The 115,343-nt window shown below is 68.2% G+C and carries 99 protein-coding genes (2 of these 99 only partly in view); 57 read left to right on the forward strand and 42 right to left on the reverse strand.

From position 1 onward, the window contains the following. Together lptE and leuS are read right to left on the reverse strand one after the other, a co-directional pair. A protein-coding gene (lptE, locus tag BMX29_RS03980) for an LPS assembly lipoprotein LptE (protein WP_092810580.1) crosses the window boundary here: on the reverse strand, nt 1–399 show its 5' portion. 102 nt of this gene lie to the left of the window's left edge; 399 of the gene's 501 nt are visible here — the first part of the coding sequence; it begins with the start codon at nt 397–399; its stop codon lies off the left edge, out of view. Continuing rightward, complete coding sequence (leuS, locus tag BMX29_RS03985) at nt 386–2,959, reverse strand: leucine--tRNA ligase (RefSeq protein WP_092810582.1); 2,574 nt, start codon at nt 2,957–2,959, stop codon at nt 386–388. The genes lptE and leuS overlap by 14 nt, the downstream gene beginning before the upstream one ends. Before the next feature lie 229 nt (nt 2,960–3,188). Here leuS and BMX29_RS03990 point away from each other — a divergent pair, with 229 nt between their 5' ends. The 3 genes from BMX29_RS03990 to BMX29_RS04000 all read left to right on the forward strand — a co-directional run bounded on the left by BMX29_RS03990 (nt 3,189) and on the right by BMX29_RS04000 (nt 8,819). Further along, nucleotides 3,189–5,267, forward strand: coding sequence for a CAP domain-containing protein (locus BMX29_RS03990; RefSeq protein WP_092810584.1), 2,079 nt, complete (start codon nt 3,189–3,191; stop codon nt 5,265–5,267). A 184-nt stretch (nt 5,268–5,451) separates the two neighbouring features. Beyond that, complete coding sequence (locus tag BMX29_RS03995) at nt 5,452–7,320, forward strand: hypothetical protein (protein ID WP_092810586.1); 1,869 nt, start codon at nt 5,452–5,454, stop codon at nt 7,318–7,320. A 239-nt stretch (nt 7,321–7,559) separates the two neighbouring features. After that, the gene (locus tag BMX29_RS04000; protein ID WP_092810588.1) at nt 7,560–8,819 is read left to right on the forward strand and encodes a glycosyltransferase family 4 protein; all 1,260 of its coding nucleotides are present in this window, start codon (nt 7,560–7,562) and stop codon (nt 8,817–8,819) included. Between the two features lie 35 nt (nt 8,820–8,854). Here BMX29_RS04000 and BMX29_RS04005 read toward each other — a convergent pair whose 3' ends face one another. Next, complete coding sequence (locus BMX29_RS04005; RefSeq protein ID WP_092810590.1) at nt 8,855–9,361, reverse strand: DUF3576 domain-containing protein; 507 nt, start codon at nt 9,359–9,361, stop codon at nt 8,855–8,857. 310 nt (nt 9,362–9,671) lie between these two features. On the opposite strand from BMX29_RS04005, the gene BMX29_RS04010 reads away from it, so the two are divergent. From BMX29_RS04010 to gph, 5 genes are all read left to right on the forward strand, one after another. Next, a complete protein-coding gene (locus tag BMX29_RS04010) occupies nt 9,672–10,673 on the forward strand; it encodes a porin (protein ID WP_043842796.1) in 1,002 nt (333 codons plus the stop codon). 99 nt (nt 10,674–10,772) lie between these two features. Next, entirely contained in the window at nt 10,773–12,242 is a 1,470-nt protein-coding gene (locus BMX29_RS04015; RefSeq protein ID WP_092810592.1) for a tetratricopeptide repeat-containing sulfotransferase family protein, read from the forward strand. Beyond that, nucleotides 12,233–12,886: a YggS family pyridoxal phosphate-dependent enzyme gene (locus tag BMX29_RS04020; protein ID WP_092810594.1), complete on the forward strand. Its 654-nt coding sequence runs from the start codon at nt 12,233–12,235 to the stop codon at nt 12,884–12,886. The genes BMX29_RS04015 and BMX29_RS04020 overlap by 10 nt, the downstream gene beginning before the upstream one ends. Nucleotides 12,887–12,978: 92 nt before the next feature. Then, on the forward strand, nt 12,979–13,899 hold the full coding sequence (locus BMX29_RS04025) for a manganese-dependent inorganic pyrophosphatase (protein WP_043842792.1): 921 nt from the start codon (nt 12,979–12,981) through the stop codon (nt 13,897–13,899). A 111-nt stretch (nt 13,900–14,010) separates the two neighbouring features. Further along, the gene (gene gph, locus BMX29_RS04030; protein WP_092810788.1) at nt 14,011–14,661 is read left to right on the forward strand and encodes a phosphoglycolate phosphatase; all 651 of its coding nucleotides are present in this window, start codon (nt 14,011–14,013) and stop codon (nt 14,659–14,661) included. Here the strand turns inward: gph and BMX29_RS04035 are convergent. Beyond that, a complete protein-coding gene (locus BMX29_RS04035; RefSeq protein ID WP_043842788.1) occupies nt 14,658–15,200 on the reverse strand; it encodes a pseudouridine synthase in 543 nt (180 codons plus the stop codon). The two genes, gph and BMX29_RS04035, sit on opposite strands and share 4 nt — an antisense overlap. Then, nucleotides 15,197–15,649, reverse strand: coding sequence for a nucleoside deaminase (locus tag BMX29_RS04040; RefSeq protein WP_092810596.1), 453 nt, complete (start codon nt 15,647–15,649; stop codon nt 15,197–15,199). The genes BMX29_RS04035 and BMX29_RS04040 overlap by 4 nt, the downstream gene beginning before the upstream one ends. 96 nt (nt 15,650–15,745) lie before the next feature. Here BMX29_RS04040 and BMX29_RS04045 point away from each other — a divergent pair, with 96 nt between their 5' ends. The 7 genes from BMX29_RS04045 (at nt 15,746) to BMX29_RS04075 (ending at nt 22,128) form a co-directional block, all read left to right on the forward strand. Further along, the gene (locus BMX29_RS04045; RefSeq protein ID WP_092810598.1) at nt 15,746–16,531 is read left to right on the forward strand and encodes a pseudouridine synthase; all 786 of its coding nucleotides are present in this window, start codon (nt 15,746–15,748) and stop codon (nt 16,529–16,531) included. A 63-nt stretch (nt 16,532–16,594) separates the two neighbouring features. After that, nucleotides 16,595–16,792: a hypothetical protein gene (locus BMX29_RS04050; RefSeq protein ID WP_043842784.1), complete on the forward strand. Its 198-nt coding sequence runs from the start codon at nt 16,595–16,597 to the stop codon at nt 16,790–16,792. Then, nucleotides 16,789–17,619 (forward strand): hypothetical protein, encoded by an 831-nt coding sequence (locus BMX29_RS04055; RefSeq protein WP_175471114.1) that lies wholly within the window; start codon nt 16,789–16,791, stop codon nt 17,617–17,619. Before BMX29_RS04050 ends, BMX29_RS04055 begins: the two co-directional genes overlap by 4 nt. A gap of 205 nt (nt 17,620–17,824) precedes the next feature. Beyond that, on the forward strand, nt 17,825–18,715 hold the full coding sequence (locus BMX29_RS04060) for a 5-bromo-4-chloroindolyl phosphate hydrolysis family protein (protein WP_043842783.1): 891 nt from the start codon (nt 17,825–17,827) through the stop codon (nt 18,713–18,715). A gap of 24 nt (nt 18,716–18,739) precedes the next feature. Beyond that, complete coding sequence (locus BMX29_RS04065; RefSeq protein ID WP_092810602.1) at nt 18,740–19,942, forward strand: toxic anion resistance protein; 1,203 nt, start codon at nt 18,740–18,742, stop codon at nt 19,940–19,942. Then, on the forward strand, nt 19,942–20,964 hold the full coding sequence (locus BMX29_RS04070; protein ID WP_092810790.1) for a DUF2927 domain-containing protein: 1,023 nt from the start codon (nt 19,942–19,944) through the stop codon (nt 20,962–20,964). Before BMX29_RS04065 ends, BMX29_RS04070 begins: the two co-directional genes overlap by 1 nt. 3 nt (nt 20,965–20,967) lie before the next feature. Continuing rightward, a complete protein-coding gene (locus tag BMX29_RS04075) occupies nt 20,968–22,128 on the forward strand; it encodes an SPFH domain-containing protein (RefSeq protein WP_092810604.1) in 1,161 nt (386 codons plus the stop codon). Between the two features lie 338 nt (nt 22,129–22,466). Here BMX29_RS04075 and BMX29_RS04080 read toward each other — a convergent pair whose 3' ends face one another. Next, a complete protein-coding gene (locus tag BMX29_RS04080) occupies nt 22,467–22,901 on the reverse strand; it encodes a hypothetical protein (protein WP_092810606.1) in 435 nt (144 codons plus the stop codon). 122 nt (nt 22,902–23,023) lie between these two features. Between BMX29_RS04080 and BMX29_RS04085 the strand changes: the two genes are divergently transcribed. From BMX29_RS04085 to dtd, 3 genes are all read left to right on the forward strand, one after another. Further along, nucleotides 23,024–24,157: a TFIIB-type zinc ribbon-containing protein gene (locus tag BMX29_RS04085; protein WP_092810608.1), complete on the forward strand. Its 1,134-nt coding sequence runs from the start codon at nt 23,024–23,026 to the stop codon at nt 24,155–24,157. 67 nt (nt 24,158–24,224) lie between these two features. Next, nucleotides 24,225–25,127 (forward strand): carbohydrate kinase family protein, encoded by a 903-nt coding sequence (locus BMX29_RS19400; RefSeq protein ID WP_092810610.1) that lies wholly within the window; start codon nt 24,225–24,227, stop codon nt 25,125–25,127. Further along, complete coding sequence (dtd, locus tag BMX29_RS04095; protein ID WP_092810612.1) at nt 25,124–25,567, forward strand: D-aminoacyl-tRNA deacylase; 444 nt, start codon at nt 25,124–25,126, stop codon at nt 25,565–25,567. Before BMX29_RS19400 ends, dtd begins: the two co-directional genes overlap by 4 nt. Before the next feature lie 335 nt (nt 25,568–25,902). Here dtd and BMX29_RS04100 read toward each other — a convergent pair whose 3' ends face one another. From BMX29_RS04100 to BMX29_RS04120, 5 genes are all read right to left on the reverse strand, one after another. Continuing rightward, nucleotides 25,903–27,066 (reverse strand): beta-barrel domain-containing protein, encoded by a 1,164-nt coding sequence (locus tag BMX29_RS04100; RefSeq protein WP_092810614.1) that lies wholly within the window; start codon nt 27,064–27,066, stop codon nt 25,903–25,905. Further along, a complete protein-coding gene (locus BMX29_RS04105; protein WP_092810616.1) occupies nt 27,063–29,246 on the reverse strand; it encodes an ATP-binding cassette domain-containing protein in 2,184 nt (727 codons plus the stop codon). The genes BMX29_RS04100 and BMX29_RS04105 overlap by 4 nt, the downstream gene beginning before the upstream one ends. Continuing rightward, nucleotides 29,243–30,583 (reverse strand): TolC family protein, encoded by a 1,341-nt coding sequence (locus BMX29_RS04110; RefSeq protein ID WP_092810618.1) that lies wholly within the window; start codon nt 30,581–30,583, stop codon nt 29,243–29,245. The genes BMX29_RS04105 and BMX29_RS04110 overlap by 4 nt, the downstream gene beginning before the upstream one ends. A 54-nt stretch (nt 30,584–30,637) precedes the next feature. Further along, complete coding sequence (locus tag BMX29_RS04115) at nt 30,638–34,042, reverse strand: Ig-like domain-containing protein (protein ID WP_139196916.1); 3,405 nt, start codon at nt 34,040–34,042, stop codon at nt 30,638–30,640. 242 nt (nt 34,043–34,284) lie between these two features. Continuing rightward, on the reverse strand, nt 34,285–35,013 hold the full coding sequence (locus tag BMX29_RS04120; protein WP_092810622.1) for a Crp/Fnr family transcriptional regulator: 729 nt from the start codon (nt 35,011–35,013) through the stop codon (nt 34,285–34,287). Between the two features lie 117 nt (nt 35,014–35,130). On the opposite strand from BMX29_RS04120, the gene BMX29_RS04125 reads away from it, so the two are divergent. Beyond that, nucleotides 35,131–35,493 (forward strand): hypothetical protein, encoded by a 363-nt coding sequence (locus BMX29_RS04125; RefSeq protein ID WP_092810624.1) that lies wholly within the window; start codon nt 35,131–35,133, stop codon nt 35,491–35,493. Nucleotides 35,494–35,703: 210 nt separating this feature from the next. Continuing rightward, a complete protein-coding gene (locus tag BMX29_RS04130) occupies nt 35,704–36,693 on the forward strand; it encodes a glutathione S-transferase family protein (RefSeq protein WP_092810626.1) in 990 nt (329 codons plus the stop codon). Nucleotides 36,694–36,716: 23 nt separating this feature from the next. Here the strand turns inward: BMX29_RS04130 and BMX29_RS04135 are convergent, their stop codons facing one another. Further along, nucleotides 36,717–37,088 (reverse strand): response regulator, encoded by a 372-nt coding sequence (locus BMX29_RS04135; RefSeq protein ID WP_043842763.1) that lies wholly within the window; start codon nt 37,086–37,088, stop codon nt 36,717–36,719. 196 nt (nt 37,089–37,284) lie between these two features. On the opposite strand from BMX29_RS04135, the gene BMX29_RS04140 reads away from it, so the two are divergent. Then, nucleotides 37,285–38,490 (forward strand): lytic murein transglycosylase, encoded by a 1,206-nt coding sequence (locus tag BMX29_RS04140; protein ID WP_092810628.1) that lies wholly within the window; start codon nt 37,285–37,287, stop codon nt 38,488–38,490. A 76-nt stretch (nt 38,491–38,566) separates the two neighbouring features. Here the strand turns inward: BMX29_RS04140 and fmt are convergent, their stop codons facing one another. From fmt to BMX29_RS04155, 3 genes are all read right to left on the reverse strand, one after another. Continuing rightward, a complete protein-coding gene (fmt, locus tag BMX29_RS04145; protein WP_092810630.1) occupies nt 38,567–39,475 on the reverse strand; it encodes a methionyl-tRNA formyltransferase in 909 nt (302 codons plus the stop codon). 42 nt (nt 39,476–39,517) lie between these two features. Then, on the reverse strand, nt 39,518–40,585 hold the full coding sequence (gene queG / locus BMX29_RS04150) for a tRNA epoxyqueuosine(34) reductase QueG (RefSeq protein ID WP_092810632.1): 1,068 nt from the start codon (nt 40,583–40,585) through the stop codon (nt 39,518–39,520). A 142-nt stretch (nt 40,586–40,727) separates the two neighbouring features. Beyond that, a complete protein-coding gene (locus tag BMX29_RS04155) occupies nt 40,728–43,571 on the reverse strand; it encodes an FAD-binding and (Fe-S)-binding domain-containing protein (protein ID WP_244889140.1) in 2,844 nt (947 codons plus the stop codon). Nucleotides 43,572–43,631: 60 nt separating this feature from the next. Here BMX29_RS04155 and BMX29_RS04160 point away from each other — a divergent pair, with 60 nt between their 5' ends. Beyond that, a complete protein-coding gene (locus BMX29_RS04160) occupies nt 43,632–44,567 on the forward strand; it encodes a LysR family transcriptional regulator (RefSeq protein ID WP_092810636.1) in 936 nt (311 codons plus the stop codon). Nucleotides 44,568–44,571: 4 nt separating this feature from the next. Here the strand turns inward: BMX29_RS04160 and fzlA are convergent, their stop codons facing one another. The 5 genes from fzlA to BMX29_RS04185 all read right to left on the reverse strand — a co-directional run bounded on the left by fzlA (nt 44,572) and on the right by BMX29_RS04185 (nt 53,055). After that, on the reverse strand, nt 44,572–45,237 hold the full coding sequence (fzlA, locus tag BMX29_RS04165) for an FtsZ-binding protein FzlA (RefSeq protein WP_043842756.1): 666 nt from the start codon (nt 45,235–45,237) through the stop codon (nt 44,572–44,574). Between the two features lie 75 nt (nt 45,238–45,312). Then, nucleotides 45,313–46,062, reverse strand: a complete 750-nt coding sequence (mtgA, locus tag BMX29_RS04170) for a monofunctional biosynthetic peptidoglycan transglycosylase (protein WP_043842754.1) — start codon at nt 46,060–46,062, stop codon at nt 45,313–45,315. 289 nt (nt 46,063–46,351) lie between these two features. After that, nucleotides 46,352–50,890, reverse strand: a complete 4,539-nt coding sequence (gltB, locus tag BMX29_RS04175; protein WP_092810638.1) for a glutamate synthase large subunit — start codon at nt 50,888–50,890, stop codon at nt 46,352–46,354. 166 nt (nt 50,891–51,056) lie between these two features. Beyond that, a complete protein-coding gene (locus BMX29_RS04180) occupies nt 51,057–51,491 on the reverse strand; it encodes a GFA family protein (protein ID WP_092810791.1) in 435 nt (144 codons plus the stop codon). 127 nt (nt 51,492–51,618) lie between these two features. After that, nucleotides 51,619–53,055, reverse strand: a complete 1,437-nt coding sequence (locus BMX29_RS04185; RefSeq protein ID WP_043842750.1) for an NAD(P)-dependent oxidoreductase — start codon at nt 53,053–53,055, stop codon at nt 51,619–51,621. A 218-nt stretch (nt 53,056–53,273) separates the two neighbouring features. Here BMX29_RS04185 and BMX29_RS04190 point away from each other — a divergent pair, with 218 nt between their 5' ends. Then, nucleotides 53,274–54,077, forward strand: coding sequence for an undecaprenyl-diphosphate phosphatase (locus tag BMX29_RS04190; protein WP_092810640.1), 804 nt, complete (start codon nt 53,274–53,276; stop codon nt 54,075–54,077). Between the two features lie 10 nt (nt 54,078–54,087). Here BMX29_RS04190 and BMX29_RS04195 read toward each other — a convergent pair whose 3' ends face one another. From BMX29_RS04195 to BMX29_RS04205, 3 genes are all read right to left on the reverse strand, one after another. Beyond that, nucleotides 54,088–54,435, reverse strand: coding sequence for an antibiotic biosynthesis monooxygenase family protein (locus tag BMX29_RS04195; protein WP_092810642.1), 348 nt, complete (start codon nt 54,433–54,435; stop codon nt 54,088–54,090). Beyond that, nucleotides 54,432–56,033: an adenine nucleotide alpha hydrolase family protein gene (locus BMX29_RS04200; RefSeq protein ID WP_092810644.1), complete on the reverse strand. Its 1,602-nt coding sequence runs from the start codon at nt 56,031–56,033 to the stop codon at nt 54,432–54,434. The genes BMX29_RS04195 and BMX29_RS04200 overlap by 4 nt, the downstream gene beginning before the upstream one ends. A 191-nt stretch (nt 56,034–56,224) precedes the next feature. Beyond that, nucleotides 56,225–59,239 (reverse strand): error-prone DNA polymerase, encoded by a 3,015-nt coding sequence (locus BMX29_RS04205; RefSeq protein ID WP_092810646.1) that lies wholly within the window; start codon nt 59,237–59,239, stop codon nt 56,225–56,227. Nucleotides 59,240–59,465: 226 nt separating this feature from the next. Between BMX29_RS04205 and BMX29_RS04210 the strand changes: the two genes are divergently transcribed. From BMX29_RS04210 to rlmH, 3 genes are all read left to right on the forward strand, one after another. Further along, complete coding sequence (locus BMX29_RS04210; protein ID WP_092810648.1) at nt 59,466–60,158, forward strand: glycosyltransferase family protein; 693 nt, start codon at nt 59,466–59,468, stop codon at nt 60,156–60,158. Between the two features lie 183 nt (nt 60,159–60,341). Then, nucleotides 60,342–60,713 (forward strand): ribosome silencing factor, encoded by a 372-nt coding sequence (gene rsfS, locus BMX29_RS04215; protein WP_092810650.1) that lies wholly within the window; start codon nt 60,342–60,344, stop codon nt 60,711–60,713. A 7-nt stretch (nt 60,714–60,720) separates the two neighbouring features. Beyond that, nucleotides 60,721–61,188 carry a 23S rRNA (pseudouridine(1915)-N(3))-methyltransferase RlmH gene (gene rlmH / locus BMX29_RS04220; protein WP_092810651.1) on the forward strand — a complete coding sequence of 156 codons (468 nt, stop codon included), beginning with the start codon at nt 60,721–60,723 and terminating at the stop codon, nt 61,186–61,188. Between the two features lie 7 nt (nt 61,189–61,195). Here the strand turns inward: rlmH and BMX29_RS04225 are convergent, their stop codons facing one another. The 6 genes from BMX29_RS04225 to smpB form a co-directional block, all read right to left on the reverse strand. Further along, nucleotides 61,196–61,615 (reverse strand): universal stress protein, encoded by a 420-nt coding sequence (locus tag BMX29_RS04225; RefSeq protein WP_092810653.1) that lies wholly within the window; start codon nt 61,613–61,615, stop codon nt 61,196–61,198. A gap of 152 nt (nt 61,616–61,767) precedes the next feature. Continuing rightward, nucleotides 61,768–62,370 (reverse strand): glutathione S-transferase family protein, encoded by a 603-nt coding sequence (locus tag BMX29_RS04230; protein WP_092810655.1) that lies wholly within the window; start codon nt 62,368–62,370, stop codon nt 61,768–61,770. Nucleotide 62,371: 1 nt separating this feature from the next. Further along, nucleotides 62,372–63,556, reverse strand: coding sequence for an amino acid aminotransferase (locus tag BMX29_RS04235; protein ID WP_043842731.1), 1,185 nt, complete (start codon nt 63,554–63,556; stop codon nt 62,372–62,374). A 23-nt stretch (nt 63,557–63,579) separates the two neighbouring features. After that, on the reverse strand, nt 63,580–64,437 hold the full coding sequence (gene sseA / locus BMX29_RS04240; RefSeq protein ID WP_092810657.1) for a 3-mercaptopyruvate sulfurtransferase: 858 nt from the start codon (nt 64,435–64,437) through the stop codon (nt 63,580–63,582). A 103-nt stretch (nt 64,438–64,540) separates the two neighbouring features. Beyond that, nucleotides 64,541–64,993: a DUF411 domain-containing protein gene (locus BMX29_RS04245; protein WP_043842728.1), complete on the reverse strand. Its 453-nt coding sequence runs from the start codon at nt 64,991–64,993 to the stop codon at nt 64,541–64,543. A 78-nt stretch (nt 64,994–65,071) separates the two neighbouring features. Then, nucleotides 65,072–65,545 (reverse strand): SsrA-binding protein SmpB, encoded by a 474-nt coding sequence (gene smpB / locus BMX29_RS04250; protein WP_092810659.1) that lies wholly within the window; start codon nt 65,543–65,545, stop codon nt 65,072–65,074. A 283-nt stretch (nt 65,546–65,828) separates the two neighbouring features. Here smpB and ffh point away from each other — a divergent pair, with 283 nt between their 5' ends. From ffh to BMX29_RS04315, 13 genes are all read left to right on the forward strand, one after another. Beyond that, on the forward strand, nt 65,829–67,337 hold the full coding sequence (ffh, locus tag BMX29_RS04255) for a signal recognition particle protein (protein WP_092810660.1): 1,509 nt from the start codon (nt 65,829–65,831) through the stop codon (nt 67,335–67,337). 145 nt (nt 67,338–67,482) lie between these two features. Continuing rightward, a complete protein-coding gene (locus tag BMX29_RS04260) occupies nt 67,483–68,043 on the forward strand; it encodes a GNAT family N-acetyltransferase (RefSeq protein ID WP_092810662.1) in 561 nt (186 codons plus the stop codon). Beyond that, the gene (locus tag BMX29_RS04265; RefSeq protein WP_092810664.1) at nt 68,040–68,567 is read left to right on the forward strand and encodes a GNAT family N-acetyltransferase; all 528 of its coding nucleotides are present in this window, start codon (nt 68,040–68,042) and stop codon (nt 68,565–68,567) included. Before BMX29_RS04260 ends, BMX29_RS04265 begins: the two co-directional genes overlap by 4 nt. Then, entirely contained in the window at nt 68,564–69,169 is a 606-nt protein-coding gene (locus tag BMX29_RS04270) for a GNAT family N-acetyltransferase (protein WP_092810666.1), read from the forward strand. The genes BMX29_RS04265 and BMX29_RS04270 overlap by 4 nt, the downstream gene beginning before the upstream one ends. Further along, entirely contained in the window at nt 69,162–69,467 is a 306-nt protein-coding gene (locus BMX29_RS04275) for a chorismate mutase (protein WP_092810668.1), read from the forward strand. Before BMX29_RS04270 ends, BMX29_RS04275 begins: the two co-directional genes overlap by 8 nt. A gap of 37 nt (nt 69,468–69,504) precedes the next feature. Next, a complete protein-coding gene (gene rpsP, locus BMX29_RS04280; RefSeq protein ID WP_043842718.1) occupies nt 69,505–69,879 on the forward strand; it encodes a 30S ribosomal protein S16 in 375 nt (124 codons plus the stop codon). A 380-nt stretch (nt 69,880–70,259) separates the two neighbouring features. Continuing rightward, nucleotides 70,260–71,069, forward strand: a complete 810-nt coding sequence (locus tag BMX29_RS04285) for a MipA/OmpV family protein (RefSeq protein ID WP_043842716.1) — start codon at nt 70,260–70,262, stop codon at nt 71,067–71,069. A gap of 51 nt (nt 71,070–71,120) precedes the next feature. Beyond that, entirely contained in the window at nt 71,121–71,633 is a 513-nt protein-coding gene (rimM, locus tag BMX29_RS04290) for a ribosome maturation factor RimM (protein WP_092810670.1), read from the forward strand. Between the two features lie 153 nt (nt 71,634–71,786). Beyond that, nucleotides 71,787–72,809 carry a hypothetical protein gene (locus BMX29_RS04295; protein WP_092810672.1) on the forward strand — a complete coding sequence of 341 codons (1,023 nt, stop codon included), beginning with the start codon at nt 71,787–71,789 and terminating at the stop codon, nt 72,807–72,809. Between the two features lie 72 nt (nt 72,810–72,881). Further along, nucleotides 72,882–73,712, forward strand: coding sequence for a tRNA (guanosine(37)-N1)-methyltransferase TrmD (trmD, locus tag BMX29_RS04300; RefSeq protein WP_092810674.1), 831 nt, complete (start codon nt 72,882–72,884; stop codon nt 73,710–73,712). Nucleotides 73,713–73,766: 54 nt separating this feature from the next. Then, the gene (gene rplS / locus BMX29_RS04305) at nt 73,767–74,174 is read left to right on the forward strand and encodes a 50S ribosomal protein L19 (RefSeq protein ID WP_043842712.1); all 408 of its coding nucleotides are present in this window, start codon (nt 73,767–73,769) and stop codon (nt 74,172–74,174) included. Beyond that, on the forward strand, nt 74,171–74,392 hold the full coding sequence (gene rpmE, locus BMX29_RS04310; protein WP_043842711.1) for a 50S ribosomal protein L31: 222 nt from the start codon (nt 74,171–74,173) through the stop codon (nt 74,390–74,392). The genes rplS and rpmE overlap by 4 nt, the downstream gene beginning before the upstream one ends. Before the next feature lie 133 nt (nt 74,393–74,525). Beyond that, entirely contained in the window at nt 74,526–74,951 is a 426-nt protein-coding gene (locus BMX29_RS04315) for a YqfO family protein (RefSeq protein WP_092810676.1), read from the forward strand. Here the strand turns inward: BMX29_RS04315 and BMX29_RS04320 are convergent. Then, nucleotides 74,905–75,462 (reverse strand): BLUF domain-containing protein, encoded by a 558-nt coding sequence (locus BMX29_RS04320; protein WP_175471116.1) that lies wholly within the window; start codon nt 75,460–75,462, stop codon nt 74,905–74,907. The two genes, BMX29_RS04315 and BMX29_RS04320, sit on opposite strands and share 47 nt — an antisense overlap. Before the next feature lie 178 nt (nt 75,463–75,640). On the opposite strand from BMX29_RS04320, the gene BMX29_RS04325 reads away from it, so the two are divergent. Both BMX29_RS04325 and BMX29_RS04330 read left to right on the forward strand, forming a co-directional pair. Further along, entirely contained in the window at nt 75,641–76,450 is an 810-nt protein-coding gene (locus BMX29_RS04325) for a division plane positioning ATPase MipZ (RefSeq protein ID WP_092810680.1), read from the forward strand. A gap of 1 nt (nt 76,451) precedes the next feature. Further along, on the forward strand, nt 76,452–76,655 hold the full coding sequence (locus BMX29_RS04330; RefSeq protein ID WP_092810682.1) for a hypothetical protein: 204 nt from the start codon (nt 76,452–76,454) through the stop codon (nt 76,653–76,655). Nucleotides 76,656–76,658: 3 nt separating this feature from the next. On the opposite strand, the gene BMX29_RS04335 is transcribed toward BMX29_RS04330, so the two are convergent. Further along, entirely contained in the window at nt 76,659–77,255 is a 597-nt protein-coding gene (locus BMX29_RS04335) for an HdeD family acid-resistance protein (protein WP_092810684.1), read from the reverse strand. 120 nt (nt 77,256–77,375) lie between these two features. Here BMX29_RS04335 and nth point away from each other — a divergent pair, with 120 nt between their 5' ends. Together nth and BMX29_RS04345 are read left to right on the forward strand one after the other, a co-directional pair. After that, on the forward strand, nt 77,376–78,020 hold the full coding sequence (gene nth / locus BMX29_RS04340) for an endonuclease III (RefSeq protein ID WP_092810685.1): 645 nt from the start codon (nt 77,376–77,378) through the stop codon (nt 78,018–78,020). Continuing rightward, on the forward strand, nt 78,017–79,006 hold the full coding sequence (locus tag BMX29_RS04345) for an adenosine kinase (RefSeq protein WP_043842702.1): 990 nt from the start codon (nt 78,017–78,019) through the stop codon (nt 79,004–79,006). The genes nth and BMX29_RS04345 overlap by 4 nt, the downstream gene beginning before the upstream one ends. Nucleotides 79,007–79,064: 58 nt before the next feature. On the opposite strand, the gene polA is transcribed toward BMX29_RS04345, so the two are convergent. From polA to BMX29_RS04360, 3 genes are all read right to left on the reverse strand, one after another. Further along, nucleotides 79,065–81,884: a DNA polymerase I gene (gene polA / locus BMX29_RS04350; protein WP_092810687.1), complete on the reverse strand. Its 2,820-nt coding sequence runs from the start codon at nt 81,882–81,884 to the stop codon at nt 79,065–79,067. Between the two features lie 91 nt (nt 81,885–81,975). Further along, nucleotides 81,976–82,671, reverse strand: a complete 696-nt coding sequence (gene trhA, locus BMX29_RS04355) for a PAQR family membrane homeostasis protein TrhA (protein WP_051487406.1) — start codon at nt 82,669–82,671, stop codon at nt 81,976–81,978. 77 nt (nt 82,672–82,748) lie between these two features. Then, nucleotides 82,749–82,928 carry a zinc-finger domain-containing protein gene (locus tag BMX29_RS04360; protein ID WP_043842698.1) on the reverse strand — a complete coding sequence of 60 codons (180 nt, stop codon included), beginning with the start codon at nt 82,926–82,928 and terminating at the stop codon, nt 82,749–82,751. Between the two features lie 73 nt (nt 82,929–83,001). Between BMX29_RS04360 and BMX29_RS04365 the strand changes: the two genes are divergently transcribed. Together BMX29_RS04365 and BMX29_RS04370 are read left to right on the forward strand one after the other, a co-directional pair. Beyond that, nucleotides 83,002–83,949, forward strand: coding sequence for an ABC transporter ATP-binding protein (locus BMX29_RS04365; RefSeq protein ID WP_043842696.1), 948 nt, complete (start codon nt 83,002–83,004; stop codon nt 83,947–83,949). 111 nt (nt 83,950–84,060) lie between these two features. Beyond that, nucleotides 84,061–85,077: an NAD-dependent epimerase/dehydratase family protein gene (locus tag BMX29_RS04370; protein WP_092810688.1), complete on the forward strand. Its 1,017-nt coding sequence runs from the start codon at nt 84,061–84,063 to the stop codon at nt 85,075–85,077. 170 nt (nt 85,078–85,247) lie between these two features. Here the strand turns inward: BMX29_RS04370 and kdsA are convergent, their stop codons facing one another. From kdsA to BMX29_RS04395, 5 genes are all read right to left on the reverse strand, one after another. After that, on the reverse strand, nt 85,248–86,102 hold the full coding sequence (kdsA, locus tag BMX29_RS04375) for a 3-deoxy-8-phosphooctulonate synthase (protein WP_043842692.1): 855 nt from the start codon (nt 86,100–86,102) through the stop codon (nt 85,248–85,250). Between the two features lies 1 nt (nt 86,103). Continuing rightward, entirely contained in the window at nt 86,104–86,892 is a 789-nt protein-coding gene (locus BMX29_RS04380) for a 3-deoxy-manno-octulosonate cytidylyltransferase (protein ID WP_092810690.1), read from the reverse strand. Next, nucleotides 86,893–87,870, reverse strand: a complete 978-nt coding sequence (locus tag BMX29_RS04385; RefSeq protein WP_092810793.1) for a KpsF/GutQ family sugar-phosphate isomerase — start codon at nt 87,868–87,870, stop codon at nt 86,893–86,895. Between the two features lie 105 nt (nt 87,871–87,975). Then, nucleotides 87,976–88,344: a histidine triad nucleotide-binding protein gene (locus BMX29_RS04390; protein ID WP_092810691.1), complete on the reverse strand. Its 369-nt coding sequence runs from the start codon at nt 88,342–88,344 to the stop codon at nt 87,976–87,978. A 22-nt stretch (nt 88,345–88,366) separates the two neighbouring features. Beyond that, on the reverse strand, nt 88,367–89,944 hold the full coding sequence (locus BMX29_RS04395; protein ID WP_092810693.1) for a DUF5928 domain-containing protein: 1,578 nt from the start codon (nt 89,942–89,944) through the stop codon (nt 88,367–88,369). 157 nt (nt 89,945–90,101) lie between these two features. Here BMX29_RS04395 and BMX29_RS04400 point away from each other — a divergent pair, with 157 nt between their 5' ends. Together BMX29_RS04400 and BMX29_RS04405 are read left to right on the forward strand one after the other, a co-directional pair. Further along, nucleotides 90,102–90,920, forward strand: a complete 819-nt coding sequence (locus BMX29_RS04400; RefSeq protein WP_043842683.1) for a sulfotransferase family protein — start codon at nt 90,102–90,104, stop codon at nt 90,918–90,920. 76 nt (nt 90,921–90,996) lie between these two features. Continuing rightward, nucleotides 90,997–91,323, forward strand: coding sequence for a hypothetical protein (locus BMX29_RS04405; RefSeq protein WP_043842681.1), 327 nt, complete (start codon nt 90,997–90,999; stop codon nt 91,321–91,323). 8 nt (nt 91,324–91,331) lie between these two features. On the opposite strand, the gene BMX29_RS04410 is transcribed toward BMX29_RS04405, so the two are convergent. Further along, on the reverse strand, nt 91,332–91,922 hold the full coding sequence (locus BMX29_RS04410) for a DUF1285 domain-containing protein (protein ID WP_092810695.1): 591 nt from the start codon (nt 91,920–91,922) through the stop codon (nt 91,332–91,334). Between the two features lie 65 nt (nt 91,923–91,987). Between BMX29_RS04410 and BMX29_RS04415 the strand changes: the two genes are divergently transcribed. From BMX29_RS04415 to BMX29_RS04460, 10 genes are all read left to right on the forward strand, one after another. Next, nucleotides 91,988–92,995, forward strand: coding sequence for an AAA family ATPase (locus tag BMX29_RS04415; protein WP_043842678.1), 1,008 nt, complete (start codon nt 91,988–91,990; stop codon nt 92,993–92,995). Next, complete coding sequence (locus BMX29_RS04420; RefSeq protein WP_092810697.1) at nt 92,992–93,870, forward strand: DUF58 domain-containing protein; 879 nt, start codon at nt 92,992–92,994, stop codon at nt 93,868–93,870. Before BMX29_RS04415 ends, BMX29_RS04420 begins: the two co-directional genes overlap by 4 nt. After that, the gene (locus BMX29_RS04425; protein ID WP_092810698.1) at nt 93,867–96,716 is read left to right on the forward strand and encodes a DUF4159 domain-containing protein; all 2,850 of its coding nucleotides are present in this window, start codon (nt 93,867–93,869) and stop codon (nt 96,714–96,716) included. The genes BMX29_RS04420 and BMX29_RS04425 overlap by 4 nt, the downstream gene beginning before the upstream one ends. Then, nucleotides 96,713–98,755 carry a glutamine amidotransferase gene (locus BMX29_RS04430; protein ID WP_092810700.1) on the forward strand — a complete coding sequence of 681 codons (2,043 nt, stop codon included), beginning with the start codon at nt 96,713–96,715 and terminating at the stop codon, nt 98,753–98,755. Before BMX29_RS04425 ends, BMX29_RS04430 begins: the two co-directional genes overlap by 4 nt. Before the next feature lie 201 nt (nt 98,756–98,956). Then, nucleotides 98,957–99,955, forward strand: a complete 999-nt coding sequence (locus BMX29_RS04435; RefSeq protein ID WP_139196918.1) for a cytochrome c oxidase subunit II — start codon at nt 98,957–98,959, stop codon at nt 99,953–99,955. Next, nucleotides 99,952–102,030 carry a cbb3-type cytochrome c oxidase subunit I gene (locus tag BMX29_RS04440; RefSeq protein WP_081749649.1) on the forward strand — a complete coding sequence of 693 codons (2,079 nt, stop codon included), beginning with the start codon at nt 99,952–99,954 and terminating at the stop codon, nt 102,028–102,030. Before BMX29_RS04435 ends, BMX29_RS04440 begins: the two co-directional genes overlap by 4 nt. Then, nucleotides 102,027–102,647 (forward strand): cytochrome c oxidase subunit 3, encoded by a 621-nt coding sequence (locus tag BMX29_RS04445; protein ID WP_043842669.1) that lies wholly within the window; start codon nt 102,027–102,029, stop codon nt 102,645–102,647. The genes BMX29_RS04440 and BMX29_RS04445 overlap by 4 nt, the downstream gene beginning before the upstream one ends. Beyond that, on the forward strand, nt 102,644–102,958 hold the full coding sequence (cyoD, locus tag BMX29_RS04450) for a cytochrome o ubiquinol oxidase subunit IV (RefSeq protein WP_043842668.1): 315 nt from the start codon (nt 102,644–102,646) through the stop codon (nt 102,956–102,958). Before BMX29_RS04445 ends, cyoD begins: the two co-directional genes overlap by 4 nt. 70 nt (nt 102,959–103,028) lie before the next feature. After that, entirely contained in the window at nt 103,029–104,009 is a 981-nt protein-coding gene (gene qhpR, locus BMX29_RS04455; RefSeq protein WP_092810704.1) for an AraC-like transcriptional regulator QhpR, read from the forward strand. Nucleotides 104,010–104,122: 113 nt separating this feature from the next. Continuing rightward, nucleotides 104,123–106,099 carry a copper amine oxidase gene (locus tag BMX29_RS04460; RefSeq protein ID WP_092810706.1) on the forward strand — a complete coding sequence of 659 codons (1,977 nt, stop codon included), beginning with the start codon at nt 104,123–104,125 and terminating at the stop codon, nt 106,097–106,099. Nucleotides 106,100–106,607: 508 nt separating this feature from the next. On the opposite strand, the gene BMX29_RS04470 is transcribed toward BMX29_RS04460, so the two are convergent. Both BMX29_RS04470 and BMX29_RS04475 read right to left on the reverse strand, forming a co-directional pair. After that, the gene (locus BMX29_RS04470) at nt 106,608–109,241 is read right to left on the reverse strand and encodes a DEAD/DEAH box helicase (RefSeq protein ID WP_092810710.1); all 2,634 of its coding nucleotides are present in this window, start codon (nt 109,239–109,241) and stop codon (nt 106,608–106,610) included. Beyond that, nucleotides 109,238–115,343, reverse strand: the 3' portion of a protein-coding gene (locus tag BMX29_RS04475) for a sacsin N-terminal ATP-binding-like domain-containing protein (RefSeq protein ID WP_092810712.1). 1,334 nt of this gene lie beyond the right edge of the window; 6,106 of the gene's 7,440 nt are visible here — the last part of the coding sequence; the start codon falls outside the window, past its right edge — the gene reads right to left on this strand; it ends in the stop codon at nt 109,238–109,240. Before BMX29_RS04475 ends, BMX29_RS04470 begins: the two co-directional genes overlap by 4 nt.

Genomic DNA, 115,343 nt, shown 5'->3' on the forward strand with positions numbered 1-115,343 from the left:
CGCCACGGCCGAGCCGGTTGCCGAGTAGTCGGTGAAGCTCTCGACACTGTCGCGCAGGACCTCGGCGCCGGAGGTAGTGTCGGTCAGGGTGAACGCCACGACCGACGCGATCCGGTAGCGGGTGGTCGAGCCGGTGGAAGTGGTTCCGAAATCGCCAGTGTCGGTCTCGATCGCGGTTTCCAGCCGGTAACGGCCCGCAGGCGCGCGGCCGATCCGTTCCTCGATCCGGCGGTTCAGAAGGTAGCCCGCCCGGTCTTCGGGCTCGGACAGCGCCACCGCGCCGGTAAGCGCGCCCGCCGCGCCGCCGGGTCCGTAGGCCGGCGTGAAGCCACAACCGGCCAGCGCCAGCCCTGCGGCACCCAGCGCGCCGAGAAATGCGCGGCGATCACACCACGACATTGATGATCCGCCCAGGCACCACGATCACCTTCTTCGGCTGCCCGCCATCGAGCGCCCGCTGCACGGATTCGTGCGCCATCGCCATCGCCTCGACCTCGTCCTTGCCCATGTCCTTGGGCACCTCGATCTCGGCCCGGCGCTTGCCATTGATCTGGATCGGCAGCGTGACCGTCGATTCGACCATCATGGTCTCGTCGGCGGTGGGCCACGGCGCGTCGGCCAGAAGGCCCTCACCGCCCAGCAGCGACCACATTTCCTCGGCCAGGTGCGGGGTCATCGGAGACATCAGCTGCGCCAGCGTGAGCGCCGCCTGCCGCTTGGCCGGACCGCCCGCGTCGGCCTTGGCCAGCGTCGAGGTGAAGGCGTAGAGCCGCGCGATCGCCGCGTTGAATCCGAAGCTCTCGATGCCCTGCGTGACGTCGTGCACGGTCTTGTGCATCTCGCGCAGCAGCGCCTCGTCGCCGGACCCGGCATCGTCGCCGGCCCCGGCTGCCTCCATCGCCAGCCGGTAGACCCGGCTCAGGTGACGGTGCGCGGCCTCGGCACCGGCGGCGGTCCACTCCACGTCCCGCTCGGGCGGGCTGTCCGACAGCACGAACCAGCGCGCGGTGTCGGCGCCGTAGTCCGAGACGATGCTGACCGGATCGACCACGTTCTTCTTCGACTTGGACATCTTGGCCGAAGGCACGATCTCGACCTCGGTGCCGTCCTTGAGGAAGGCCGAGCTGTCGCGCAGCTCAACGTCCTCGGGGAAGTGGTAGACCGGGCGGCCAGCCTTGTCCTTGGTCTGGAAGATCGCGTGCGTCACCATGCCCTGGGTGAAGAGCGCATCGAACGGCTCGCGGCTCTTTTCCGGCAGGTGGCCCGTCAGGTGCATCGCGCGGGTGAAGAAGCGCGAATAGAGCAGGTGCAGGATCGCGTGCTCGATGCCGCCGATATACTGATCGACGTTCATCCAGTATTCGGCGTCCGCCATGTCGGTCGGCGTTTCGGCGCGGGGCGCGGTGAACCGGGCGAAGTACCAAGACGAGTCCACGAAGGTGTCCATCGTGTCGGTCTCGCGCCGGGCCGGGGCGCCGCAGGACGGGCAGGGCACGTCGCGCCATGTCGGGTGCCGGTCGAGAGGATTGCCCGGCTGGTCGAAGGACACGTCGTCCGGCAGCACGACCGGCAGGTTTTCCTTCTTCTCGGGCACCACGCCGCAGGCCTCGCAGTGCACCACGGGGATCGGGCAGCCCCAGTAGCGCTGCCGCGAAAGGCCCCAGTCGCGCAGGCGGAACTTGGTCACGCCCTGCCCGACGCCGTTCTCCTCGCAGAAGGCGATGGCGGCATCGACGGCCTCGTCGCCGGTCATCGCCTCGGCGCCGGCGAAGGGCTTGAGGTAGCGCACCGTCTCGACCTTCGGCGGCACGTAGGCCGGACCGCCGTCCTCGGGCAGGATGAAGGTTCCCTCCTCGCCCATGGCTGGGGCAAAGACGGTCTGCACCGGCAGCTCGTACTTGCGTGCGAATTCGAGGTCGCGCGGGTCGTGCGCCGGGCAGCCGAAAATCGCGCCGGTGCCGTAGTCCATCAGGATGAAGTTGGCGATGTAGACCGGAAGCTCCCACGAGGTGTCGAAGGGATGCCGCACGGTGATGCCGGTGTTCAGGCCCTTCTTCTCGGCGGTCTCGAGCTCTTCCTCCGAGGTGCCGACGCGGCGACACTCGGCACAGAACTCGGCGACCTCGGGATTGTCGCGCTCCAGATGCTTGGCAAGCGGATGGTCTGGCGAGATGCCGACAAAGGAAGCCCCCAACAGGGTGTCGGGCCGGGTGGTGTAGACCTCGATCCGGTCGTGCCCCTCGGGCGCGTCGGTGGTCGAGAAGGCGAACTGAAGCCCGCGCGAGCGGCCGATCCAGTTGGCCTGCATCGTCTTGACCTTGGCCGGCCAGTCGTCGAGCCCGTCGAGCGCCTCGAGCAGGTCCTCGGCGAAATCCGAGATGCGGAAGAACCACTGCGTCAACTCGCGCCGTTCGACCAGAGCGCCCGAGCGCCAGCCGCGCCCGTCCTCGACCTGCTCGTTGGCGAGCACGGTCATGTCCACCGGGTCCCAGTTCACCACCGCGTTCTTGCGGTAGACCAGCCCCTGCTCGAGGAAGTCCAGGAACAGCGCCTGCTGCTGGCCGTAATATTCCGGGTCGCAGGTGGCGAACATCCGGCTCCAGTCGATCGAGAGGCCGAGCGGCTTCATCTGGTCGACCATCGTGTCGATGTTGTCGTAGGTCCACGTCTTGGGATGGCCGCCGCTCGCCATCGCGGCGTTCTCGGCGGGCATCCCGAAGGCGTCGAAGCCCATCGGGTGCAGCACGTTATGGCCGGTCGCACGCTTGTAGCGGGCCACCACGTCGCCCATCGTGTAGTTGCGGACGTGGCCGATATGGATGCGCCCCGACGGGTAGGGGAACATTTCGAGCACGTAGTATTTCGGTTTCCCCTCCTTCCGTTCGGCACGGAAGGTCAGGGCCTCGTCCCAGGCCTGTTGCCATTTCGGCTCGATCTCGGCGGGGCTGTAACGCGACATTGGCGGTCCTGTCAGATGCACCGGCGCGCCATCGCGGCACGCCGCCTTACGGGTTTGTCGCGTGATAGGCCGCGGGGCGCGGCGCGTCCAGTGCCGCGCCGGTTCGTGTCCCATGTAGGGAATTGCATACTTCCCCAACGTCAGAAGCGTTTGTAGCGTCTCGGTAAAGGTCGATCGCGGGCGCCCCTCCCCAGTCGTGCGGCCAAGGCCACAACAGGAGAGCGTCGCCATGCCAAACCCGTCCCCCTTCGAGCAGTCTCTGCTGGAGCAGGTCAACCGTGCCCGCGCCAACCCCGCGGGAGAGTTCGACGTGCTGATCGCCGACGCCGCGACGCACACGGCCTACGACGCCGACGTGACCAACTCGCTGCGGGTGCGCGGGCCGGTCGGTGACGACGGAGAGCGCGAGGGCATAGACCTCGACCTCCTGCGCACACAACTCGATGCGATCCCGGCCGTCGCCCCGCTCGCCTGGAACGACGACCTGGCGGAGGCCGCGGATATCCATGCCGCCTATCTCATCGAGACGGACCAGCAGGTCCACGCGGGCCCGAACAACACCCGCTCCATCGACCGGGCGCAGGACGCGGGCTACGACCTCTCGCAGGGCGGTGGCATCAGCGAGAACATCTACGCCTTCTCCAAGAACGACGTGCACTCGCACGCGGGCATGTTCATCGACTGGTCGCTGGTGACCGAAAGCGGCATCCAGGAGCCCCCGGGCCACCGCAACAGCATCGTGAACCCCAACCGGGTCGAGACCGGCATCAGCGTGGTCGAGGTCACCGACCCGGCCAAGGACGTCGGCCCTTTCATGATGGTGCAGGTCTTCGGCAACCGGGGCAGCTACATGCCGCAGCTTCTGGGCGTGGTGATCTCGGACGGCGACGGCGACGATTTCTACGACATGGGCGAGGGCCTGGGCGGCGTGACGGTCACCGCCGAGGGCGCGGGCGGCACCTTCACCACCACGACATGGAACGCGGGCGGCTACCAGATGGCGCTCGCCCCCGGCACCTACGACGTCACCTTCTCGGGCGGGCCGCTGGGCGAGGTGGTGCTGGAGACCGGCGTCACCATGCCCGACCGCAACTTCAAGCTCGACGCGGTGCTCGAGGCGCCGGCGGCTCTCACGGGCCTTTCCGCGACCGAGGTGAGCGTGCCCGAGAACAGCACCGGCCCGCTGCTGACGGTGACCGCGCCCGCGGATTACACGGTGACGTTGGCCGGAGCCGATGCCGGCCTCTTCATCCTGGAGGGGGACGCGCTGCGCTTTGCCGCCCCGCCGGACTTCGAGACGCCGGCCGATGCCGGCGCCGACAACGTCTATGATCTGGAGGTCGTCTTCGAGAGTCCCGCCACCACGCCGACCCTCGGCAGCGCGATCTCGGCCGAGGCGGCGACAATCACCGTCACCGACGTGAGCGAGACCGCGCCCGCCCCTTCCGAGGGCGTTCTGCGGATCGGGACCGACGGGCCGGACGTGCTGGTGGGCACCGCGTTCGACGACACGCTCGCCGGGCAGGCCGGCAATGATTCGATCTCGGCCGGAGACGGCGACGACAACATCTCGGGCTCGGACGGGAACGACACGATCGACGGCGGCGCGGGCGACGACAACATCGGCGGTGGACTGGGCGGCGACACGGTGCGCGGCGGCGCCGGCAACGACACCATCGGTGGCGGACGCGGGAACGACACCGCCACCGGCAACGGCGGCGACGACATCGTCAACGGCGGCCAGGGTGACGATATGCTCTACGGAGAGGCCGGCGACGACACATCGGGGGCAGGCTTCGGAGACGACATCGTCTCGGGCGGTGCGGGCAATGACAGCCTTGGTGGCGGCACCGGCCAGGACACGCTGTTCTCGCACGACGGCAACGACGCCATCGGCGGAGGCGAGGGCGACGACTCCATCTCGGGCGGTGCGGGCGACGACTTCCTCGCCGGGGGCGGGCGCGATGACACGATCGACGGCGGTGCGGGCAACGACACGCTGAACTCGGGCGCCGGAAGCGATCTTCTGCGCGGCGGTGTCGGGGCGGACGTTTTCGTCTGGACCTCCGGCGATGCTGGCGCGGTGGACCGCATCGAGGATTTCGAGGACGGTCGCGACAGCCTGACCCTCGCCGGCGTGCAGAACGCGCCCGGCAGCGGGCTGGCCGGCAAGCTGGCCGCGCTCGATGTGACGGACGTGCTGATCGACGGCGTGGCAGGAGTCAGAATCGCGTATCACGCGCAATTCATCGAGATCGTCGGGGTGACTTCGGACGGCTTCGGGCTCGAGGATCTCACGTTCCTGTGAGGATTCATTGACCCGAATGCTCAGCAAATGGCGGGTTTTTGCCGCTTTCGCGCCAAGGGATCAACCTTTTCTATAGATATCGAATGCAGCATTGCCCACGCAGTGCTGCTTCGCTAGCGGGGGCCGCACAGGCACCTGCGCTAACCCTCCGGTTGTGCGGTGCACCATCGAGACCGGAGAAAAAATGACCGTCGACATCTACGCGCCGACATCCAGCGACTCGCTCAGCCTGACCGAACTCGATCTGTATCACATGATCATGGATTACCGCGCGGCTTCGGGCCTGCCGGCGATCCCGCTGTCGCAAAGCCTGACCACCGTTGCCGGTCGGCACACGCTGGACAGCTATCACAACATCGAGGCGGCGGGCGTCTCCCTGCCCTCGGGCTACAGCTCGCCCTCGTGGATCCACAGCTGGTCGGACGCCTATTACGATGGCAGCGATTCCTCGGTCATGCGCGATGCGCCTTCCCGGCTCGGCACCGGCTATCCGGGCGGCGGCTACGAGATCAGCGTCGCCGGCGCGCAGAGCATCCGCCAGACGCTCGACATGTGGATCGATTCGCCGGGCCACAACCAGCTGCTGGTGAACCTCAATTCCTATTCGGACGATACCTGGAACGCGATCGGCGTCGGCGTGGGCTTCAACGCTCCGGTCTCGGGCGGCTCGTTCACCTACGGAAACTACTTCCACGTCTGGTTCGGCAAGGTCGCCGACCCGGCAGGCCCGCCGGTGATCGACGGCACCAACGCGGGCGAACTGATCGAGATGACCAATTTCGCCGACGAGGTGCGCGACCGCGGCGGCAACGACACCGTGATCGGCTATTCCGGCAACGATACGTTCTACGTGGGCGGCGGGGCCAATGACTTCCGCGGCGGCGACGGCACGGATCGCGCCGTGATTCCGGCCACCTTCGCGCAAGTCACCGCGACGGTCGACGGCTCGGTGGCGCAGATCACGCTGAACGGAACAACCAGCACCTATCGCGGCATCGAGGTCTTCGCATTCTCCGACGGCACGACCCGGGCGCTCGGCCAGCTGAACGGCGGCACCTCGGGTGGCGACCGCGACGGTGCCAGCGACGGTGGCGGTGTCGGCGCCCCGCAGGAGCACGACCAGGAAGCCGTGGACCTGTTCCCGGTCTCCAGCGACCGCGGCGAGACCGGCGAGGCCGGCGGTTCGGGCGGCGAGGGTCAGGAAATGATCGGCACGGACGCGGGCGACGAGATCTCCGGCACCTCCGCAGACGATACCATCGCGGGCCAGGGCGGCCACGACATGCTGTCGGCCGGCGGCGGCAACGACAATATCTCGGGGTCGGACGGCAACGACACGATCTCGGCCGGGTCGGGCCACGACAACGTCGGCGGCGGTCTCGGCAACGACGAGATCTGGGGCGCCGGAGGCAACGACACCATCGGCGCGGGCCGCGGAAACGACTACGTCAACGCCGGTCCGGGCAACGACGTCGCCAACGGCGGCCAGGGCGACGACATGATCTTCGGTGAGGACGGTGACGACACCACCGGCGCCGGCTTCGGTGACGACACGGTCGCAGGCGGCTCCGGCCACGACAGCCTGGGCGGCGGTACCGGGCAGGACATGATCGCGGGCCACGGCGGCAATGACGCCATCGGTGGCGGCGAGGGCAACGATTCGATCTCCGGCGGCGACGGCAACGACTTTCTCGCAGGCGGTGGCCGCGACGACGTGATCTACGGCGGCTCGGGCGCGGACACGATCAACGGGGGCGACGGCAACGACGCGCTCTACGGCGGCACCGGCGCGGACGTCTTCGTCTGGAACGAGTACGAGGCCGGCGCGACCGACACGATCTACGGGTTCCAGGACGGCGTCGACACGCTGCGACTGGCGGACGTGTCGAACGCACCGGGTACCGGCCTGGCCGGCAAGCTCGATGCGCTCAACATCACCGACATCGTGGTGGACGGCGTCGCGGGCGTCCGCGTGGGCTACCAGGGCAACGGAATCGAGATTCCCGGCCTCAGCGCCGCGCAGATCACCCTCGACGACATCATGTTCCTTTGAACGTGGCGCCCCGTCCGCCCGGGTCGACTTCCGGGCGGACGGGGTGGTCCGGCAGCGTTCGCCCGTGACCTTTCGGGAATCGCCACCGCCGTTTTCGCAGACCCACCACGGGGCCGCGGCCGGTCCAGGCAACCGCGGCACGACGGCTCGACCACCCTCGCTCCGCGCCGCGCAGGGCGTTCCCCTGCACGGCGCGATATGTCATCACGAGGCCGGCAGGACGACGCGCGGGGGCACAGGTGAAGATCCTAATCATCCACCAGAATTTTCCGGGACAATACAAGCACCTCGCCCCGGCGCTGGCGGCGCGCGGGCACCAGGTCGTGGCGCTCACGCCCAAGGTCGACAAGCCGCAGACGTGGAAGGGCGTGCGCCTCGTACCCTACCGGATCACCGGCAGCTCGACCAAGGGCATCCATCCGTGGCTACAGGACTTCGAGACCAAGGTCCTCCGCGGCCAGTCCTGCTACGACGCCGCCCTCGTCCTGCGTGAGCGCGGCTTCACCCCGGACGTCATCCTTGCCCACCACGGCTGGGGCGAGAGCCTGTTTCTCAAGGATGTCTGGCCCGGCGCGCGCATGGGCCTCTACTGCGAGCTCTATCACCTGACCACCGAGGAATTCACCCGCTTCGACCCCGAGTTCGACCGCAAGGGCACCGAGCGCGACGGACTTCGCATCCGGCTGAAGAACCTCAACAACCGCCTGCACGAAGAGGTCATGGACGCCGGCATCAGCCCGACCCGGTTCCAGGCCTCCACCTTTCCCGAGACATGGCAGGACCGGATCACCGTTGCCCATGACGGCGTCGACACCGACCTCGTGCGCCCGGACCCCGAAGCGCGGCTCGACCTCGACACCGGCCAGGTGCTGACCCGCGACGACGAAGTCATCACCTTCATCAACCGCAATCTCGAACCCTATCGCGGCTACCACGTCTTCATGCGCGCCCTGCCCGAGATTCTCCGCCGCCGGCCAAACGCCCAGATCGTGCTGATCGGCGGCGACGAGGTGAGCTACGGCGCCAAGGCCCCCGACGGCAAAAGCTGGAAGCAGATCTTCATCGACGAGGTGCGCGCCGAGATTTCCGATGCCGACTGGGCCCGCGTGCATTTCCTGGGCCGGGTGCCCTACGAGCGGTTCCTCGCGATGATGCAGATCAGCCGGGTGCACGTGTACCTGACCTACCCGTTCGTCCTGTCATGGTCGCTGCTCGAGGCGATGAGCGCGGAATGCGCCATTCTCGCGTCGGACACGGCACCGGTGCGCGAGGCGCTGACAGAGGACGAGACCGGGCGGATGGTCGACTTCTTCGACCGGGCGGGGCTGGTGGACCGACTGTGCGAGTTGCTCGACGACGGGGATGCGCGCACCCGGCTGGGCCGCGCGGCGCGCGAGCACGTGCGCGAGACCTATGATCTCACGCGGGTCTGCCTGCCGCGTCACGTGGAATGGGTGGAATCGTTGCCCGACCTGACGCCGCGCCCGCCGCGGGACTGACGGCATCCGCGGGGATGGCCCCGCGGATCAGGATCTCAGAACCGGTCGGCGCTGTCGCGCAGCTGGCGCGCACGGGTAAGGATCGCATCCTCGACCGCGCGCACCGTGGCCGGCGCGACCGGGCCCGAGCGCGTGGCCAGTGCCACGTTCAGCGACCGCGCATCGAGTGCGGGATCCGAGATGTAAATCGTCGCGCGGTAGGCCGTGCCGCCGCCCGGGGGCACGCCGTAGCCGGTGGTGATGACGCCGGTGAAGGGATCGACCGATTCCATCGGCAGGAAGCTCAGCGTCTCGAGCGAGGCGTTCCAGATGTAGCGGTTCACCGCGCCGACCTGAGACCCGTCCTGACGCGGGCGGAACAGGTCCCACACCGTCGACGAGGGCGGCCCCTGCTCGCCATAGACCTCACGGTCGATGATCTCCTGCGGGTCGCGGGTGGGCAGCGGCTGCTGGTCGGATGGGGCGCGGGTCGTTCCGCAGGAGGCCAGAACGGCCCCCGCGGCGGCCAGGCCAATAATGGTGCGCGTGCGCGTGGTCAGCATCGTCCCCGTTCCCCCGGCCCGCGCCGGATCGTTCCTGCGTGTTCCAACCGTCCTTACAAGGCCCCGCCGGACACGACAAGTCGGGTCGTTCCTCGACCCCGCGGGCGGCGCGCGACGGCCACGCCCGCCCGTGCGGGAGGACCGTCCCGCAGGCGTTCCGGGGCTTTGTGGCAATTGTGCATCATCGAAAAGCTTGTTCCGGGGCGCCCGGCGCATCGTCTTGCAAGGTTCGGGCCTCGCGGCGCATAGACGATCCCATCAAGGCCGGGCTTCCGGATTGGTACGTGCCTTAGAACACATGAGGGAACACATGAAAAAGCTTCTTCTTGCATCCACCGCGCTGGTTGCAACCGCAGGCGTCGCATCGGCCCAGGACCTCGGCGTTGCCCTGACCGGCCAAGCCGAGATGGGTATCTTCGACAACGGCAACGACGACAGCCAGTTCTTCACCGACCTGGACGTCACCTTCACCATGACCGGTGAGTCGGACAACGGCATCTCGTTCGGTGCAACGATCGACCTCGACGAGGCGACCGACCAGCCCGACTTCGAGAACCCGGCGGTTCAGGGCGGCGAGAACATGTTCGTGTCGTACGGCGGCGCAACCCTGACCATGGGTGACACCGACGGCGCGTACGACGCCGTGATGCCGGAAATGGCACTTGCAGCGGGCTCGCTGAACGACGACGAAACCGGCCACGCCGGCTTCGACGACCAGGACGGTCACCTGATCCTCGGCACCGACTCGGGCCTCTCGCTCGACGGCGCTGGCGACGGCCAGATCGCTCGCTTCGACTACGCCTTCAACGCCTTCACCTTCTCGCTGTCGGCTGAGCAGCTGGCAAACGGTGCAGACGTTCCGGGGATCGGCGACACCGCCTACGGCCTCGGCGTTGCATACGCCGGCGACTTCTCGGGCGTCGCAATCGAAGCCGGCCTCGGCTACCAGACCATCGAAGACGCGGTTGACACCTACGGCCTCGCCGTGACCGCAGGTCTCTCGAACGGCCTGTCCTTCGGCGCGACCTACTCGCAGTCGGACATCGACGATGACTTCATCGCACTCGGCGACGACACCGTGACCCACTACGGCCTCGGCATCGGCTACGAGATGAACGCATTCGAAGTCGGCGTGAACTACGGCGTGTACGAGAACGACGGCGACGAGCTGTCGGGCTACGGCATCGCAGCCCTGTACGACTTCGGCGGCGGTCTCTCCATGCGTGCCGGCTACGGCAACTCGGAGTTCGACGGCGTGTTCGGCGGCGGCGACGTGGACACCTACTCGATCGGTCTCCGCATGAGCTTCTGATCCATCCAGGATCGGACTTTGAGGGAAGAGCGGGCCTTGCGCCCGCTCTTTTCTTTTGTGGGCGCGCCTCCTATCCCTGAGCCGGACCAAGGAGACGTCATGCGCCCCGCCCCCGCCGCCAGCCCCGATGCACGCTACGCCGCCGCCCTCAAGAGGATCGAGGCCGGCGCCTTCGACGCGGCCCGGACCGAGCTGACGGCCCTGCGGATGGAGCGGCCCAAGGCGGCCGAGATACCGTTTCAGCTGTCGCGGATCGCCGGCTTCACCGGAGACCCCGACCGGCGCGCGCAGGAGATCGACCGCGCGCTGGCGCTCAAGCCCGACACGCCCGCCCTGATCGACGCGGCCATCGCGGCGCACACGCTGCTTGGTGACCACGACCGCGTGCTGGCGCTGCACGACGCGCGTATCCGGATCGCCCCGAAGCCGCTGCACGCCAGGACGGACAAGGCGCTCTACCTCCAGCAGGCGGGGCGCTTCGATGAAGCCGAGGCGCTGCTGCGCGGGCTGATCGAGAAGCACCCGAAAGAAGGCACGCTCTATCGCGTCCTCTTCGCGACGATCCCGGTCGCGGCGGACGATCCGTTGATGACGCGGCTGACCAGGCTGCTGGCGGACAAGGGCATGTCGGACAACGCCCGGCTCCACGCGCATTACGCAATGGCCAAGGCGCTGGAGGATCAGGGGCGCCACGACGAGATCTTCGCCCACCTCCACGCCGCCAACCGTCTTCAACGCGCCGCCGCACCCTACGATCGCGAGGCGCAGAGGCGCGAGCAGGCGGCGTGGCGCGCGGCGCAGGACGGCGCGAACCTTGTGCCCGTGGGAGGGTCCGAAGCCCCCCGCCCGGTCTTCGTCATCGGGATGCCGCGCTCGGGTACCACCCTGGCCGAGCGGATCATCGGCGCCCATCCCCACGCCCGCGCCGGTGGTGAGCTGGCCCATGCCTTGCGTCTGGTCTGGGACGGATTCGTCAAGAACGGACGGGTCACGCCCCTCGCATCGGTCCCGCCGCAGGCGCTCAAGGCGCTCGGGCGGACCTACCGCGCCCGGTTGCGCCATGACACCGGGGCGGCCGAAGGCGTCGCCACCGACAAGTCAATCCAGTCGCATCTCGTGATGGGCTACCTTGCGAAAGCCCTGCCCGACGCGCGCTTCGTGGCGATCCGGCGCGATCCGCGCGATGTGGCGTTGTCGATCTACAAGAACCACTTCCGCACCGGCACGCACCGCTATTCCAACGACCTTGCCGACATCGCGCACGCGATCAAGGCGCACCGGGCGAGCCTCGACCACTGGCGCGACCGCCTGCCCGAGCGGGTGACCGAGGTGCGCTACGAGGACCTCGTGGCCGAGCCGGAACCGACCGCGCGTCGCCTCGTCGCGGCGGCGGGTCTCGACTGGGACCCGGCCTGCCTTGACTTCCGGGGGACGGGCGGCACCGTCAAGACGCTCAGCGTGGCGCAGGTCCGCCAGCCGATCCACTCCGGGCGGCGCGAGGCCTGGCGGCGCCACGAAACCGACCTTTCACCCTTCTTCGACGCCTGGGGAGACGACCCGTGGGACTGACCGATATCCGCGACCGCATCGACACCGCCGCCCGGGAGGCAGGCCGAGACCCGGCCGACGTGCATCTCATCGCGATCTCGAAGGTGCAGCCGAACGAGCGGGTCGAAGCGGTGCTTAAGGAGGGCCACCGCCTGTTCGGCGAGAACAAGGTGCAGGAAGCTGAGTCGAAATGGCCCGGCTTCCGCGAGCGCTACGCGGGCACGCAGGTGCATCTCGTCGGGCCGCTGCAATCGAACAAGGCGCGGAAGGCGATAGACCTGTTCGACGCGATCCACTCACTCGACCGGCCAAAGCTCGCCAACACCCTCGCGCGGCTGGCGCAGGAGACGGGCACCTGCCCGGACCTCTTCGTGCAGGTCAACACCGGCGAGGAGGAGCAGAAGGCCGGCATTCTGCCCCGCGACGCCGATGCGTTCATCGCCGACTGCCGGGACCTCGACCTGCCGGTGCGCGGCCTCATGTGCATCCCGCCGGTGGACGAGACCCCGTCGCTGCACTTCGCGCTTCTGGCGAAGATCGCGGAACGCAACGGGCTCGAGGGGCTGTCGATGGGCATGTCGGCGGACTTCGAGGAAGCCATCGCCCTCGGCGCCACGCATGTCCGCGTGGGCTCCGCGATCTTTGGCGCGCGGGTCTACGACTAGGGTTTGCCGCACCTCTCGCGGACCGGGTGACATCGCGGAACGGCATCACTATAAGCCGCCGCGACACATCATCCGAGCGCAAGAGGTCCCCCATGACGATCCAGGTCTTCGGCCACAAATCCCCCGACACCGACTCCACCGGCAGCCCCGTCGCCTGGGCCTGGTACCTGAGCGAGATCCGCGGCGAGGACGCCAAGCCGGTCCTGCTCGGCCAGCCCAACACCGAGGCGGCCTTCATGCTCGAGCGCTGGGGCATCGACATGCCCGAGATCGTCGAGGATGTGGCCGAGGGTCAGGCTGTCTACATCGTCGACACCAACAACCCCGCCGAGCTACCGGCCTCGATCAACAAGGCCGACATCCGCGGCATCGTGGACCACCACAAGCTGACCGGCGGGCTCGAGACCAAGGGCCCCATCGAGATCCGGGTCGAGCCGCTCGCCTGCACCGCCACCATCCTCTACAAGATGATGGGCAAGGACATCGCGCAGGCGCCGACCTCGGTGAAGGGCGCGATGCTGACCGCGATCCTGTCCGACACGCTGGAATTCCGCTCGCCCACCACCACGCAGGAAGACGAGGCCATCGCGCACGGCCTCGCCAAGGATCTCGGTGTGGACATCAAGGCTTATGCCGAAGAGATGTTCGCCGCGAAGTCCGACGTCTCGGCCTTCTCGGACGCCGAACTGCTGCGGATGGATTCGAAGGAATACGAGGTCGACGGCACGCAGCTGCGCGTCTCGGTCCTCGAGACCACGGCGCCGTCGCAGATCCTCGACCGCAAGGAAGACCTGAAGGCCGCGATGCCCAAGGTCGCGTCCGAGGACGGCGCGCACGAGGTGCTGCTCTTCGTCGTCGACATCCTCAAGGAAGAGGCGACGCTGATCGTGCCGAACGACCGGGTGAAGCAGATCGCCGAGGCGAGCTTCGACGTCTCGGTGGACGGCGACACCGTGGTCCTGCCCGGCGTCATGAGCCGCAAGAAGCAGATCATGCCGGTGCTCAAGGCGTGATCGGCGACTGACCGACCCGACGCATCGCCCCGCCCGTCCCGCAGCGACGGGCGGGGCTTTCTCTTTCAGCCGGAGTTTCCCCGCATGCTCTTTCAGCCGGAGTTTCCCCGCATGGCCCGCATCGTCTTCGACCTCGACGGAACGCTGATCGACAGCGCGCCCGACATCCGACGGGTGGCGAACGGCGTGCTCGCCGGCGTGGGCGCGGAGAAGCTGTCGCTGGAGGAAACCGTCTCGTTCATCGGCGACGGTGCGGGCGTCTTCGTCCAGCGGATGCGCGCGGCGCGGGGCATTACCGACGCGGATCACGAGGCGATGCATGCGGCGTTCCTCGACGGCTACGCCGACGCGCACGACCTGACGACGCCCTATCCCGGCGCGGTGGCTGCGCTGGAGCTTCTGCGCGAGCGGGGCCACCGGCTGGCCATCTGCACCAACAAGCCCGCTGGACCGGCGCGGGCGATCCTCGAACACCTCGACCTTCTTGCGCATTTCGAGGCGCTGATCGGCGGCGACAGCCTGCCCCAGCGCAAGCCCGATCCCGCGCCGCTGCGCGCGGCGGCCGAGGTGCTCGGGGGGGAGGACGCGGTACTCTACGTCGGAGACAGCGAGGTGGACGCGGCCACGGCGCAGGCGGCCGGCCTGCCCTTCGCGCTGTTCAGCGGCGGCTATCGCAAGACCGAGACCGCCACCATTCCGCATACGGTCACGTTCGACAATCACGCCGACCTGCCGGCGCTGCTTTGCGGGATGCTCGCCTAGGCGCGGCGCCATTCCCCCAGGCCGAGGCCGTCGAGCGTCCAGTCGCCGACCGACCAGCGCACCAGCCGCAGGCACGGCAAACCCACATGCGCGCACATCCGGCGCACCTGCCGGTTGCGTCCCTCGGTGATAGCGATCTCCAGCCATCCGTCCGGCACCGTCTTTCGGTAGCGCACCGGCGGATCGCGCTCCCACAGCTCCGGCGGCGGGATGCGGCGGACCTTGGCGGGCCGGGTCGGCCCGTCCTTCAGCGTCACGCCCTTCTTGAGCGCCGCGATCTGATCCTCGCCCGGATCGCCCTCGACCTGCACGAGGTAGGTCTTGGGCCGCTTGAATTTGGGGCTTGCTATGCGCGCCTGAAGCTTGCCGTCATCCGTCAACACCATGAGCCCCTCACTGTCGCGATCGAGGCGGCCGGCCGGGTAGACGCCCGGCATGTCGATATAGGCCGAGAGGGTCGGGCGCGGGCTGCCCTCGGTGCCCTTGTCGGTGAACTGCGACAGTACGCCGAACGGTTTGTTGAACAGGATCACCGTCATCGCCGCCGCTCCGCGAAGAAGCCGCGCAGAAGGGCCTCGGACGCCTCGGCGGACAAACCGTCGACGATCTCGGGGACATGGTGGCACTGCGGGTGCGTGAAGACCCGCGCGCCGTGCGCGGTGCCGCCGGATTTCGGGTCCGCCGCGCCGTAGCACAGCCGTGCGATCCGGGCGTTCGAGATTGCCGCCGCGCACATCGCGCAGGGTTCCAGCGTGACATAGAGCGCGTGTCCCGGCAGCCGGTCGGACCCGGCAGCGGCACAAGCGGCGCGCAGGGCAAGGATCTCGGCGTGCGCGGTGGGGTCGGACACCTCGCGCGTGCGGTTTCCGGCGGCCGCGACGGCCCGGCCCATGGGGTCGACCACGACAGCCCCCACCGGCACCTCGCCGCGATCCGCGGCGGCGCGCGCTTCCTCCAGCGCCGCCTCCATGTGACTGGCGAACGTCATTCCCGCCCCATAGCGCGGCGCAGGCGGCTTGGACAGGGCCGCGCCGCCCGGCAATCGCCGCTTTCCCGCGCGCAGCGGACGCGATACAGGCAGGGCATGACGGGCAAGACACCTCCTCCGGGCGAGCGCATCGCCAAGGTCATCGCGCGGGCCGGACGGGCCTCGCGCCGCGAAGCCGAGCGCCTGATCGAGGCCGGCCGCGTGAGCGTGAACGGCAAGGCCATCGACAGCCCCGCGCTGAACGTGACCCCCTCGGACAAGGTCGTCGTCAACGGCACGCCGCTCGGCGACGCCGGCCCGCCGCGGCTCTGGCTCTACCACAAGCCGTCGGGCCTCGTGACGACCACACGCGACGAGCAGGGCCGCGCGACGATCTACGACGACCTGCCTGCCGACATGCCCCGCGTGATGAGCGTCGGCCGCCTCGACCTCAACTCCGAGGGCCTGCTGCTGCTGACAAACGACGGCGGCATCAAGCGCCGGCTCGAACTGCCCTCGACCGGCTGGCTGCGCCGGTACCGCGTCCGGATCAACGGGCAGCCCGAAGATGCCACATTCGAGCCCCTGCGAAAGGGCCTCGAGGTGGACGGCACCCGGTTCCAGCCGATGGTGGTCACGCTCGACCGCCAGCAGGGGGCAAACGCCTGGGTGACCGTGGGCCTGCGCGAGGGCAAAAACCGCGAAATCCGCCGTGCAATGGACGATCTGGGGCTCAAGGTGAACCGCCTGATCCGCATCTCCTACGGGCCGTTCCAGCTGGGCCAGCTCAAGCGCGGCGCGGTCGAAGAGGTCCGCCCACGTGTGCTGCGCGATCAATTGGGGCTCGAAAGCGGCACGAAATCGGACGAACCCCCTCGGAAACGAGTCCGCCGCCGCCGCTGAATCTCCCGCGGATTTCCCGCGAATGGCCGGGTTTTTGCCCGGATTCACGGCGAGCTTGGCATCATGTTCGTCACCGCCCTCTCCACCCTCGTGCTCTGCCTGTCAGCGCTTCTGGTCGCGGCCAACCTGCGCATGATCGCGACTGACACCGCCACCACGCTGCGCCACGGCGTTCGGGCGATGACGCGCGGCGGACGGCTGGTGCAGAACCTCTCTTTCGTCTGCCTTTGGCTGATGATCTTCGCATTGAGCTACGCATGAGCACCCGGCGTCCACGGACCCGCATGACGGCCGTTCAGCGAAACGCCGAAAACCTGCCCGTTCTGATGCTTGCGGCGCTGCCACTTCTGCTGTGGCTGTTCGACGGCTCGCCCGCCCGGATGGTCGGGGCGCTGTTTCACTTCGCGCTGATGGGCGCCGCGGCCTGGCTGATCGCCGAAGGCCACGAGGCGCACCGCCGCTACGACGCGGCCACTGCCGCGCCCCGCCCTCGGGTGCCCCGCAAGTTGCTGGGCGCCTGTCTTCTGGGCCTGATGGTGTTCCTGCTGGCCGCCGCGCGCTTCACCGAGGTCGTGACCCCGCTCTGCTTCGGGCTTGCCGCCGCTGGCTTCGCCATCGCGGCCTTCGGGCTCGATCCGATGCAGGACAAGGGCCTGACAGACCCCGACTACCTTGCCGCACGCGAGGCCGACGCGCTCATGACACGTACCGACGCGGCACTGCGCGACGTGGTCGACCGGGTGGCGGCGCTTCGTAACGATCCGCTGACCATGCGGAGCGAGGCCATGCACGGGGCGGTCCTGCGCCTCCTGCGCGCCATGGGCACCGAGCCGCGCGCCCTGCTGGCGCTGCGCGCGCCGATCGAGAAGTTCGTCCTCATGGCCGAAGCGGAAGCGGCGCGGCTCGAGGCCGACTGGCCGCGCAATCCCGCCGGCGCGGGGCACACCTATGCCACCCGCCTCTCGGCCCTGACCGCCGCCTTCGAAGCCGGCGCGCGCCAGCGCCGCCAGCGCGACTGTCCTGACGCCTACGCGATGGAAGCCGACCTGATCGTTGAGCGGATGCGGAGCGAACGCGCGGCCGCCTGAGCGTCGCTCGGTCCCGCGCAATCGGCATTTCCCTTCGCATCTGCGGCAATCGGTCTAGCAAGCCCACCGAGAAGTCCCTAAGTTTCGGCCATACCCAGGCCACGGGGACATCATGTCCGGCAAGACCCTGCAAAAGCTGACCTTCGTACTGCTGTTCCTGCTTCAGGCCGGCGCCGCGCTCGGCTGGCTCGGGGGCATGTAGGTCATGGCCCGACGGTTCGGCGGAAAGTTCAGCCCCGGCGCACAAGACGCCGAGACGGCCGCGCCGAAGGCCCGTGCGCGGGTGAACCCGGTCGGCGCGCGCGCCAACATGATGTTCGTGCCGCCGGTCATCCTCGCCTTCCTGTCGCTTGGCGCCGGTGCCGCGGGGCTTGCCTTCGGCCTTCTCGGCGCGGGCGCCTGGCTGCTCGCCGCGTGGCTCCTGCGTGAGGGGTTGAAGGCCGAAGCCGCCTACGACGCGCGCCGCATCGCGCATCGTCCCGCCCTGCCCCGCAAGATCCTCGCTGCCGGCCTGTCGGGCATCGGCATGGCCAGCGCCGCCCTGTCCGACGGCGTGGGCGTGCCGGCCGCGGTGGTCTACGGCGCCGTCGCCGGTGGCCTGCACGTGGCGGCCTTCGGCATCGACCCGCTGCGCGCCAAGGGCCTCGAGGACGTGGACAGCTTCCAGCACGATCGCGTGGCGCGGGTGGTCGACGACGCGGAGAGCTACCTCGACCAACTGATGGCCGCGGTCCACCGTGCCGGCGACCGCGAAGTCACCGCCCGCGCCGAGCGTGTGCAGGACACCGCGCGCGAGCTGATCCGCACGGTGGAGGACGACCCGCGCGACCTAACCGCCGCGCGCAAGTACCTGGGCGTCTACCTGATGGGCGCCCGCGACGCGGCGACCCGCTTTGCCGACATTTATGCCCGCGGCCGGGACGAGGCCGCCAAGCGCGACTTCCTGATGCTTCTGTCCGACCTCGAAGAGAGCTTCGGCAAGAAGACCAAGACCCTGCTGGTCGACGCCAACAGCGACCTGCAGATCGAGATCGACGTGCTGCGTGACCGCCTGCAGCGCGAAGGCGTGACGCTCGACCGTCAGGCCCAAACGTAAGTCATTTACCTGAAGGGACTTTTCATGTCGGATGCCGTTCGGAACAAGGCCCAGGAAACAGAAGCCCTCGTGGAGGAGGTGAACCGCGTGACCCTGCCGCAGCCGAAAGCCGCCGATGCGGTCGATGGCCTCGACCGGGCCGACCCGGCGCTGACCGACGAGATCCGCTCGCGCATGGACGAGATCGACCTCGGCGACACCAATTCCATCGTGTCCTTCGGCGCCAGCGCCCAGACCGAGTTGCAGCAGATCAGCCAGTCGATGCTGACCGGCGTGCGCAACAAGGACGTGGGCCCCGCCGGCGAGTCCCTGCGCGGGATCGTCGCGACCATCCGCGGCTTCTCGGTGTCCGAACTGGACGTGCGCCGCAAGCGCGCCTGGTGGGAGAAGATGATCGGCCGTGCCGCGCCCTTCGCCAAGTTCACCGCCCGCTACGAAGAGGTGCAGGGCCAGATCGACCGGATCACCGACGACCTGCTCAAGCACGAGCACGCGCTCTTGAAGGACATCAAGGCGCTCGACCTGCTGTATGAAAAGACGCTTCAGTTCTATGACGAGCTGGCGCTCTACATCGCCGCGGGCGAGGCGAAGCTGGCCGAACTGGACGAGACCGAGATCCCGGCGAAGGAGGCCGAGGTTCAGGCCGCCGCCGAGTCGGACCAGGTGATGAAGGCGCAGGAGCTGCGCGACATGCGCGCCGCCCGCGACGACCTCGAACGGAGGGTCCACGACCTTAAGCTCACGCGGCAGGTCACCATGCAGTCGCTGCCCTCGATCCGTCTGGTGCAGGAAAACGACAAGAGCCTCGTGACCAAGATCAACTCGACGCTCGTGAACACCGTGCCGCTGTGGGAGACGCAACTGGCGCAGGCGGTGACGATCCAGCGCTCGAAGGAGGCCGCCGCCGCCGTCCGGGACGCCAACGACCTGACCAACGAGCTGCTGACCTCGAACGCCGCGAACCTGCGCGAGTCGAACGCGCAGATCCGCGAGGAAGTGGAGCGCGGCGTGTTCGATATCGAAGCTGTCAAACAGGCGAATGCCGATCTGATCGCCACGATCCAGGAAAGCCTTCAGATCGCCGACGAGGGCAAGGAACGCCGCTCGGCGGCCGAGGAAGATCTCAAGAAGATGGAGGCCGAACTGCGCGACACGCTCGCTGCGGCCAAGGCACGCCGCGACGGCACCGGCGACACCAGCGCGACCTCGGTTCCCGGCGCCGCATGATGCGATCCCGCCGCCCCTTCCTGTCCCTGCGCGGGACGTCCGCAGCGCTGCTTCTGGCGGCAGTCGCCGCGTGCGAGACGCCCACGTCGCCTGCGCCGCCCTCGACGCCCCCGCAGGCGCGGCCTGAGAACGGCCCGCGAACCGCCGAGCCCGCGCCGGAAGCGCCCCCGGCGCCGTCGCAGCGCTCGGCAGAGTTGGCAAGCTACTACGCCCGACTCGAGCGCGACCTCGTGGGACAGGGCCTCTTGCGGACCGATGGCGGCGGGCCGGACACGCCCTTTACCGACACACAGCTTGCCCGCGATTTCGAGCAGATCGCGCTGGCCGAGGAATACGCCCGTGGCGCCGGGCTGCGCCCGTCGGACGGCTCCCTGGGGCGGATAAAGCGCTGGGACAAGCCGGTGCGCGTCAGTGCCGAGTTCGGCGCCTCGGTGGACCGCGACCAGCAGCAGCGCGATGCCGGAACCCTGTCGCGCTTCGTCACACGGCTGGCGCAGGTGACCGACCACCCGATCTCGATGACGCGCAGCGCGCCCAACTTCCACGTCCTGTTCCTGAGCGAGGACGACCGCGACGGCGTCACGGACCGGATGCGCGAGCTGGTGCCGGATATCGACCCGGCGTCGCTGTCGGTGCTGCGCAATCTACCGCGCGAGATTCACTGCCTCGTTCTGGCGTTCTCGGACGAGCCGGGCGGCTACTCCTACGGCAAGGCCGTCGCGGTGATCCGTGCCGAGCATCCCGAGCTTCTGATGAAGTCGTGCATCCACGAGGAGGTTGCGCAGGGCCTCGGCCTCGCCAACGACAGTCCGCGGGCGCGGCCGTCGATCTTCAACGACGACGACGAATTCGCGCTGCTCACCCGGCACGACGAGATGCTGCTGCAGATCCTCTACGATCCGCGCCTGCGTGCGGGCATGACCGCGGACGAGGCGCGCCCGATCGTTCAGGATATCGCGACCGAGCTGGTCGGAGAGCGGGTGGCCGCCGGGCCGGGCTGGGCGTCAGACAGGGGAAATTAGGGCATGGGCATCTTCGACTTTCTCTCGGGCCAATTCATCGATGTCATCGAATGGACCGACGACACCCGCGACACGATGGTCTGGCGGTTCGAGCGCGAGGGCCACGAAATCAAGTACGGCGCCAAGCTGACGGTGCGCGAGGGGCAGGCCGCCGTCTTCGTGCACGAGGGGCAGTTGGCCGACGTGTTCGCGCCAGGTCTCTACATGCTCGAGACCAACAACATGCCGATCATGACCACGTTGCAGCACTGGGACCACGGGTTCCGGTCGCCGTTCAAGTCCGAGGTCTACTTCGTCTCGACCGCCCGCTTCACGAACCTGAAGTGGGGCACCAAGAACCCGATCATGCTGCGCGACCCCGAGTTCGGGCCGCTGCGGCTGCGCGCTTTCGGCACCTACACGATCAAGGTCTCCGATCCCGGTCTCTTCCTGACCGAGATCGTCGGCACCGACGGCGAGTTCACCCGCGACGAGGTGAGCTTCCAGATCCGCAACATCATCGTGCAGGAGGTCAGCCGCGCGCTGGCGGCGTCGGGAATTCCCGCGCTGGACATGGCGGCGAACACCGGCGAGCTGGGCGAGCTGGTGGCGCGCTCGATCTCGGAGACGGTGGCGGCCTACGGCCTGACCCTGCCCGAGCTCTACATCGAGAACATCTCGCTGCCCGCGGCGGTGGAGAGGGCGCTGGACGACCGCACATCGCGTGGCATCGCCGGCAATCTCGACGAGCACATGAAGTGGAAGGCGGCCGAGGCCATGGGCCGCGCGGGCACCATGGGTGACGCGATGGGGGCCGGCATGGGTGCGGGCATCGGCATGGCGATGGGCCATGCCATGGGTGCACAAGGCCCGTGGGGCGCGCGTCCGGCGCAGGCCGCGGCGCCCCAGGGCGGATACGCCGGTGCTGGCGCCTCGGCGCCGACGGCCGGCATGGCCCCGCCGCCTCCGCCTCCGGTCGAGCATGTCTGGCATATCGCCGAGAACGGCCAGACCCACGGCCCCTATTCGAAGGCGCGGCTCGGCCGCATGGCCTCCGAAGGGCAGCTGACACGGGCCTCTCTCGTCTGGACGCAGGGCCAGGACGGTTGGAAACACGCCGAGGACGTGACCGAACTGGCGCAGCTCTTCACCGTCATGCCTCCCCCGCCGCCGCCAGCAGGTTGATCGCGACATATCGGACAGCCGGACCTGCCGCGACGAGTGTGAGCGACTGCTTCCGCGAGTGACCGACGCGTCCCTCAGCCGTCACAGGCGATACGAATAAGGCATGTCGGGCAACCGAGCCTCCTAGAGCCGGATGACCAGATTCCGAAGTCACAGACGGCCTGATGGCGGAATATCGGCCGTCCAGTCCTGCACTGGCCCGGGCGCCCACCTGATGCCGTCAGGGATTTCCATGCGGGCTGGCGCGTCGAACACCACCTGCCGAGCCTCGATTTCCCGGCGGCCAGAAGATGCGAGGCGAGCGGCTGCCAGATCACCGGCCCGGTCGCGTTCGTGCCTTACGCCCCAACTGTCCGCGTCGGCGCGGCGTGGCAAGGCGAACGCTCCGCAACCAGCCACCCGCGAAGAAGCGCCTCCATCGACCTTGCCTCGCGGGCAAAGCTTCCGGCCTCCATCGCCTCCAGCGCGCGGCGTGCCCTGCCGGTCCGGATCAGTTCCGCTATCTCGAAAGCCCTCTCGCGAAGTGCCGTGTGCAGATCGGCGGCGCGCGCAAGCTCCGGGGCCGATACCCCGTGCGTGGCCAGCCGGGCGAGGCGCATGTCGAAGGTCGCACAGGACATCCGGCAGATCTCGGCAGCCCACGGGGCAGACGCGAAATCGATGGCCGCCCCCCTCAGGCTTGCGACGAGGTCTGCGTGATCGCGCAACGCGCCTTCCGCCTCGACACGAAGCGATATGTCGGCGGGCGGCTGACGATATCTCGCCTGCTGCATGATCGGTCTCTCCAGTCTGCTGCGGGGATCTAGGCAGCAGTCGCTTAAGGGCAGGTGAACGGCCGTCCTGCGCTGGTGCCCCACCGCCTTGCAAAGCGCGGACCCGTGGCTAGTCTCGCGCCATGACCGAAGCGCCCCCGCCGCCCCCCTCTCCCGATGCGCCCGCCGATGCCCCGACCGCCGAGCACCGGTTTCCCTGCGATCAATGCGGCGCGGACATGCGTTTTGATCCCGGCGAGCAGATGCTGCATTGCGATCATTGCGGCCATACCGAGCCCATGGCCGGCGCCGGCCCGTGGGAGGGCGGCCTGCGCGAGCTCGACTTCGACGCGGCGATGCGCAACCTCCTGCCGCTGCAAGAGATGGAGACGACCCGCGTCTCGCATTGCCCGAGCTGCGGCGCCGACGTCGAGTTCGACCCCGGCACCCATGCCGCCGAATGCCCCTTCTGCGCCACGCCGGTGGTCACGGACACCGGCGCACACCGGCATATCAAGCCCCGGGGCCTGGTGCCCTTCGGACTCTCGGAGACGCAGGCGCGCGAGGCGATGACGCGCTGGCTCGGCGCGCTGTGGTTCGCACCGAACGGACTTTCGGACTACGCGCGTAAGGGGCGGCGGATGCAGGGCATCTACGTCCCCTACTGGACCTTCGACGCCGATACGCGCTCGGGCTATGTCGGCGAGCGCGGCACGATCTACTACGAGACGCGCACCGTGATGCGCGACGGCAAGATGCAGACCCAACGCGTGCAGCGCATCCGCTGGACGCCCGTGCAGGGACGGGTGCATCGCTGGTTCGACGACGTTCTGGTGCTGGCCTCGCGGTCCCTGCCGAAGAGCCACACCGATGCGCTGCCGCCGTGGGACCTGTCCCAGATGGAGCCCTACAAGCCCGAGTTTCTTGCCGGGTTCCGCGCCGAGGGATACGGCGTCGATCTGCCGGACGGCTTCGCCGAGGCGCGGCAGGTCATGGACCGCGAGATCGCCAAGGCGGTGCGCTTCGATATCGGCGGCGACCGCCAGCGCATCACGCGCATCGATACCGACGTCTCGGACGTGACCTTCAAGCACATCCTGCTGCCCGTCTGGGTCGCCGCCTACAAATATCGCGGTCAGAGCTACCGCTTCGTGGTCAACGGCCAGACCGGCCGGGTGCAGGGCGAACGGCCCTGGTCGGCGTGGAAGATCGCGCTCGCGGTGATCGCGGGCCTGATCGTCGCCGCGGTGGTGGGTTTCGTCGCCTCGCAGGGCTGAGACTTGCGTCACGGGGGGCCGACCGGCATATGGTTGCGCTAACGAAGCCGAGGAGGAAGGGACCGGAATGATCCTGTGCTGCGGCGAAAGCCTGATCGACATGCTGCCGCGCGAAAGCGCCGCGGGAGAGCCGGCCTTCGCGCCTTATGCCGGTGGCGCGGTGTTCAACACCGCCATCGCGCTCGGGCGGCTGGGGGTACCGGCGGGCTATTTCGGCGGCCTGTCCACCGACCTCTTCGGAGAGCAGCTGGCCGGCGTCCTGGCGCAGTCGCAGGTGGATGCGGGCTTCTCGGCACGCAGCGACCGGCCCACCACGCTGGCCTTCGTGACCCTGACCGACGGGCAGGCGCGCTATGCCTTCTACGACGAGAACACCGCCGGACGGATGCTGACCGAGGCCGACCTGCCCGAACTCGATGACACGGTCGCCGCGCTCTTTTTCGGGGGCATCTCGCTGGTCTCCGAGCCGGCGGCCGACACCTACGCCGCGTTCGCGGCGCGCGAAGCCGGGCGGCGGGTGATCATGGTCGATCCCAACATCCGCCCGGGCTTCGTGCGCGACGCCGCGCGGTATCGCGCCCGGCTCGACGCGCTTCTCGGCGTCGCGGACGTGGTCAAGTTGTCGGACGAGGACATGGAGTGGCTCGGCGTCGCGCCGGAGACGCTGCTGGCGCGCGGCACGTCGTTGGTCTGCGTGACCCGTGGGGCGGAAGGCGTGGACGCGATCACTGCCGCAGGCACGACCCGGGTGCCGGCGCGGCCCGCCATGGTGATCGACACGGTGGGCGCCGGCGACACCTTCAATGCGGGCCTGCTGGCCGGGCTGTGGGAGGCCGGTCTCCTGCAGCGCGAGGCGCTGGCTGCCGCGCCGCTCGACGCGCTCGTCCCCGCCGTCGCGCTCGGGGCGCAGGCCGCCGCGGTGACGGTCGCGCGCGCCGGAGCCAACCCGCCCTGGAGGACCGAGCTGTGAGGGCGCTCCTGCAACGGGTCAGCCATGCCTCGGTCACCGTCGAGGGGGCCGTGCTGGGCGAAATCGGCCCCGGCCTCCTGATCCTTGTCTGTGCCATGCACGGCGATACCGAGGCCGAGGCCGACCGGCTCGCCGCCAAGATCGCAAAGATGCGGGTCTTCAAGGACGACGAGGGACGGATGAATCTCTCGGCGGTGGATGCCCGCGCCTCGGCGCTGGTGGTCAGCCAGTTCACGCTCGGCGCCGATACGAAACGCGGCAATCGGCCCGGTTTTTCCAGCGCGGCGCCCCCGGACGAGGCGAAACGTCTCTACGAGTATTTTGCCGGCCGTGTGCAGGCCGAGGGGCTCCCGGTCGCCATGGGCCGCTTCGGCGCCGACATGAAGGTGGCATTGGTCAACGACGGCCCGGTGACGATCTGGCTCGATACGGCGGAGTGAGGCGTCGCGTCTCGCGCGCGCACACCGGCCTTGGGTGTTTCCCGATCGACCAACGCGCGGTCCCGCGACGGTGAGCATTCGGGGCCCGTTTCGGACATCCATAAGCGGCGTCACCGGAGCGGAAAAGCGGGCGCACCGCGCGCGTTGCTCGGACCGGCCATGTCCCTGACCAACGCACAGGAACCCGCGTCCGGCGACCTGCCTTCCGCTGTCCCTGCCTTCACCCGCTGAGGCCCTGCTGACGATTGATCTCTCCATCGCGCCGGATGCCAAGGGACGGCGGGAGGGGCGATGGCCTCCGCAAGGAGGCCGAGCGTCGTACCGGCGGCCCCATGTCAGGGCTCGCGCAGCGCCTCGCGCGACTTGTAGAGCGGCTTGGTCAGGTAGTGCAGCACGGTCTTGCGCCCCACCTGCAGCTCCACCTGCGCCTGCATCCCCGGCCGGAGGTCGATCGCGCCGGGAGGTTCGGTCAGACGCACCGTGACCCGGTAATGCGCGCCCGCCTCGGGGCGACGCTCGTCCTCGAACGTGTCGGCCGAGACCACCTCCACCCGGCCCTCCAGCGTGCCCCAGATCGTGTAGTCGTAGGCCGAGAGCTTCACCGTCGCAGGCTGGCCCGTCTGGACATGGGCGATGTCCTTGGGCGCTACCCGCGCCTCGACGAAGACGGCGTCCTCCGCCGGGACGATCTGGAGGATCTCCTCGCCGGGGCGCACGACTCCACCGATCGTGGTCACCGACAGCGACTTGACCACGCCATCCATCGGCGCGCGCAGCACCGTGCGCGACAGCTGGTCCTCGGCCGCGCGCAGCGCCTGCCGCAGGGTGCCGAGTTCGGCCACCGTCTTGGCATGAGCCTCCGCCCGGGCCAGCTCGGCCTGGGTCACGATCTCGTCCCGGCGCATGACGGCATCCGCATGGGCCTTGCGCGCACGGGTCACCTCGATCAGGGGCGCGGCGTTCTGAGCGTGCAGGTCCTCCAGCAGCCGCAGTTCGGTCGCGGCCTCGGTGGCCACCTTGTCTGCCCCGCCGGTGCGGCGCGCCACGTCCTCGGCACGCGCCGCCAGCAGCGCACGTTCGGACGCGGCCATGTCGGGATTCGCCTCCTCCAGCGCCGCCGGCACCGCCATCTCGGCCGCCCCGGCCAGTTCCGCCTCGAGCCTGAGGCGCCGGATCTCCAGCGCGGTGATCTGCTCGGACAGGTCGTCGACCTCGGTGCGGTAGCGGGTGGCGTGCAACCGCGCGACCACGTCGCCCTGCGCGACCCGGTCCCCCTCGGCCACCTCCAGCGCTTCGAGGATGCCACCCTCGAGGTTCTGGATGATCTGCGGCCGTGACGAGGACACCACCTCGCCGTCCGCGCGCACGATCTCGTCGAGGCCCGCCACCGCCGCCCACGCGACGAAGGCCACCACAGCAAGCGCCACCAGCCGGATCATCCGAGACGGTCGCGCCAGCCGCACCGCCATCTGGCCCGGAAGGTCCGCCGCGGCGCTCATCCCTGCCCCCCGGCGCGGGCGAGATGGGCCAGAACCTCGTCGCGCGGCCCGTCCACAGCGACGCGGCCCGCCGACAGGATCACCGTGCGCGACGCCAGCGACAGGATCGGCACGCGGTGCGTGGCGATGACCGCAGTGCGCCCCTCGAGCCAGCCCTCCAGCCGCGAGATCAGCGTTTTCTCCAGCGTCTGGTCCAGCGCCGCCGTGGGCTCGTCCAGCAGCACCACGTCCGGATCCTGCAGCCAGAGCCGCGCCCAGCCGACGCTTTGCCGCTGGCCGACCGACAGCCCGGCCCCGCCGTCACCGATGGCAAGGTCGAGTCCCTTCGGATGCGCGCTGACGAACGGCCCCAGACCGGCGAAGTCGAGCGCCGCCAACAGCCGCGAGTCGTCGGTCTCGAGCAGCGACAGGTTCAGGTTCTCACGCAGCGTGCCCTGGAACAGCCGCACCTCCTGCCCCAGCATTCCGATGCCCCGTCGCAGGTCCGCGGGGTCGATCTGCCCGACCTCGGCGCCATCGATCAGGAGCCGCCCTGCCTCGGGGGTGTAGAGCCCGGACAGAAGCTTCAGCAGCGTCGACTTGCCCGATCCGTTCGTGCCCATCAGCGCCACGCGCTGCCCGGGCCGGATCGCGAGAGCCTGCACGTCGAGGACCGGCGGGCCGTCGTCGTAGCGGAAGGTCACGCCCCGCAGATCGAACCGCCCCTCGATGCGGTCCCGCCGCAGGTAGCTGCGACCATCTGCGCGGTCCTGCGGCGCGTGCGCGATCTCGTCCAGCGCGCCGAGCGCCGCGCGCACGTTGCCCCAGCGCGCCAGCAAACCGGCCAGCTGGGTAAGCGGCGCGAGCGTCCGCGAGGTCAGGATCCCGGTGGCAATGATCGCGCCCACGGTGAACTCCCCGGCGAAGACGAGGTAGGTGCCCGCGACCACGGCGCAGACATAGGTGGCCTGCTGCACGCCCTGCGCCCAGAAGGTCAGCGCCGCGGTCAGACGACGCTGATCCGAGCTTTTCCACGCCTGCACGGCCACCAGCTCCTCCCAGAGCCGGCGAAACCGCGCCTCGCCGCGGGCGCCCTTGATGGTGTCTAGCTCGCCCACCGCCTCGTGCAGGAGACGCGACTGGCGCACGCCCGCGCCCTGCATGTCCTGCGTGAGACGGATCATCCGGCCCTGCAGCAGCAGCCCCGGCAGCACCATCAGGACGCCGCCCGCGACCAGCACCCAGACGAGCCCACCGGCGATGGACCACACCAGCCCGAGAAAGATCAGCAGGAACGGCAGGTCGGTAACCGCACCCACGGTGGACGCGGTGAAGAACTCACGTACCGAGCCGAAATCGCGCATCGCCGAGAACAGCCGCGCGGGTCCGCGCGCGGCGGCCTCCGAGCGCATCGCCAGCAGTCGGTCCATCAGCCGCGCCTGCACCATCACTTCGATCTGCCGTCCCGCGCCATCGAGCAGTTGCGCCCGCGCTGCCTTGAGCAGCCCTTCCAGCACCAGCGCGAGCGCCGCCCCGCCCGCCAGCACCCAGAGCGTCGCCTCGGACTGGTGCGGGATCACTCGGTCGTAGACCTGCAGCGAGAACAGCGCGACCGCGACGGCCAGCAGGTTCGCCACCATCGAGCCCAGCGCCACCTCGCCGAAGATCCGGGTGAAGCGGGGAAACTCGCCCCAGAACCAATGCCGGGTCCCGGCGCGGGCTGCATGGGTCTCGGCCAGGCGGTGCAGAGTTGTCTCGGCGGTGACGATCGTGCCGGCGAAATGCGCGTGAAACTCGTCTTCGGGGACGGTGGTGCGGCGCCCGCGGGCCTCGGCGTCGTGGATGTGGATGGCGCCCGCGTCTACCTCCAGCACCAGAACCGCCTGTCCCGACGACATCAGCGCGAGCACGGGGGCTTCGGTGATTTGCTGGACCGCACGCACCTCCGCTGCAAGACCGGCAGCGGAGAGACCCGCCGCCAAAACCGGACCGTCATAGCTGTCATCTGCCCCGGCCGCGCGGGTCAGCGCCTCGAGCAGATCGGCGCGCGGCCCCTCGACCCCGCGGAGACGCGCGAACAGGCGCAAGAGGTCGGCCCGGGCCTCTGCGCGCGAACTGTGGCGCGCGCGGACAGGTGCGGCCCGGGTCTCGGCGCCCCCGATCGCGTGCAGGGTCGGCGCGGTGGCGACGGGCGCGGTCACAGGCTGCGCCCGTCGAAGAGAACGCCCAACCGGTGCGCCAACTCGATCTCGGCCCGAAGCGCGCGATGGTCGAGCGCGATCGCGGTCTCGGCGGCGGAGGCATAGCTTTCGTAGACGCCCACGAGCTCCATGACCGTGCGTCCGCCGCCCTCGTACTGGCGCTGGAACAGGTCGAGGTTCGACCGGGCCTGCGCGACCAGAGCGCGTGCGTTCCCGGCCTGCCGGACCAGCGCGTCACGGTCTGCCCGAAGCGCTGCGACGTCGCGCGCGGCGGTCGCGCGGGCGTCGGTCACCACGCGCTCGGCTGCCTCGCGGGTGGCCTCGATTGCGGCGAGCGACGCGCCGGTCCCAAGCCCCAGCGCCTGCGCGGTATCGAGCCGCAGGCCGCCCGCCACACCGCTCCCATCGCTGCGGGCCGAGACCCCGAGGCCGGGGAGGTGACCGGCGCGGGCCATGTCGGCCTCGGCCATGGCGCGGGCGCGCAGCGCCTCCGCTTCGGCGACGGACAAGGGTTCCGTGCCCTCGGGCAGTGGGCCGAGGGTGCCGGTTCCCGCAACCATTGGCCGCGCGCCATCAGCCAGCGCGGCCAGCTCCGCCTCGGCGCGGTTGGCGTCCGAGCGCGCCCGGTCGCGGTCGGCGGCGATGTCGGCCAGTTTCTGGCGCAGCACGGTCAGGTCCGACGGGTTGGCGACACCGCCGGCGGCGCGCGCGCTCATCACCCGCTCGAACTCGGCCATGTCGACATGGGCCGTGGCGAAGTGATCCGCCGCCCGCCGCGCCTCGAGCCCCCGCAGGTAAAGCAGCAGGCCGTCGCGCACGCGGTCGTTGCCGTCCTGCGCAAGGCGCACCGCGGCGGCCTCAGCCTCGGCCCGGGCAAGATCGCGCTCGGCCCTGCGCCGACCGTTGTCGAACAGCACCTGGTTCAGCACGAGGTCGGTGACCACGTCGCCCAGCGAGGTCAGCGACACCGATGGTCCGAGCGTCGGCAGCCAGTTCCGCGCCGCCGCGCTCTCGCGCAGCTCGGCCACGCGCAGTTCGGCCTCGGCGACGCGCGCGTCCGAGGCCATGACAGCCCGCGCCACCTCGGCATAGGGCGTGCCGGGCACGAGCACGCTCTGGCGCGCCGACAGTCCGGCGATCAGGGCGGATCGGGAGGCGGCTGCGTCACGCTCCTCCGCCACTTGCCGGGCGGGCCTCTCGCTGCCTCCCGCGGCGAAGCGGCTCACGCCCTCGGGCACCCAGCCGGGCGCAGTCGCGCCGGAACAGGCCGACACGAGTGCGCCCAGTCCGAGCGTACCGATGATGCGAATGCCGATGCGGCCGGTGGCGATGGCCATGTCTCCCGTCCTCCCCAGAGGGCGCCGGTCCGCGGACGGACCGGCGGTCTTGGTTCAGATGACGACGTGGGTGATGTCGTCCTCGATCTTAAGCGTCCCGTCGCCGAGGGCGTAAACGTTCAGCCCTTGGCCGTCCGCCTCCGTCTCGGTCCCGGTCGCCACGGCGCCGGTCGCGGTCACGTCATCGTCCACCCCGCCGCGCACGGTGAGGGTGTCGTGCGCCTCACCGGTCAGGGCGGCGAGCTGCGCCTCGGTGATGCTGAGCGCGCTGTCCTCGGCGAACTGGAGGTCGATGGTCCCGATCTCGAACCGCGCGAGCGTGTCGGCCAGCGTGTCGGTCATCGCCACGTCCGAGGTCGTGGTGTCGTCCACCACGAGGTAGGTCCCCACGACGTTGCCCGCGTCGTCGGCCGCAGTGATGACGAGATGGGAGCCGTCCGGCACCACCTCGCCGAAGGCGAAGGCGGTCTCGTTCAGGATGGGAATGTCCACCGAGACAGCCTGCACCGGGTCGACGCTGGTGTCGCCGGTCACGTGACCGATGGAAACCTCGGCGTCGGTCGTCTCGATCGAGATCCCGCGCAAGCCAGTGTGGTCGCGGGTGTAGCTCTCGACGTTCGGGGCATCGGGCGCGACGGTGTCGATCTCGATGCCCTCGGTGACCGAGCGGGTGTTGCCGGCGGCGTCCGTCGCCTCGACGGTGATCGGCACCGACAGCTCTCCGCGCGGTATGCCGGCCGCTGGAATGTCCACGGTCCAGGTGCCGTCCGCGCCCACCGAGGCGGCGTAGCTGCCGCCGGCGAAGGAGAAGCTGACCGACGATCCCGCCTCGACCGTGCCGCCGACAGTGATGCCGGCGCGCGCCTCGGCGGCGTTCACGGTGCCGTCGCCGGTCACCGTCTCGCTGTCGAGGGTCAGCGGAGAGACCTCGGTATCCACGCGGAACGCATGGGAGGCCGTGGCGCTGTTGCCGGCGAGATCGGTGGTCGTGACCTCGGCCACGGTGTCGTAGGTGCCGCGCGGCAGTTCCGCGGGCGCGAAGCTCGCGGTCCAGCTTCCGTCGGCCTCGACGATGGCGGGCTTGGTCACGCCGCCCAGGGTGACGAGGACGGTGGCGCCAACCTCGGTCGTGCCGGTCAGAACGATGCCGTCGGCCCGCTCGGCCGCGTTCACCACGTCGTCGCCTTCGAGCGGCTGCGCGGTGATGCCGAAGTTCTCGACCTCGGTGTCGACGCGCACGCTGTCGGTGCGTGCCAGGCTGTTGCCGGCCGCGTCGGTGATGCGCGCCGTGATCTCGGCATCGTAGGTGCCGGAGGCCACCTTGTCGGCAGCGAAGGTCGCGGTCCAAGCGCCGTCTGCGCCGGTCGTCACCTCCTGTGCCATGCCGGCAAGCGTTACGGTGACCACGGCGCCGGGATCGGACGTGCCGGTCAGCACCACGCCATCCGACGCCTCGGCCGCGTTGACGATGTCGTCGCTCTCGACCGGGTCGGGGTCGATGGTCAAGGTGCCAGCGACGGTGTCGATCACGACCGCGCGGGTCACCGTCTCGGTGTTGCCGGCGCGGTCCGTGGAGGTGGCGTCGAGCGTCGCGGTCAGTTCACCGCGCGGAACCGCGCCCGACGGGAATGTCGCGGTCCAGGAGCCGTCGGCGGCGACCTCGGCCTCGGCCGTGGTGCCGTTCAGGGACAGGGTGACGGTGGCGCCGGGTTCCGTGGTGCCGGTCACGGTCAGGCCCGCCGCGCGCTCGGCGGCGTTCACCACGCCGTCTGCACCTCCGATGCCGCCGTCGATCGCGAAGTTCCGCACGAGCATGTCGACGTCGATCTCGCCCTCGGCGGTCTCGGTGTTGCCGGCTGCGTCGATCGCAGTGGCGCGGATGGTCACGATCTGCTCGCCTTCCGGCAGGTCGGTCGCGTCGAAGTCCACCGCCCAGCTGCCGTCCGCCGCCACCGTGACGGTGCGGCTGGCGCCGTTCATCTCGACCGCCACGGTCGCGCCGGGCTCGCCCGCGCCGGTCAGCGTCACGCCGTCGGAGCGTTCGGCGGCGTTCACCACGCCGTCGCCCTCGACCGCGTCGTCGTGGATCGAGACCGAGGTCTCGGTGTCAACGACCACCGCATCGGCAATCCGCGTGGTATTGCCGATGGCGTCGCTTGCCGTGACGATCAACGGCTCGGAATAGGTGCCCTCCACGATCACGGTCTCGGAGATGACGACGCTCCAGCCGCCTTCGGCATCCGCCACGGTCTCATGGCTTGCGCCGCCCACGGTGACGGTCACCGTCGCGCCGGCCTCGGAGGTGCCCGCGATGCGGACACCGTCGGATTGGTCCTCGGCGTTGACCACGTGACCCACGGCATCCGTGCCCTCGCTGATCTCGAGCGGCGGCGGTGTCACGTCGATCAGGATATCGGGCCGCGCGAGGTTGGTTGCGGGTCCGCCCTCCTCGAACACGGTGACGCGCGCGACGTGGTCGCCGTCCGGGGGGAAGCTGTCGCCCTCGAACACCACCTCGTAGCGGGCACTTTCGGTGGCCACGGTGGTCTGCGTCTCGTCGCCGATGGTGACCGTGACGGTCGCGCCCGGCTCGGCATCGCCCGAGATCACGATGCGCGGGGTGTCGGCCTGTGCGATGCGGATCGGCACGTCGGCGTCGTCGATGGTGGGCACAACGCGTGTCGTGCCGGCGTCACCGGGAGTGTCGCCGGACGGCTCCGGGGTCTCGGACGTCTCGTCCTTGGCCGAACCGCCCCCGCCCGCGGTGCCTCCCGCGGTCTCCTCCTCGTCGGAGGTCGCGGGCGTCTCGCCGTCGTTGCCGTTGTCGCTCGCGGTTTCCTCGCCGCCGGTGTCGGTGTCGGGCCAGCCGGTCGACGTGCGCCCGCCCTCGCCTTCGTCCTCCGAGGTCTCGTCGTCGTCCTTGTCGTCGTCTCCGCCCTGCAGCCCGGCGCCCAGAAGCGCTGCGCCCCCAAGGCCCGCCGCACCGAGGCCAACGCCCGATCCCAGTCCGCCGAGGCCGAGAAGACCCGTCGCCATCATGCTGACATCGTCATCGCCGGTCGCGGCGGCCTCGACCACCTCCACCTGCGGCGCTCCGTAGAAGACCAGCGCGTCGGACGGGCTCCACTTTTCGCCGGTCGTGACATGCTCGTACTGCGCCAGAAGGACGCCGCCCGCCGCCTCGTCGAAGCTGACTTCGTAAAGAGCCCGGTCGGCCGACAGGTAGAGCGTCCCGTCAGAGCCGAAGTAATCCTCGACCACGATCACACGGCCATCGGCCAGCGTGATGAGCAGGTCATCTCCGGAGCGATCGAAGCCGCGCAGGTCGGCCTGCCGAAGGTTTAGGGACATATCCGCGCCGGGGCGGCCGGAAATCGCGAAGCCCGTGGCATCGTCGCCCACGACTCCCCGCTCGACCGCGCCCACACGGGGACGGACAACGAAATCAATCGTTTTCATGTATTACACCGCTACTGCCTCGTGGCGGCTGATTTTTTCGGATGCCGCCTGTTCTATGTCAGTTCGCTACCCCAAAGCCGCCACATTCTCCAACGGGCTTTCGGCGGGGTGCAGCGGAGACGCCCGGGCTTGTTGCGATTTGCCAACAGGGCCGGAAAAGGTGAGCAGAAGCGGTTAACCTTCAGCCTTTACGGGAAATATCGAATCTTCGCGATGTTTGTGCACGGCCGAATATCGTGCTGTCAGATCAGGGGACGCGGGCGCGGCAGCTTGCTCTCCACGAGGCCCATTTCCTCAAGCGCCTGGATATCGTTGACGGTCAGCCGGCCCTCGCTCCAATTGGCGATCTGGCGTTCGCGCAGTTTGGCCAGCGTCTTGTTGGTATGCACGAGCGAGAGGCCCAGCGCATCCGCCAGGTCCTGCTGACGGTAGGGCAGCGGCACCGAGCGACGCTCGTCCATCTGCAGCGCTTCGAGCCGACGGTAGATTCGCGACAACGCCCAGCACATGCTCTCGAACGCGGATTTCTGGCCGATGGCGGTCAGCGCCTCGCCGAGGAATCGCTCTTCCGAGGCGGCGATCCACGTCAGGTCGTAGGCGCGAGCGGGGAAATTGCGAAAAAGCGACCAGAGCTCGTTTCTGTTGAAGACGCAGAGCGTCATCGACGTGGTGCTGTCGACGCTGTGGGTCATCTGGTTCATCACGCCCGCCTGCAGGCCGATCAGGTCACCGGGAAAGATGAAGCTCAGAACTTGTCGCCGCCCGTCCTCCAGCAGCTTGTAGCGCAGACCGAAGCCTTTGAGTGCAGTGAAGATTTGCGGCGAGCTCGATCCGGCGGACAGGATCGGCGTGTCCGGCTGGACGGTCATTTCGCCGACCTTGAAGCGCTCCATGAAGGCCTCCTCGGCCTCGCTGAGCTGCTGGAACAGCGGGAAGTTCCTGATCGGACAGAACCGGCATTTGATGGACATGATTTTTCCCGCTCGTATGTCACAGTTTAATGCGGCGCAGTCTCGATCGTTCCAAAAGCACCCCCAAGACGACGAGTCCGAAAGGGAATCTCAAGGATCGGGCAGGAAGCGACGGTTATGCGATTCGTATTGCTGAGCGAGGATCGCGTGATCGCCGAGGATGCCGCGGCGATCATCAGGGATGTCGAGCCGACGTCCGAGGTGGTGATCTGCGCCGATCTTGCGAAGGCCCTCGACCACGCCCGCGACCCGGTGCCGCCGGTCGCGGTGGTAATGGTCGAGCCACGGCGTGCGCTGGACGGTCATCCGCTGACCCTTCTGGCCCTCGCGCGGGGCTTCCGGGTCCTCGTCATGTCGGAACAGGACGCGGCTCTGCCCGCGCACGTATCGGAACACGTCCGGAGCGCCCCGATGCCTTTCACATCGGAGAGCTTCGGACTGCTGATTTCGCGTCTCGTTCGGGACAGGTCGCAAGGCTGAGGGGCCACTGGCGGCCTGGACCGGACGGGCGTGGAAGCGCAAGGGTCGCATCCCGCCGGTGCGGCCCTTGTCGTTTCCGGGGTCCTTTTTTCCAGATTGACCGGCACCGGTGCGCGCCAGCGCAGGGGATGCCTGCGCGCGCACGAATTGTCCGCACCAGCCCAGGGGCTACTCTTCCGTCAACTGAGATCGCATCGAAAGGGGAGCGTCATGGGCCTGCTCATCGACGGAGAATGGCACGACAAGGGGTACGACACCGAGAAGCACGGTGGGAAATTCGTGCGCTCGGAAACCAAGTTCCGCAACTGGATCACACCGGACGGCAGCGCTGGTCCATCGGGCGAGGGCGGTTTTCCGGCCGAGAGCGGCCGCTACCACCTCTATGTCAGCTATGCCTGCCCCTGGGCGCACCGCGCCCTGGTGTTCCGGGCGCTCAAGGGGCTTGAGGACCATATCGGCGTGTCGGCCGTGCATCCCGACATGCTGTCCGAGGGCTGGGAATTCCGCGAGGACTTCCCGAACGCCACCGGCGACCGGCTCTTCGGGCTCGATTACCTGCGCGAGGTCTATCTCAAGGCCGATCCGAACGTCTCGGGCCGCGTGACCGTGCCGGTCCTGTGGGACAAAAAGCGCGAGACAATCGTCTCGAACGAGAGCGCCGAGATCATCCGCATGTTCAATTCGGCCTTCGACGGCATCACCGGCAACACCGATGACTACTGGCCGGAGGATCTGCACGAGGCCATCGAGCCGGTGAACGCGCGCATCTACGACACCGTCAACAACGGCGTCTACAAATCCGGCTTCGCCACCAGCCAGGAGGCCTACGAGGAGGCTGTGCACCCGCTCTTCGACAGCCTCGACTGGATCGAGGGCATCCTGTCCGAGAATCGCTATCTGATGGGGGACCGGATCACCGAGGCCGACTGGCGGCTCTTCACCACGCTGATCCGGTTCGACAAGGTTTATCACGGCCACTTCAAGTGCAACCGCAACCGGATCGTCGATTACCCGGCGACGTGGGGCTACTTGCGCGAGCTCTACCAGTGGCCGGGTGTGGCCGACACGGTGGAGTTCGATCACATCGTCCGGCACTACCACTACAGCCATCCGTCGGTGAATCCGCACCGGATCATTCCGATCGGGCCCGACCTCGATCTCGATGCGCCCCACGGGCGCGAGCGGCTGAAGGCGGCGTAAGAGAAGCGCCCCGTGCCCGGCCATCAGAGCGGCCGGCGCGGGGTTCCGTGATGCTCGACCAGCTTGGCAAGGTCGTCCGGCGCGGTGGTCGACGGCAGGAACGCGGCAGCGTTTGAGACGTAGTTGAAGATGGTGCCGTCCGAAAAGAACGTGGTGTTGGTGACGAAGACCACCTTGCATTCGGGCTGGCGGTAGCTCGCGAGATCGGCGATCGCCAGCGCGCTGCCCTCTTCCAGAACGACCTCGAGGACGATGACGTCGAAGGTCACGTCCTCAAGCAATGCGACCGCCTCGGCGCCCCCGGTGGCGACCCAGACATCGGCCCCCTCTCGGATCAGCGCGTTGCGCCAGATCCCTGCCAGTTCGGCCCGGCTTTCGACGATCAGAACATTCACCGCTCGACCGACTCCCCTGACGTAAGGCATGCAACCTTACGAACCACGCATACGTTCCGCTTGTCGGCCGCCCGCCTGTCCCTGTGACACGGTTCGGTCGGCTGGCTGGCTGAGCCCCGGGGACCCGATCCCGGTCCGGCCGTTGCTGTCGCCTGCCGTGATGATACTGTGATTTACGAAAAATCGCGAGGATTGAATGCACCGTTTCCGTCTTTTGTCCCTGAGCGCCGCGGCACTGCTGACTGGCGCGGCAGCGGCCCAGCCCACCGCCGCCCAGGAGGCACCGATCGTGGCCTGTGGCGGTGATTTCTCGACGTTCCTGTCCGAGATGCGCGCCGAGGCGGAGGCGCGCGGCGTGCCCTCGGATGCCGCCGCCCGGTTCTTCGGCGGCCTTTCCCGTGATTCCAGCGTGATCGCCGCCGACCAGCGCCAAGGCATCTTTCAGGCGCCGTTCACCGACTTCGCGCGCCGGCTCATCAGCGCCAGCCGCCTCGAGCGGGGCCAGCAAGTGGCGGACCGCTATGCCTCGATCTTCGACCGGATCGAGACCGAATACGGTATCTCGCGCGGCATCCTGCTGGCCTTCTGGGCCTTCGAGACCGACTACGGTGCGATCCAGGGCGACTACAACACGGCCAACGCGCTGGCGACGCTGTCACACGACTGCCGCCGGCCCGAGCTCTTCCAGCCTCAGCTGCTGGCCGCGGCCGAGCTGTTCGCCCGCGGGGACATGACGCTGGATACGACCGGCGCCTGGGCCGGCGAGATCGGCATGGTGCAGATGCTGCCCGAGGACATCATCGAGAACGGCGTCGACGGTGACGGTGACGGCCACGTCACGCTCAAGACCTCTGCCCCCGACGCGCTGATGTCCGGGGCCGCGATGCTGTCGTCGCTGGGATGGCGGCCGAACGAGCCATGGCTCGAAGAGGTCGACATGCCCGCGGAGTTCGACTGGTACCAGACCGGGCTCGAGACGACGAAACCCGCCTCGGAATGGGCCGCCATGGGCGTGCAGCCGCGCGACGGCTCGGTCGACGCGCCGAACCTGCCCGCCTCCATTCTGCTGCCGCAAGGGCGCGGCGGACCGGCTTTCCTCGCCTACCCGAACTTCAGCGTTCTGTTCGAGTGGAACAAAAGCTTCACCTACGTGCTGACCGCCGCCTACTTCGGCACGCGGCTCGAAGGCGCACCGGTTTTCGACGCCGGCAACCCGGCGCCGGGTCTCGACGGGGACGCGATGGTCGCGCTGCAGGAGGCTCTCCAAGCGCGGGGCTATGATGTCGGCGGTGCCGACGGCATCCTCGGTGCGGGCACCCGCGCGGCGGTTCGCGACGTGCAGCGCGAGCTCGGTCTGCCGGCGGACGCGTGGCCGACCCGCGAGCTGCTGAACCGGCTCTGAAAGCCGACCATGCCGGTCCGGTTCTGTCGGTCCGGCACGTCCGCCTAAGGCAATTCTGCGAAGTCCGAAGCTTGAGTCAGGCGCCCAGAACGTCCGGCAGCGCCATGCCGCGCAGGATCGTCTCGGCGTCCTGCGCGCCGCGCCCCGCCCGCTGCGCTCGGGTGACCTCGACCGCGCCCGGGCCACAGGCGATCGTGAAGCCGCCGAGATGCGTACCCGGTGCCGCCTCGGGCGCGCCCTCCGCCAACCTTGACCCCAGAAGCTTGATCCGCTCGTCCCCGGCCTCGGTCCAGGCACCGGGGAACGGAGCCATGCCCCGGATCAGGCGATCCACCTCGACTGCCGGGCGGGTCCAGTCTATCCGCGCCTCGGCCTTGTCGATCTTGGCGGCGTAGGTCACGCCGTCCTCTGGCTGCGGCTCGGGCGCCAGTGCGTCGAGCCGGCCCAGCGCCTCGACCACGGCCTCGGCGCCCATGACGCTCAGCCGGTCGTGAAGGTCGCCCGTGGTGTCCTCGGGGCCGATCGCCGTCTTGCGGCGCAGCAGCACCGGCCCGGTGTCGAGCCCCGCCTCCATTTGCATGATGCAGACGCCGGTGCGGTCGTCGCCCGCGAGGATCGCGCGCTGGATCGGCGCGGCGCCGCGCCAGCGCGGCAGGAGCGAGGCATGGATGTTGAGGCAGCCGCGCGGCGGAATGTCGAGGACCGCCTGCGGCAGGATCAGGCCGTACGCCACGACCACCGCGGCCTCGGCGCCGAAGGTACGCAGCTCGTCCTGCGCCTCCTGACCCTTCAGGCTGACGGGGTGGCGCACCGGCAGGCCCAGCGCTTCGGCGCGCGCCTGCACGGGTGACGGGCGGTCGCGCTTGCCCCGTCCGGCGGGGCGCGGCGGCTGGCTGTAGACGGCGACGATGTCGTGCCCGGCCTCGACCAGCGCGTCGAGCACCGGCACCGAGAAGTCGGGCGTTCCCATGAAGATCAGGCGCATCGGCAGGGCCTCCTTGTCCACGCGTGGTCCGCGCGCCCCGCCCTAGCGCGCCGCAGGGCCGGAGGAAAGCCGCGCCACCGCCCAGCGGGCGGCGTCAGCCACCGTCTCGTCAGGATCCTCGCAAAGCCCCTGCGCCACGGCGCGCAGCCGCTCGGACCCGGAATTGCCGATCGCGTAAAGGACGTTGCGCACGAAGCGATTGCGCCCGATCCGCTTGATCGGCGAGCCCGAGAACCGCGCGCGAAAGCACGCATCGTCGAGCACCGCCAACTCGCCCAGGTCGGGAGACACGAGATCGGGCCGCGCGTGATATTTCGCCTCGCGCGCCTCCGCAGCGAACTTGTTCCAAGGACAGACCGCGAGGCAGTCGTCGCAGCCGTAGATCCGGTTGCCGAGCGCGGGCCGCAGTTCCGGGTCCACCGGCCCATGATGCTCGATCGTCAGGTACGAGATGCAGCGCCGCGCATCGAGCTGGTAGGGCGCGGGAAACGCGTTCGTCGGGCAGATGTCGAGGCAGGCCCGGCACGACCCGCAATGGTCGCGCTCGGCCGCGTCCACGGGCAGCTCCAGCGTCGTGAAGATCGACCCGATGAAGAACCACGACCCCATGTCGCGGCTGACGAGATTGGTGTGCTTGCCCTGCCAGCCGAGGCCCGCGGCCTCGCCCAGCGGTTTCTCGGGCACGGGCGCGGTATCGACAAAGACCTTCACCTCGCCCCCGGCCTCGGCGATGAGCCACCGGGCAATCCGCTTGAGCTTCTTCTTCAGGACGTCGTGATAGTCGCGGTTCTGCGCGTAGACCGAGACGGTGCCGCTCTCGCGCCGTTCCAGCGCGGCCAGCGGATCGGTGTCGGGGGTATAACTTTCACCCAGCATCAGCACCGTGCGCGCCTCGGGCCAGAGAACCTGCGGGGCGCCGCGCCAGTGTGCCCGGTCGGCGAGCCAGTTCATCTGCCCGTGCCGGCCGCGCGCGAGGAACTCGGTCAACCGGTGCGGCACCTGCGGCACGTCCCACGGCCGGCACGTCCGCGCGAGGGCAAAGCCCTCTGCCTCGGCCTGCGCCACGAGGCGGGCCCTGAGTTCGCCGGGATCGGTATCGGTCTGCGGCACGTCGCGCTGGCCTCCGGAGGACGTGGGCTGGCTTCTGGTGGCCGGAACGCGGCACCTGCGGCCCTTCCCGCGCAATACCTGCAACCGGCGCCGAACGAAACCGGGGCGGGCGCGTGTGGCCGGGCCCCACGCGAACGAAACGTTACCGCTTGCCCTCCAGCCGGTCCGCGAGAATGCCCAGCGGGTGCCGGACAGCCTGCCCACCGAACCGCTCCGCCTGGCAGCGGCAGGAAAACCCGGTGGCCGCCGCGTCGTCCGTGTCCGACAGCGGCGCGGCCCACGACAGGTCGAACAGCCGCCGCGACATCTCCTGATGCCGGGCCTTGTGTCCGAACAGTCCGGCCATGCCGCAGCAACCTGTGGCCGGGGTTTCGACCCGCAGGCCCACGGCCTCGAACACCGCGGCCCATGTCCGGCCCGTGCCCGGCGCCGCCGTCGCCTCGGTGCAGTGCGAGAAGAGCGGGATCGGTGTGCCGGGCTCGGATACCCGCGGCCAGTCCGGACCGTCGGGCAGCGCCCGGGCGAGAAATTCCTGCGGCAGGAGCAACTCGGGCACGTCGCGCCCGGATTTGCGGTAGTCCTGCCGGACCGCCATGACGAAGGCCGGGTCGAGCCCGATCATGGGCACCCCGGTCCGCGCGCCCGCGCGCAGAGCGCCGGTCAGCCGATCCGCCATCCGCGCGAACCCGGCCCTGTCTCCCATATCGCCCGCCGCCTTGCCCGACGGCATCATCCGCACGAAGAGCGGCCGGTAGCCCAGCGCCTCCAGCCCCCGCCGCACGTCGGTCTGCGCGGCCTCGTCGAAGAGCGCGCTGAACCAGTCCTGCCAGACCAGCACGGCGTTGTCCGGCAGCGCTCCTGTTCCAAGCTCGGCCGCCTCGATCCGCGCACGGCGCGGCACCGGCCGGGCCAGCTCGCCGGGCAAGTCGCGCAGGGACAGCACGCGCTCGGCCAACGGGCGCAAGAGCGGAAAGACCGGCCGCCCGAGCGGCGCGACCTTTGCCAGCCAGGGGCTGAATCGCTCGGCCAGCAAGGTCAGCCGGTCGGTCAGAGGGCGGCGGTGACGGGCGTAGTAGTCGGCATAGAACGCCCCGCGCATCCAGGGAATGTCCACCTGCACCGGGCAGCTCGACGTGCACGCCTTGCAGCCGAGGCAGGTGTCGAGCACGCCCAGAAGGTCGGCCTCCTCGATCTCGGCCGCGCCGTCCCGCCCCCGGTGCCACGCCCTGAGCGCGTCGGCCCTGCCCTTCGGCGAATGGCGCAGGTCCTCGGTGGCCTTGAAGGACGGGCACATCGGCGTCGCGGCGGCGTAGCTCAGGCATTGCGCGTTGCCGTTGCAGCGAAACGCATTCTGCAAAGGATCGCCGTCGGCCGCGTTGAATGGCCGGAACGGCGTCGTGGCGATGCCCATGACGGGCTGGCCCGCGGTGACCAGCTTGCCCGGGTTGAACCGGTCCGACGGGTCGAAGGCGGCCTTCACGCCCTGCAATGCGGCAAATGCCTCGGGCCCGATCCAGCGTTCGAGGTAGGCGCCGCGCACGCCTTTGCCGTGCTCGCCCCAGAAGATACCGCCATGCGCCACGACAAGATCGAAGATGGCATCCGAGACCGCGACCAGTGTCTCGCGGTCGTCCTCGGCGTCGATGTTCAGCGCGGGGCGGATGTGCAGACAGCCGACGTCCACGTGGCCGTAGATGCCGAAGCTCAGCCCGTGCCGATCGAGGATGGCGAGGAACCCGTCGAGAAAGTCGGCGAGCGCCTCCGGCGGGACCACGCAGTCCTCCACGAAGGCGACGGGTCGCGCGCGTCCCGTGACCTTGCCCAGAAGCCCCACCCCGGCGGAGCGAATCGCCCAGAGGGCACGGATCTCGTCCGCGTCCGCCGCCACATGGACCGCGCGGATTCCGTCGAGGCCGTGCAACCGGTCACGGCACGATGCGATCCGCGCGTCGAGGTCGTCGGGATCGTCGCCGTTGAACTCGAGGAAGGTATAGGCCAGCGGCCCGGTTCCCGTCGGGCGCAGTCCCTGCGGCAGGCCCGAGAGCAGCCCGGCCTCTTCGGCCAATTGCTGCACGCGCTCGTCCATCACCTCGATCGCGGTGGGATCGTCCGCCAGCAGCGGTGTCGCGGCGGCAAGGGACGCGCGGAAGCTGTCGAATCCGGCGACGACCAGCCGCTTTTCCTTCGGCAGCGGGCGCAAGGCCAACCGCAGCCGCGTGATCGGGCCGAGCGTGCCCTCGGAACCCGGAAAGAGGCGCCACCACGCGAACGTCTCCGCATCGGGGCAGGCGCGTTCGAGGTCGTAGCCGGTGTAGCGCCGGGTCAGCCGGGGCGTATTGGCGACGAACGCGTCGCGGCCCGCGCGCGCGGCGACTTCGGCGGCGTCGAGCATCGGCCGCGCCCAGTCCGGCGCGGGCGCGAGGCTGGAGATCAGGCCCGAGCCGCGCGCGATCTCGACACCCAGAAGATTGTCCGAGGTCTTGCCGTAGACGCGCGAGCCCTTGCCCGACGCATCGGTCGAGACCATGCCGCCCACCGCGCAGCGGGTGGAAGTCGAGGTTTCGGGCGCGAAGAACAGCCCGTGCGGGCGCAGCCGCGCGTTCAGATCGTCGAGAACGATGCCCGGCTCCACCTCGGCCCAGCCTTCTGTGGCGTCGACCTTCAGAAGCCGCGCCATGTGGCGACGCATGTCCAGCACCAGACCGCGGTTCAGGCTCTGCCCGTTGGTGCCGGTGCCGCCGCCGCGCGGGGTCAGCGGAATTGTCGCGAATTCGGGCCGCTCCATCACCGCCATCAACGTCACCACATCCTCCGAATCGCATGGCGCTGCGACGATGTCCGGGCGGATGCGATAGACGGAGTTGTCGGTCGACATCGCCGCGAGAAGCGCGGTGTCGCGCTCGACCTCACCGCGAAAGCCGGCCTCGCGCAGGGCGGCGGGCAGTCGGTCGAGCGCGGGGGTGGCGTCTGGGGTCTGCTCGGTCACGTGGGGCCTCCTTCGCATACCATGTTGACCGATCCGGCCCGTTCACGGAAATAGAACATTATGACGTTATCTTCGGATTTCGCGAACGTGAACCTGCGCCATCTGCGCGCGATCCACGCCATCTGGCGCGAGGGCAGCTTTGCCCGCGCGGCGGAGCGGCTGGGCGTGGTGCCCTCGGCCCTGTCGGAAACCGTCCGGCAGGTGGAAGAGATTGCCGGGGCGCCACTGTTCGACCGCCGCACGCGCCCGCCCTCGCCCACCGCGATCGGCCTCGATTTCCTGCGCGAGACCAGGCCCGTTCTCGAGCAGTTGGACGCGGCCCTCGACCATGCCCGCGACCGCGCCCGCACCCAGAGCGGCGCGCTGCGGATCGGGGCCTCGCCCTCGGCCATCGGGGACATGGTGGCGCCCGCGCTGACGGCCTTCCGCCGCGATCATCCGGACGTGCCGGTGACCCTGCACGACGACGTGGCCGAGACCCTGGCCGACATGGTGTCGGACGGGCGGCTCGACCTCGCGGTGGCGGGGCGCGCCCGCACGTCGGCCGAGCTGATCCAGACGCCGGTGGGCGGCGATCGCTTCGGCCTCGCCTGCGCTGCCGATCACCCCCTCGCCCGGCGCGGCGGCTCGGCGACGCTGGACGAGATCGACCACACGACCATCATCCATCTCGGCGCGCAGACCGGGTCGGCGCTGTTGCTTGCCGGGACGCCCGGCCTGCCACGCGAAATGACATCTGGACCTCTGAGGACACACTCGACGGTCGCGCAGCTCTGCCTCGTTCGGGCGGGGGTCGGCGTGGCGCTGTTGCCGGAGAAGGCGGTCGGCCTGTTCAACGACCCGCAGATCCGCTTCGTCGGGATCGCGGATCTCGCGTTGGAGCGGCGGCTCTACCTGTTGCGTCCGGCGCGGCGCACGCCGCCGTGGACCGCAGGCGCGTTCCTGCGCGCGCTTGCCGCGCATCTCGGGCTGCCGGGTCTGAACGACCCGGCCTGAGCCCTCAGAAATCGAGATCGGCGTAGTGGGCGGGCACGGTGAAGCCCGGCACCTGGTCGGCGAGGATCGAGCGGAAGGCCGGCCGCGACTTGATCTTGGCGTACCAGTCCTTGACGCTTTCCTGCCGGTTCCAGTCCACGTCCGAGATGTAGTCGAGCGAGGACAGGTGCGCGGCCGCCGCGAAGTCGGCGAGGGTCATCGAGTCGCCTGCCAGCCAGCGGCGGTGATCCAGCAGCCACGCCAGGTAGTCGAGGTGATACTTGATCGCCTTCGCGCCGGCCTTGACGTTGCTCGAATCCGGAAAGCCGCTCTTGGTGATCTTCTTGTTCACCCGCTCGTAGAGCAGCTTAGACGTCACCTCGTGGTGGAACTTGTCGTCGAACCAGCCGACGAGACGGCGCACCTCGTAGCGCGCCTCGGGCTTGCGGGGCATCAGCGGCGGTTCGGGGACCGTCTCTTCGAGATACTCGCAGATGGCCATGCTTTCGGCCATCGTGCGTCCGTCGATCTTGAGGACCGGAACCTTGGCCGCGGGGTTGCGGCGCAGGAAGTCGGGGTCCTGTTCCCAGTAGCGCTCTTCGGCCAGTTCGACCTCGATCTTCTTCTCGGCGAGGACGAGGCGGACCTTGCGGCAGAATGGAGAGAGCGGCACGTGGTAAAGCTTGGCCATTTAGTCACCGGCTGCGTTCTATCCGGACCTACCTACAGCTTGCGCGGACGAATACAACCGCGACGACCGGCGCGTTCAGCCCTGGAAGCAGGCCGCACGACCGTCGCGGTCGATGGTCGCCGCGCCGTCGCGGATGGAAGCCGCGCGCCGCTCGACGAAAGCCGAGGGCCGCGATGGATCCCGCTCTTTCGGGTTGGGCAGGACCGCGGCCAGAAGCGCGGCCTGTCGCGAGGTGAGATCGGCCGCCGAGGTCCCGAAGTAGTGTCCGGCCGCGGCCTCGACGCCGAACACGCCCTCGCCGAACTCGGCCACGTTGAGATAGACCTCGAGGATGCGCCGCTTGGGCCAGATCGCTTCCATGCCGGGGGTCATCGCCGCCTCGAGTGCCTTCCGCACCCAGCTCCGGCCTTGCCAGAGGTAGACGTTCTTGACCACCTGCTGGCTGATGGTCGAGGCGCCACGATTGCCGCCCTCCTCGATCGCCAGCCGGATCGCGTCCATGTCGAAGCCCCAGTGACGGCAGAAGTTGGCGTCCTCGGCAGCAACGGCAGCCCGCATCATCACCGGGGCGATGGCGTCGGCATCGACCCAGTCGCGCTCGATCCCGCCCAGGCGCCGCGATTCGGCCAGCATGGTGATCGTGGTCGGCGGGTTCACCGTGCGGTAGAGCAGCAGGCCGCCGGCCCCGAGGACGGCGACGATCAGCAGAAGGCGGAACACCCAGCGCGCTACGACGGCTCCGGGCTGGATCGGCCGCCGCGCCGGTGGGTCGGTCTTGCCCTTGGTGGTGCCGCGGTCGCGCGCCTTGGCGCTTTTCGCTGCCATGCCCGTATCTCCTTTGCCCGTCCGACCGGGATACAGGCCGGGCCGCGGGGAAAAAAGACCCTCCGGCGGCGCTGCCAGCCAGCCGGAGGGGGTACTCACTCAGGTACAGTCACGGAACAGGTTCGCTAGACAGGCATGTGCATGCGAACAGACCCAGACTGCAGGGCGAAAGCGCATCGCGCGCGATGAAATCAAGGTGATTTTCTGACGCCCATGCGAGTCGACACATTCCATATGCAACTCGCAAGAGAGTCCCCGGCGACGCCCGAAGGCGCCGCCGGAGCCGCGTTCACTCGGCCGGGACCGCTTCGGCCTCGATCCCGAGGGGATAGGCGATCTTGTCGAGCATTTCCTTCGGGCAGACCTGCACGAAGTGCGGCAGCGCGTCGTCCCAATGCTGAAGAAGCTCCTGCGCCCGGCGGCTGCCGGTTTCCTCGGCGTGGCGCTTCACGAGGCCGGTCAGCTCGTCGACCCATTCCGGCGTCGTGACCTTGCAGGTCACGAGCGACGTCATGTTGAGCAGTTTCGGCGCCATGCCCTCGGGATCGTAAAGATAGGCCATGCCCCCGGTCATGCCGGCACCGAAGTTCGGCCCGAACGGCCCGAGGATCACGGCGACGCCGCCGGTCATGTATTCGCACCCGTTGGAGCCGCAGCCTTCGATCACCACATGCGCGCCCGAGTTGCGGACGGCGAAGCGCTCGCCCGCGCGGCCGGCGGCGAAGAGGAAGCCCTTGGTCGCACCGTAGAGCACCGTGTTGCCGATGATCGTGTTGTCGGCGGCGGTCAGCGGCGATGCCATCGGCGGGCGCACCACGATGGTGCCTCCCGAGAGCCCCTTGCCGACGTAGTCGTTGGCATCTCCCGAAACCTCGATCTTGAGGCCCGGCGCGGCGAAGGCGCCCAGTGACTGGCCGGCCGACCCCGTCAGCTTCACCGTCAGGTGGTCCGGCTGGAGCGTGTTGTTCATGCCGAACTTCTTGACGATGTGGCTCGAGACCCGCGTGCCCACCGTACGGTGCGTGTTCTGCACCGCGTAGGACAGCTGCATCTTCTCGCCGTCCTCGAGGAACCGCTGCGCGTCCTTCACGATCTCGGCGTCGAGAGTGTCGTCCACCTCGTTGCGCGGGCCGTTGCGGTCCAGCTTCACCTCGTCCGAGCCGTCCACGCGGATCAGCAGCGGGTTGAGGTCGAGGTCGTCGAGATGATCCGACCCGCGGCTCACCTGGCTCAGCAGGTCGGCGCGGCCGATCACGTCGTCGAGCGAGCGTGCCCCGATGGAGGCCAGGATCTCGCGGACCTCCTGGGCGTAGAAGGTGATGAGGTTCACCACCTTGTCCGCGTTGCCGGTGAACTTGGCACGCAGGGTGTCGTCCTGGGTGCAGACGCCCACCGGGCAGGTGTTCGACTGGCACTGACGCACCATGATGCAGCCCATCGCGATCAGCGCGGCGGTGCCGATGCCGTATTCCTCGGCACCCATCATCGCCGCCATGACGATGTCCCGGCCGGTGCGCAGGCCACCGTCCGTGCGCAGCGTCACACGGCTGCGCAGGTTGTTGAGCGACAGCACCTGGTGCGCCTCGGTCAGGCCCATTTCCCACGGGAGGCCGGCATACTTGATCGAGGTCGCGGGGCTCGCGCCGGTGCCGCCGTTGTGACCCGAGATCAGGATCACGTCGGCCTTGGCCTTGGCCACGCCCGCGGCGATCGTGCCGACGCCCGAGGAGGACACCAGCTTGACCGTCACCTTGGCGCGCGGGTTGATCTGCTTAAGGTCGTAGATTAGCTGCGCGAGGTCTTCGATCGAATAGATGTCGTGGTGCGGCGGCGGCGAGATCAGCATCACGCCCGGCGTCGAGTGCCGCAGTCGCGCGATCAGCTTGGTGACCTTCATGCCGGGCAGCTGGCCACCCTCGCCGGGCTTGGCACCCTGCGCCACCTTGATCTCGAGTTCCTCGCACTGGTTGAGGTACTCGGCGGTCACGCCGAACCGGCCCGACGCCACCTGCTTGATCTTGGCCGACGGGTTGTCGCCGTTGGGCTCGGGCACGAAGTGCGCCGGATCCTCGCCGCCCTCACCGGAGTCGGACTTGGCGCCGATCCGGTTCATGGCGACGTTCAGCGTCTTGTGTGCCTCGGGCGACAGCGCGCCCAGCGACATGCCAGGGGTCACGAACCGCTTGCGGATCGAGGTGATCGACTCGACCTCCTCGAGCGGGATCGCCTCGCCCAGCGGCTTGATCGCCAGAAGGTCGCGCAGGTGGATCGGCGGGTTGGCCTGCATCGCCTTCGAGTAGTTCTTCCACATCTCGAAGGAGGCCTTGTTACAGGCCATCTGCATCAGGTGCATGGTCTGCGCACCCCAGGCGTGGCTCTCGCCGGACTTGCGGGACTTGTAGAAGCCGCCGATGGGCAGGACGTCGCGCCCACCGCGGAAGCCCAGAGCGTGGATTTCCTCGGTTTTCTTCTGGATGCCCGAAACGCCGATGCCCGAGATGCGGGACAGCATGCCGGGGAAGAACTCGGCGCACATGGCGCGGCTGAGGCCCACGGCCTCGAAGTTCAGACCGCCGCGATAGGACGACAGCACCGAGATGCCCATCTTGGACATGATCTTGAGCAGGCCGAAGTCGATCGCTTCGCGGTAGCGCGCCATCGCCTCGGTCAGGGTGCCCTCGATCAGATCGCGACGGATGCGGTCGGCGATCGTGTCCTCGGCGAGGTAGGGGTTCACGATCGTCGCACCCGCGCCGATCAGCACCGCGAAGTAGTGCGGGTCGATGCACTCTGCCGACCGCACGCAGATCGAGCAGAAGGTCCGCAGGCCCTTGCGCGTCAGGTGCGAGTGGACCGCCGAGGTCGCGAGGATCATCGGCATGCCGACCTTGTCCTCGGACTGGTTGTGGTCGGTCAGGATCAGGTGCCCGGCACCCGAGCGCACCGCGTCCTCCGCCTCGGCGCGGATCCGCTCCAGCCCGCGGCGCAGCGTGTCGCGGCCGGCGTTCGGCTCGAACGTGCAGTCGATCTCGACCATGTCGGCGTTGAAGTGCGAGGTCAGCTCTTCGAACTGCTTGTTGCCGACAAACGGGCTGTCGAGCACGAGGATCTCGGTCTGGGCCGAAGATTCATCCAGAACGTTCTTCAGGTTCCCGAACCGGGTCTTCAGCGACATCACGCGGAATTCGCGCAAGCTGTCGATCGGCGGGTTGGTCACCTGGCTGAAATTCTGCCGGAAGAAATGCGACAGGGGGCGATACCGCTTGGACAGGACCGCCGAGGGCGTGTCGTCGCCCATGGACGCGACCTGCTCCTTGCCGTCCTCGGCCATGGGCGCGAGGATTTGCTCGATCTCTTCGACCGAGTAGCCGGCCGCGATCTGCCGCTTGCGCAGGTCGCCGGCCTCGAAGAGCGGCGCCTCGGTCACGCTGCCGAGTGCGTCGTCGAGTTCGGTGATCTTGCCGCACCATTCGCCGAAGGGCTGCGCCGCGGCGAGCTTGTCCTTGATCTCGGTGTCGTGGAACAGCCGGCCTTCCTGCATGTCCACGGCGATCATCTGGCCGGGGCCGAGGGCGCCTTTCTCGCGCACGGTGGATTCGTCCACCGGCACCATGCCCGCCTCGGAACCCGCGATCAGCAGGCCGTCGCCGGTCACCACGTAGCGCATCGGGCGCAGGCCGTTGCGGTCGAGGCCGCCGCAGACCCAGCGGCCGTCGGTCATCGCCAGCGCGGCGGGACCGTCCCACGGCTCCATCACCGCGTTGCAGTAGGCGTACATGTCGCGCCACGGTGCCGGCAGCTCCTCGGCCTGCTTGGACCACGACTCGGGCACCAGCATGGTCTTGGCCATCGGCGCCGAGCGGCCGGCCCGCACCAGCACCTCGAACACCGCGTCGAGCGCGGCGGAGTCGGATGCGCCGCTGGCGATGATCGGCTTGATGTCGGCCGCGCGGTCCCCGAACGTGTTCGAGGCCATGCGGATCTCGTGGCTCTTCATCCAGTTGGTGTTGCCCTTCAGCGTGTTGATCTCGCCGTTGTGGGCGAGCATCCGGAAGGGCTGCGCCAGCCACCATTGCGGGAAGGTGTTGGTGGAATAGCGCTGGTGGTAGATCGCGAACGCGCTTTCGAAGCGGTCGTCCTGAAGGTCGGGATAGAACTCGGCCACGTCCTGGGCGAGCATCATACCCTTGTAGATGATCGACCGGCAGGACAGCGACGCGATGTAAAGCTGCGCGACGCCCGCGGCGGCGGCGGCCTTCTCGATCCGGCGACGGATGACGTAAAGATCCCGCTCGAACGTCTCCTCGTCCACGCCGCGCGAGTTCGAGATCAGGATCTGCTCGATCTCGGGGCGGGTGGCGTTGGCCTTCTCGCCCAGGCAGTCGATGTTCACCGGGACGTGGCGCCAGCCGTAGATGTAGTAACCCATCCGGAGCACTTCCGTCTCGACGATCGTGCGGCAGGTTTCCTGAGCACCGAAGTCGGTGCGCGGCAGGAACACCTGGCCGACCGCGATCAGCTGATCCTTGTTCGGGGTGTGCCCGGTGCGGTCGATCTGGTCGTAGAAGAAGTTGACCGGGATCTGCACGTGGATCCCGGCGCCGTCGCCGGTCTTGCCGTCGGCGTCCACCGCGCCGCGGTGCCAGATCGACTGGAGCGCGGTGATCCCGGACTGCACGACCTTGCGCGAGGGCTTGCCGTCGAGGCTGACCACCAGGCCGACACCGCACGAGGAGTGTTCGTCCTCGAAGGAATACATGCCGTGTTCGGCCAGCTTGGCGCGCTTTTCCTCTTCGGCGCGGACCCAGGCGGAATCGTATTTGGTCATGGCGTTCATCCTCTTCTCGCGGGCGCCCACAGGCGTCCCGAACTGCCGACCCCGCGGGGCCGGCCGATCCTCCCTCACGGGCCTCGGCCCGTGCGGTCCCGGCGCGCCGTCCTGTTCCGGGCGGTCGCACCGTCAAACTTCAGCGTCGGGGCCCGGCGGGCCCCGATCAGGTGGCCGTCTGCAGGCCGAACTTGCGAAGCACCTCGGCCTCGGTCAGTCGGGCATGGTCGCCCTTCAACTCGAACGCGTCGGACTTCTGGTCCACAAAGATCTCCTGTTCGAGCGTGAAGCCCGAAACGTCGTCGAAAAGACCGAGCGGCACCTCGTACGCGGCGGCGTCGCCGTCCGTCGTCAGGCGGTACCACAGGTTGGACCCGCAGACGTCGCACCACGACCGCGTGGCCCAGTCCGAGGTGGCGCGGGTGCGGACGCTGTCCTGCCCCTCGATCCGCATCTCGGTCGCGGGCACCGTCACCGCCAGCATCGCCGCACCGGCCCAACGCTGGCACATCTTGCAGTGACAGGCCCCGAAGCCCTTGTTGACGTCGGTCGCGGTAAAGCTCACCGCACCGCACAGGCAATGTCCCGATCTGTCCGTCATGTGCCCGTCGCCCCTGATTTCGGCCGTCATCCGCGCCCGGCCGTGTCGCGCCGGCAGCCCGCTCTGGCAGGCACGCCGGCCGGCAGCCTAGCGCGGCTTCCGGAACAGACCGTTAAGGCCTGGCCGATCACTCGGCCGCCACCGCCGCGGCGCCGTTGATCTGCTCGAGCACGGCGTCGGCGCAATCGCGGCCGTCCCGGATCGCCCAGACCACGAGGCTCGCCCCGCGCACGATGTCACCCACGGCGTAGACGCCCGGAAGCGCCGTCGCGCCGGAGCCGAACTCGGCCTTCACGGTGCCCCAGCGGGTCACTTCCAGCCCCTCGGTGTCCCAGAGCTTCGGCAGATCCTCGGGCTCGAAGCCCAGCGCCTTGATGACGAGGTCCGCTGGTTCCTCGTAGTCCGAACCCTCGATGATCTCGGGGCTCTGGCGTCCGGTCGCGTCCGGCTGTCCGAGGCGCATCTTCTGCACCACCACGCCAGAGACCGGATCGCCCTTGAAGCCCTTCGGCGCGGTCAGCCACTCGAACTGCACGCCCTCTTCCTCGGCGTTGGCGACCTCGCGCTGCGAGCCGGGCATGTTCTGGCGGTCGCGACGGTAGAGGCACTTCACGCTCTTGGCGCCTTGGCGGATCGAGGTCCGCAGGCAGTCCATCGCGGTATCCCCGCCGCCGATGACGACGACGTTCTTGTCCTTGGCGTTGAGCTCGCCGCTCTCGTATTCCGGGACGTCGTCACCGAAGTTCACGGCGCGGTTCGACGCGGTCAGGAAGTCGATCGCCCGCACGATGCCTTGCGCGCCGGAGCCCGGTCCGGGCAGGTCGCGGCTCTTGTAGACGCCGGTCGCGATGATGACGGCGTCGTGCGCCTCGCGAATTTCGGCGAAGGTGATGTCGCGGCCGACGTCGCAGTTCAGGCGGAACGTCACGCCTCCGGCTTCGAGTTGCTCGTTGCGGCGCATGACCACCGGCTTCTCGAGCTTGAAGCCCGGAATGCCGTAGGTCATCAGCCCGCCCGCGCGGTCGTAGCGATCATAGACCGTCACCTGCACGCCGGCCCGGCGCAGAATGTCCGCGGCGGCAAGGCCACCTGGGCCCGCCCCGATGATGCCGACGCTTTCCTCGCGCTCCTGCGCGGGCTTGATCGGCTTCACCCAGCCTTCCTCGAAGGCGGTCTCGGTGATGTACTTCTCGACGGCGCCGATGGTCACGGTGCCGTGGCCCGACTGCTCGATCACGCAGTTGCCCTCGCACAGACGGTCCTGGGGGCAGATGCGGCCGCAGATCTCGGGGAAGGTGTTCGTGGCCTGGCTGACCTCGTAGGCCTCCTCGAGCCGGCCCTCGGCGGTCAGTCGCAGCCAGTCGGGAATATTGTTGTGCAGCGGGCAGTGCGACTGGCAGTAGGGCACGCCGCATTGCGAGCAGCGCCCGGCCTGCTCCTTGGCCTTCTGGTCCGCGTACTCGGCGTAAATTTCGTGAAAGTCGCGTGCGCGATCATCCGCGCCGCGTTTTTCGGGCGTGTCCCGCCCGACATTCACGAATTTCAGCATGGGCTGTTTCGCCATGAAACGATCTCCGAACCTCGATGTCGTTGCAGGGCTATATACGAGTGATGCGCGGAAGAAAAGTCACCAACACTGACCTATTCGCGCATTATTCGATGCCGCAGGGGGTCATTCTGCCGCAGATCCCAAACTTTAAAGTCCGGATCGGACCTAATTTGTCACTTCCCGCGCCGCGCCAGACAGATATACCGGCCGCACCCATCATCCGAAGGCCGCCCATGCCACTGACACAGCTGGTCCTCCTGGCCCTGATACAGGGCATCACCGAGTTTCTTCCGGTTTCGTCCTCAGGTCACCTGATTCTTCTTCCCGGCCTTACCGGAATGGCCGATCAGGGCCTCGCCATCGACGTGGCGGTGCATGTCGGCACGCTTTTCGCCGTCGTGCTGTTTTTTTGGGCAGATGTGAAAGAGGCGCTGGCCGGGACCGGACGCCTGTTGCGCGGCCGGGTCGACACGCCGGGGGCGTTCCTCGCGCTCTGCCTCGCGATCGCGACCGTCCCGGTGGTGCTGGCCGGCCTCGCGCTGAAGCTCAGCGGTCTCGACGAGGCCTTGCGCTCGGTCGCGGTGATCGGCTGGGCGATGCTGGTTTTCGGCATCGTGCTGTGGTGGTTCGACACCCGCAGCCCCGCCGTCCGGCCCGCCGAACGCTGGACGCTCAGGCACGCGGCGATCATGGGCTTGTGGCAGGCGGTCGCACTGATCCCCGGCACGTCTCGATCAGGCATCACGATCACGGGGGGCCGCGCGCTGGGATACGACAGGCACGGCGCGGCCAAGCTGGCGATGCTGATGTCGATTCCGACGATCCTGGCCTCGGGCGTGCTGCTTGGCCTCGACCTGGTCGGTGAAGCCGACGGCGCGGCCCTCCGCGACGGCGCGATCGCAGCGGCGCTGGCCTTCGTCGCGGCTCTGGCCGCGCTGACGCTGATGATGCGGCTGCTGCGGTCGGTCAGCTTCACGCCCTACGTCATCTATCGCGTCGTGCTGGGCGTCGCACTGCTGGTCTACGCCTACACCTGAGGCGCGGCCCTCAGCCCTCGTGCGCCGCGCGGCTGTCCAAGGGCGCCTCGGCCCTGTCGGTCATGCCATAGTCGCGCAGAACGTGGCATACCCGCAGGCGGTAGTCGGCGAAAACGCCACCCCGGCCCCTGCCCTGCGCGCGGCGGTGGGCGGCCAGCTGCCGCCAGCGTTCCACGGCGGCCTCGTCCTCGAAAAAGCTGATCGAGAGTAGCTTGTCGGGATCGGTGAGGCTCTGGAACCGCTCGACCGAGAGGAAGCCCTCCACCTCCTCGACCATCGGCCGCATCTCGGCGGCGATGTCGAGATATTCGTCCCGCCGCCCCTCGGCCGGAAACACCTCGAAGATGATCGCGATCATGCTTCGCCCTCCATGCGAACTCCAAGCGCCCGGAGGCGCCCCAGCAGCCAGGCCGCGTGCAGGTGCCGCAGCCTTACCGCGTGACGCGCCCGACCGCGCGCAAGGTCGCGCCGCAGTCGGAACAGGTGCCAGCGGAATATCAGGGACACCCGGCCTTTCGGCCAGCCCGCGGCGTCGATCTCGGCCACAAGAGCGCGCGCGAGTTCCAGCCGCGAGGGTGCGTCGGCGGCCCCTTCGCCTTGAGCCGGCACGGCACCGTAAACCCGCCCCGGCTCGGGCGCGAGCGGCGCGACGGCCGTGAGCGCGGCGCGATGTTCGGGGCCGGGGGCCTTGCGCGGATCGTCGAGGGCCAGCTCCATCAGGTCGGGCGCGAGCGCCGCGAGGATGTCGTGGTAGAACTGGTAGTCCGGGGCGTCCTGGGGTCGCGCCTCTGCGGCCGCGGCGGCCGAGGCCGAATGAAAAAGCGCAACCTGCGTCTTGTAGGTCGCGGCCTGCCCGGCATGGAAACGCGCGCGCTGCGTACGCTGGTAGACCGCCCAGGCCTGTCCGAGGCTGCCCCCGCGCCCGGCCAGCCGGTCGAGCTCGGCCCGCAGCGCGGCGCGCCACCGAGGCCGGTCGCCACGCCCGAACCAGGCGTACGAGCGCTCCATCACCCGGACGCGGCGGTCCGCCTCCTCGTCGGTGAAACGGTACTTGTAGCCGTTCGTGGCATGGCCCGAGAAATTGATGTCCGCGGGGTGCGAGAAGGCCGACGGGACACGCACCGGGGAATAGACGCCGGCCGAATGATGACGCCAGGCGGCCAGCGCCTCGTCCACGGTGAGGTTGCGACGGGGGCGTGGGTCGATGTGGTTGAGCCTGAGGCCGGTGGCCTCGGCGAGGCGCTCGGCGATCCGCAGGTCCTCGGCGTGGCTGTCATCGGTCAGGGATCGGATCGTGGCATTCTCCGGCAGGTCGCGGTTGCGCTCGAGCCAGAGGTGGAAGGCCGCCACCGCGCGGCTGTCGAGGCCGCCGGACAAATGGATGAACAACGTCAGCCCCTCGGCCCGGCGCAGCCCCTCCATCCGCGCGAGCCACAGCTCGAGGAAGGCGTGCAGGGCTTCGGCATAGGGCCGTTCGGGCGCGGGTGGTGCGGTCACGATCCGCAGGCCGTCCGCGTCGATCTCGATGCGCTCGTCCACCCGAAGGCACGAGATCCCCTTCACCGGCGTCGCCGCCGAGGTCAGCTGCTGGAAGAGCTGCTTGCGCGACAGGAACGCACCGGTTTGCGCGATATCCTCTTCCAGCGCGATGCCGCGCGCGCGCAGGTGCGCCACGAGGTCGATGAAGCTGTCGCAGACCGCCCAGCGCGCGCCGTCCGACCAGTGGAAGAGGTGACGATAGCCCGCGAAGTCCGCGCCGAGGGCGATCCGGTCCCCGTCGCGGCGCACCAGCAGGTGACAGCCGTCCGCGTGCCAGTCGAGCACGCGCCCTTCGGATTCCAGCGCGGCCAGCCCGTCGGTGCCCAGAACCGCATCGGCTTCGGCGAAGGCACAGCCATGCAGTGTGGCGCCTTGGGGTGGCGGTGTCTCGTCGTCGATCAGGAAGGGCTGCGGCATTCGGTGGGGCTCGGCCTTGGTTCGGTATCCTGCATCTATCACCGGGCCTGCTGCTTAAAAACAGGGCACGCACACGGGCGCGTGGTGCCCATACGTCATACGCGCCAAAGCGCTGGTTCACTCCCTCCGGCCTGCGGTGGTGGCTCGACCGGTCCGCCCTTCCTTCTTCTGCCACGCCTGCGCGCCGCGCCTCATCCCCGCCCCGACGCCGCGGCGATCGCGCGGCGGGCGGCGGCCTCCTGCCCCGGCTCGGGCGTCAGGATATGGCGCAGAAGCGCGACCGGATGGCGGCGCAGGGTCAGGCGCATGGCAACGAAATCCTCGACGATCTCCTCGCCCTCGGTCATTTCGGGCAGGTGGGCGGCAGGCTCCACGATGCCCTCCCCCTCCATGTCGCCCGAGAACAGCGGCAGCGGCTTCTCGGCGGCCAGCGCCCGCGCTTCCCACAGAGCCTCGCGGCGGGACAGGCCCAGGGGCGCGAAGACGTCGGCCTCGGCCAGCCGCGCCAGCACACCCGCGGCCAGCCCCGCCCGGCGCCACACGTCGCGCACCGAGCGGTAACCGTTGCCCCGCGCCGCCGAGAGCCAGGCCGCGTCCTCCTCGCGCACGCCTTTGATCTGGCGAAAGCCCAGCCGCACCGCCAGCCCGCCGCGGCCGTCGGGCTCCATCACGTTGTCCCAGTAGCTGGCGTCGATGGCGACGGGCCGGATCTCGACCCCGTGCTCGCGCGCGTCGCGGACGATCTGCGCCGGCGCGTAGAAGCCCATGGGCTGCGCGTTCAGCAGCGCGCAGGCGAAGATGCCGGGATGGTGGCACTTGATCCACGCGCTCGCGTAGACCAGCAGCGCGAAGGACGCCGCGTGGCTTTCGGGAAAGCCGTAGGAGCCGAAGCCCTCGATCTGGGAAAAGCAGCGCTCGGCGAAGTCGGCGTCGTAGCCGTTGCGAGCCATGCCGCGCAGGAACCGGGTACGGAACTCGCTCACGTTGCCGAGCTTCTTGAACGTGGCCAGCGCCCGGCGCAGGCGGTCGGCCTCGTCGGGGGTGAAGCCCGCGCCGATGATGGCGATCTGCATCGCCTGCTCCTGGAACAGAGGCACGCCCAGCGTCTTGCCCAGCACCTGCCCCAGCGCGTCGGAGGGAAACGACACGTCCTCTTCGCCGTTGCGACGGCGCAGGTAGGGGTGGACCATGTCGCCCTGGATCGGCCCCGGCCGGATGATCGCCACCTCGATCACCAGGTCGTAGAAGTTGCGCGGCCGCATCCGGGGCAGGAAGTTCATCTGCGCCCGGCTCTCGACCTGGAAGACGCCGATGGAATCCGCGCGGCACAGCATGTCGTAGACGCGGGGGTCCTCGGGCGGCAGCGTGGCCAGCGTGTGCTCCTGCCGGTGGTGCATCTTCAGCAGGTCGAAGGCCTTGCGGATGCAGGTCAGCATTCCAAGGCTCAGCACGTCGACCTTGAGGATGCCCAGCGCGTCGATGTCGTCCTTGTCCCAGCAGATGACCGTCCGGTCCTCCATCGCCGCGTTCTCGACCGGGACCAGTTCGTCGAGCCGCCCTTCGGTGATGACGAAACCGCCGACATGCTGGCTGAGGTGCCGCGGAAAACCGACGATCTCGTGGATCAGATCCATGGTCAGGCGCAGGCGGCGGTCGGTCGGGTCGAGGCCGATCTCGCGCATGCGCTGCTCTTCCAGCCCGTTGGTCGAGAAGAATCCCCAGAGCTGCGAGGAAAGAGCGCCGATGGTGTCCTGGCTGAGGCCCATGGCGGCGCCGACCTCGCGGATGGCACGCTTGCCGCGGTAGTGGATGACCGTGGCGCAGAGGCCCGCGCGGTGGCGGCCGTAGCGCTCGTAGATGTGCTGGATCACCTCCTCGCGGCGCTCGTGTTCGAAGTCGACGTCGATATCCGGCGGCTCGTCCCGGGCCTCGGAGACGAAGCGCTCGAAGACCATGGTACCGATCTCGGGGCTGACGCTGGTGACGCCCATGCAATAGCAGACCACCGAGTTCGCCGCCGATCCCCGCCCCTGGCACAGGATGCCGCGCTCGCGGGCGAAGGCGACGATGTCGCGCACGGTCAGGAAGTAAGGCTCGTAGTTCAGCTTGGCGATCAGCTCCAGCTCGTGCTCGAGCAGGCGGACGACGTTGTCGGGGGCACCGCCGGGATAGCGCCATTCCAGACCCTCCCGCGCCAGCCGCGCCAGCCGGTCGCGCGGCCGCTCGCCCTCGGCGATCTCCGAGGGATACTCGTAGCGCAGCGAGGCGATGTCGAACCGGCAGCGCGCCGCGAGCCTCGCAGCACGATCGAGCGCGTCCGCGTGACGCCCCAGCAGGCGGCGCATCTCCCACGGCGCGCGCAGGCGCTGCTCGGCGTTGACCAGCGCCGCCCGGCCCAGCCGGTCCACGGTCACCCCGAGGCGGATCGCGGTCATCACGTCGGCCAGCCGGCGCCGGCGGGCGTGATGCATGAGCGGCCGCGCGGTGGCGAGCGTCGGCAGGCCGAGTTCGGCCGCAATCTGCACGAGACGGTCGAAGCGGGCGGTGTCGGCCCCGTCGTAGCGCGGCGCGAGCGCAAGGTGCATCTGCCGCCCGAAGGCCTGCGCGAGGCGGCGGGCATGGCCGCGCCAGGCGGCCTCGGGGGCGGTGGCGTCCCCTCCCGCCCCGGCACCCTCGGTCGGGGCGGTCGTCCGCGGCGCAGGCAGCGCGGGCCGGGCCGGCGGTTCCGGCGGGGCGTGGAGGATCATCTCCAAACCCTCGGCGCCGCCGTCGAAAAGATCGTCGAGCCGCAGATCGCAGGCGCCCTTGCCGGTCCGCCGCCGTCCGGTGGTCAGCAGCCGGCACAGCCGCGCCCAGCCCGCCCGGGTCGCGGCCAGCGCTGTGATCTCCACCCCCTCGGCCAGTACCAGCCGTGCCGCGGGAATCAGCCGGGGGACGTTGCGGATGGCAAGGCCGGGCGCCGCGCAGCCCTCTGGTGCGGGCGGTCCGATGGGGCCGTCGCGCGCCTCGGCCTCGGTGCGCTCGCGCACCTGCCGGGCGATGGTCTTGAGCTGCACGTGCGCCCGCACGATCCCCGCGACCGCGTTCTCGTCGGCCACGGCGATCGCGTCCAGCCCTTCGAGCGCGGCGCGCTCGGCGAACTCCTCGGGGTGGGAGGCGCCGGTGAGGAAGGTGAAGTTGGTGGTGATGCTGAGTTCTGCGGTCATCTGGTACGGCCGGAGGATCGAGTCGCGCGGGCGGGAGGGCCCAGTATGTTCCACTTTCGTTCTCGTGTTGAGTCCCGATCTCGTGTGCCCGGCTCCGCTCCGGACGGACGCAACGTCACCCGCCCCCGGCCGCACCGGGGTTTGCACCTGCCCCCCGCCACGCTAAACCGCCACCCAGCCAGCCGGGCCCAGCGTCACGGCCAGCCGGAGAACGAACGGAGACCGGATGCAAGACACCAGCAGGCCGCCGCGGCGCGGCGTGATGTACGTGGCCTGGGGCACGGAGCACGTGAACGTGGCGCGCCGGTCCGCAGAGAGCGTGCGCCGCAGCAACCCCGGGCTCGCCACCGCGCTGTGGTGCCACCCCGGCGACGATACCGCGGGCTTCGACCTGAGCTTCACCATTCCCGACGGCCTGAAGCGGCCCAAGGTGAACCTGCTGGGCCAGACGCCGTTCGACGAGACGCTGTTTCTCGACAACGACACGCTGGTCCGCGAGAACATCGACTCGCTCTACGCCCTTCTCGGCCGCTTCGACATCTGTGGCGCGCAGGTGGCGCTGTGGCATCGCCCGCGGCACCACAAGCCGATCCGGCACGAGCTGCCCGACGCCTTCCCCGAGATCAACACCGGGGTCCTGCTCTACCGCCGCAGCCAGGCCGCGCTCGACTTCTTCGATGCCTGGGCGCTGCGCTTTGCCGAAGGCACTTACGGGATCGACCAGCCGTCGTTCCGGGAAGTGCTGTGGGAGGCCGACGACCTCGCCTTCCACACGCTGCCACCGCAGTTCAACAAGCGCGTCTTCGAGGCGTCCGAACTGGTGTGGTCGGACCAGCCGCGGGCCCGGATCCTGCACCTGGAGCTGCTCCGCCCGCAGAAGAACCCGGTGATGCGCTGGCTGTCCAACCGGGTGCGCTGAGCGCCTCGCCGCCCGCCCGTTGCCGTTTCGCGACACCTGTCATTGAGAAGTCACGCCGCCGGTGCTATATCTGGGGAACGGCCCGGGGCCGTTTTGCCCCTTGGCCGGTGGTGATCGGAAAAGGAGGACGATGTCCTGTCACTTTACGCTGACGCGGCACATGCCGCCGAAGAGGGCCGCCCGATGAGCGGCATGGCCCAGGTGGATGCTTCGAGCGAGACGCAGCTCGCATCCGTTCTTGCCATTCTCGACGACATGAAGGCCGAAGAGGTCGTGGAGATCGATCTTCGCGGCAAGACCGCCATCGGCGACTACATGGTCGTCTGCTCGGGCCGGTCCTCGCGGCAGGTCATCGCCGTCGCCGAGAAGCTGGTGGAAGAACTCAAGGCACGCCACGGCGTCCTGCCCAAGACCGAGGGCAAGGAAACCGGCGACTGGGTCCTGATCGATACCGGGGACGTGATCGTGCACGTCTTCCGCCCGGAAGTGCGCGAGTTCTACCAGATCGAAAAGATGTGGATGCCGGTCGCGCCGTCGCGGAGCGCCGGACACTGATCGATCGATGAAGCTGCACGTCTGCGTGGTGGGCCGGTTGCGCGCCGGCCCCGAGCGCGATCTGATCGGCGACTACCTAGGCCGTTTCGACAAGACTGGCCGAGCACTCGGCCTGGGCCCCGTGCGGGTGACCGAGGTCGAGGACAAAAAGGGCGGCGGCCCGGCAGCCGAAGCGGCCCTGCTTCGCAAGGCGCTCGGCCCCGGCGCGATTTGCGTTCTGGACGAACGGGGCCGCACGATGACCTCTCCCGACTTTGCCGATGCCGTGGCCCGCTGGCGCGACCAGGGCTCGCCCGAGGCGCATTTCGTGATCGGAGGCGCCGACGGCCTCGACCCTGGGCTTCGGGCCGAGGCCGACATGGCGCTGAGCTTCGGCGCGATGGTGTGGCCACACATGCTGGCCCGCGTCATGCTGGCCGAGCAGCTTTACCGCGCGGCCTCGATCCTCGCGGGCAGCCCGTACCACCGCGCTTGAGCGCGGATCACCTCCCGCGCACCAGCATCACCGACGCATGGGAGTGGCGGGCGACTGCGCCTCCGTTCGACGACCAGAAGTGATCGGCGAAGTTCGGATCGTGCGAGGCCATGATGACGAGGTCGGCGTCCAGTTCCTTCACCGCGTCGAGCAGGGCGTTGTCGAGATCGGCACGGCTGTCGTGCAACACCATAGCGTGCGCCTCCGCGTCGAAGCCGCCCTTCTCCGCCTGGGCCTTCGCGAACTCCGACAGCTTGGCCACGAACTCTTCGGGCGAATGCGCGACATCGCTCGGCTCGTTGTTCGTCGCCGAGACGAAGGTGACCTTGGCGCCGTAGTGCTTGGCCGCGTCCGCGGTGACCTTCAGCGCCCGGTCGAGCGTATCGACATGGTGCAGGTCGACGGGTGCCATGATGTGCGTGAACATGTCTGCGTCCTCCTTGGCTCCGGTGAGTCCGGTCGGGAGGTCGGGGCTCTCAGATCGCCCTGCGCCCGGCCCGAACATCGGGGGCGCGCGACCGGCGCCGGGCGCCCCTGTCATCAGACTAACACGGACGCCCCGGAGCCAAGTTCCGTTTTTTACGCGAAGAAGTCCCCGGGCGCTTTCGTCCCCGGAAGCGTCCGCATCCGGTCCCGCCATGCGTCCATCGCGGCGCTCGGCCGCTCGCCCGCGGCCTCGATCCACTGGGCATAGCCCCACACGGCGCAGTCTCCGATGCCCGGCGCCGCGCCATGCAGGAACGGCGAGCCTCCGAGCAGACGGTCGAAGTTCGCGGCATCGGTGGCGTATCGACCGCGCAGCCACTCGACCGCGCCCTTGGGGAAGCCCTCGCCGTTCACCCGCCGCGCCTCCTTGAGCTGTGGCAGGCACATGCCAAGGCGGTTGGCCTCCCATAGAATGATCTCGCGCCCGCGTTTCAGCCCTTCGGCGCTGTCGCCGCCGAGCACGCCGAAGCGCGTTGCGATCTCGATGAGGATGGCGCCTGACTGGGTAAAAGCCGCGCCGTCGATCACCAGGCACGGCACTTCTGCCAAAGGCGAGACGGCAAGGAAATCGGCGGGCCGCGTCTCGGGCGCGGCCCAGATGTCGATGACGGCGGTCTCGTGCTCGATGCCGGCCAGCGACAGGGCCAGCGCAACCTTGCACGCGTGGCCCGAATCGCGATGACCGTAGAGCTTCACGTCAGATGCCGACGTCGATGATGGCCTCGGCGAGCTTCGGCACGGTGTCGCGGTTGAGACCCGCGATGTTCATGCGGCTGTCGCCGACCATGTAGATGCCGTGCTTCTCGCGCAGGGCTTCGACCTTGTCCGGCCCCACGCCGAGGCGCGAGAACATGCCGCGGTGCTGGGCGAGGAAGCCGAAGCGGTCCGAGCCCGAGCGCTCGCGCAGCTCGTCGGTCAGCAGCCGGCGCAGTTCGAGCATTCCGGTGCGAACGTCCTCGAGCTCGGACATCCAGTCCGCGCGCAGGCCCTCGTCGCCGAGGACCATCAGCACCAGCCGGGCGCCGTGATCCGGCGGGAACGAGTAGTTCTGCCGGTTGAGATAGGCCAGCGTGCCCTGCGTCACCTTCTTCTTCGAGGTGTCGTTGCTGACCGCCATCAGGATGCCGGTCCGTTCGCGGTAGATGCCGAAGTTCTTCGAGCACGACGCCGCGATCAGCGTCTCCGGGCAGGCCGCCGCGACTTCGCGGGTGGGGCCCGCGTCTTCGTCAAGACCGTCGCCAAACCCCTGGTAGGCGAGGTCGATCATCGGAGTCGCGCCGGTGGACTTGATGATCTCGATCAGCTGGTGCCACTGGCCCTGCGTCAGGTTCGCCCCGGTCGGGTTGTGGCAGCATCCGTGCAGCAGGATGACGTCGCCCGACCGCGCCTGGCTGAGATCGGCGATCATGCCCTCGTAGTCCACGCCGCCGGTCTCGCTGTCGAAGTAGCGGTAGGGAATCGCGGGAATGCCCATGTGCTTGAGGATTGACAGGTGGTTCGGCCAGGTCGGGTCCGAGACGTGAACGCGCACTTCGGGGTTCGCCAGGCGCACCATGTCGAAGGCCTGCCGCACCGCGCCGGTGCCACCGGGCGTGGCGACGGCCGACACGGCGTCGGCCTCGACCGCGTCGGCCAGCACCAGCCGAGACATCCGCTCGGCGAAGAGCGGATCACCGGCGAGACCGGTATAGGCCTTGGTGGTTTCCTCTTCCCAGAGGCGCTTCTCGGCGTCCTTGATCGCGCGCATGATCGGCGTGTTGCCGTTGGCGTCCTTGTAGACGCCGACGCCGAGGTCGATCTTGTCCTCGCGCGGGTCCTCGCGGAACGCCTGCATGAGGGCGAGGATCTTGTCGGCGGGCTGCTCTTGGAGCTGTTCGAACATGAGAGTGTCTCCGGGGTGTCGGGTCACGTGTCGCCGGTCGCGACGGGGACGGTGGGGGACGCGCCCCATTCCGACCAGGACCCGTCGTAGAGCGAATGATCGGTCTTGCCGATCCGTTCCAGCGCAAGGCTCAGGATAGCGGCTGTCACGCCGGATCCACAGGTGGTGATCGCGGGCTTCGACAGATCAGCGCCCGCCGCCTCGAACACCGCGCGCAGTTCGTCCGGCGTCTTCAGGGTGCCGTCCTCGTTCAGAAGCGTGGCGTAGTGGACATTGCGCGAACCGGGAATGTGACCGGCGCGCATCCCCGAGCGCGGCTCGGGCTCCTCGCCGCGGAAGCGGCCGGGCGACCGGGCGTCGAGGATCTCGTGATCGCCGAGCTTGGAGGCCGAGGACACCTGCGTGACGTCCTTCACCAACTGCGCGCGGCGGCGCACGGTCATGTGCCGGTCGCGGACGATCGGCTCCATGTCCTCGAGCGGGCGATCCTCGGCGCGCCACTTGGGCAGGCCGCCGTCGAGCACGGCGATGTCGTCGTGGCCCATCAGCTTGAACAGCCACCAGATGCGCGCGGCCGAGAACATGCCGGCGCCGTCGTAGACCACGACCTGGTGGCCGTCGCCCACGCCCATCGCGCGCATCCGGCTCATGAACTTCTCGACCGGGGGCGCCATGTGCGGCAGGTCGGAGCGCGCGTCGCTCAGATCGTCGATGTCGACGAACCGTGCCCCCGGAATGTGCGCCTCGGTATATTCGGCGCGCCCGTTCCGCCCGGCATCGGGCAGGTACCAGCTGGCATCGAGAACCCGCAGGTCCGGGTCCTTCAGGTGCCGTCCGAGCCAGTCGGTCGACACGAGCGTCTTGGGATCGTCCTCGGCCATAGCCCCCTCCTTCGCGCAAGCGCAGGTCTTTTGCGTGATTAGAGGGCGCCCGGTGCGAGGGCAAGACCGTGCATGGGCCCGCCCCCTGCCCGTAGCGCGGCCATCAGCCGTGGCGCGCGAAGGTTTCGGCGCCCGAGGCGGTCAGAAGCTTGACCTCGTAAGGGTCGACGCGACCGCCCATTTCCATGCCGGGAGAGCCCACCGGCATCCCCGGCACGGCAAGGCCCAGCGCCTCGGGGCGTTCGTCCAGCAGGCGGCGCACATCCTCGGCCGGGACGTGGCCCTCGACCACGTAGTCGCCCACCAGCGCGGTGTGGCACGAGGCCATGTCGGGGGCGACGCCCGCCTCGACCTTCACCGCCTGAAGCGCATCGGGCGCCACATCGCGCGCCTCCACGTCGAAGCCGGCGTCGCGCATGTGCGCGACCCAGCCCGAGCAGCAGCCGCAATTGGGATCCTTGAAGACGGTGATCGCGGGCGCGTCCGCGCCCTGCGCGCGGGCCAGCCCGGCGAACGGCACGGCGAGGGCGGCTGCGATGAGAGTACGGCGATGCATGGCAAATCCTCCGGTCATTCGGCCGGAACGGTAGTCCAACCCGACCGCGGGCACGAGTCGCGCGCGATCACGACGCGGTCAGCCGTGCTCCTTCAGAAGGCGTTGCTTCTGGCGGTTCCAGTCGCGCTTGGCCGCGGTCTCGCGCTTGTCGACGGTGCGCTTGCCCTTGGCCAGCGCGATCTTGATCTTCGCGATGCCGCGGTGATTGAAGTAGAGCACCAGCGGCACGAGCGTCATGCCCTTGCGCGCGGTCTCGTTCCACATCCGGCTGAGTTCGCGCTTGGACGCGAGCAGCTTGCGAGGCCGCCGGTCCTCGTGACCGAACATCGCCTGCTCGTACGGCGCGATGTAGGAGTTGATGAGCCACAACTCCCCGTCCTTCACCTCGGCATAGCTCTCGGCGATGTTGGCGGAGTTCAGGCGCAGCGACTTGACCTCCGACCCGGTCAGGACGATGCCGCACTCGACATCCTCCTCGATCGCGTAGTCGAAGCGGGCGCGCCGGTTCTCGGCGATCACCTTGTAGTTCTTGTTGTCGCTGTCCCTGGCCATGGCGTGCGTGGGTATCCGATCCGGTGCCTGTCGTCCACCATGACATAGGCACGCGCCCCCGCCGGTCCAAACCCCGAGCTTGACAGTACGGGCCGCGCTCGCTACCCCGCGCGGCAATTCCCCGGAAGTGCGACTCGCTTCCGGTCCCATGGGCCATTGCCCGGGATCGCCCTCCGTCAGCGCGTTGCGCCCACGGGGGCGCTACCGCTTTGTCCCGACGTTTGTGACGACGCCCGTGCGCCCTTACCTTCCCTGCAGGGAGATCGCGCGAAGGAGAGCCGAGATGTTCGAGAGCCTGTCAGACCGCCTGGGTGGCGTCTTCGACCGCCTGACGAAACAGGGCGCGCTCAGCGAGGATGACGTCCGCACCGCGCTGCGCGAGGTCCGCGTGGCGCTGCTCGAGGCGGACGTGTCCCTGCCGGTGGCACGCAACTTCATCAAGTCGGTCGAGAAGAAGGCCACCGGCGCCGCGGTGACCAAGTCGGTCACGCCGGGCCAGCAGGTGGTCAAGATTGTCCACGACGAGCTGATCGGCGTGCTGACCGGCGACGGCGATCCCGGCGCGCTCCGGATCGACCAGGCGCCCGCGCCGATCCTGATGGTCGGCCTGCAGGGCTCGGGCAAGACCACGACCACCGCCAAGCTCGCCAAGCGCCTGACCGAGCGAGACAAGAAGCGCGTGCTGATGGCGTCGCTCGACGTGAACCGCCCCGCGGCGATGGAACAGCTCGAGATCCTCGGAAAGCAGATCGGTGTCGACACCCTGCCCATCGTCAAGGGCGAGGACCCGGTTACAATCGCCAAGCGCGCCAAGACGCAGGCCGCTCTCGGCGGCTACGACGTGTACATGCTCGACACCGCCGGCCGGCTCCACATCGACCAGGAGCTGATCGCCCAGGCCGCCGCCGTTCGTGACGTGGTGACCCCGCGCGAAACACTGCTGGTCGTCGACGGCCTGACCGGCCAGGACGCGGTGAACGTCGCGACCGAGTTCGACGACAAGATCGGCGTCTCGGGCGTGGTTCTGACCCGGATGGACGGCGACGGTCGCGGCGGCGCCGCGCTGTCGATGCGCGAAGTCACCGGCAAGCCGATCCGCTTCGTCGGCCTGGGCGAGAAGATGGACGCCCTCGAGACCTTCGAGCCCGAGCGCGTCGCCGGCCGCATCCTCGGCATGGGCGACATCGTCGCGCTGGTGGAAAAGGCGCAACAGACGCTCGAGGCCGAGCAGGCCGAGCGCATGATGAAGCGCTTCCAGAAGGGTCAGTTCAACATGAACGACCTGAAGATGCAGCTCGAGCAGATGCAGAAGATGGGCGGCATGGAGGGCATGATGTCGATGATGCCCGGCATGGGAAAGATGGCCAAGCAGATGGAAGGCGCGGGCATCGACGACACCATGGTCCGCCGCCAGATCGCGCTCATCAATTCCATGACAAAGAAGGAGCGCGCCAACCCGCAGCTTCTTCAGGCGAGCCGCAAGAAGCGCATCGCCAAGGGCTCCGGCCTCGAGGTCTCCGAGCTCAACAAGCTTCTGAAGATGCAGCGCCAGATGGGCGACATGATGAAGAAGATGGGCAAGATGGGCAAAGGCGGCATGCTCAAGCAAGCCATGTCCGGCATGTTCGGCAAGGGCGGGATGCCCGAGGGCATGGACCCCTCGCAGATGGACCCCAAACAGCTCGAGGCCGCGGCCAAGGCCATGGGCGGCAAGATGCCCGGCGGCATGGGTGGCATGGGCGGCGGCGCCGGCCTGCCCCAGGGCCTTTCGGGCTTCGGCAAGAAGAAGTGACGTCGATGCGCGCGCGTTCCGCATATCCCGCAAGCCGTCCGACCGCCCTTCCGGCGGCCCGGCTCCTCGCGCGCGCCCCTGCTTCTTCTCGTTGCAAATACTCGAAATCCGGCCTCTCCGCAGGCGCGAAGCGGGGAGGCCCGGCATGACCGACGCACTGGCCCCCTCCCCGATCGCGGCTCCCACCGCCGCCCCGCGGATCGAAACCGCGCGCCTGATCCTGCGCGGTCCCGAGATGGCCGATCTCGACGCCTTCGCGGCCTTCCACGCCGACGAGACGCGCTGCACCGGCTTCGGCCCCGTGCAGCCGTGGCACGAAAGCTGGCGCTGGTGGGTCATGAACATCGGGCACTGGCACGTGCATGGCTACGGCTACTTTACCATCGAGGACCGCGAGACCGGCGCGCCCGCCGGCATCACCGGCGTGTGGAACCCCGGCGGCTGGCCCGAGCCGGAACTCGGCTGGGTCGTCTACGAGGGCTTCGAGGGCCGCGGCGTCGCTTACGAGGCGGCGCTGGCGGCGCGCGGCTGGGCCTACGACGTGCTGGGTCTGCCCACGCTGACGTCGAACATCGTGCCGTCGAACACGCGCTCCAAGGCGCTCGCCGCGCGGCTCGGCGCGGTGCACGAGCGGACCTACCACAACCCGTCGATGGGCGAGGACGAACTCTGGCGGCACCCCGGCCCGCAGGAGGCGCAGCGATGACCGACCGCGTGATCCTGCGCACCGACCGCCTGACGCTGCGGCCGTTCCGCGCGCCCGACTTCGACACCTACGCGGCCTACTACACCGGCCCGCGGGCGGCGTTCGTCGGCGGCCCGGTGAGCCGGGCCGAGGCGTTCACCAAGTTCTGCGCCATGATCGGCCACTGGCAGATGCGCGGCTTCGGCCGGTTCGCGATCTGCCGCGTCGAGGACGACACGCTGGCGTTCGGCCACGCGGGCCTGTTGCAACTCGATACCGGGCTGCCGCCCGAGCTGACCTGGACGCTCTGGCACGGCGAAGATGAAGGACAGGGCTATGCCCGCGAGGCCGCGACCGCGGTGCGCGACTACGCCTTCACCCAGCTCGGCCTGCCGGTCCTGACCGCCTTGGTGCGCCGCGACAACGCCGCCTCGTTGCGCGTTGCCGAAACGCTCGGAGGCGTCGAGGACGCGACGCTGCCCACCCGCTTCGGCGACGAGGTGGCCTTCCGCTTCACCCCCGGGACAACGGGAGGGGCGGCATGACCACGACGGACATTCCCACGCTCGAGACCGCGCGCCTGCGGCTCTCGGCGCCCGAGGCGCAGGACTATCCCGATTTCAAGGCGACCTTCGCGTCCTACCGGGCGCGGTTCATGGGGGGCCCGCTCAACGCCTACGAGACGTGGATGCTCTACGCCGCCGAGATCGGCCACTGGCAGATTCGCGGCTTCGGGATGTGGATGGTCCACCTCAAGGACAGCGACGAGACGGTGGGGATGGCCGGCGGCTGGCAGCCTGCCAAGTGGCCCGAACGCGAGGTCGCCTGGATCATCTGGCCCGATCGCGCCGGCCGGGGCTTCGCCCTCGAGGCGACGCAGCGGGTGCGGCGGTACTTCTACGAGTCCTGCGGCTGGGACACTGCGGTGTCCTACCTCGACCCCAAGGACCTGCAGTCGATCCGGCTGGCCGAGCGGCTCGGCGCCGAGCGCGACCGCGAGGCCGCGACCGTGGACGGCAACGAGGTCTCCTATCGCCATCCTGCCCCGGCCCGGCTGCGTGACAGCCAGCTGGCGCACGGGATCGAGATGGAGATCCAGAACTACATCGACCCCCTGTTCACACCGAAAGGCTGGGCCCTTGACTGAAGACACGACTACCATCGCCCGCGCGGCCGAGATCCTGGCCGAGCACCGCGCCTCGATCGATCGGCTGGACGCGATCCTCGTCTTCACGCTGGCCGAGCGGTTCAAGCGGACGCAGGCGGTCGGCGAACTCAAGGCGCGGCACGAGCTGCCGGCCTCGGACCCCGCGCGCGAGGAAACCCAGATCGCGCGGCTCAAGGATCTGGCAAGCCGGGCGGATCTCGACCCCGACTTCGCCGAGGCCTTCCTGAATTTCATCATCCAGGAAGTCATCAAGCACCACGAGAAACACCGGACCTGACCCTCCGGCCCAAGCCATAAGACAAAGGAGACCCGAAATGGCTGTTAAGATCAGACTGTCCCGCGGCGGTTCCAAGAAGCGCCCCCACTACTCCATCGTCGTCGCCGACAGCCGCATGCCGCGCGACGGCCGCTTCCTCGAGAAGCTCGGCACCTACAATCCGCTGCTGCCCAAGGGCGACGAGCGTCGCGTGATCCTCGACATCGATCGCGTGAAGGCATGGATGGAGCACGGCGCCCAGCCGACCGAGCGCGTGCAGCGCTTCCTCGAGAACGCCGGCGCCGCCGAGAAGGTCGAGCGCAACAACCCCAAGAAGGGCACCCCGGGCAAGGCCGCGCAGGAGCGTGCGAAGGCACGCGCCGAGAAGGCAGCCGCCGCCGACGAAGCAGCCGAGGAAGCGTCGGCCGAGTGAACGGTTCGCCGGGACGTGCCTCGGGCATGCCTCCCGTCGTAGAACCAAGAGGGCCGGTGCGGGCGAACCCCGCGCCGGCCCTTTTTCGTCGTCCACAGGTCTGACCGGCATCCTCACCGAAGCGCGGACGTGCGGAGCGCAGCATTGCGGCGGTGTCCTCAGCATCGAGCGCCGATAACACGCAGCCGTTGCCAGCAGCGGCTGACAGTCCGATCCCGTGGGCGACTTACCGCCCAGCCGTGGCACAAGCCGTGGCCTTGCCGCCATGACGGGCGGCGCGCGACGCCGGGCCGGCTTGCACTGGAAGGGTCGCTGCCGCACCCTACCTGCGAACCGCGACGCAGGATCGCGTCACCATCTTCCACGAAGGACCGCTGCCCATGGCCATTCGCGCGACAGCCACAATCGCCCTCCTCGCCCTCGCCCCGGCCGCCGCGTTCGCGCAGGACGACGCGACCGCGACCCGCAGCCCGGTGGTCTCCACCCAGTCCTCGCCCGCGCTGGTATTCACCCTGCGGGGCGGCGTCGCCACGCAGCCGGAATATTTCGGCTCGGACGAGTACGACGTGGGCCCCGACCTCGGCTTCTCGCTCAACTCGCTGTCCTTCGGTGGCCGCAGCTTCGGCAATCCCGACCCGTGGGCAGAGGCCCGCGGCTTCGGCATCCGCGGCTCCTTCCGCTACATCGGCGAGCGTGACGACGACGATTACGGTGAACTTGAAGGCCTCGACGACATCGACGCGGCCTACGAGGTGGGCCTCGGTGCCGGTTATGCCGGCGAGAACTACTACGTCTTCGCTGACGTCCGCCGCGGCTTCGGCGGGCACGAGGCCTGGGTCGGCGAGGTCGGCGCCGATGCCGTCTTCCGCCCGTCCGAACGCCTGCGGGTCACCTTCGGCCCGCGCGCCTTCTTCGGATCGGACGACTACGCCTCGACCTACTTCGACGTAAGCGCGGCCGAGGCCGCCGCCTCGTCCTTCAACGCCTACGATGCCGACGGCGGACTGATCTCCACCGGGGTCGAGCTGGGGATGCGCTACAAGCTGTCCGAGAACTGGGGCCTGTCGGGCGCTGTGACCTACGACCGCTTCCGCGGCGATGCCGAGGACAGCCCGATCGTGCAGCAGGGCTCCGAAGATCAGTGGGGCGCACGCCTCGGCGTCACGCGCACCTTCTCGTTCGGCGGCTGAGCCGCGCGCAGGCCGTTGCGCACAGGTGCCGGCCCGCGCTAGATCAGGCGCATGAACGACGACAGCCGCATATGCGTGGGCGCCATCGGCGGCGCCTTCGGGGTCCACGGCGAGGTGAGGCTGAAAAGCTTCACCTCGGAGCCGGAGGCCATTGCCGATTACGCTCCGCTGACATCCGAGGACGGCTCGCGCAGCTTCGACGTCCAGATCGTGCGCGAGATCGCGCAAGGCTTCGCCGTGCGCCTGTCGGGCGTCCGGACGAAGGAAGACGCCGACGCGCTGAAGGGCGTGCAACTCTACGCTCCGCGCGCGCGCCTGCCGCAGCTGCCCGACGACGAGTTCTACCACGCCGACCTGATCGGCCTCGAGGTGCGCGACACTGGCGGGGCGCTGCTGGGCCGGGTGCGCGCGGTGCAGAACAACGGCGCCGACGACCTGCTCGAGGTGACCGTGCCGGGATCGTCCGCGACGGTGCTTCTGCCGTTCACGCAGGCCGCGGTGCCGACGGTGGATCTGACCAAGGGTCGGATCGTGGCGGACCCGCCGCTGGGGCTTTTCGACTGACCCCTTGGCAGCGACAACGGATCGCTTTGCGCGCCATTGGTGCCCAAACGCTCAACATGCCCACCAAATCGTGTCCACCGGGCCGATTTACCGCCCAAAATTCCGAATAGGTTAACGGGACTTCGGTAGAAACACGCTGCGGGTCCGCCCTCAATGTTGCGACATCTCCTGAACGACGCGCGCCTCACGCAGGGCGGTTTCGGGACCGGTCCGCTGGTGCGGGCCCGGGCACGCCGGAGCGCCGCGCGGCACCTGCCGCCCGAGGCGGCACGGCGGACGATGGTGCGCGACCGCCTCGCCGCTCTGTCGCTGGGGGATCCGGGCCCGGGCGACGGCCCGCCCGGGTTGCGGGCGCCGCCCGGGACGGACCAGACCGTGGGCGCGATCTTTTCGGGCATCCTCCAGCGCTGGGGCCGTTCCGGACCCGCGACGCTTACCGCCGAGGAAAGCTCCGATCTGGCGCTGCTGGAGCGGCTCCTGACCGCGCCCACCGCAGAGGCTGGCGGACTCGCCACGCTCTTCGCTCAGCCTGACGCGGTGCTTGGACTGCGCGAGAAGGTCACGCAGGCGACCCTGCGCCGCGCCGTGTTCGACGCCGAGATCGCCGCCTTCGATGCCGCCCGCCGCGCGTTCGAGCGGCAGGCCAGCGCCTTGCCCGCGGACCTCGACGCCGCGCTGGCGGCGCACGGCGCGGCCGACGTACACCTGTGGCACCGGATCGTGGCCGAGCATGATCCGTCTGATCCGGCCCAGGCCCGCGCCGCAGCGCGTTCGGCGGGCGATCCGCGCGCCGCACCGGCTACGGTGGCGCTGTATGTGTCCCGCGCTGTCCGCGAGGGGCCGCTCGCGACCGCCTCGCTGGCGGGCGACGATGCCGCTCTCCGCCGCATTTCCGTGATCTTCGACAGTTGGGCGGAGGCGCCCGAGCGCAACGCATGCATCGGCCTCTCACCGCCAGACGCGGTCGCCACGAACGGCCCGGAGGTCGCGGCCGGTCTCGACCGCGCCGCCGACTTGCTGGGGCGGCCCCGACTGCCCGTGCCGCAGGGGCTCTTCACCCATTATCCCGAAGCACCGGCGCGACCGCGTCCCGAATGGGACCTCGCGACGGGGCGGATGCGGCTGGCGCCGGACCCCGCCGACTACATCGACGCGGCGAGCCTCACCCTCGCCTGACAGGGCTTTTCGCGCCGGCCGCGGCGGGCTAGACCCGGCGCCGGTTCCAACCCCGTCCCGAAGGCCCGCCCCATGTCCGATGCCGATCCCCCGAACCGCGCCCAGGGCCGCAAGCGGATCGCGCCGTCGCTCAAGCCGCGCGCGCTGATGGAAGACGGCGGCCTGCGCGTGGACCTGTGGACCGCCCAGGTGCTCACCCTCTTTCCCGAAGCGTTCCCCGGCACGCTGGGCCTGTCGCTGACAGGGCGCGCCCTCAAGGACCGGCTGTGGCAACTCGACACCATCGGCCTGCGCGACTTCGGGATGGGCCGGCACCGCAACGTCGACGACACGCCCGCCGGCGGCGGCGCCGGGATGGTTCTGCGGCCCGACGTGATGGCCGCCGCGCTGTCGCACGCCCGCACGCGGATGCCCCCCGGCGCCCCGATCCTTTACCTGTCGCCCCGCGGCCGCCCGTTCGACCAGGCCCGCGCCCGCGCGCTGGCCGACGGACCGGGCGTGACGCTGATCTGCGGCCGGTTCGAAGGCATGGACGAGCGCGTGATCGAGGAGTTCGGCATCGAGGAGGTCTCGCTCGGGGACTTCGTGCTGACCGGCGGCGAGATCGCCGCGCAGGCCTTGATCGACGCCTCTGTCCGACTTATACCGCGCGTGCTCGGGAATCAGGCGTCCGTCGAAGAGGAATCCTTTTCGCACGGACTTTTGGAGCACCCGCAGTATACGAAGCCCGCCGTCTGGAACGGTCGTGCGATACCCGACGTGCTTCTCTCGGGCCATCACGCGAAGATCACCGACTGGCAGCGGGAGCAAGCCGAACGGCTGACGAAGCAAAGACGACCTGACCTCTGGCGGGCTTACTGCGAAACGCGCGGTAGGGACCCGGAAGAAGACCAAGAGCTCTGAGGATCGCGACACACCTTTGCGGGACAAACCGCAAGCAGCTCAGGAGATGGTCAGATGGATCTGATCGCGAAACTCGAGGCGGAACAGATCGCCTCGCTCGGGAAGAACATTCCCGATTTCAAGGCCGGCGACACCGTTCGCGTCGGCTACAAGGTGACCGAAGGCACGCGCTCGCGCGTGCAGAACTACGAAGGCGTGTGCATCAGCCGCAAGAACGGCCAGGGCATCGCCGGATCGTTCACCGTCCGCAAGATTTCCTTCGGCGAAGGCGTCGAGCGCGTGTTCCCCCTCTACTCGACCAACATCGAGTCGATCGAGGTCGTGCGCCGTGGCCGCGTGCGCCGCGCGAAGCTCTACTACCTGCGCTCGCGCCGCGGTAAGTCCGCGCGCATCGCGGAAGACGTCAACTACAAAGTCCTCAAGGGCGACGGCAAGAAGCCGGTGCAAGGATCGTCGACATGAAAAAGAACCTTCATCCCGATTACCACACGGTCACCGTGAAGATGACCGACGGCACCTCGTTCGAGACCCGCTCGGTTTTCGGCGCCGAGGGTGACACGATCACGCTCGACATCGACCCGACGGTGCACCCGGCCTGGACCGGCGGCTCCTCGCGCCTGATGGACACCGGCGGCCGCGTCTCGCGCTTCAAGAAGAAGTACGAGGGCCTGGGCTTCTGAGAGCCCTGCCGACAACGGCACGACATTGCGACGCCGCCCCTTGGGGCGGCGTTTCGCGTTTCATGGGGGGCTTGCCGCGAGACCTCGTCCGAACGAGAACCGCGCCGGATCGCAATCTGCCGGAGGCCCGACCATGCCGCTCGACCCGTCCGCCCTGTCGCCCGAGACCTGCCGCGTGGAGCGCGTTTTCCGCCTGCGGGTAGAACTGGGCCCGCTCGACCGTGCCGAGGACATGCGAGAGGCCGTCCTGTCGGTGACGTCGCTGACGTGGGGCGACTATGACCAGGTGAGCTTCGAAACCGAGACCGGGCATCAGCACTACCGCACCGGGCCCGATGCGGCAGGCGGGCCGCTGCCGCCCGAGACGGTGCCCGCGCGGGCGCTGTCTTTCTCGATTCCGCCCGAGGCCGCTTTGCTGGACCGGGTGCTGGACGTGATCCAACACGCCCACTCCTACGAGGAGCCGGTGATCTACGTGACCGAAAGCCTTGCCACGCGGGCGCGGCCCGAAATCACCCGATCAAGTCCGTGGAAAAAGTGGCACCGGGCCGACGGCTGAGCGCATCGGCCAGGGGCCCGGTCGCTTCGCCAACCACGGCAGACCTCAGCTCGGGGTTCGTGCGCAATACGTCCGACAGGATCTCGAGCCCGTCCGCTTCGGGACGCGCCGGCACCTGCACGCTGAACATCGGCATTCCCTGCAGCGACGGGCTGACGATCGGCATGTCGATCAGTGTCTCGACGCGAAAGTGCCGCCGATCCTCGCGTATCCGGGCATAGGTCGCCTGCACTGGTTGCGCCGGGCCCTCGATCATCTGGACGAAGCGCGGGCCTGCCTTGATCATCACCGACGCAATCCCGTCGCGGTCGTTGGCGCGCATCGCTTCACGCAGGATGTCGAGGTTCTCGATCGACGAGTCGGACAGAATCGTGCTGCTCTCGAAAACCACGCGATGATAGCGCCGCGACCCCATGATGAGTCTCCGTCCCGACTTTCCGCAAATGGCGGACAGCGACCGCGCGACGAGGCACTTTCCCGGGCGAAGGCGGCCACTGCTTTCCAGCATCATTGTTGGCGAAAATAACATATCTGTCGACCACCTTTTGACTGCCGGGCAACGTGCGACCGCCGGGCAACGTCGGCGGAGAACCGCCATTTGCGATCTTTCGCCGATGCGGGATACCAGATATGGATATCGCGCCCGCCGGGCGTTCACACATCTTGCCGAAGTCTCAAGGGGTCGGACCGTGGCTCACATCATCGTGGTCGGAAACGAGAAAGGCGGCGCGGGGAAGTCCACCGTGTCCATGCACGTGGCGACCGCGCTGGCCCGGATGGGCCATGCGACGGGCGTGATCGACCTCGACCTGCGGCAGCGCAGCACCGGGCGCTACATCGACAACCGGGCCGCACACACCCAGGCCGAGGGGATCGAGCTGGCCAGCCCGGTCTACACCGACCTGCCCGAGGTCGATCCGGCAACGCTGGGCCAGGGCGAGAACGCATTCGACCACCGCATGTCCGCCGCCGTCGCCCGGCTCGAACCCGATTGCGACTTCATCGTCATCGACTGCCCCGGCTCGCACACCCGCCTGAGCCAGGTGGCGCACTCGCTGGCCGACACGCTGGTCACGCCGCTAAACGACAGCTTCGTCGATTTCGACCTGCTCGCGCGGATCGGCCCTGACGGCGAGAAGATCCTCGGCCCCTCCGTATATTCCGAGATGGTCTGGAGCGCGCGGCAGTTGCGGGCGCAGGCGGGCCTGAAGCCCATCGACTGGATCGTGCTGCGCAACCGCCTTGGCGCGCAGAACATGGTCAACAAGATGAAGATGCAGAAGGCGCTCGACCGGCTTGCCAAGCGCATCGGCTTCCGCGTCGGGCCGGGCTTTTCCGAGCGGGTCGTGTTCCGCGAGCTGTTCCCTCGGGGGCTCACCCTGCTCGACCTCAAGGACGTGGGCGTCAAGCAGCTCAACATCTCCAACATCGCCGCCCGGCAGGAGCTGCGCGACCTGATCAAGGCGCTCAAGCTGCCGGGGGTCGAGGTCACCTTCTGAAGTGGCCGCCGGCCCGTCGCGCGGCGAGCTGTGGTTCCGGCTGGGCATCAGCCTCGCCGGCCTCGCGCTGCTTGCTGCCGCCATCGCCGTCCGCGGCTGGCCGCGCGGGGGCGCTATGCTGGAGATCGCGGGAATCGCCGGCGCGTTCTTCGGGATCAGCGCCATAGTCTCGGCGCGGCGTCTCTGGCGGCAGCGCGGGCGCTGACGCTTACTGCAGGCGCCGCACCGCGAGGGCCAGCGCCACGGCCCCTGCCCCCGACGACAGAAGCTCGACCCCGAGAAAGATGCCGAGAAGGCCGACGGCGCCTGCGGGAACCGCGAAGACCACCAGCACGCCCAGCGCAGCGCTGACGAGACCCGCCGCGATCATCCAGCCGCGGCCCTCGCGTCCCGGCATCTTGAGCGCGATCCAGACGCGCATGGCCCCCATGGCGAGGAAGAACACGCCTACGAGCAGCGTCAGCGACAGGATCCCCGAGATCGGATTCACCCAAAGCGAGATCGCGAAAAGCACGAGCACCACGCCCAGAAGGATCGAGAAGGCGCGGCTCCCGCTACCGTCGGTGCCTTTGAACGCCATCCAGACCTGCATGATCCCGGCCACGAGGAACGTTGCCGCGGCAATTGCAGTGGCCGTCAGCGATGCGATGAACGGATTGAGGAACGCGAAGAAGCCGCCGAGGATCATGACCGCGCCGAGCGCAGCCATCCATTTCCAGTCCGGCCCCGCGGCCGCCGCCTGTTCGGCAAGGCTCGGATCGGGGTCGGGATGTGCGGGATCGCGGTGCGCTTGGGTATCGGTCATGTCGGCCCCCTGACTGTGTAGCTTGCTATCAGGCATCTTGGTTGAAAAACCGTCCGGCCCGCGTGCCAGTTCCCGCTGCGGCGTTGTGCCGGGCCGCGCGAGGCGGCATAGAGATCCGCGATGGCCAAGCAGCTCGACTACCACACGATCCGCGAGATCTTCGCCCGCTTCCACGCGGCCGAGCCCGAACCCAAGGGCGAGCTCGAGCACGTCAACGCGTTCACCCTGGTCGTGGCGGTGGCACTGTCGGCGCAGGCGACGGACGCGGGTGTGAACAAGGCCACGCGGGGCCTCTTCGCGGTGGCCGACACGCCCGAGAAGATGCTCGCGCTCGGTGAAGAGGGCGTGATCGAGCACATCAAGACGATCGGCCTCTACCGCAACAAGGCGAAGAACGTTGTCAAGCTCAGCCGCATCCTGGTGGAAGAGCATGGCGGCACGGTGCCCTGCTCGCGCGCCGCGTTGCAGGCGCTGCCCGGGGTGGGCCGCAAGACGGCGAACGTCGTCCTGAACATGTGGTGGCGCTACCCCGCCCAGGCGGTGGACACCCACATCTTCCGGGTCGGCAATCGCACCGGCATCGCGCCGGGTCGGGACGTGGTCGCGGTCGAGCGCGCGATCGAGGACAACGTGCCCGTCGACTACATGCTCCACGCCCATCACTGGCTGATCCTGCACGGCCGCTACACCTGCATCGCACGCAAACCGAAATGCGCTGCGTGCCTGATCCGCGATCTCTGCACCTTCGAGGACAAGACGGAATGAAACGATACCAAGTGGTCGGCATCGGCAACGCCGTGGTCGACGTCCTGACCCGCGCCGACGACAGCTTTCTCGACCACATGGGGATCGAGAAGGGCATCATGCAGTTGATCGAGCGCCCGCGCGCCGAGACGCTCTACGGCGCAATGGAAGACCGCGTGCAGGCCCCCGGCGGGTCGGTGGCGAATACGCTGGCGGGCCTTGGCAACCTCGGGCTCCAGACGGCGTTCATCGGGCGCGTGAAGGACGACGCGCTCGGCACGTTCTACGCCGAGGCGATGGAAGAGATCGGCACGCGGTTCGTGAACGCGCCCGTGGCGGGCGGCGAGCTGCCGACCTCACGCTGCATGATCTTCGTCTCGCCTGACGGCGAGCGGTCGATGAACACCTATCTCGGCATTTCGGCCGAGCTCGGCCCGGACGACGTCGACGAGGATGTCGCGGCGAATGCCGAGGTGGTGTTCCTCGAGGGCTACCTCTTCGACAAGCCCAAGGGGAAGGAGGCGTTCCAGAGCCTCGCGCGCGCCTGCCGCGCCGCGGGCGGCCGGGCCGGCATCGCGATCTCGGACCCGTTCTGCGTCGAGCGGCACCGCGAGGACTTCCTCCGCCTGATCGAGCACGAACTGGACTACGTGATCGGCAACGAGGCCGAGATCCGCGCGCTTTACCAGAACGACGACCTGGAGTCGGACCTTGCCGCAGTGTCGTCAATCTGCCCGCTGGTGATCTGCACCCGGTCGGGCGACGGCGTGACGATCATGCAGGAGGGCGTCCGGACGGATGTTGCCGTCGACAAGATCGTGCCGGTGGACGCGACCGGCGCGGGCGACCAGTTCGCGGCGGGCTTCCTCTACGGTCTCGTGAGCGGGGCCGACATGGAGACTTGCGGCCGTATGGGCCACGCGGCTGCGGGCGAGGTGATCTCCCATATGGGGCCACGTCCCGAGCGCAAGCTCATGGACGTGTTCGCGGAAGCCGGCCTCGTCTGACAGCTGACCTGTTGGGCCGCGCCCGGCGGCCCGTCCCTGTCCGGACGGTCGCCGCGCCTCAGTGCGCGGCGGCCCAGTTCGGTCCCTGCCCGGCCTCGACCACCAGCGGCACCGACAGCTGCACCACAGGGTCGGCCGCGCCCTCCATCACCTCGCGCGCGACTCCGATCAGGTCCTCGGCCACGTCGGCATCGACTTCGAACAACAGTTCGTCGTGGACCTGCAACAGCATCATGGCCTTGGTGCCGAAGCGCTCGATCGCGCCCGGCATCCGCACCATCGCGCGGCGGATCACGTCGGCAGCAGTCCCCTGGATCGGCGCGTTGATCGCCGCGCGGCGGGCGAATCCGGCACGAGGGCCCCGCGCGTTGATCTCGGGCGTGTGGATCACCCGGCCGAACAGCGTCTCGACCCGGCCATGCTCCTTCGCGAAGCCGGTGGTCTCGTCCATATAGGCCTTGATCCCCGGAAAACGCTCGAAATACCGGTCGATGAAGCCCTGCGCGTCGGCGCGCGGGATCCGCAGGTTCCGCGCGAGGCCGAAGCCAGAGATCCCGTAGATCACGCCGAAGTTGATGGCCTTGGCCTGCCGCCGCACCTCTGGCGTCATCTCGTCCAGCGGCACGCCGAACATCTCGGAGGCCGTGGCGGCGTGGATGTCCTGCCCCTCGCGGAACGCCTCCTTGAGCGCGTCGATCCCCGCGATATGGGCGAGGATCCGCAGCTCGATCTGGCTGTAGTCGAGCGACACCAGCACCTTGCCCTCGTCGGCGACGAAGGCCTCGCGGATGCGGCGGCCCTCCTCGGTGCGGACGGGGATGTTCTGCAGGTTCGGCTCGGTCGAGGCGAGCCGCCCGGTGTTGGCGCCGGCGATGGAATACGACGTGTGCACCCGCCCGGTGACGGGGTTGATGTGCTCCTGCAGGGCGTCGGTATAGGTCGACTTGAGCTTCTGCAACTGCCGGTAGTCGAGGATGCGCGCGGGCAGGTCATGCACCGTGGCGAGGTCCTCGAGCACGTCGGCGGGGGTGGAATACTTGCCGTTCTTGCCCTTCTTGCCGCCCTCGAGGCCCATCCGCTCGAACAGGATCTCGCCGACCTGCGCGGGGCTGCCCACGTTGAAGGTCTCGCCTGCCAGTTCGTGGATCTCGGCCTCGAGCCCGGCCATCGTCTGCGAGAAGGCCGACGACATGCGCGAGAGGGTGTCGCGGTCCACCTTGATCCCCGACATCTCCATCTGTGCCAGCACCGGCACAAGTGGACGCTCCATCCGTTCGTAGACGCGGGTGACGTGGGCGCGGTGCAGCTGCGGCTTGAACAGCTCCCACAGGCGCAGGGTGATGTCGGCATCCTCGGCGGCGTATTTCGTCGCGTCGGCGATCGGCACGAGGTCGAAGGTGATCTGGCTCTTGCCGGTGCCGATGACGTCCTTGATCGGGATCGGCTGGTGGCTGAGGTAACGTTCGGACAGCACGTCCATGCCGTGCCCATGCTCGCCGCCGTTCAGCGCGTAGGACATCAGCATGGTGTCGTCGATCGGTGCGATCTCGATGCCGTTCCGCGCGAGGATCTTGGCGTCGTACTTCATGTTCTGGCCGATCTTGATGACCGAGGGGTCCTCGAAGAGGTCCTTCAGCATCGCCAGGGCCGCCTGCATGCTCACCTGCTCGGGAAGAAGGTCGCCGGGGCCGAAAAGGTCACCGTCTCCCTGCGCGCGGTGCGAGAGCGGGATGTAGGCCGCCGAGCCCGCCTCGACGCAGAGCGAGACGCCCACGAGGTCGGCGGTCATCTCGTTGAGGCCGGTGGTTTCGGTGTCGACGGCCACCCAGCCGCGGTTGCGCGCCTGCCCGATCCACGTCTCCAGCGTCTCGACGTCGCGGATGCAGATGTAATCGTCCGGCTTGAACGGAAGCTGTTCGGGCGTGGCGTCGTCGTTCGCCGGTGCGGCGGTGTCCGGCGATGTCTCGGGGATGACCGGCGCCTCGGCGCCCAGCTGCTCGGCCACGCGCTTGGAAAGGGAGCGGAATCCCATCTCCGAGAGAAATCCCAGCAGGGTCTCGGGGTCGGGGTCGCGCAGTTCGAGGTCGTCGAGCGTGAAATCGAGCGGCGTGTGGGCATCCAGCAGCACGAGCCTCTTCGACAGCTCGATCTGTTCACGCTTCTCGATCAGGGTCTGGCGGCGCTTGGGTTGCTTGATCTCCTCGGCGCGGTCGAGCAGCTCCTCTAGCGTGCCGAACTCGTTGATGAGCAGCGCCGCCGTCTTGACGCCGATGCCGGGCGCGCCGGGCACGTTGTCCACCGAATCCCCGGCGAGCGCCTGCACGTCGACCACCCGCTCGGGCGCGACGCCGAACTTTTCCTCGACCGCCTCGCGATCGATGCGGCGGTTCTTCATGGCGTCGAACATCTCGACCCCATTGCCGACCAGCTGCATCAGATCCTTGTCGGAGGACACGATGGTCACCTGTCCGCCGGCATCGCGCGCCTGGCAGGCGAGGGTCGCGATGATGTCGTCGGCCTCGTAGCCCTCGACCTCCTTGCAGGCGATGTTGAAGGCCTCGGTGGCACGCCGGGTCAGCGGGATCTGCGGGCGCATGTCCTCGGGCATCTCGTCCCGGTTCGCCTTGTACTGGTCGTAGAGGTCGTTGCGGAACGTGTGCGAGCCCTTGTCGAAGATCACCGCGATGTGGGTCGGGGCGAAATCGCCATGGTCCTTGCCGATATAGCGGCGCAGCATGTCGCAGAAGCCCTGCACCGCCCCCACCGGCAGCCCGTCGGACTTGCGCGTCAGCGGTGGCAGCGCGTGGAAGGCCCGGAAGATGAAGGCCGATCCGTCGATCAGGTGCAGGTGGCAGCCCTTGCCGAAGCTCTCGCTCATCCGTCAGCCCTTTCCTCGCCGTGCGGGCCGGTTCTGACACGAAGCGCGGTGGCCTTCCAGCGGCGTTTGAACGTGGAGGGGGTGATGCCCGTCAGGGCGCAGCAGCGATTTCCAGCGGGACCGCCGCGCAGAGGAAGATCGCCACGAAGAACACGATCGAGGCGGTCACCACGAAGCCGTGCCATATCGTGTTGTGAAACCGCAAATCCGAGGCCAGCAGAAACGGCGTTCCGGCCGAGTAGATGACGCCGCCGACGACCATCAGCACGATCACCGACCACGGCAGCGCGGCCAGAAGAGACCAGCCACCCACGACGACCGCCCAGCCGAGCACCAGGCACATGCCGACGGCGAGCCCCGCGGGCACGCTCTTGCGGAATAGCGTCACCGCGGTCGCGCAGCCCGCTGCGCCCCAGACCGCGGCCAAGAGGCCCGAGCCGGCGCCGGAGAGCAGAGCGAACGGCGTGTAGGTCCCGGCGATCTTGAGGTGAATCGCAGACATGTCGAGTCGGCGCAGCACCGCCGCCCAGCTCGGGATGCCGAGATGATTGTAGGCCAGCGAGGCCGTCAGCATCAGGATCAGGGTGCCGCCGTAGACCGAAACCCCGGCGATGCCGGCAGCGTCTCCGCGCCATACGGCGGTCAGGGTGATGAGCACCGGCACCGCACCGAGCGCAAGCACCAGTGCAGCGACGTGCACCACCAGGTCGGTCGCCATTTCGGCCCGCGTGTAGGGCCGGCGGTCGATGGCGACGGGCACCGTTGTCTGGGGATCGGACACAGTCATGTATGAAACATAACCTTCCGCCGACCGGTCACAAGCTTTGTGGCCGGAGCGGACGCTGCGTCGGACGGAATGTGGCCTCAGGCCTTGCCTTCGAAATCGCGGTGGACGAAGCGCGCGTCACAGTATCCGCATTCGACCCAGCCGAGATCCTCGGGGATCTGCAGCCAGACGCGCGGATGGCCCAGCGCGCCTTCGCCGCCGTCGCAGGCCACGCGGTAGCTGTCGACGATCTTCGTCTCGGGCACGTCGGTGGTCATCGGATGGTTCCCCTATCGCAACTCGGGCACTAGCTGCGTTATGACCCGGACGCAGGACAGGAGCAAGGCACCCATGGGCGATGACGCGATCCGCATCGAAGGACTGAAGAAAACCTACGGCGGCGGAGGTGGACAGCCCCCGAAAGAGGCGCTGCGCGGCATCGATCTCACCGTTCCGCGCGGCTCGGTATTCGGGCTTCTCGGTCCCAACGGCGCCGGCAAGTCGACGCTCATCAACATCCTGGCGGGCCTCGTCGTGAAGACCGCGGGCAACGTCGAGATCTGGGGCTGGGACCAGGACGTGAACCCGCGCCAGTCGCGCGCCTCGATCGGCGTCATGCCGCAGGAGCTGAACCTCGACCCGTTCTTTACCCCGCGCGGCGCGCTCGAGGTGCAGGCAGGCCTTTACGGCGTGCCAAAATCGCAGCGTCGCTCGGACGAGATCCTCCGCATGGTCGGCCTGCAGGACAAGGCCGAGGCTTATGCGCGCACGCTCTCGGGCGGCATGAGGCGGCGCCTGCTGCTGGCCAAGGCGCTGGTGCATCATCCGCACATCCTCGTTCTGGACGAGCCCACGGCGGGCGTGGACATCGAGCTGCGCCAGATGCTCTGGCAGAACGTACGCCGCCTGAACGAAGAGCGCGGCATGACCGTGATCCTCACCACGCACTACCTCGAGGAAGCCGAGGAGATGTGCGACGAGATCGCCATCATCGCCGACGGCGCGCTGGTGGCGCGGGACCGCACGACCAACCTTCTCGGCCAGATCGACGCGCGCACCATGGTCATCCAGCCCGAGGAAGAGACCGGCCACGTGCCCGAGGGCGTCGGCCTCGAGGTGGAGCGCCGTCGGGACGGCACGTTGGCGGTGACCTATCACGCCAACAAGACCTCGCCCGAAGAGGTTCTCGATGCGGTGCGCGCCGCGGGCATCCGCATCGCCGATGTCCGGACCGAGCAGGCCGACCTCGAGGACGTGTTCCTGTCGCTGACCCGCGGGGCGCATTCCCCGGCAGCCTGATCCGCCGGGGCGGTCGGGGCACACGCGGCGCGGCGATTCCGTGGACGGTCATGGTCAAATCGGGCAGCGTGCGTCACAAAGGCTTCTCAAAGACGTCATCGGGGAAGGTGCATGGCGACGATACTCGTGACCGGGTCGGCCGGGTTCATCGGATATCACGTGGCGCGGCGGCTGCTGGACGCGGGGCACCGCGTGGTCGGCCTCGACGCGATGACGGACTATTACGATGTCGCGTTGAAAGAGGCGCGGCACGCGCGTCTTGCCCCGGACGAGGGTTTCAGTGCCGAGATTGGCCGCGTCGAGGACCCTGGCCGGCTCGCCGCGCTGTTCGAGCGCGACCGATACGACGCGGTCGTGCACCTCGCCGCGCAGGCCGGCGTGCGCGCCTCGATCGAGACGCCGCGCCCCTATCTCGAAAGCAATGTCGTCGGCACCTTCGAATTGCTCGAGGCGGCCCGTGCCCATCCTCCGCGGCACATGCTCATGGCGTCGACCTCTTCGGCCTACGGCGCCAACACCCGGATGCCGTATGTCGAGACGGATCGCGCAGATCACCAGATGTCGTTCTACGCCGCCACCAAGAAGGCGACCGAGGCGATGGCGCATTCCTATGCCCACATCTACGGCCTGCCGATCACCATGTTCCGCTTCTTCACGGTCTACGGTCCGTGGGGGCGCCCGGACATGGCGCTGTTCCTGTTCACGCGCGCGATCCTCGCGGGCGAGCCCATCGACGTCTACAATCACGGCAACATGCGCCGGGATTTCACCTATATCGACGACCTCGTCGAGGCGCTGTTCCGGCTGCTCGACGCGGTGCCCGAGCGCCCCGCGGACGGAGCCCCGCCCGAGGGCGACAGCCTCTCGCCGATGGCGCCCTACCGGCTGGTCAACATCGGAAACGCCGCCCCGGTGGACCTCGGCGATTTCATCGCAGCGGTCGAGCGCGCGACCGGGCGTCCGGCCGAAAAGAACTTCATGCCGATGCAGCAGGGCGACGTGCCCGCGACATGGGCCGACACGGCGTTGCTGGAACGCCTGACCGGGTTCCGTCCCGGCACGCCGGTGGAAGAAGGCGTCGCTGCCTTCGTGGACTGGTATCGCACCTTCTACGCCGAAAAAGGCTGACCGCCGGGCGCTCCGCTGTAGCGTGCAGAGCCAAAGAGCCACGCCCGGCGCGGAGGTGAAGGTCGAAGACCGACGCGCATCGCCGGGTGGCCTCTCAGCCCCGAACCTCGGTCACTCTGGCCGCGTCGGCCCGAGGGTGCCGACCCCAGGTCCGACGAGGCGCCCGCCGTCTAACCCGCGCTTTGCTCCGCCAGACCCTTCCGGAGCGCGTCGAACGCACGCAGCTCCTCGACCAGCGCGCCCAAGCGGTCCACCGGGATCATGTTGGGGCCGTCCGAGGGCGCGTTGTCCGGGTCCTCGTGCGTCTCGATAAAGAGCGCCGAGACCCCCACCGCGCACGCCGCGCGGGCCAGCACCGGGGCGAATTCGCGCTGGCCGCCCGAGGTCAGGCCCTGCCCGCCCGGCTGCTGCACGGAATGCGTGGCGTCGAACACCACCGGCCAGCCCGTGCGCTCCATCACCGGCAGTCCGCGGAAATCAGAAACCAGCGCGTTGTAGCCGAAGCTCGTTCCGCGCTCGCAGAGCATGATGCGTTCGTTGCCGGTGGAGGCGATCTTGCCCGCGACATTCTCCATGTCCCACGGCGCGAGGAACTGGCCCTTCTTGACGTTGATCGCCGCGCCGGTCTCGCCGGCGGCGAGCAGCAGGTCCGTCTGGCGGCAGAGGAAAGCCGGGATCTGCAACACGTCGCAGACCTCGGCGGCCTTGGCGCAGTGCCAGGGCTCGTGCACGTCGGTCAGGACCGGCACGCCGAACTCCTCGCGGATGCGGCCGAGGATCTCGAGACCCGCGTCCATGCCGAGGCCCCGGGCGGTCCCGATCGAGGATCGGTTGGCCTTGTCGTAGCTGGCCTTGAAGATGAACGCGGTCCCCGACGCGGCGCAGGCCTCGGAAATGCGCTCGGCCATCATCCGGGCGTGATCGAGGCTTTCGAGCTGGCACGGTCCGGTGATGAGCGCGAAGGGCGCCTGCCCTCCGATCTCGATGTCGCCCACTGTGACGGTGCGGCTGGCGATCGGGTCCATCTCAGAGCTCCTTCAGGGCGGCTTCGATGCGGGGAATGTCCTCGGGATTGTTCAACTCCCAGAACAGGCGGCCGCGGGCGTCCACCTCGACGCAGGCGACGGCGGCGCCGTTCTCGAGGAATCGCAGCTGCTCGAGCCCCTCCACGGTCTCGATCGTGCCCTGCGCCCAGTCGATGTAGCGCGCCAGCGCCGCGGGCCGGTAGGCGTAGACACCGACGTGGTGAAAAACGGGGATCGGGTCAGGCACGGCGCCGGGCGCGATGTAGGGCACGACCTCCTTGGAGAAGTAGAGCGCGCGCCTCCCTTCCCCGAACACCGCCGTGGTTCCACCGACGCGGCCCGCACGGCGGTCCTCGACGAAATGGCCGTAGGTCGTGGGATCGCAGCGCAGCACCGGGGTCGCGACCTCGGCGCCGGAGTCGGCCTCCATCGCCTCGATCAGCTCCGACAGGAACCACGGCGGGGTCAGCGGCGCGTCGCCCTGCAGGTTGACCACGAGGTCGGTCTCGATGCCGGCGCGGGCCAGCGCATCGGCGCAGCGCTCGGTCCCGTTGCGACAGGTTTCCGAGGTCATGATGACCTCCGCGCCGAAGTCGCGGGCGTGCTCGGCGATGCGGTCGTCGTCGGTGGCCACGGCGACCCGGGCCGCGCCGGGCACCGCCATCGCGGCGTCCCAGGTCATGCGGATCAGGCTGCGGCGGCTGCCGTCGGGCAGGGTCAGCTCGGCCAGCGGCTTGCCCGGATAGCGCTGCGAGGCGTAGCGGGCGGGGATCAGGATGGTGACGTGCATTCAGGCGACTCCGGCGCGCAGGCAATCGTGGATGTGCAGGACGCCCTCGGGGTGGCCGCTGTCGTCGACCACCAGAAGGACCGAGATCTTGCGTTCGTTCAGCAGCGCCAGCGCGCTGGCCGCCAGCGTGTCGGGCGTGATCGTCACCGGCGAGCGCGTCGCGATCTGCCCGGCGGTCCTCTGGCTCAGGTTTTCGACGTGGCGCCGCAGGTCACCATCCGAGACCACGCCGAAGAGGCGCCCGTCCTCGGCCACCACGGCGGCGATGCCGAATCCCTTGGCCGACATCACCAGCATGGTCTCGGTCATCGGTGTGTCGGGGTCCACCAGCGGCAGTGCCTCGGGCCCGTGCATCAGGTCCGAGACCCGCATCATCTGCGCCCCAAGCTTGCCGCCGGGGTGGAAGTCGCGGAAATGCCGCGCGTCGAAGCCTCGCGCCTCCATAAGGGCGACGGCCAGCGCGTCGCCGAGGCCCAGCATCATGGTCGTGGACGTGGTGGGCGCCATGCCGATCGGGCAGGCCTCAGGGCTTTTCGGCAGGGTCAGCCGCAAGGTCGCCGCGCGCATGAGCGTGGAGTCGGGGTTGGACGACAGCCCCACCACCGGGATGCCGAAGCGCGCGCAGTAGGCGATGACGTCGGACAGCTCGGCCGTCTCTCCCGAGTTCGAGATCAGCAGGCAGACGTCGCCGCGCGCGATCATGCCAAGGTCGCCGTGGCTCGCCTCGGCGGCGTGGACGAAATACGAGGGCGTGCCGGTCGAGGCGAGCGTAGCCGAGATCTTGCGGCCCACGTGGCCCGACTTCCCGATGCCCGACACGATCACGCGGCCGGTCGCGGACAGCGTCATCTCGACGGTGGCGGCGAAGTCCTCGGGGAGGCGCGCGGCAAGCGTGGTCAGGCCCGCGGCCTCGGTCTCGAGCACGCGGCGGGCATGTGCGACGGCCTCTGCCGGGGCGGACCGTGCGGCGTCGTCCATGATCGGGCCTCCTTCCATGATGCGGCCCGGGCGCGCGGCGGCCGGACGCATGCGATGCGTCCGATTACCAGCGCCCGCGCCCGGGCAAAAGGGCGGCGCCGGTGCTCAGGCCTTCTGAAGCATCCGGCCCAGCGGGCGACCGGCGAGGATGTGCACGTGCAGATGCGGCACTTCCTGCACACCGGTCTTGCCGGCATTCGAGATCAGGCGGAAGCCGTCCTCTTCCAGCCCCTCGGCGCGCGCGATCTCTCCGACGAGGCGGACATAGTCCACGATCTCGGCGTCGGAGGCTTCCTGCGCGAAGTGATCGAAGGTGACGTAGGACCCTTTCGGGATCACCAGCACGTGGACCGGCGCCTGGGGCTGGATGTCGCGGAAGGCGAGGCTGTGCTCGGTCTCCTTGACGGTGTCGTTGGGGATCTCGCCGCGCAGGATCTTGGCGAAGATGTTGTCGGAATCGTAGTCGTGGGCCATGGGGTCCTCCGTCGCGGCGTGCTCAGTCGGCGAACAGGTAGTCCGTGTCCGCGATTTCCTTCGCCTTGTCATGGGCCACCCCGAGAAAGCGCGCAAGCGGGTCGGCATTGGCTTCGGGGCTGTCCGACTCTCGCATGGTCAGCAGGTTGTCGAACTCCGCGTCACGGATGCGGTCGCTTTCGTGCAGCATGTCGTTGCGGATCGTGGGCAGCAGGCGGTTCAGTGTCTCCTGCGGGGTGCGGTCGCCGGCAAGGCCCACGCGCATGGCATGGCCGACAAGGTAGCTGTCCGAGAACTGGCACTGCACTTCGAGGACCCTCGTCGTGGCGCGGTCGCGGCAGAAATCCTCGAGCAGGTCGAGGTTCGAGGGGTCCATGCACACGATCAGGCGGTCGCTCTCGAAGTAGTCGAACAGCATCCGCATCAGCGCGCGGCGGTGACGATGGCGCTTGGCCATGGTCGACTGGATGCCGCCGAGGTCCGGCAGCGGGGTGGTGTCCTCGTTGAAGAGATACTCGATGCAGGGCACGTTGGTGACCTGCCGGATCCGCTCCAGCAGGCGCTTGGCCACGTGCCACTTCTTGCACACGACGATCAGAAGTTCCCGCTCGCGGCCGAGCGTGCTTTCGGTTTCCCAGAAGCGCGGGGCGAAGCGGCGTCCGATCCGCCCCTTCTGGGTGAGGAACTTGAACAGCGACCGGCCCTCGTCCGAAATCTGGAACCGCGCCCCCTCGGAGGCGTAGAGCACGCCAAGCCGTCGCTTGAGGTCGCTGGCCTCGGGACTGATCTTGCGCGCGAACAGCGCGTCCTGGCTGAGCAGCAGGTCGTAGTGGTCGTTGTAGAACACGACCGGCATTCCGTAGTCGGTGAACATCAAGAATGTCAGCGTGCGGCTGTCGATCTCGGTCTCGGGCACGAGGTGACGCACCACCGTCTGGAAGAACGTCTCGTCGGGGATCCAGGTGGTCGCGAAAAACCGCATGACATCGCGGCGGGTGCGGGTGAACTCGAGCACCGCCTCGACCGTGCGGCGGCGCAGGCACCACCACTGGCTGCCGATCATGATCTCGAGGTCCTCGGGGATCGGCCGGGTCAGGCCCAGACGCTTCTGCACTTCGAACATGGTGTAGAAGGCGCGTTTCTGGGTGCGCTCGTTGAACCAATGTCGGTAGATCAGCCGCTCTTCCTTCCAGCCGGTCTTGATCCAGTCGGAATGGAAGTAGTCGAAGCTCTCGATGTAATCGACCTCGCGCCGGTCGAGGAAGTCGTGGGCGTATTCCGCCGACTTGATCGCCATGCAATCGCCCGAGAGCATGTAGAAATGCGTGGCGCGGGGGAAGGCGTCGACCGCCGCCTCCACGGCAAGGAGCGTGGCGCGCACGAGGCTCCATTCTCCCCAGCCGCATTTGATGCGCTTGCGGGCGAAGGCGACGTTGGGATTGTCCGCCAGCGCGGCACGAATGGCCTGGTAGGCGTGGGCGGGCGCGCGCGCGTCGAAATGGATCGCGATATAGTCACCGACCGCCGTCAGGCTTTGGGCCTGCTTGACGATGGCGTCGGGATCCTTGTGGCACAGGAGGATGAAGGCGATCTTTGCCATGCCCGCGGTAACTGCTGCCCTCTTTTCGCGTGTTTCCTAGCGTTGATAAGGATAAAGGCAGGTTGAATGAATACGCTTCATTTTCTTTTTTGAGGCATGCGAGGCCGGCGGCACAGGCCGGCCCGCGACGGACAGGCAAGGGCAGAGGACGGCAGGCATGGGGTTTCCGGGCACCTGGATGACCGAGAGCGAGAGCATGGTGTATCGGGTCGTGCCGAAATGCGCCTGTTCGACCATCGGACAGATCATGTTCTATTCGGATCACGGGCGGTTCTTCGACGGCGACATCCACGATGCAACCGAAGGCCTGCACAAGTGGGCGCTGGAGAACAGCCAGCCGGCCATCCGCGCGAACGTGAAGACGCGTTCGTCCCACACCTTCACCTGCGTGCGGAATCCCTACACGCGAATCCTGTCGTCTTTCTTCGACAAGATCTGCGGCATCCAGCGCAACGGCAAGCGCTACCGCGGAAATCTCGTGCCGCTGCTGATCCAGAAATACGGGATCGAGGTGGGCGGTGACGACGGCAAGGACGAGTTCGACCAAATCAAGTCGTTCCGCCGGTTCCTGCTGTTCGCCCGCGACACCATCCGCTGGCGCCGCCCGATGGAGCCCGACATCCACTGGTCGGCCATGTCTGGTCACGTCTCGACCTTCATCGTCAATGGCGGGCGCTACGACCACATCTTCTGGACCGAGGCGTTCAACGACGGGATGCAGAAGGTGCTCGACGCCGCGCCGACGCAGCACACGGTCGATCTTGCCGCGATCCCCCGCTTCAACGAAAGCGAAGGGCACGGCCCCAAGCGCGCGCACCCGGTCGAGGACTATTTCGACGACCTTTCGATGCACCTCGTGAAAGAAATCTACTGGCGCGATTTCGAGCTCTTCAAATACGACTTCGACGATCCCTCGAACAAGATGCCGGTGGGCGAGATCGACCTGGACGAGGTGCACGCCAAGCTCGGCGACTGAGGGCCGCGACGCCGCGCGCACTGGCCTCGGGCTGCCGTTGCGTTATCTTCGAGCTATCGCGCCCCGGAGGTTTGCCATGCGCCGCACCGCCCGCCCGCCCCTCGTGTCCTTCTACATCCGCAATTGCCTTGTCGGCTTCGCGCTTGCGGCGGTCTTCGTGGCTGCGCTCGTCTGGCTCGATGTCGTGGGGCTGGGGCGGTTGGTGACCGGCTCGCCCGACGGGCCGCTTGCGGTGTTCCTTCTTTGGTTCTTCAACGGCATCGTCTTCTCGGGCGCCCAGACGAGCGTGCGACTCCTGCTGATGGCGGAGGCGCCCGGTCGGTCCGGGCCGTCCGGCGGTCACCCGCAGTTGCAAGCGCTGCCTGTCCGGGCAGAGGCTCCACGCCCCGGCCGGCCCCTCTGACGGTCGTGTCAGTCGGGCATCTCGTCGGCCGGGATCATCGCGAAGAACGCGCCGTCCGACCATACGCCGAACCAGTCGGAGCCTTCGCGCTCCGCGACCTCGCCCACCTCGGCAAGACGGTAGAACGTCTTGCGGTCGATCAGCGCCTCGAGACCGCCGCGCACGTGGACGTAAGGCGACGGCTCGCCGGTTTCGGGGTCGCGCGTCACCCGGATGGCATGATCCGGCCCCGCAACGACACGGTCGCCGACGTGGGTGGTGAAGGTCAGGGCCTGTCCGTCGCCCGCGCCCTCTATCTCCACGTCGGTGGCGACGAAGGGCGCATCCTCGACCTGGATCCGCCATTTCTCGACCGGAGTGACGAGAAAATAGGCGTCCCCCTCGCGCTTGAGGATCGACGAGAACAGTTTGACCAATCCCGCGCGCCGGATCGGGCCGCCTTCGTGGTACCATGTGCCATCACGCGCGATGCGGATGTCCATCGTGCCCGACAGGTCGGGGGTCCACTTGTCGACCGGCGGCAGCCCCTTGCCGGCATGCGCGCGCACCGAGGCGGCGATGCCGTCGGGCGAGGGCGTCACGGAATTTTGTGAACTCATTGCTTTTGCCATCCCGGAGCAGAACGATACCATCGCATTGATCTAATCGCACAGGGAGCGTTGTCATGGCCGAGACCGAGGATCTGGTCGCCGAGATCGAAGCGCTGGAGGCGAAACTCGCCGAAGCGAAGACCGCGATCACCCGCCGGTTCATCGGGCAGGAGCGTGTCGTGGACCTGACGCTGGCCGCGCTGCTCTGCGGCGGCCATGGTCTGCTGATCGGCCTGCCGGGCCTCGGCAAGACACGGCTGGTCGAGACGCTGTCCACCGTGATGGGCCTCAACGGCAATCGCGTTCAGTTCACGCCCGACTTGATGCCCGCCGACATCCTCGGCTCGGAGGTTCTGGAAACCGGTGCCGACGGCAGCCGGGCGTTCAAGTTCATCGGGGGCCCGATCTTCTGCCAGCTCCTGATGGCCGACGAGATCAACCGCGCCTCGCCGCGGACCCAGTCGGCGCTGCTGCAGGCGATGCAGGAAAAGGCGGTGACAGTGGCGGGCGAGACCCGCAAGCTTGACCTGCCGTTCCACGTCCTCGCCACCCAGAACCCGATCGAGCAGGAGGGCACCTATCCGCTGCCCGAAGCGCAGCTCGACCGCTTCCTCGTGCAGATCGACGTGGCCTATCCCGACCGCGACACGGAGCGTGACATCCTGCTGGCGACAACCGGCACCGAGGACGCCGAGGCGCACCAGGTGTTCGACGGGCCGTCGCTGATGGCCGCTCAGCACCTCCTGCGGCGGATGCCGGTGGGCGAGTCGGTGGTCGAGATGATCCTCGACCTCGTGCGCGCCTTCCGGCCCGACGACGCGTCGGCCTCCGAGCGGGTGCGCGACCTCGTGGCCTGGGGCCCGGGCCCGCGCGCCGCGCAGGCGCTCATGCTGACCGTGCGCGCCCGCGCCCTGCTTCAGGGACGGCTGGCACCGTCGCCCGAGGACGTGATCGACATGGCGCGGCCGGTGCTGGTGCACCGGATGGCGCTGACCTTCTCGGCGCGCGCCCGCGGCGAGGACCTCGGCGCCCTGATCGACCAGGTGGCGCAGGGGATGCTGCGCACCGAGGCGGCTGCGTGAGCGCACCCCTCGCCCTTCGACACCGCGCCGAGGAAGAAGCCAGCCCGCTTCCCGACCTCCTGGCCCGTGCCGACAAGCTTGCCGGCACGGTGCTGCTCGGCGACCACGGCCGGCGCCGGGCGGGGATCGGCGACGACTTCTGGCAGTACCGGGCGATGGGTCCGGGCGACAGCTACCGCTCGATCGACTGGCGCCGTTCCGCGAGGGGCGACGCCAATTTCGTCAAGGACCGCGAGTGGAAGATCGCCCAGAGCGTCCTGATGTGGGTCGACCAGGCGGCCTCCATGCGGTTCACCTCCGACGACCGCCGGCTTCCCCGCAAGGCGGACCGCGCGCGGGTCGTGGCGCTGGCCGCGACGATCCTGCTGATCCGCGGCGGCGAGCGCGTGGGCCTGACCGGCTGGACACTGCCGCCGCGTGGCGGCAACCCGCAAATCCTGCGGCTCGCCGAAGCGTTCTCGACCGACACTCCCGACGAGTATTCCGCCCCCGAAGCACGCGGGATGCTGCCTCATGCCCGCGCGCTTTTCGTGTCGGATTTCCTCGGCGACATCGACCCGATCGAGGCGGCGCTGACCAAGGCCGCAGATCGCGGTGTGCGCGGCGTGCTGTTGCAGGTGCTCGACCCGGCGGAGGAGGCATTTCCCTACGAGGGGCGGACAATATTCCGGTCCATGGGCGGCGGCATGGCGCACGAGACACTCAAGGCGTCCGAACTGCGCGCGCGCTACCTCGACAGGCTCGCAAAGCGGAAGGACCGGCTCGACCGGCTGTGCCGCCTGACGGGTTGGCAATACGACTGCCACCACACCGATGACAGCGCGCAGGCTGCCCTTCTGTGGGTCTGGCGCGCGATGGACGGAGGCAAGGCATGACGCTGTTCGGCGCGCTCGGTTTCACGACGCCATGGCTCCTGCTCGGGCTGCTGGCACTGCCCGTGCTGTGGATCCTACTGCGCGCCGTGCCGCCCGCCCCCGTGCGGCGGCTGTTTCCGGGCGTCGTGCTGCTTCTGGGCCTCAGGGACGAGGAACAGGTCAGCGATCGCACGCCGTGGTGGCTGCTCCTCCTGCGGATGCTTGCGGTCGCCGCGATCATCATCGGCCTCGCCGGACCGATCCTGAACCCCGAGGACGACGGCACCGTGGCCGGGGACCGGCCGCTGCTGGTGGTCATGGACGCGAGCTGGGCCAGCGCGGAGTCCTGGCCGGCCCGCCTCGGCGCGGCCGAGGCTCTGTTGAACCGGGCCGAGCGCGACGACCGCACCGTTGCGGTGATGCGTCTGACCGCCCCGGAGGCACCGACCTTCCAGGCCGCCGATGCCCTGGCGCAGCACCTCGCCGGCCTCTCGCCCGAGCCATGGGCGCCGGATGCCGAGAACATGGAGGCCGTGGCCGACCTTCTGCCCGAGGGCGCGTTCGATACGTGGTGGATGTCCGACGGACTGGCACGCGACGGGCGCGAGACCTTGCTGGATGCGCTCGAGGATCACGGGTCAGTCACCGTCTTCGAAAGCCCGGAGCCACTTTACGCGCTCGCCCCTGCCCGCTTCGTGGACGGCAACGTCGCCCTGACGCTCAAGCGCCTGCGTGCCGGACCAGCCCGCGAGGTGACGGTTCTGGCCGAGGGGCGCGATCCCGCCGGCAATCCCGCAACGCTCGCTCAGTTGCCCATGCAGTTCGAGGACGGCGCGGTCCTGGCCGAGGGCGAGTTGTCCCTGCCGTCCGAACTGCGGGCACGGGTCGACCGCTTCCAGGTCCAGGCCAGCGACAGCGCCGGCGCGCTCACGCTGTCGGACGATTCGTTGCGCACGCGCGAAGTTGCCCTGATCGCCGGGACCGAGAACCGCGAGGGGCTCGAGCTTCTGTCGCCGCTTCACTATCTTCAACGCGCGCTGGAGCCGACCGCCGACCTGATCGATGGCGCGCTCTCGGATGTGCTGCCCGCCAATCCCGACGTGATCGTGCTGGCCGACGTCGCCACGCTCGGCCCCGAGGCCGACGCGGTAACCGAATGGGTCGAAGGCGGTGGCCTGCTGCTGCGCTTCGCCGGGCCGCGCGTCGCGGCAAGCGACCTCAGCCGGGGCGAGGAAGACCCGCTGATGCCCGTACGTCTGCGCGCCGGGGGCCGCAGCGTCGGCGGCGCCATGAGCTGGGGCGAACCCAAGACGCTGGCGCCGTTCGACGCCGAAAGCCCGTTCTTCGGCCTCGACGTGCGCGAGGACGTGACCGTGGAGGCGCAGGTCATGGCCCAGCCCGACCCGACGCTGGCGTCGCGCGTGATCGCGCAATTGTCGGACGGCACGCCCCTCGTGACCCGCAAGCAGGTGGGCCAGGGACAGGTCGTGCTGTTCCACGTCACAGCGAACGCCGAATGGTCGAGCCTGTCGCTGTCCGGCCTCTTCGTGCAGATGCTCGAACGGCTCGCGGTGTCTTCGATGCCCGCCCAGCCCGAGATCGAGGACATGGAAGGCACCACATGGCAGCCCGAGGTCGTGCTCGACGCCTTCGGAGACCTGCGCGACGCCGGCACCCTGCCGGGCGTGGACGGCGAAGCGCTGGTATCGGCGCCGCTCGGTCCCGAGCTGCGACCGGGCCTCTATACCGGTCAGGACCGCTCGCTCGCCCGCAACGTGGTGGATGCCGACACCGAGTTGCGCCCGACAGCATGGCCCGACCGTATCCCGGTGGAGGGACTGTCCGGCCCCGAGGAGCAGCCGCTCGCCGGCTGGCTGCTGGCGTTGGCGACGGTGATGCTGTTCGCCGACATCCTTGCCTCGCTCGCCCTGACCGGCCGCCTGCGCGGCGCCCGCCCGGTGGCGACCACCGCAGCGGCCGTGCTGCTGGCGCTGAGCGTGACGGCCCTGCCCGACCGCGCGGCCGCCCAGGGCACTGCGCCCGGCCAGCTGGCCCCATCCGAGGACAACGGCCCACCGTCCGAACAGGCCGAACCCGACGCCGGCCCGGCGGGCGACTTCGCGCTCGCCGCCACCGCCGAGGTGACGCTGGCTCACGTTCTGACAGGCAATGACGACGTGGACGAGATCGCTCATGCCGGAATGCGCGGCCTCTCGGACACGCTCTATTTCCGCACCTCGGTCGAGCCCGGCCCGCCCATCGGCGTGAACCTCGAAGAGGACGAACTGGCATTCTTCCCGATGCTGTACTGGCCGGTGACCCCGGACCAGCCGACACCCTCGGCCGAGGCCTACGCCAAGCTCAACGAATACCTCCGGTCGGGCGGGCTGATCCTGTTCGACACGCGCGACGCCGACATCGCGGGCTTTGGCGCGTCCTCCCCCAACGGTCGCAAGCTGCAGGAGTTGGCGGACCCGCTCGACATCCCGCCGCTGGAGCCGGTGCCCGAGGACCACGTCCTCACCCGAACCTTCTACCTGTTGCAGGATTTTCCCGGCCGCTACGTCGGTCGCGACGTCTGGGTCGAGGCCGCGCCGGCCGACGCGCAGATCGTCGAGGGAATGCCCTTTCGCGACCTCAACGACAACGTCACCCCGGTGGTGATCGGCGGCAACAGCTGGGCCGCCGCGTGGGCCGTGGATGACAACGGCCAGCCGATGCTGCCGCTCGGCCGTGGCTTCTCGGGCGAGCGCCAGCGCGAGATCGCGTACCGCTTCGGGGTGAACCTCGTGATGCATGTGCTCACCGGGAACTACAAATCCGACCAGGTGCACGTCCCCGCCCTACTCGACAGGCTTGGCCAATGACCGGAACGCTCGTCTTCGACCCGCTGCTGCCATGGATCGCCATCGGCGCGCTGGGGGGCCTCGCGGTCCTCGGCGTGGCACTGGCGCTCTGGCACGGCCTCGCCGGCTGGGGACTGCGCGCGCTCGCCGCCCTGGTGATCGTGGCCGCGCTGGCGCAGCCGTCGTGGCAGCGCGAGGAACGCGCCCCGCTCGACGACATCGTGCTGATCGTCGAGGACAAGAGCGCCTCGCAGACCCTTGCCGACCGCGCCGGCCTGACCGAGAACGCCGCCACCACGCTCGAAGAGGAACTCGCCGGCCGTCCGAACACCCAGATCCGGCGGATCGAAGTCGGCGACGGCGAAGAAAATTCGGGCACGCAACTCATGACGGCCGTCTCCGAGGCGCTCGCCGAGGAGCCCCCGGCGCAGGTCGCGGGCATCCTTCTTCTGTCCGACGGCCGCCTGCACGATCTCGAGCGCGCGCCCGACCTGCCCGCGCCCATGCACCTTCTGATGACCGGGCAGGAGGACGACTGGGACCGCCGCCTGATCGTCGAGAACGCGCCCGCCTTCGCCATTCTCGACGAACCGGTGACGCTGACCGTGCGGGTCGAGGACGAGGGCGCCGCACCTGACGTCGCACAGACCACCATCGACATTTCAGTGGACGGGGCCGAGCCGCAAACCTTCGATATCCCCATCGGCCAAAGCTTCGACTTGCCGATTACCCTGCCCCACGGCGGCCTCAACGTGATCCAGTTCACCGTGCCCGAGGCCGAGGGCGAGATCACGGACCGCAACAACACCGCGCTTGTTCAGATCAACGGCGTGCGCGACCGGCTGCGCGTGCTGCTGGTCTCGGGCGAGCCCCATGCCGGCGGCCGCACCTGGCGCAACCTGCTGAAATCCGACAGCTCCGTCGATCTGGTGCACTTCACCATCCTGCGCCCCCCCGAGAAGCAGGACGGCGTGCCGGTGAACGAGTTGTCGCTGATCGCCTTCCCCACGCGCGAGCTGTTCCTTGAGAAGATCGAGGATTTCGACCTCATCATCTTTGACCGCTACAAGCGGCGCGGCATCCTGCCGTCGATCTACCTCGACAACGTGCGCAACTATGTCGAGGAGGGCGGCGCGGTGATGATCGCCGCGGGCCCGGACTTTGCCTCGGCGGACAGCCTCGCGCGCACACCGCTGGGCGAGGTGCTGCCCGCGACGCCTACCGCCCGCGTGATAGAAGAGGCGTTCCGCCCGGAAATCACCGAGCTGGGTGAGCGCCACCCGGTGACGTCGGGCCTCGGCACTGCCGAGGACTGGGGCCGCTGGCTGCGCCAGATCGACGTCACACCCACCGATAGCGCCGAGGTCGTGATGTCCGGAACCGAGGGCCGTCCGCTTCTCGTGCTGGACCGGATCGGCGAGGGTCGCGTGGCGCTCATGGCCTCGGACCAGGCGTGGCTGTGGTCGCGTGGCTACGAGGGCGGCGGACCTCAGCTCGAACTGCTGCGGCGGCTGGCCCACTGGATGATGAAGGAGCCGGAACTCGAGGAGGAGACCCTCTTCGCCGAGCCCACCGGCCAGCGGATGCGGATCGTGCGCCGGACGCTTGGCGAGGAGGTCGGGCCAGTGACCGTGACGCGTCCCGACGGCGAAACCGAGACTGTGACGCTGGAGGAGACGTCGCCAGGGCGGTTCGAAGCGGTTTACGAGGGCCCCGAGATCGGCCTCTACCGCCTCGAGGAGGGCGAGCAGGAGGCTGTGGTCGGCCTCGGCCCCGCCGCGCCGCGGGAATTCGAGCAGACGATCGCCACCGCCTCGCTGCTGGAACCTGTGCTCGACACCGTGCGGGGCGGAACGGCGAGGCTCGAGAACGGGCTGCCGGACATCCGGGAGGTCAGCCCGGGCCGACCCGCCGCCGGGCGCGGATGGATCGGCATCACCCCGCGCGAGGCCTACGAGACCCTGAACGTGACCCAGGTGCCAGCGCTGCCCGCCTGGCTGGTCCTGCTGCTCGCCTCCGGCCTGATCCTCGCCGCGTGGCTGCGCGAAAGCCGCCGCTGAGCCTGCCAACGGACGGGTCCGCACAATTTTACCTAAAATTGTGCGGCTGCCGCCGCGCCTTTCGGGTGCACGATCTTAACTAAGATCGTGCCCGAGCCGGATGGCCGGAACCACAGCTTCCCCTAGGGAACCCGGAACCCGGCCCGGGTCCCATTCCTTTTGTCGTTATATACGACGAAAGGTATGTCGCCCGATGCCGACATGAGTTCCGCGCGCCACCTTGGCGCAGCCTATCGCTGTGCACTTCTTTTCGCCCTCCTCTTCGCCCCGTCTCTCGCGGTGGCGGAGGTGCAGGGCTTTCTGACCCCTTTCGGTGCCATCGCCCGTGTCCAGCGGACCGAGCTGATCTGGGCCACGGCGATCACCATGATCGCGATCCTGCCGGTGCTTGTCGGCACCCCGCTGATCCTGTGGTGGTACCGGCGCGACAACACGCGCGCCACATACCGCCCGCAATGGCATTTCAACACCAAGCTCGAGATCCTCATGTGGGGCGTGCCGACGATCATCATCGTTGCGCTGTCGGTTTGGCTGACGCAGGCTGTTTTCCGCATCGACCCCTACCGCGACATCGACGCCGAGATGGCCGAGGGCATGGATTTCGAGATCACCGGCCCCCCGGTTCCGGTGGATGTCGTCGGGCTCGACTGGAAATGGCTGTTCATCTACCCCGAAGAGAACATCGCCAGCGTCGGTGAGCTTGTCCTGCCCGTTGGTCGCCCCGCCGACATGCGCCTGACCACCGACACCGTGATGCAGAGCTTCATGGCCCCTGGCCTTGCGGGTCAGATCTATACGATGGCGGGCATGGTCACGCAGTTGAGCATGATCGCCGACAGCCCGGGCACCACGGTCGGCCAGAACACGCAATACAACGGCACAGGCTTTCCGGCGCAGCGCGCCCCGGTCCGGGCGCTATCCACCGAGGATTACGCCGACTGGGTCGAAACCGCGCGCGGTGCGCCGGCACTCGACGCCGAGACCTACGGCGTGCTGGCGCAATCCGGCGATATCGCCAAGGCGCGCACGGACCTTGGCCGCGAGGGTGACGGGCCCCTGGTGTTCTCTCTCGCCGCGCCGCGCCTCTTCGACCGCGTCGTCGCCCGCTACCGCAGCGGGGAGCCGGTGCCGCCCGAGGCACAGCCCGGCAGCCCTGTCTACGACCCCGAGTCCGCAAGCCTGCCCGAGGTGCCGCAATGATCGACCTGTTCGGCCGCCTCGCCTGGGGCGAGCTCAAGCTGTTCGAATTCTTCCACGCCCCCAGCATCGACACCGCCGTGGCCTCGGGCGCGGCGTGGATGGCGGTGCTCGGCGTTCTCGCCGTCATGGCCTGGCTCACCGTGGCACGGCGCTGGGGCTGGCTCTGGTCGGAATGGCTGACCAGCGTCGATCACAAGAAGATCGGCATCATGTACATGGTGATCGGCTTCGTGATGATGGCCCGCGGCGTGTTCGAGGGCATCGTCATGCGCGCCCACCAGACCACGGCGCTCGACGGCGGCGTTCTGTCCAACACCCACTGGGCCGAACTGTTCTCGACCCACGGCACGGTGATGATCTTCTTCGTGGCGATGCCGTTCATCACCGGCTTCATGAACTACCTGATCCCGCTGCAGATCGGCGCGCGGGACATGGCATTCCCGGTGCTGAACCAGATCAGCCTCGGCCTGACCACCACGGGCGCCGCGCTGGTGATGATCTCGCTCGTCGTCGGCGCCTTCGAGACCGGCGGCTGGACGGCCTACCCGCCCTTCACCGGGGCCGACTTCGATCCCGGCCCCGGGCCCGATTACTGGGTGTGGGCGATCGCGCTGTCCGGCTTCGGATCGATGTTCTCCGGCATGAACTTCGCCGTCACGATCTACAAGATGCGCGCGCCGGGGATGAGCTTCATGAAGATGCCGGTCTTTACCTGGACCGCGCTCTGCACCTCGATCCTGCTGATCTTCGCACTGCCGCCGCTGACCGTCGCCTGCCTGATGCAGGCCCTCGACCGCCTCGCCGGGTTCCACTTCTTCACCAACGACCTCGGCGGCAACATGATGAACTACGCGAACCTGTTCTGGATGTTCGGCCACCCCGAGGTCTACATCCTCGTGTTGCCGGCCTACGGCATCTTCTCGGAACTGACGTCGATGTTCGCGGCCAAGCGGCTCTACGGCTACACGAGCCTCGTGATCGCGACGATGAGCATCGCGGTCATCAGCTTCTGCGTCTGGCTGCACCACTTCTTCACGATGGGCAACAGCGCGACGATCAACGCGGCCTTCGGTATCGCGACCGGCATCATCGCGATCCCGACCGGAGTGAAGGTCTACGTCTGGATGGCCACGTTGTGGGGCGGTCGCATCCGCATGACGACGCCCATGGTCTACATGACCGGCTTCTTCATCCTATTCGTGATCGGCGGCCTGTCGGGCATCATCCTCGCCAACCCTGCGATCAACTGGCAGGTCCACAACACGCAGTTCATCGTGGCGCATTTCCACAACGTGCTGCTGCCGGGGCTGATCTTCGGAATCTTCGCGGGCGTGCACATCTGGTTTCCGAAGGCATTCGGTTTCCGCCTCGACGAGCGCGCCGGCAAGATCACCGCACTGCTGTGGATCGTGGGCTTCTGCCTGACGTTCCTGCCGCTCTACCTCGTGGGCCTCATGGGCTATCCGCGGCGCTCGGCGGCCTTCGACAACCCGGATTTCGTGCCGATCATGATCGTCTGCATGATCGGGGCCTGCCTGCTGATGGCGGCGTTTGCCGGACTCTTCGTCACGCTCTGGATCTCGATCCGCAACCGGGACGCGCTGGCGGTCCCGTTGGGCGACCCGTGGGACGGCCGGACCCTGGAGTGGGCGACGTCCGCACCGCCGCCGCCGTGGAACTTCGCCATGATCCCGCACGTGAACGAGCGTGACGCCTTCGCACGCGAGAAGGCCGATGGCCAGCCCTACGTCACGCCCGAGCGCTACGAGGACGTGCACCTGCCGCCCAATACCGCGGCGGGCATGGTCGTGATGATCGCGACCACCGCGTTCGGCTTCGCGATGACGTGGTGGATCTGGTGGCTGGCGGTCGCATCGTTCGCGGGCATGGTGTTGTGGTACGTGGTGCACAGCTTCCGCGAACATCCGGAGGTCACCATCCCGGCCAGCACCGTCGCCCGGCATCACAAGGCATGGGTGGAGGCGGCGTCGCTCAATCCCGGCGTGACCCGCGACCATGAGAACGACACCCGAAACCGCGGCCGGGCCGCGACGGACATGGTGGTGGCATCATGAGCGATACGCAGGTGAACCGGCACCCCGGGCTGGACCTGGGCTATGTGGGCAGCGGCGAGGCCGAGGAAAGCAAGGTCTTCGGCTTCTGGGTCTTCCTGATGAGCGATCTGGTGACCTTCGGGCTTGTCTTTGCGGTATTCGGCACGATGGTCGGCGCCACCGCCGGGGGACCGGGGCCCGAGGAGGTGACGAACCTTCACTCCATCGCCATCCAGACCGGCCTGCTGCTGCTGTCCTCCTTCGCGTTCAGCTGGGCCAGTCTCGCGATGAAATACGACGCCAGCCGATGGCGCTTCCTGATATGGTTCTCCGTCGCGGCGACGTCGGGATTGTTCTTCCTCGTCTTCGAAGTCCTCGACTTCCACCACCTGATCGAGATCGGTGCCGTCCCCCAGCGGTCCGGCTATCTCAGCGCGTTCTGGGCGCTTGTGGGGCTTCACGGCCTGCATGTCGCAGCAGGCCTTCTGTGGATCTGGGTCCTGACGCTTCAGATTCTCAAGTTCGGGCTCACGGACCGGGTGAAAAGCCGGATCACCCGCCTCGGCCTTTACTGGCATTTCCTGGACATCGTCTGGATCGGCATCTTCTCATTCGTCTTTCTCGCGGGGGTCGCATGAAACGCTCCAGCCCCGAAGAACGCCGCGAACGCCGGTTCTACTCGCTCGGCCTCGGACTGTCGGTCCTCTTGTCGGCCGCCTCTTTTGGCAGCGTGATGACCGGGCTTCTGCCAGCCGGGTGGATCGTGCCGACGCTGGTGGTTCTGGCGCTCGTGCAGATCGTGGTGCAGTTCCGCTATTTCCTCCACATCGACCTCACACGGCAGAAACGAGAGGACTTGCAGCTTCTGCTCTTCACGATCCTTCTGCTGGCGATCATGGCCTTCGGCACGTTGTGGGTGATGGGCGATCTCTCGGAGCGGATGATGTGAGGCTTCTGCCGCGCTTGCGTCGACACGCAGGGCCTTAACAGCGCCGACGCGGCGTGCTTGGCTGTTTCTCATGTCAGCCCCTTCCGCCCCGCGCCCCGATCCGGACTGGATCATCGACGCCCCGCTCGCGTCGCTGGCGTCAGGCGCCGTGTCCGCGCAGCCCGGACCGGACCCGCATACCGTATCCCTGTCCGAGTTCGTGCGCGCCTTCCAGGATCTGCGGGCCGAGATGGGCGATGGAACCCCGATCTGGAGCCTTGGGGCGGGGTACGATCTGGACGAGCTGGGCCCCACGGGCACTGCGATCCGCACAGCACCGAGCCTCGGCGATGCGCTGTCGGCGCTCCGCACGGGCTTCCCCCTGATCCAGTCGGGCGCGCTCGTCGCCTTCGACAGCTCGGGCGACCGGGCTGAATTCCAGTACCGCGTGCTCAACCCCGGGGTCTGGCCGCGGCAGGCGGATGCCGAACTGACCATGGGCCTCGTCTTCGGCGTCGTCTCAAGGTTCGTGCCGGACGCGGCACGGGTGGTGGATGTGAGGTTCGAGCACGCGCCCGATGCCGCGAGCGGGCGCCTCGAACGGGCGATACGCCGTCCCTTCGACATGATGGCCGAGGCGAACGTCCTCTCCCTGCCCGCTGGCGCGCTACACGCGCGGAGCCAGGTCGGAGCCGATGCCGCCGCCCATGTTGCGGCGCGCGGCCTCCTCGAGGACCGGGTGCAGCAGAAGCTCGGCGCGCTGCCGGTGACGACGCGCGTCCGCAACCAGATCCTGCGTCATCTCGGGCGGGCGAGTGTCGACCAGGCCGACATGGCACGTGTCCTCGGGTGCTCTGACCGCAGCCTGCGCGACCAGTTGAACGCCGCCGGGACCAGCTACCGCCAGCTGCTCGAGGCCTGCCGGCTCGAAACCGCGCGGGTTCTTCTGACCGAAACGCCACTCGGCCTCGCCGAGATTTCGGACCGGCTCGGCTATTCCGAGCAGTCGGCGTTCTCGCGCGCCGCGCGCCGGTGGTTCGGTTGCGCGCCGGAGAGGCTGCGCCCGCATTGAGGCCCCCGCCTCGCCGGAAATGTCAAACGGCCCCGGCGTGTCCTGCGTAAGCTGCCCGGATCGGGGCGACCGCCAAACGAGTCGCCTGACCGGACACCACCAGGGAGCACCTCATGAAACGCCTTCTATCCACCGTGGCCGCCGGCCTCGTGCTGGGGACACCGCTTTACGCCCAGACCCATCCGCTCGACGGTCTGACCTCTGACGAATACGACTCGGTCGTGTCGATCCTGCGCGATGCCGACGTCGTGTCCGAAGCAACCCTCTTTCCGCTGATCGAACTGCAAGAGCCGCCCAAGGCCGAGGTCCTCGCCTGGGACGGCGAAAGCCAGATCGCCCGCAAGGCGCTGGTGCACTACACCTCGACCGCCGGCTTCGGCGAAGCGATCGTCAACATCACCTCGGGCGAGGTCGAGGAGAGCGGCCTGATCGACGAGCAGGGTCAGCCGATGATCATGCTGACCGAGTTCATGGGCGCGCTTCAGGCGGCGCTCAGCGACGAGCGAATGATCGAGGCGCTCGCCAAGCGTGACCTCACGCCCGACCAGACCTTCTGCCTGCCGCTCACTGCCGGGAATTTCCTGACGCCGGAATACGAGGGAAACCGGCTGATGAAGATCCCCTGCTACGTCGTGCCCGAGGGCTCGAACTTCTACGCGAAGCCCATCGAGGGTCTGAGCGCCACCTACGACCTGAGCACCAACACCATCACCGAGGTCACGGACACCGGCGTGGTGGACGTTCCCGAGGACCCGTGGGGCTACACCGAGGAAGAGATCGACGCCCGCGTCGGCCTGCGCCCCGAAAGCAATCGCGCGCGCCTGAGCCGCGAGGGCGAAACCAACGTCACCTTCGACGGCAGCGAACTGACCTGGGACATCTGGAAGATGCGCCTGCGCGTGGACAAGCGCCCGGGACTCGTTGTGTCGGACATCCGCGCCGACGATCAGGGCACCTGGCGCGACATTATCTACCAGGCGCACCTGTCCGAGGTCTTCGTGCCCTACATGGACCCCGACGAGAACTGGTACTGGCGCACCTACATGGACAGCGGCGAATACGGCTTCGGCCTGTTTCTGACCCCCCTGACCGCCGGCGTGGACTGCCCCGACTACGCGACCTTCCTGCCGGCCGTCGTGAACGACGACAGTGGCGCGGCGATGGAGATCCCCGACGCGATCTGCATCTTCGAGCGCTCCAAGGGCGACCCGGCCTGGCGCCACTTCGAGGTCTTCGCGCAGTCCGAGGACCAGTTCGTGCCCGCCGAGGGCCGCCCGCACACCGAGCTCGTGGTCCGCACCGCGTCCGAGGTCGGCAACTATGACTACCTGATCGACTACCGCTTCCATCAGGACGGGCAGATGCAGATCATGGTGGGTGCAACCGGCCTCGATGCGGTGAAGGGCGTGAACAGCACCTCCATGTCCGACGAAGGCGCCGAGGCCGACACCGACCACGGCACGCTGATCGCACCGAACCTCGTGGCGGCGAACCACGACCACTACTTCAACTTCCGCATCGACTTCGACATCGACCAGCCGAAGAACACCTTCATGACCATGAACATCGTCCCGGCCGAGGTGTCCGACGACAGCCCGCGCCGGTCCATGTGGGAGGTTCAGGAAAACGTGCCGCAGAGCGAGGCCGAAGCGAGCTACCAGATCTCGGCGATGAAGCCGCGCTACTTCATGATGATGAACCAGGACCGGAAGGGCTACCTCGACCACACGCCCGGCTGGATGATTCACCATGGCTCGATCGCCTACGGTCCCTTCGATTTCGCCAACGATCCGCCGTTCGCGCGCAATCCCTGGATCGAGAACTCGGTCTGGAACACCGTGCAAAAGGACAACGAGCGCTACGCCGGTGGCAGCTACGCGATGCAGTCGGACGGCAGCGAAACGCTGGCGACCTACGTGGAAGACGATGAGCCCCTGCCGGGCCAGGACGTGGTGACGTGGTTCACCGCCGGTTTCCACCACATCCCGCGGATGGAGGACTGGCCCGTCATGTCGACGGAATGGAAGCAGGTGCACATCATGCCGCACAACTTCTTTGCCATGAACCCGGCGATCAGCCTGAGGAAGTGAACAAGGACCCGGCCGTCGCGAAGACGGGGGCCGGGCTTTTTCGAAAGGGCCGCGAATTTAGTGTCTCGGCATGGAGTGCATGCGCGGACTCGCGGTTCTGTCTTGCCTACCGCTTCAGAGAGCGACTGTCCCAGCGAACCCAAAGCCAAAACGCAGTTTACAAATGCAAAACGCCGCGACCTTTTCAGGCGCGGCGTTTTCGCGGAAGTTGGTTGCGGGAGGGCGCAGCAGACGATCCCGGCGGGCGGGTGGCCCAAAAGCAAAAACCTCCGCGGCAGGACCGGCGGAGGCATCGCAAGTATCGTTGGTTGCGGGGGCTCGCAACTCACGATTTCTGCGGTTGGTCGAGAGCGTGGTCCCGCGGGTTGTAGCTTAGAATTGGCTAGCGATGCGTGAAAAGATGCGGATCACACGATTTCAGTTTTGGCGCCGGCGAAGGAGCGCGACAATACGCGATATGTAAAAGATCTGCGCATGCGCGTCGTCCAACCACCTATAACCCCTCACTTCATTCTGTTCTTTCGGGGAGCAAGCAAAGGAGGGGCACCGCGCGAGGCCGGCGAAATGGCATGGTGACCGAAGGCAGAGCTTCGCGCAGCAAATCGAGCAGCTCCTGCGTTTCGGCGCGTTCTGCTTGCGTCAGCGGCGCGGCCTCTTCTTCTCCGGCGATACACTTGTTGAGTCGGTCAAGCGCTTGCCAATCGGCGAGCGCCGGCTGCCCGTCGGCTCCAGATTGCTCCACAGCAATGACTATTCGGTGCACGGTACCACCTGTTCCGGTAACTTCGTCTTCGACAGCGGCAAGAAGCATGGATTGGGCAAGGTTGCGAACTCGGGCGATCAGCACGGGGCGACCTGCCGCCTCGGCGAGCGCATGGTCCAGAAGCGGGTGTCCGACGCCTATAAGGCGGTTCATCCGCTCGTTTCCCGGCAGATTCCGATCAAATACAAGCCCTTCGTATCGCGGCTGCAGGTCGAGGCTACGCTTCCATTCCTCCGGGGTCTTGACGGAGAGCCCCTCTTCGCCCCGCGTGACACGTCGGCCCATTAGCACCATGCCATTGCGGAAGAACGGCTCGAGTGCCGGAAGATCGATCCGGGGAATGCTGCCTCCGATTGCGCCGAAGTCGAACCGGGCGACCTGACCTAGCATCGCGCGAACTGTCTCGAGAGCATCACGTCCACCGAATGTGGCTGTACGCGCATCGAACCAGTCGGCCAGCCGCTCACGCTTGCTATCAAGGGCGGCGGTAGCTCCTTCAGCGAAGAGTTCGTCGAAGAACCGCCCGCCCTGCATGCCTATCACGAGCTGGGCGATATCTTCGGCCTCTTCCATGGATGCTGAGAGCGCGGCCTGAATGCGCGCGAGTTTCGCCTCGAGCAACGCCCAGATGCGAGCCTCGACGGTGGCAGGGTTACGGAGCAGGAAGACTCGCACTGCCCGCTTCTGTCCGTAGCGATTGAGCCTGCCAACTCGCTGGTGCAGGCGCATCGGGTTCCAAGGAAGGTCTACATGTACGAGGGTCGCGCAGCGATCTTGCAGGTCGATCCCCTCGCCTCCCGCCTCAGTCGAAACAAGAAAGCGGGTGCGGCCGGCATTGAAATCATCCGCGGCGGCGTCGCGAGAAAGGCTTCGCACCCTGATTGCCCCATCCGGCTCCTGCACTGCCAGCCGTTCGTCTCCGTTGATGAAACCTGCGCAGCCCTTGCCGAAGCGCGCCTCAAGCGCGGCAATGACGAGTGCCTGAGTGGCTTTGTATTCGGTGAAGAGGAGAAGCGGCTCGTCCGCGGGCAGCTGTGCGTCGATCAGCGCGATCAGACGGGCGATCTTCGCCTCCGCCGTAATCCCACGGGCCAACGCGATGAGGTCGTCGAGCCGCTCGATTTCGTCCTGCATGAGGAATAGGGCTACTTGGTCGGGCAGTGCCTCATCTTGCTCTGCCGCTTCGTCGAGTGTCTCAGCTTCTTCGGGCAAATCTGCTGTCGCCCGCTGCACCGCCTCCGTCAGCATGGCGCGTCGGCGTTCAAGTGCGCTGCGGATCGCCGCGATCGAGCTCGCCGCCAGCTTCTGCAATGCAATTAGCAACAACATTCGGGCCGACTGCTCGCGGCCCGTCAGACTCAACGCATAGGCGCGGCCATCGAGGATGAAGGCACTCATGGTCTGGTAGAACGCAGCCTCGGCTGGAGTATATTCATAGTCTACGGTTTCGGTGCTCACGGGTTGAAAGAGCCGGTTGCCCTCCAGATCAGTTACCAGCGCCTTGTTGTTGCGGATCATTGCCTCGCGGAGCTTCGGAAGCTGATCTCCCACAGGTTGCCGCGGGTCGAAGAGATCGGGCCGGATGAGCCTCATGAGCGCGAGGAAGCCGAAATCCTTTCCGCGGTGAGGCGTTCCCGTAAACAAGACGAGTGACTCTATCCGGCCCCTGTCCTGGAGCTCGCGGAGCAGATCGTAAGTCTGTGTCGAAATACGTTCCTGCGATTGGAAGTGGTGGGCTTCATCAACCATCACCATGTCCCAAGGCTCGGCGGCAAGAAGACGGTCCCGAGCCGCAGGCTGACGCAGCGTGTGGAACGAGGCAACGACTTGCGAGGCCGTGTCCCAAAAGCTGATCTTCCCGCGGTCTTGCTCGCGCGTGTATTCGCTGAGCCGGATGTCGAACATCGACTTGAGCCTTGCGCGCCATTGCGGAACGAGGCGCGCAGGGGCGAGGATCAGGAGCCGCTGGATACGCCCCCCCGCTAGTAGAGGCGTCAGGATCAGCCCAGCCTCGATCGTCTTTCCAAGGCCCACATCATCCGCCACCAGCCAACGGGCGGGCCAATGCTGCGTGACTTGGCGACACACCCAAAGCTGATGCGGCAGAAGCTGTACTCGCGAACGTGAAAACACCCCCCATTGGTCGTTGATCGAATGGATCAGCAGCGCCTGCGCGCGGGCGAGCACGGCGAGGGGATCATCGAGCTTGCCCTCGGTCAGAGCATCGGCGAGCGACCGGACCACCTCGATATCGCCGCGCTCGACCTGTTCGAGTGCCGCGCCGAAACGGACGACAATCGTATCGCCCAGATCGTGGACAACACGGCCATGGCCGTGTCGCGGATGTCGAACTGGACAGTCTGGTGCGAGTGCGGTCATTCTTCGATCTCGTCGTCGTATTCCGTTACATCGGCCTGTTCTTGACTGTCGCCATTCCAGAGCTGAAGCGGAAGGTCCAAATCGCCGAGGAAAGCGGCGTCCGGGCCAAGATGGTCGGTGACGAAGCCGTGGATTTCCGGTGAAAGATCCATGTGACCACGCTCGCCAAGGGGATATGCGAGCCGTTCCGCAAATAGTCGGCGCAGACGACCGGTGGCAGCCCAAGCGTACGGTTGCATGCAGATCGCCTCATCGCCGAGCCAGAGGCCGTGCCGGATCGCCTCGCGTATCATCCAGTTGGCCCCGAGCCCGAGACTTTGCGAAAGCGGTGCGCCTTCGAGCCCGCGCTTCTGCCAAATCGGCTCGTAGGAGATTCGCCAGAGCTTGCTCAACGACACCCGACCCTCTCGGTCGACCGCCATAGGCAGTAGACGGAAGGCGTCGGCGTAGTCCGGCAACCAGCGCGCGAGTGCGTAAAGGTCGGAGATCGTTCGTCGCCATTGCGGGAATTCGATCTGCCAAACGTCGGGGCGGGCGAAGTCTTCCAGGCGTTTCAGCCAAGGAATGGCAGCCTCGCTCAACTCTCCGACAGTGACCGAGTTGTTCGGAAACCTTGCCTCTGCCATTTCTTGCCACCAGCCCTCTCGGACCGCGGCCTCGACGAAGCTTTTGTGGGCACCCTGATTGTTCCAGCCCAACGTGCGGAAGATGCCAAGAGCGAAGAAAGTAAACCAGCCGAGCCGGTCATCTGTGGCCTCGCAGTCGCGAAGGCGTCCCGGAATGAACCCTTCGGGCCAGACGCGGGTATCGTAGTTGCGCCGCTGAGCGGTGTGCTCCCGTCGCCACCAATCGCGGATCCGGGCGAGTTCTTCGGCCGGATCGGGCGGCGCGTCCCAAGGCTCTGCGATGCCCGGGTCGAACGGCGACCACCGGCCCGAACCGATGCTACGAGCGAGCGATGGATAGAGAATGGTCATTAGCCGACCGCGCGTGTCGTCATCAAGGCCCTCCACCAGTGCGCTTTGACGGAGCTCGTCCGGATTGCCGGGTAGCCAGTGCGGTCGCGCGCGCGCCAGGAGTGCACCCAGGCGCTCGCCTTGGCCGCCCTCTGCAACGTAGGATAGAAGCGCACATCGGGCAGCTTGGTCGACCGTCTCTTGCGCCCAGCGCTCAAAGGTCTCGGCGGTCCTCTGAAAGCCGCTCTGCCGTGCGGCCAGACGGTAGAATGAAAGCGCGGCGTTAGTGTAGGAGCCGTCGGCAACGTCCGAATCGGGTGCGAAGGCGAGAATGCGGCGTTCCTCCTCATCCGCATCTACGGCATCGCGCGGCGCCATACGAGCCTCGCGCCAACTGCCATCGGCCTTTCGGAACCTCGCACCGGCGGCAGCCTTGAGCAGTTCCTGCTGATCCGTCCAAGCTAGGGCATTTACAAACTCCTCATCGAGAACTGCACCCAGCTTTGCGGCGGTTTCGGGATCAACATGCTTGTTCTCACCCAGTTCTGCCTTGACAAGCTTTGCCGCATCGAAGGTTTGCGGGGCGTCGAACCCGAGCCGCTGGAGCAGGTCCGCTGCCTTTAGACTCACCGCCGAGTGCGCGATATCCGCGATCCCCCGCCAGCCCGTGAGCCGCCTGAGCCGGCTCTGCTCAGCAAGCGGCCCGGCGATCTGCCAGCGAACCTGATCCAGGCGCAAGAAAGGTGCGAAGGGTGCCGGCAGCCCGGTCGGTAGTGCCTCACGCTCGCGGAACAGGTGCGTTAGGCCACCTTCGCGGTGGAGGTGCGTCTCGAGCCGTTCGTCTTCGGCGTCCCGGGACACATCCGCTGTTAAGAGACGTATGAGGCGTTCAAGAAACACTGCGCGCCCCGAGGCGGCGTTCCGGTCGGCAAGCCCAGAACCTTCCGCAAAGCCCGCCCAGTCGCGTTCGATGAGGTCGTGGAGTTCGACCAATCTCTCCCCTAGCGCCCGACCCAGTCGACCGAAGAGCGCGGCGCGCTCATCGACGCTGCCCGCAAGCCGCCCGCGCCCCGGATCGACGCGAAAGCCATAGGAGTTGAGAAGCCAGCCGGCCCGGCACTCCTCCTCAAGTGGCGCAAGCAACCACAGCCTAGCTAGGGTCTCGGGCAGCGCTTGAGGGCCGTCGGACCCGAGGAGCAAGAACAACGTCGTATTGCTGTCCAGGATAAGCGCAAGCGCCTGGCCTGGTTCTGCGCCTTCGAAGACGACATGCTTGATACCCGTAGCGCCCGTCTCGCCGAAGCGGGCTTTAAACCGGCGGCTATTAAACTCGATCTCCCGGATCGCCCGCGCCGTTGCTGGCAGCCACCGAACGCAACTTGCGAAGGCCTCTCGCGCCTCTTCAGCCTTGGCATGGAGTTCAGGGTCGATCTCAAGCTCGATGAGCGTTGCACGCCTGCCATTTCGGCTTTCGTCCAGGGAGAGTGTCCTTCCGCCCTCCCAAACCTCAGGCAACATGCCGCCCTTAACTCGGCAAGATGCCTCGAAACCGGAGGCGATCCCCACTTCGCGGGCAATGAGATGCACGCTCTTGAACCCCAGTCCGAACCGCCCCGTCACATCCTCGCGTTTCTCAGAAAGGTTCATGAGAAGCATGTTGAAGAGGTCTCGCTGCCAGCCCTCGCGTTCGCCGTCGGCCGGACGCCCGGGACGATTGATGAGACGTCCCCAGTGCTGCAGACGCAAACGCTCGGTCTGGAACACAACACGGCACAACGATGCCCCCTCGGGCGGGTGTTGAAGCGTCGCGTCGTCAGCATTCTGGAAGAGTTCAAAAACCACACGCGCAGGGCCATAGCCGTAGCTTCTGATGCCTTGGCGGATTAGCGTAAGCAGTTCGGCAGCCGTCTCTGGCGATGCAACCTCCTCCCAGAGCGAACGCTTGGCCGCGGGCAATTGGTCTGCACGCCGGTTCGGCGGGATGGACTGCTCCTTCGTCTCATACCGGTTCAGAACCTCCCGTAGCTTTGACCCCCGGACCGGCTTCAATTCTGCCAGGATCTGCGGCAGGCGATCTTCGAGGCGAGCGCGCGTATCCTCGACCGTCGCTTGTTCCGCCAGGAATGCTTGCCGGAATTCCTCAAGGACAGCTTCCTCGCAATGACGGAAATGCCATAGAGCGAGCCGTCCAACGGTTGCGATCAACTCCTCCAGGGTGGCCCGCGCAATCGAGCCATCACTGTCAGCGAGCGTAACCTCATGGGCCATCTTGCCAAGTCCGGCAGTGGCACCTTCCGCTTTCAGCCTGCGTTGCTGATGATGTCCCGCACCAAGAACTTGGAATGGTGTGAATATTGCGCTGGGCGCGTTTCTAAAACTTCCGTCAAGAGCAAGTATCGGGACCGGTCCGCCGGTAGTCAGTTTGAAGTACAGGCGAACGTCTTTGCGGATCGACGATAGATCGTACGTTCTTCCGGTCTGATTGGGGGTGAGGTCGCCAACGACTTCGCTCAGCCTGTTCTGAATCGCCAGAATTCGTGCCTGCGGCAGCGCCAGATGATCGCGCGCCAGCCTCTCGAAGAGATCGCGATCAGCAACTAGCGCAGCGAATAATGCGAGTGCCTGCTCCGGCACCTGCGCCCGAAGTCGTGTCAGAACCGCGGCCAAGCTTTGAGAACAGTCTTCCTCTGACAAAACTGACTGCTCGACATCCGAGGTTTCATATGCGGCACCATCCTCGGCAGCGGTCGGATCTTCATGTGCCGGCAAGAGCTTAGCGAGTTCCGAGCAAAGCAGGACATCCGGCGCAACTCCCGTGCATCGGACAGTGACCTCGCAACCCGGCTTCCAGGTGCCTGCCGCGGTGGGCACCAAGACTCTGCCCATGATCGCTTGGAAACTCGAAGTGGGCCATGCAGTCATCGCCCGGAAGCTCGCCTCGTAGGCGATGCGCGCAGAACTCTTGGCAGCGCGGGACGAACCTTTCCCCTCCTGCGCCATCCTCGCCAAGGCGTTGAGCCAGCCGCCAACGTCCGAGGACGAGTGGCTGTCAGCGGTCCCAAATCGCATGAGGACCTCGCACGCCCGCCTTGCGTTCTTCTCGTTGTCCTTGGCAAGCGCTCGCAGCAGGGTGGCGAGAAGGGGCCAGCCAGTGAGCGGGAGGACGGCGCCGGCAGCAGCGAGGTCGGTAAGCGCACCTCCCAACTCCTCGTTTACCTCTCCCATGTAGGCGACGGGTCTCGAGGCCTCGGCTATGAGCAGAAGCCCGTCGAGAGAACCTGCCTCGTCGGAAAGCACGCCCCGGTCTCGCAAAGCGGCGAAGCCTGGGTGATCGCGAAGCGTCGGGGCGATGGCGCTCACCGGCAGGAAAGGCAGATCGTCACCAAGCGCCTGCCGCGCGGACGTGAGGATTTCGTCGGACAGGTCGAGCACATCCTCGGGCTTCCAGGCGCTGCCGCGAAGATCAAGGAGCCACGGGACCCGGCCGATCTGGTCCAGGTCAGGCCGGTCGACCCGTGCGAGTGCCTCGATAATCTCGGCGGCGAAGCGCGAGGGTTCCGGTTGACCGAGGCAGAGCGCGATCTGCGCCTCGGGCGACCAGGGCGGGACCAGCGCCTCCGCCTGCTGCTGTGCCTTCGGATCTTCGAGAGCGCTCAGCATCGGCACGAGTTTCTGTAGAGCGTGCGGCACCGGCCAGTCGGGTGTGCGTCGATAGAGGGTATCGGCGCTGGCCCAGCCGCCGTCGACACGGGGCAGGACCGACAGCCTGCGCAGCGCCTCCAGTGGGATGCCGGCGCACAGGATCGACTCGGCCACCTCCCGGTCGAGGCCATGGCCCGAAAGCTCATGGGCATGACGGAGGAGCAGCTCACCGAGCTCCTGCCCCGCGATCTCGGCAATTCCGAGATGCCGCTGCCGGGCGCGGTCGAGTTTGTCGACGATGGCGCCCGGCACGGGAATCTCCTGAGCGGACTGCGCCAGCAGCCGGGCAAGGAAGTGGTCGAGCGCCGGCGCGATCTCTGCAAGCGCCACGAGACGGATGCCATCCTCGAACGCGCGCCGATCGCCGGCCGCAAGGGCCCGGAGGGCACCGCGCCTCTCCGCGTCGGTCGTGAAGATCTCTGCCAGTAGGTCGGCCCGAGCCGCAACCGGGCCGAAAACGGTGGCTTCGCGTACGAGCGCGCTGGTTGCCGCTAGATTGAGATCGACGGCCTGGAACGGCGCCGACCGGCCCGCACCAGGATCCTCAAGTGATTTAAACACGACATCCGGCAAGATGAACGCTTGCACCTGAGGCAGGGCGGCAGCCAGGAGATTGAGGCGCTTTCTCGCGGCGGGCGTGTCCTTGAACAGGCGCCCCTCGCGCGCGGCGACATAGAGTTCTCCGAGGCTGAGCAGCGTCGGCACCGCACCGCTTGATGCGCGCAACACCTTGAGGGAGCTCAGCTCGGGATCAGCGAGCGCACGGTCCATCCGCTCAAGCCGTCTGACGATTGCCAGGGCGGCAGCCGCCGCGGCATCGGCCTGCCGGTCGGACTGGAGCAGCGGCTCCAGCGCGGCCAGAAGCGGGCGCGCCTCGTGCGGATCAAGGGCGATGTCAGCACCGGTGCCCAGGGGCAGCCAGTCCCGCGGCAGGCAGATCACGGCCTCGGATGCCTGCGCGAGCGCGCGCAGGACGAAGCGCTCTGAAGCGGTTTTGGGCAGCGGCACCACGCCTGCGCCATCCACTTTCGCCAACACGTCCGCGATCGCCTCGTGCAGGGCAAGTGTCCGCTCCGAGGACAGCGCCTGCCGGAGACAGCTCAGCACCGGACCAGCCGCGGCCGCGCGCAGGCCGGGATCGGTGCAGGCGACGGCAAGCAAGCCGGCCAGAGCGCGCGCCCGGGCCTCGGCCTGGAAGACCGAAGCGTCCAGATCCCGAAGGAGCGCTGCGAGCTCTTCGCCCTCCCAGGCCGGGGGCTCGGGGGCCAGCACGGCCTCGGTTCCGCAGACGAGGGTGAGCCCCCGTGCCTCGGCCCAATCGGCGAGCCTCGGCAGGATGGCGGCAATGCCGATCCGGCCGCGTTCGTCCGGCGCCGGCAGCGGACGCAGCCGCGCATCCGCAGGTAAGAGGCGCCAGCGGGCCACTAGTGCGCTGCCCGTCCGC

Origin of the sequence: Roseivivax marinus, from assembly GCF_900109705.1 — a bacterium.
Taxonomy (GTDB): Bacteria; Pseudomonadota; Alphaproteobacteria; order Rhodobacterales; family Rhodobacteraceae; genus Roseivivax; species Roseivivax marinus.

Coding starts and splice junctions, on each gene's coding strand:
- leuS (WP_092810582.1), bottom strand. CDS start 2,959: ATGTCGCGTTACAGCCCCGCCGAGATCGAGCCGAAATGGCAACAGGCC.
- BMX29_RS03990 (WP_092810584.1), top strand. CDS start 3,189: ATGCCAAACCCGTCCCCCTTCGAGCAGTCTCTGCTGGAGCAGGTCAAC.
- BMX29_RS03995 (WP_092810586.1), top strand. CDS start 5,452: ATGACCGTCGACATCTACGCGCCGACATCCAGCGACTCGCTCAGCCTG.
- BMX29_RS04005 (WP_092810590.1), bottom strand. CDS start 9,361: ATGCTGACCACGCGCACGCGCACCATTATTGGCCTGGCCGCCGCGGGG.
- BMX29_RS04010 (WP_043842796.1), top strand. CDS start 9,672: ATGAAAAAGCTTCTTCTTGCATCCACCGCGCTGGTTGCAACCGCAGGC.
- BMX29_RS04015 (WP_092810592.1), top strand. CDS start 10,773: ATGCGCCCCGCCCCCGCCGCCAGCCCCGATGCACGCTACGCCGCCGCC.
- BMX29_RS04025 (WP_043842792.1), top strand. CDS start 12,979: ATGACGATCCAGGTCTTCGGCCACAAATCCCCCGACACCGACTCCACC.
- gph (WP_092810788.1), top strand. CDS start 14,011: ATGGCCCGCATCGTCTTCGACCTCGACGGAACGCTGATCGACAGCGCG.
- BMX29_RS04035 (WP_043842788.1), bottom strand. CDS start 15,200: ATGACGGTGATCCTGTTCAACAAACCGTTCGGCGTACTGTCGCAGTTC.
- BMX29_RS04040 (WP_092810596.1), bottom strand. CDS start 15,649: ATGACGTTCGCCAGTCACATGGAGGCGGCGCTGGAGGAAGCGCGCGCC.
- BMX29_RS04045 (WP_092810598.1), top strand. CDS start 15,746: ATGACGGGCAAGACACCTCCTCCGGGCGAGCGCATCGCCAAGGTCATC.
- BMX29_RS04050 (WP_043842784.1), top strand. CDS start 16,595: ATGTTCGTCACCGCCCTCTCCACCCTCGTGCTCTGCCTGTCAGCGCTT.
- BMX29_RS04055 (WP_175471114.1), top strand. CDS start 16,789: ATGAGCACCCGGCGTCCACGGACCCGCATGACGGCCGTTCAGCGAAAC.
- BMX29_RS04060 (WP_043842783.1), top strand. CDS start 17,825: ATGGCCCGACGGTTCGGCGGAAAGTTCAGCCCCGGCGCACAAGACGCC.
- BMX29_RS04065 (WP_092810602.1), top strand. CDS start 18,740: ATGTCGGATGCCGTTCGGAACAAGGCCCAGGAAACAGAAGCCCTCGTG.
- BMX29_RS04070 (WP_092810790.1), top strand. CDS start 19,942: ATGCGATCCCGCCGCCCCTTCCTGTCCCTGCGCGGGACGTCCGCAGCG.
- BMX29_RS04075 (WP_092810604.1), top strand. CDS start 20,968: ATGGGCATCTTCGACTTTCTCTCGGGCCAATTCATCGATGTCATCGAA.
- BMX29_RS04080 (WP_092810606.1), bottom strand. CDS start 22,901: ATGCAGCAGGCGAGATATCGTCAGCCGCCCGCCGACATATCGCTTCGT.
- BMX29_RS04085 (WP_092810608.1), top strand. CDS start 23,024: ATGACCGAAGCGCCCCCGCCGCCCCCCTCTCCCGATGCGCCCGCCGAT.
- BMX29_RS19400 (WP_092810610.1), top strand. CDS start 24,225: ATGATCCTGTGCTGCGGCGAAAGCCTGATCGACATGCTGCCGCGCGAA.
- BMX29_RS04100 (WP_092810614.1), bottom strand. CDS start 27,066: ATGAGCGCCGCGGCGGACCTTCCGGGCCAGATGGCGGTGCGGCTGGCG.
- BMX29_RS04110 (WP_092810618.1), bottom strand. CDS start 30,583: ATGGCCATCGCCACCGGCCGCATCGGCATTCGCATCATCGGTACGCTC.
- BMX29_RS04115 (WP_139196916.1), bottom strand. CDS start 34,042: ATGAAAACGATTGATTTCGTTGTCCGTCCCCGTGTGGGCGCGGTCGAG.
- BMX29_RS04120 (WP_092810622.1), bottom strand. CDS start 35,013: ATGTCCATCAAATGCCGGTTCTGTCCGATCAGGAACTTCCCGCTGTTC.
- BMX29_RS04125 (WP_092810624.1), top strand. CDS start 35,131: ATGCGATTCGTATTGCTGAGCGAGGATCGCGTGATCGCCGAGGATGCC.
- BMX29_RS04130 (WP_092810626.1), top strand. CDS start 35,704: ATGGGCCTGCTCATCGACGGAGAATGGCACGACAAGGGGTACGACACC.
- BMX29_RS04140 (WP_092810628.1), top strand. CDS start 37,285: ATGCACCGTTTCCGTCTTTTGTCCCTGAGCGCCGCGGCACTGCTGACT.
- fmt (WP_092810630.1), bottom strand. CDS start 39,475: ATGCGCCTGATCTTCATGGGAACGCCCGACTTCTCGGTGCCGGTGCTC.
- BMX29_RS04160 (WP_092810636.1), top strand. CDS start 43,632: ATGACGTTATCTTCGGATTTCGCGAACGTGAACCTGCGCCATCTGCGC.
- fzlA (WP_043842756.1), bottom strand. CDS start 45,237: ATGGCCAAGCTTTACCACGTGCCGCTCTCTCCATTCTGCCGCAAGGTC.
- mtgA (WP_043842754.1), bottom strand. CDS start 46,062: ATGGCAGCGAAAAGCGCCAAGGCGCGCGACCGCGGCACCACCAAGGGC.
- gltB (WP_092810638.1), bottom strand. CDS start 50,890: ATGACCAAATACGATTCCGCCTGGGTCCGCGCCGAAGAGGAAAAGCGC.
- BMX29_RS04180 (WP_092810791.1), bottom strand. CDS start 51,491: ATGACGGACAGATCGGGACATTGCCTGTGCGGTGCGGTGAGCTTTACC.
- BMX29_RS04185 (WP_043842750.1), bottom strand. CDS start 53,055: ATGGCGAAACAGCCCATGCTGAAATTCGTGAATGTCGGGCGGGACACG.
- BMX29_RS04190 (WP_092810640.1), top strand. CDS start 53,274: ATGCCACTGACACAGCTGGTCCTCCTGGCCCTGATACAGGGCATCACC.
- BMX29_RS04195 (WP_092810642.1), bottom strand. CDS start 54,435: ATGATCGCGATCATCTTCGAGGTGTTTCCGGCCGAGGGGCGGCGGGAC.
- BMX29_RS04200 (WP_092810644.1), bottom strand. CDS start 56,033: ATGCCGCAGCCCTTCCTGATCGACGACGAGACACCGCCACCCCAAGGC.
- BMX29_RS04205 (WP_092810646.1), bottom strand. CDS start 59,239: ATGACCGCAGAACTCAGCATCACCACCAACTTCACCTTCCTCACCGGC.
- BMX29_RS04210 (WP_092810648.1), top strand. CDS start 59,466: ATGCAAGACACCAGCAGGCCGCCGCGGCGCGGCGTGATGTACGTGGCC.
- rsfS (WP_092810650.1), top strand. CDS start 60,342: ATGAGCGGCATGGCCCAGGTGGATGCTTCGAGCGAGACGCAGCTCGCA.
- rlmH (WP_092810651.1), top strand. CDS start 60,721: ATGAAGCTGCACGTCTGCGTGGTGGGCCGGTTGCGCGCCGGCCCCGAG.
- BMX29_RS04225 (WP_092810653.1), bottom strand. CDS start 61,615: ATGTTCACGCACATCATGGCACCCGTCGACCTGCACCATGTCGATACG.
- BMX29_RS04235 (WP_043842731.1), bottom strand. CDS start 63,556: ATGTTCGAACAGCTCCAAGAGCAGCCCGCCGACAAGATCCTCGCCCTC.
- sseA (WP_092810657.1), bottom strand. CDS start 64,437: ATGGCCGAGGACGATCCCAAGACGCTCGTGTCGACCGACTGGCTCGGA.
- BMX29_RS04245 (WP_043842728.1), bottom strand. CDS start 64,993: ATGCATCGCCGTACTCTCATCGCAGCCGCCCTCGCCGTGCCGTTCGCC.
- smpB (WP_092810659.1), bottom strand. CDS start 65,545: ATGGCCAGGGACAGCGACAACAAGAACTACAAGGTGATCGCCGAGAAC.
- ffh (WP_092810660.1), top strand. CDS start 65,829: ATGTTCGAGAGCCTGTCAGACCGCCTGGGTGGCGTCTTCGACCGCCTG.
- BMX29_RS04260 (WP_092810662.1), top strand. CDS start 67,483: ATGACCGACGCACTGGCCCCCTCCCCGATCGCGGCTCCCACCGCCGCC.
- BMX29_RS04265 (WP_092810664.1), top strand. CDS start 68,040: ATGACCGACCGCGTGATCCTGCGCACCGACCGCCTGACGCTGCGGCCG.
- BMX29_RS04270 (WP_092810666.1), top strand. CDS start 68,564: ATGACCACGACGGACATTCCCACGCTCGAGACCGCGCGCCTGCGGCTC.
- rpsP (WP_043842718.1), top strand. CDS start 69,505: ATGGCTGTTAAGATCAGACTGTCCCGCGGCGGTTCCAAGAAGCGCCCC.
- BMX29_RS04285 (WP_043842716.1), top strand. CDS start 70,260: ATGGCCATTCGCGCGACAGCCACAATCGCCCTCCTCGCCCTCGCCCCG.
- rimM (WP_092810670.1), top strand. CDS start 71,121: ATGAACGACGACAGCCGCATATGCGTGGGCGCCATCGGCGGCGCCTTC.
- BMX29_RS04295 (WP_092810672.1), top strand. CDS start 71,787: ATGTTGCGACATCTCCTGAACGACGCGCGCCTCACGCAGGGCGGTTTC.
- trmD (WP_092810674.1), top strand. CDS start 72,882: ATGTCCGATGCCGATCCCCCGAACCGCGCCCAGGGCCGCAAGCGGATC.
- rplS (WP_043842712.1), top strand. CDS start 73,767: ATGGATCTGATCGCGAAACTCGAGGCGGAACAGATCGCCTCGCTCGGG.
- rpmE (WP_043842711.1), top strand. CDS start 74,171: ATGAAAAAGAACCTTCATCCCGATTACCACACGGTCACCGTGAAGATG.
- BMX29_RS04315 (WP_092810676.1), top strand. CDS start 74,526: ATGCCGCTCGACCCGTCCGCCCTGTCGCCCGAGACCTGCCGCGTGGAG.
- BMX29_RS04320 (WP_175471116.1), bottom strand. CDS start 75,462: ATGATGCTGGAAAGCAGTGGCCGCCTTCGCCCGGGAAAGTGCCTCGTC.
- BMX29_RS04335 (WP_092810684.1), bottom strand. CDS start 77,255: ATGACCGATACCCAAGCGCACCGCGATCCCGCACATCCCGACCCCGAT.
- nth (WP_092810685.1), top strand. CDS start 77,376: ATGGCCAAGCAGCTCGACTACCACACGATCCGCGAGATCTTCGCCCGC.
- BMX29_RS04345 (WP_043842702.1), top strand. CDS start 78,017: ATGAAACGATACCAAGTGGTCGGCATCGGCAACGCCGTGGTCGACGTC.
- polA (WP_092810687.1), bottom strand. CDS start 81,884: ATGAGCGAGAGCTTCGGCAAGGGCTGCCACCTGCACCTGATCGACGGA.
- trhA (WP_051487406.1), bottom strand. CDS start 82,671: ATGACTGTGTCCGATCCCCAGACAACGGTGCCCGTCGCCATCGACCGC.
- BMX29_RS04360 (WP_043842698.1), bottom strand. CDS start 82,928: ATGACCACCGACGTGCCCGAGACGAAGATCGTCGACAGCTACCGCGTG.
- BMX29_RS04365 (WP_043842696.1), top strand. CDS start 83,002: ATGGGCGATGACGCGATCCGCATCGAAGGACTGAAGAAAACCTACGGC.
- BMX29_RS04370 (WP_092810688.1), top strand. CDS start 84,061: ATGGCGACGATACTCGTGACCGGGTCGGCCGGGTTCATCGGATATCAC.
- kdsA (WP_043842692.1), bottom strand. CDS start 86,102: ATGGACCCGATCGCCAGCCGCACCGTCACAGTGGGCGACATCGAGATC.
- BMX29_RS04380 (WP_092810690.1), bottom strand. CDS start 86,892: ATGCACGTCACCATCCTGATCCCCGCCCGCTACGCCTCGCAGCGCTAT.
- BMX29_RS04385 (WP_092810793.1), bottom strand. CDS start 87,870: ATGGACGACGCCGCACGGTCCGCCCCGGCAGAGGCCGTCGCACATGCC.
- BMX29_RS04390 (WP_092810691.1), bottom strand. CDS start 88,344: ATGGCCCACGACTACGATTCCGACAACATCTTCGCCAAGATCCTGCGC.
- BMX29_RS04395 (WP_092810693.1), bottom strand. CDS start 89,944: ATGGCAAAGATCGCCTTCATCCTCCTGTGCCACAAGGATCCCGACGCC.
- BMX29_RS04400 (WP_043842683.1), top strand. CDS start 90,102: ATGGGGTTTCCGGGCACCTGGATGACCGAGAGCGAGAGCATGGTGTAT.
- BMX29_RS04405 (WP_043842681.1), top strand. CDS start 90,997: ATGCGCCGCACCGCCCGCCCGCCCCTCGTGTCCTTCTACATCCGCAAT.
- BMX29_RS04410 (WP_092810695.1), bottom strand. CDS start 91,922: ATGAGTTCACAAAATTCCGTGACGCCCTCGCCCGACGGCATCGCCGCC.
- BMX29_RS04415 (WP_043842678.1), top strand. CDS start 91,988: ATGGCCGAGACCGAGGATCTGGTCGCCGAGATCGAAGCGCTGGAGGCG.
- BMX29_RS04425 (WP_092810698.1), top strand. CDS start 93,867: ATGACGCTGTTCGGCGCGCTCGGTTTCACGACGCCATGGCTCCTGCTC.
- BMX29_RS04430 (WP_092810700.1), top strand. CDS start 96,713: ATGACCGGAACGCTCGTCTTCGACCCGCTGCTGCCATGGATCGCCATC.
- BMX29_RS04435 (WP_139196918.1), top strand. CDS start 98,957: ATGAGTTCCGCGCGCCACCTTGGCGCAGCCTATCGCTGTGCACTTCTT.
- BMX29_RS04440 (WP_081749649.1), top strand. CDS start 99,952: ATGATCGACCTGTTCGGCCGCCTCGCCTGGGGCGAGCTCAAGCTGTTC.
- BMX29_RS04445 (WP_043842669.1), top strand. CDS start 102,027: ATGAGCGATACGCAGGTGAACCGGCACCCCGGGCTGGACCTGGGCTAT.
- cyoD (WP_043842668.1), top strand. CDS start 102,644: ATGAAACGCTCCAGCCCCGAAGAACGCCGCGAACGCCGGTTCTACTCG.
- qhpR (WP_092810704.1), top strand. CDS start 103,029: ATGTCAGCCCCTTCCGCCCCGCGCCCCGATCCGGACTGGATCATCGAC.
- BMX29_RS04460 (WP_092810706.1), top strand. CDS start 104,123: ATGAAACGCCTTCTATCCACCGTGGCCGCCGGCCTCGTGCTGGGGACA.
- BMX29_RS04470 (WP_092810710.1), bottom strand. CDS start 109,241: ATGACCGCACTCGCACCAGACTGTCCAGTTCGACATCCGCGACACGGC.